The sequence below is a fragment of the Pseudomonas sp. 22085 genome (assembly GCF_052045815.1).
GTDB lineage: Bacteria > Pseudomonadota > Gammaproteobacteria > Pseudomonadales > Pseudomonadaceae > Aquipseudomonas > Aquipseudomonas glycinae.
Window position 1 is genome coordinate 54,143 of the sequence record NZ_JBQEQA010000009.1, and the last position, 115,343, is coordinate 169,485.

Annotated in this window: 94 protein-coding genes, 1 tRNA gene and 2 pseudogenes (2 of these 97 running past the window's edge); 43 read left to right on the plus strand and 54 right to left on the minus strand. The window is 61.3% G+C overall.

Features of this window, described 5'->3' with window-relative positions; genetic code table 11:
- From ACTJK7_RS13045 to ACTJK7_RS13060, 4 genes are all read right to left on the minus strand, one after another.
- On the minus strand, positions 1–358 hold the 5' end (the start) of the coding sequence (locus ACTJK7_RS13045; protein ID WP_064381866.1) for an AraC family transcriptional regulator. Its footprint begins 560 nt before the window's first position; 358 of the gene's 918 nt are visible here — the first part of the coding sequence; its start codon is at positions 356–358; its stop codon lies beyond the left edge, outside the window.
- A gap of 81 nt (positions 359–439) precedes the next feature.
- Positions 440–697, minus strand: coding sequence for an Atu4866 domain-containing protein (locus tag ACTJK7_RS13050; RefSeq protein ID WP_085604265.1), 258 nt, complete (start codon positions 695–697; stop codon positions 440–442).
- A gap of 25 nt (positions 698–722) precedes the next feature.
- Positions 723–935, minus strand: coding sequence for a hypothetical protein (locus ACTJK7_RS13055; RefSeq protein ID WP_108561650.1), 213 nt, complete (start codon positions 933–935; stop codon positions 723–725).
- Between the two features lie 177 nt (positions 936–1,112).
- Positions 1,113–1,877, minus strand: coding sequence for an SDR family NAD(P)-dependent oxidoreductase (locus tag ACTJK7_RS13060; RefSeq protein WP_201818259.1), 765 nt, complete (start codon positions 1,875–1,877; stop codon positions 1,113–1,115).
- A 286-nt stretch (positions 1,878–2,163) separates the two neighbouring features.
- Here ACTJK7_RS13060 and ACTJK7_RS13065 point away from each other — a divergent pair, with 286 nt between their 5' ends.
- Both ACTJK7_RS13065 and ACTJK7_RS13070 read left to right on the plus strand, forming a co-directional pair.
- A complete protein-coding gene (locus ACTJK7_RS13065; RefSeq protein WP_323151494.1) occupies positions 2,164–3,108 on the plus strand; it encodes an AraC family transcriptional regulator in 945 nt (314 codons plus the stop codon).
- 180 nt (positions 3,109–3,288) lie between these two features.
- Positions 3,289–4,023: an SDR family oxidoreductase gene (locus ACTJK7_RS13070; RefSeq protein WP_323151495.1), complete on the plus strand. Its 735-nt coding sequence runs from the start codon at positions 3,289–3,291 to the stop codon at positions 4,021–4,023.
- Positions 4,024–4,093: 70 nt separating this feature from the next.
- Here ACTJK7_RS13070 and ACTJK7_RS13075 read toward each other — a convergent pair whose 3' ends face one another.
- The 4 genes from ACTJK7_RS13075 to ACTJK7_RS13090 form a co-directional block, all read right to left on the minus strand.
- Entirely contained in the window at positions 4,094–5,446 is a 1,353-nt protein-coding gene (locus tag ACTJK7_RS13075) for a c-type cytochrome (protein ID WP_440780787.1), read from the minus strand.
- 17 nt (positions 5,447–5,463) lie between these two features.
- The gene (locus tag ACTJK7_RS13080) at positions 5,464–7,713 is read right to left on the minus strand and encodes a molybdopterin cofactor-binding domain-containing protein (protein WP_440780785.1); all 2,250 of its coding nucleotides are present in this window, start codon (positions 7,711–7,713) and stop codon (positions 5,464–5,466) included.
- The gene (locus ACTJK7_RS13085; protein ID WP_192564794.1) at positions 7,713–8,168 is read right to left on the minus strand and encodes a (2Fe-2S)-binding protein; all 456 of its coding nucleotides are present in this window, start codon (positions 8,166–8,168) and stop codon (positions 7,713–7,715) included. Before ACTJK7_RS13085 ends, ACTJK7_RS13080 begins: the two co-directional genes overlap by 1 nt.
- 78 nt (positions 8,169–8,246) lie before the next feature.
- Positions 8,247–9,179: an AraC family transcriptional regulator gene (locus tag ACTJK7_RS13090; RefSeq protein WP_108561661.1), complete on the minus strand. Its 933-nt coding sequence runs from the start codon at positions 9,177–9,179 to the stop codon at positions 8,247–8,249.
- 230 nt (positions 9,180–9,409) lie between these two features.
- Here ACTJK7_RS13090 and ACTJK7_RS13095 point away from each other — a divergent pair, with 230 nt between their 5' ends.
- Positions 9,410–10,618, plus strand: a complete 1,209-nt coding sequence (locus tag ACTJK7_RS13095) for an MFS transporter (protein WP_440780783.1) — start codon at positions 9,410–9,412, stop codon at positions 10,616–10,618.
- A 188-nt stretch (positions 10,619–10,806) separates the two neighbouring features.
- On the opposite strand, the gene ACTJK7_RS13100 is transcribed toward ACTJK7_RS13095, so the two are convergent.
- The 4 genes from ACTJK7_RS13100 to ACTJK7_RS13115 form a co-directional block, all read right to left on the minus strand.
- Positions 10,807–11,805 carry an NADP-dependent oxidoreductase gene (locus ACTJK7_RS13100; RefSeq protein WP_440780830.1) on the minus strand — a complete coding sequence of 333 codons (999 nt, stop codon included), beginning with the start codon at positions 11,803–11,805 and terminating at the stop codon, positions 10,807–10,809.
- Between the two features lie 67 nt (positions 11,806–11,872).
- Complete coding sequence (locus ACTJK7_RS13105; protein WP_440780781.1) at positions 11,873–12,742, minus strand: alpha/beta fold hydrolase; 870 nt, start codon at positions 12,740–12,742, stop codon at positions 11,873–11,875.
- 82 nt (positions 12,743–12,824) lie between these two features.
- Positions 12,825–13,613, minus strand: a complete 789-nt coding sequence (locus ACTJK7_RS13110; protein ID WP_440780779.1) for an SDR family NAD(P)-dependent oxidoreductase — start codon at positions 13,611–13,613, stop codon at positions 12,825–12,827.
- Between the two features lie 39 nt (positions 13,614–13,652).
- Complete coding sequence (locus tag ACTJK7_RS13115) at positions 13,653–14,753, minus strand: alkene reductase (protein ID WP_440780777.1); 1,101 nt, start codon at positions 14,751–14,753, stop codon at positions 13,653–13,655.
- A gap of 150 nt (positions 14,754–14,903) precedes the next feature.
- Here ACTJK7_RS13115 and ACTJK7_RS13120 point away from each other — a divergent pair, with 150 nt between their 5' ends.
- The 3 genes from ACTJK7_RS13120 (at position 14,904) to ACTJK7_RS13130 (ending at position 17,721) form a co-directional block, all read left to right on the plus strand.
- Positions 14,904–15,500 carry a TetR/AcrR family transcriptional regulator gene (locus ACTJK7_RS13120; RefSeq protein ID WP_199913024.1) on the plus strand — a complete coding sequence of 199 codons (597 nt, stop codon included), beginning with the start codon at positions 14,904–14,906 and terminating at the stop codon, positions 15,498–15,500.
- A 129-nt stretch (positions 15,501–15,629) separates the two neighbouring features.
- Entirely contained in the window at positions 15,630–16,250 is a 621-nt protein-coding gene (locus ACTJK7_RS13125; RefSeq protein ID WP_064381853.1) for a TetR/AcrR family transcriptional regulator, read from the plus strand.
- A 199-nt stretch (positions 16,251–16,449) separates the two neighbouring features.
- Positions 16,450–17,721 (plus strand): OmpP1/FadL family transporter, encoded by a 1,272-nt coding sequence (locus ACTJK7_RS13130; RefSeq protein WP_440780775.1) that lies wholly within the window; start codon positions 16,450–16,452, stop codon positions 17,719–17,721.
- Between the two features lie 75 nt (positions 17,722–17,796).
- Here the strand turns inward: ACTJK7_RS13130 and ACTJK7_RS13135 are convergent, their stop codons facing one another.
- Positions 17,797–19,257: an efflux transporter outer membrane subunit gene (locus ACTJK7_RS13135; RefSeq protein ID WP_323151503.1), complete on the minus strand. Its 1,461-nt coding sequence runs from the start codon at positions 19,255–19,257 to the stop codon at positions 17,797–17,799.
- 210 nt (positions 19,258–19,467) lie between these two features.
- Here ACTJK7_RS13135 and ACTJK7_RS13140 point away from each other — a divergent pair, with 210 nt between their 5' ends.
- A complete protein-coding gene (locus tag ACTJK7_RS13140; RefSeq protein WP_440780773.1) occupies positions 19,468–20,577 on the plus strand; it encodes an efflux RND transporter periplasmic adaptor subunit in 1,110 nt (369 codons plus the stop codon).
- A complete protein-coding gene (locus ACTJK7_RS13145) occupies positions 20,574–23,663 on the plus strand; it encodes an efflux RND transporter permease subunit (RefSeq protein ID WP_440780770.1) in 3,090 nt (1,029 codons plus the stop codon). The genes ACTJK7_RS13140 and ACTJK7_RS13145 overlap by 4 nt, the downstream gene beginning before the upstream one ends.
- Before the next feature lie 321 nt (positions 23,664–23,984).
- On the opposite strand, the gene ACTJK7_RS13150 is transcribed toward ACTJK7_RS13145, so the two are convergent.
- Together ACTJK7_RS13150 and ACTJK7_RS13155 are read right to left on the minus strand one after the other, a co-directional pair.
- Positions 23,985–24,674, minus strand: coding sequence for a lipopolysaccharide kinase InaA family protein (locus ACTJK7_RS13150; RefSeq protein WP_236196643.1), 690 nt, complete (start codon positions 24,672–24,674; stop codon positions 23,985–23,987).
- 415 nt (positions 24,675–25,089) lie between these two features.
- A tRNA-Ser gene (locus tag ACTJK7_RS13155) sits at positions 25,090–25,177 on the minus strand.
- Between the two features lie 122 nt (positions 25,178–25,299).
- Here ACTJK7_RS13155 and ACTJK7_RS13160 point away from each other — a divergent pair.
- Positions 25,300–25,971 carry a Bax inhibitor-1/YccA family protein gene (locus ACTJK7_RS13160; protein WP_007955123.1) on the plus strand — a complete coding sequence of 224 codons (672 nt, stop codon included), beginning with the start codon at positions 25,300–25,302 and terminating at the stop codon, positions 25,969–25,971.
- A 72-nt stretch (positions 25,972–26,043) separates the two neighbouring features.
- Here ACTJK7_RS13160 and ACTJK7_RS13165 read toward each other — a convergent pair whose 3' ends face one another.
- Complete coding sequence (locus ACTJK7_RS13165) at positions 26,044–26,370, minus strand: YceK/YidQ family lipoprotein (protein WP_108561683.1); 327 nt, start codon at positions 26,368–26,370, stop codon at positions 26,044–26,046.
- A gap of 40 nt (positions 26,371–26,410) precedes the next feature.
- Positions 26,411–26,848: an Lrp/AsnC family transcriptional regulator gene (locus ACTJK7_RS13170; RefSeq protein ID WP_064381847.1), complete on the minus strand. Its 438-nt coding sequence runs from the start codon at positions 26,846–26,848 to the stop codon at positions 26,411–26,413.
- A 139-nt stretch (positions 26,849–26,987) separates the two neighbouring features.
- On the opposite strand from ACTJK7_RS13170, the gene ACTJK7_RS13175 reads away from it, so the two are divergent.
- The gene (locus tag ACTJK7_RS13175) at positions 26,988–27,881 is read left to right on the plus strand and encodes a DMT family transporter (RefSeq protein WP_064381846.1); all 894 of its coding nucleotides are present in this window, start codon (positions 26,988–26,990) and stop codon (positions 27,879–27,881) included.
- 3 nt (positions 27,882–27,884) lie between these two features.
- Here ACTJK7_RS13175 and ACTJK7_RS13180 read toward each other — a convergent pair whose 3' ends face one another.
- Together ACTJK7_RS13180 and ACTJK7_RS13185 are read right to left on the minus strand one after the other, a co-directional pair.
- Positions 27,885–28,925: an FUSC family protein gene (locus ACTJK7_RS13180; RefSeq protein ID WP_199913025.1), complete on the minus strand. Its 1,041-nt coding sequence runs from the start codon at positions 28,923–28,925 to the stop codon at positions 27,885–27,887.
- A gap of 46 nt (positions 28,926–28,971) precedes the next feature.
- Positions 28,972–30,597 (minus strand): NADP-dependent glyceraldehyde-3-phosphate dehydrogenase, encoded by a 1,626-nt coding sequence (locus ACTJK7_RS13185; protein WP_108561687.1) that lies wholly within the window; start codon positions 30,595–30,597, stop codon positions 28,972–28,974.
- Between the two features lie 339 nt (positions 30,598–30,936).
- Between ACTJK7_RS13185 and ACTJK7_RS13190 the strand changes: the two genes are divergently transcribed.
- The 13 genes from ACTJK7_RS13190 (at position 30,937) to ACTJK7_RS13250 (ending at position 44,495) form a co-directional block, all read left to right on the plus strand.
- Positions 30,937–31,290, plus strand: a complete 354-nt coding sequence (locus tag ACTJK7_RS13190) for a c-type cytochrome (protein ID WP_039772345.1) — start codon at positions 30,937–30,939, stop codon at positions 31,288–31,290.
- 76 nt (positions 31,291–31,366) lie between these two features.
- A complete protein-coding gene (locus ACTJK7_RS13195; RefSeq protein ID WP_440780828.1) occupies positions 31,367–32,695 on the plus strand; it encodes a D-arabinono-1,4-lactone oxidase in 1,329 nt (442 codons plus the stop codon).
- A gap of 74 nt (positions 32,696–32,769) precedes the next feature.
- Positions 32,770–33,978: a DSD1 family PLP-dependent enzyme gene (locus ACTJK7_RS13200; RefSeq protein ID WP_199913027.1), complete on the plus strand. Its 1,209-nt coding sequence runs from the start codon at positions 32,770–32,772 to the stop codon at positions 33,976–33,978.
- A 297-nt stretch (positions 33,979–34,275) separates the two neighbouring features.
- Positions 34,276–34,887, plus strand: coding sequence for a transposase (locus ACTJK7_RS13205; RefSeq protein WP_082934408.1), 612 nt, complete (start codon positions 34,276–34,278; stop codon positions 34,885–34,887).
- Between the two features lie 72 nt (positions 34,888–34,959).
- A complete protein-coding gene (locus ACTJK7_RS13210; RefSeq protein ID WP_108561694.1) occupies positions 34,960–36,555 on the plus strand; it encodes a ShlB/FhaC/HecB family hemolysin secretion/activation protein in 1,596 nt (531 codons plus the stop codon).
- A 14-nt stretch (positions 36,556–36,569) separates the two neighbouring features.
- Positions 36,570–38,369 carry a DUF2341 domain-containing protein gene (locus ACTJK7_RS13215; protein ID WP_108561696.1) on the plus strand — a complete coding sequence of 600 codons (1,800 nt, stop codon included), beginning with the start codon at positions 36,570–36,572 and terminating at the stop codon, positions 38,367–38,369.
- Positions 38,370–38,380: 11 nt separating this feature from the next.
- On the plus strand, positions 38,381–38,806 hold the full coding sequence (locus ACTJK7_RS13220; protein WP_007955109.1) for an ExbD/TolR family protein: 426 nt from the start codon (positions 38,381–38,383) through the stop codon (positions 38,804–38,806).
- 3 nt (positions 38,807–38,809) lie between these two features.
- Positions 38,810–39,514, plus strand: a complete 705-nt coding sequence (locus tag ACTJK7_RS13225; RefSeq protein WP_108561698.1) for an energy transducer TonB family protein — start codon at positions 38,810–38,812, stop codon at positions 39,512–39,514.
- A gap of 39 nt (positions 39,515–39,553) precedes the next feature.
- Positions 39,554–41,251, plus strand: a complete 1,698-nt coding sequence (locus ACTJK7_RS13230) for a putative porin (RefSeq protein WP_108561700.1) — start codon at positions 39,554–39,556, stop codon at positions 41,249–41,251.
- 17 nt (positions 41,252–41,268) lie between these two features.
- Positions 41,269–41,898, plus strand: coding sequence for a DNA repair protein (locus ACTJK7_RS13235; RefSeq protein ID WP_108561702.1), 630 nt, complete (start codon positions 41,269–41,271; stop codon positions 41,896–41,898).
- A gap of 29 nt (positions 41,899–41,927) precedes the next feature.
- Positions 41,928–42,395, plus strand: a complete 468-nt coding sequence (locus ACTJK7_RS13240) for a YbjN domain-containing protein (RefSeq protein ID WP_108561703.1) — start codon at positions 41,928–41,930, stop codon at positions 42,393–42,395.
- Entirely contained in the window at positions 42,392–43,339 is a 948-nt protein-coding gene (locus ACTJK7_RS13245) for a peptidylprolyl isomerase (RefSeq protein WP_108561705.1), read from the plus strand. The genes ACTJK7_RS13240 and ACTJK7_RS13245 overlap by 4 nt, the downstream gene beginning before the upstream one ends.
- A 178-nt stretch (positions 43,340–43,517) precedes the next feature.
- Positions 43,518–44,495 carry a LysR family transcriptional regulator gene (locus tag ACTJK7_RS13250; protein WP_108561707.1) on the plus strand — a complete coding sequence of 326 codons (978 nt, stop codon included), beginning with the start codon at positions 43,518–43,520 and terminating at the stop codon, positions 44,493–44,495.
- Positions 44,496–44,622: 127 nt separating this feature from the next.
- Here ACTJK7_RS13250 and ACTJK7_RS13255 read toward each other — a convergent pair.
- Positions 44,623–44,994 (minus strand): annotated as a pseudogene (locus ACTJK7_RS13255) (DUF6124 family protein).
- A 477-nt stretch (positions 44,995–45,471) separates the two neighbouring features.
- Here ACTJK7_RS13255 and ACTJK7_RS13260 point away from each other — a divergent pair.
- Positions 45,472–45,636: pseudogene (locus tag ACTJK7_RS13260) on the plus strand (GNAT family N-acetyltransferase); the annotation flags it as partial.
- Positions 45,637–45,752: 116 nt separating this feature from the next.
- Positions 45,753–46,244 carry a hypothetical protein gene (locus ACTJK7_RS13265; protein ID WP_108561709.1) on the plus strand — a complete coding sequence of 164 codons (492 nt, stop codon included), beginning with the start codon at positions 45,753–45,755 and terminating at the stop codon, positions 46,242–46,244.
- 205 nt (positions 46,245–46,449) lie between these two features.
- Here ACTJK7_RS13265 and ACTJK7_RS13270 read toward each other — a convergent pair whose 3' ends face one another.
- Positions 46,450–46,671 (minus strand): CcoQ/FixQ family Cbb3-type cytochrome c oxidase assembly chaperone, encoded by a 222-nt coding sequence (locus ACTJK7_RS13270; RefSeq protein WP_108561711.1) that lies wholly within the window; start codon positions 46,669–46,671, stop codon positions 46,450–46,452.
- A 15-nt stretch (positions 46,672–46,686) separates the two neighbouring features.
- Positions 46,687–48,114 carry a cytochrome-c oxidase, cbb3-type subunit I gene (gene ccoN / locus ACTJK7_RS13275; protein ID WP_108563678.1) on the minus strand — a complete coding sequence of 476 codons (1,428 nt, stop codon included), beginning with the start codon at positions 48,112–48,114 and terminating at the stop codon, positions 46,687–46,689.
- Between the two features lie 329 nt (positions 48,115–48,443).
- Between ccoN and ACTJK7_RS13280 the strand changes: the two genes are divergently transcribed.
- The 4 genes from ACTJK7_RS13280 (at position 48,444) to ACTJK7_RS13295 (ending at position 52,525) form a co-directional block, all read left to right on the plus strand.
- Positions 48,444–50,117 carry a nitrite/sulfite reductase gene (locus ACTJK7_RS13280; protein ID WP_108561713.1) on the plus strand — a complete coding sequence of 558 codons (1,674 nt, stop codon included), beginning with the start codon at positions 48,444–48,446 and terminating at the stop codon, positions 50,115–50,117.
- Complete coding sequence (locus ACTJK7_RS13285; RefSeq protein ID WP_440779769.1) at positions 50,114–50,593, plus strand: DUF934 domain-containing protein; 480 nt, start codon at positions 50,114–50,116, stop codon at positions 50,591–50,593. The genes ACTJK7_RS13280 and ACTJK7_RS13285 overlap by 4 nt, the downstream gene beginning before the upstream one ends.
- Positions 50,594–50,722: 129 nt before the next feature.
- Entirely contained in the window at positions 50,723–51,697 is a 975-nt protein-coding gene (locus ACTJK7_RS13290; RefSeq protein WP_064381826.1) for a hypothetical protein, read from the plus strand.
- Positions 51,698–51,853: 156 nt separating this feature from the next.
- Positions 51,854–52,525, plus strand: coding sequence for a DUF3313 domain-containing protein (locus ACTJK7_RS13295; protein ID WP_011333935.1), 672 nt, complete (start codon positions 51,854–51,856; stop codon positions 52,523–52,525).
- 46 nt (positions 52,526–52,571) lie between these two features.
- Here ACTJK7_RS13295 and ACTJK7_RS13300 read toward each other — a convergent pair whose 3' ends face one another.
- The 3 genes from ACTJK7_RS13300 to ACTJK7_RS13310 form a co-directional block, all read right to left on the minus strand.
- Positions 52,572–53,567: a DUF3829 domain-containing protein gene (locus tag ACTJK7_RS13300; protein WP_108561715.1), complete on the minus strand. Its 996-nt coding sequence runs from the start codon at positions 53,565–53,567 to the stop codon at positions 52,572–52,574.
- The gene (locus ACTJK7_RS13305; protein ID WP_440779767.1) at positions 53,564–55,210 is read right to left on the minus strand and encodes a J domain-containing protein; all 1,647 of its coding nucleotides are present in this window, start codon (positions 55,208–55,210) and stop codon (positions 53,564–53,566) included. The genes ACTJK7_RS13300 and ACTJK7_RS13305 overlap by 4 nt, the downstream gene beginning before the upstream one ends.
- A gap of 149 nt (positions 55,211–55,359) precedes the next feature.
- Entirely contained in the window at positions 55,360–55,785 is a 426-nt protein-coding gene (locus ACTJK7_RS13310; RefSeq protein WP_064381823.1) for a YciI family protein, read from the minus strand.
- Between the two features lie 271 nt (positions 55,786–56,056).
- Here ACTJK7_RS13310 and tpx point away from each other — a divergent pair, with 271 nt between their 5' ends.
- From tpx to ACTJK7_RS13345, 7 genes are all read left to right on the plus strand, one after another.
- Positions 56,057–56,557 carry a thiol peroxidase gene (tpx, locus tag ACTJK7_RS13315; protein WP_064381822.1) on the plus strand — a complete coding sequence of 167 codons (501 nt, stop codon included), beginning with the start codon at positions 56,057–56,059 and terminating at the stop codon, positions 56,555–56,557.
- A gap of 188 nt (positions 56,558–56,745) precedes the next feature.
- Positions 56,746–58,053, plus strand: a complete 1,308-nt coding sequence (locus ACTJK7_RS13320; protein WP_064381821.1) for an MdtA/MuxA family multidrug efflux RND transporter periplasmic adaptor subunit — start codon at positions 56,746–56,748, stop codon at positions 58,051–58,053.
- A complete protein-coding gene (locus tag ACTJK7_RS13325; RefSeq protein ID WP_039772386.1) occupies positions 58,050–61,142 on the plus strand; it encodes an MdtB/MuxB family multidrug efflux RND transporter permease subunit in 3,093 nt (1,030 codons plus the stop codon). Before ACTJK7_RS13320 ends, ACTJK7_RS13325 begins: the two co-directional genes overlap by 4 nt.
- A 112-nt stretch (positions 61,143–61,254) precedes the next feature.
- Entirely contained in the window at positions 61,255–64,362 is a 3,108-nt protein-coding gene (locus ACTJK7_RS13330) for an efflux RND transporter permease subunit (RefSeq protein WP_440779765.1), read from the plus strand.
- Positions 64,359–65,828, plus strand: coding sequence for an efflux transporter outer membrane subunit (locus ACTJK7_RS13335; RefSeq protein ID WP_323151881.1), 1,470 nt, complete (start codon positions 64,359–64,361; stop codon positions 65,826–65,828). Before ACTJK7_RS13330 ends, ACTJK7_RS13335 begins: the two co-directional genes overlap by 4 nt.
- 327 nt (positions 65,829–66,155) lie before the next feature.
- The gene (locus tag ACTJK7_RS13340; RefSeq protein WP_108561719.1) at positions 66,156–68,237 is read left to right on the plus strand and encodes a putative bifunctional diguanylate cyclase/phosphodiesterase; all 2,082 of its coding nucleotides are present in this window, start codon (positions 66,156–66,158) and stop codon (positions 68,235–68,237) included.
- A gap of 85 nt (positions 68,238–68,322) precedes the next feature.
- Positions 68,323–69,069, plus strand: coding sequence for an SDR family oxidoreductase (locus ACTJK7_RS13345; RefSeq protein WP_039772394.1), 747 nt, complete (start codon positions 68,323–68,325; stop codon positions 69,067–69,069).
- Positions 69,070–69,250: 181 nt separating this feature from the next.
- Here ACTJK7_RS13345 and mapR read toward each other — a convergent pair whose 3' ends face one another.
- From mapR to ACTJK7_RS13360, 3 genes are all read right to left on the minus strand, one after another.
- Complete coding sequence (mapR, locus tag ACTJK7_RS13350) at positions 69,251–70,660, minus strand: GntR family transcriptional regulator MpaR (protein WP_039772397.1); 1,410 nt, start codon at positions 70,658–70,660, stop codon at positions 69,251–69,253.
- A gap of 246 nt (positions 70,661–70,906) precedes the next feature.
- The gene (ccoG, locus tag ACTJK7_RS13355; protein ID WP_440779763.1) at positions 70,907–72,337 is read right to left on the minus strand and encodes a cytochrome c oxidase accessory protein CcoG; all 1,431 of its coding nucleotides are present in this window, start codon (positions 72,335–72,337) and stop codon (positions 70,907–70,909) included.
- A 195-nt stretch (positions 72,338–72,532) separates the two neighbouring features.
- Complete coding sequence (locus ACTJK7_RS13360; RefSeq protein WP_108561723.1) at positions 72,533–72,781, minus strand: DUF3203 family protein; 249 nt, start codon at positions 72,779–72,781, stop codon at positions 72,533–72,535.
- Between the two features lie 122 nt (positions 72,782–72,903).
- Here ACTJK7_RS13360 and ACTJK7_RS13365 point away from each other — a divergent pair, with 122 nt between their 5' ends.
- Positions 72,904–73,440: an MgtC/SapB family protein gene (locus tag ACTJK7_RS13365; protein WP_041475257.1), complete on the plus strand. Its 537-nt coding sequence runs from the start codon at positions 72,904–72,906 to the stop codon at positions 73,438–73,440.
- Here ACTJK7_RS13365 and ACTJK7_RS13370 read toward each other — a convergent pair whose 3' ends face one another.
- Positions 73,441–73,599 (minus strand): hypothetical protein, encoded by a 159-nt coding sequence (locus ACTJK7_RS13370; RefSeq protein WP_170928915.1) that lies wholly within the window; start codon positions 73,597–73,599, stop codon positions 73,441–73,443.
- Positions 73,600–73,817: 218 nt separating this feature from the next.
- Between ACTJK7_RS13370 and ACTJK7_RS13375 the strand changes: the two genes are divergently transcribed.
- From ACTJK7_RS13375 to glgB, 3 genes are all read left to right on the plus strand, one after another.
- The gene (locus ACTJK7_RS13375) at positions 73,818–75,815 is read left to right on the plus strand and encodes an alpha-1,4-glucan--maltose-1-phosphate maltosyltransferase (RefSeq protein WP_440779761.1); all 1,998 of its coding nucleotides are present in this window, start codon (positions 73,818–73,820) and stop codon (positions 75,813–75,815) included.
- Between the two features lie 185 nt (positions 75,816–76,000).
- Positions 76,001–79,342, plus strand: coding sequence for a maltose alpha-D-glucosyltransferase (gene treS, locus ACTJK7_RS13380; protein WP_236196662.1), 3,342 nt, complete (start codon positions 76,001–76,003; stop codon positions 79,340–79,342).
- 2 nt (positions 79,343–79,344) lie between these two features.
- Entirely contained in the window at positions 79,345–81,576 is a 2,232-nt protein-coding gene (gene glgB / locus ACTJK7_RS13385) for a 1,4-alpha-glucan branching protein GlgB (protein ID WP_064381813.1), read from the plus strand.
- A 52-nt stretch (positions 81,577–81,628) separates the two neighbouring features.
- Here glgB and ACTJK7_RS13390 read toward each other — a convergent pair whose 3' ends face one another.
- The 18 genes from ACTJK7_RS13390 to ACTJK7_RS13475 form a co-directional block, all read right to left on the minus strand.
- Positions 81,629–82,699 (minus strand): autotransporter domain-containing protein, encoded by a 1,071-nt coding sequence (locus ACTJK7_RS13390; RefSeq protein WP_236196663.1) that lies wholly within the window; start codon positions 82,697–82,699, stop codon positions 81,629–81,631.
- Positions 82,700–83,089: 390 nt separating this feature from the next.
- Entirely contained in the window at positions 83,090–83,887 is a 798-nt protein-coding gene (locus tag ACTJK7_RS13395; RefSeq protein WP_108563679.1) for an endonuclease/exonuclease/phosphatase family protein, read from the minus strand.
- An 86-nt stretch (positions 83,888–83,973) separates the two neighbouring features.
- A complete protein-coding gene (locus ACTJK7_RS13400) occupies positions 83,974–84,735 on the minus strand; it encodes a PIG-L deacetylase family protein (protein ID WP_108561730.1) in 762 nt (253 codons plus the stop codon).
- Positions 84,736–84,912: 177 nt separating this feature from the next.
- Entirely contained in the window at positions 84,913–85,572 is a 660-nt protein-coding gene (locus ACTJK7_RS13405; protein WP_108561731.1) for a glycosyltransferase, read from the minus strand.
- Positions 85,569–86,168, minus strand: coding sequence for an SAM-dependent methyltransferase (locus tag ACTJK7_RS13410; RefSeq protein WP_108561733.1), 600 nt, complete (start codon positions 86,166–86,168; stop codon positions 85,569–85,571). Before ACTJK7_RS13410 ends, ACTJK7_RS13405 begins: the two co-directional genes overlap by 4 nt.
- On the minus strand, positions 86,165–86,923 hold the full coding sequence (locus tag ACTJK7_RS13415; protein ID WP_108561735.1) for a PIG-L deacetylase family protein: 759 nt from the start codon (positions 86,921–86,923) through the stop codon (positions 86,165–86,167). Before ACTJK7_RS13415 ends, ACTJK7_RS13410 begins: the two co-directional genes overlap by 4 nt.
- Complete coding sequence (locus ACTJK7_RS13420; protein WP_108561737.1) at positions 86,920–87,918, minus strand: acyl-CoA dehydrogenase family protein; 999 nt, start codon at positions 87,916–87,918, stop codon at positions 86,920–86,922. The genes ACTJK7_RS13415 and ACTJK7_RS13420 overlap by 4 nt, the downstream gene beginning before the upstream one ends.
- A 1-nt stretch (position 87,919) precedes the next feature.
- Positions 87,920–90,079 carry a glycogen debranching protein GlgX gene (gene glgX, locus ACTJK7_RS13425; RefSeq protein ID WP_108561739.1) on the minus strand — a complete coding sequence of 720 codons (2,160 nt, stop codon included), beginning with the start codon at positions 90,077–90,079 and terminating at the stop codon, positions 87,920–87,922.
- Positions 90,080–90,187: 108 nt separating this feature from the next.
- Positions 90,188–90,520 carry a DUF2934 domain-containing protein gene (locus tag ACTJK7_RS13430; protein ID WP_064381805.1) on the minus strand — a complete coding sequence of 111 codons (333 nt, stop codon included), beginning with the start codon at positions 90,518–90,520 and terminating at the stop codon, positions 90,188–90,190.
- 29 nt (positions 90,521–90,549) lie between these two features.
- Positions 90,550–93,327 carry a malto-oligosyltrehalose synthase gene (locus tag ACTJK7_RS13435; RefSeq protein ID WP_440779758.1) on the minus strand — a complete coding sequence of 926 codons (2,778 nt, stop codon included), beginning with the start codon at positions 93,325–93,327 and terminating at the stop codon, positions 90,550–90,552.
- Complete coding sequence (gene malQ, locus ACTJK7_RS13440) at positions 93,324–95,402, minus strand: 4-alpha-glucanotransferase (protein WP_108561743.1); 2,079 nt, start codon at positions 95,400–95,402, stop codon at positions 93,324–93,326. Before malQ ends, ACTJK7_RS13435 begins: the two co-directional genes overlap by 4 nt.
- Positions 95,399–97,201 carry a malto-oligosyltrehalose trehalohydrolase gene (gene treZ / locus ACTJK7_RS13445; protein ID WP_108561745.1) on the minus strand — a complete coding sequence of 601 codons (1,803 nt, stop codon included), beginning with the start codon at positions 97,199–97,201 and terminating at the stop codon, positions 95,399–95,401. Before treZ ends, malQ begins: the two co-directional genes overlap by 4 nt.
- Before the next feature lie 18 nt (positions 97,202–97,219).
- Entirely contained in the window at positions 97,220–98,806 is a 1,587-nt protein-coding gene (glgA, locus tag ACTJK7_RS13450; RefSeq protein WP_108561747.1) for a glycogen synthase GlgA, read from the minus strand.
- A gap of 528 nt (positions 98,807–99,334) precedes the next feature.
- On the minus strand, positions 99,335–100,288 hold the full coding sequence (locus ACTJK7_RS13455; RefSeq protein ID WP_440779756.1) for a D-2-hydroxyacid dehydrogenase family protein: 954 nt from the start codon (positions 100,286–100,288) through the stop codon (positions 99,335–99,337).
- A 13-nt stretch (positions 100,289–100,301) separates the two neighbouring features.
- Positions 100,302–101,327: an alpha/beta fold hydrolase gene (locus ACTJK7_RS13460; protein WP_108561751.1), complete on the minus strand. Its 1,026-nt coding sequence runs from the start codon at positions 101,325–101,327 to the stop codon at positions 100,302–100,304.
- 85 nt (positions 101,328–101,412) lie between these two features.
- On the minus strand, positions 101,413–101,847 hold the full coding sequence (locus tag ACTJK7_RS13465; RefSeq protein WP_108561753.1) for a YqaA family protein: 435 nt from the start codon (positions 101,845–101,847) through the stop codon (positions 101,413–101,415).
- Complete coding sequence (locus tag ACTJK7_RS13470; protein ID WP_108561755.1) at positions 101,847–102,293, minus strand: DUF411 domain-containing protein; 447 nt, start codon at positions 102,291–102,293, stop codon at positions 101,847–101,849. Before ACTJK7_RS13470 ends, ACTJK7_RS13465 begins: the two co-directional genes overlap by 1 nt.
- A gap of 163 nt (positions 102,294–102,456) precedes the next feature.
- A complete protein-coding gene (locus tag ACTJK7_RS13475) occupies positions 102,457–104,448 on the minus strand; it encodes a methyl-accepting chemotaxis protein (protein WP_108561756.1) in 1,992 nt (663 codons plus the stop codon).
- A gap of 382 nt (positions 104,449–104,830) precedes the next feature.
- On the opposite strand from ACTJK7_RS13475, the gene ACTJK7_RS13480 reads away from it, so the two are divergent.
- A complete protein-coding gene (locus tag ACTJK7_RS13480) occupies positions 104,831–105,364 on the plus strand; it encodes a hypothetical protein (protein ID WP_064381796.1) in 534 nt (177 codons plus the stop codon).
- 39 nt (positions 105,365–105,403) lie between these two features.
- On the opposite strand, the gene ACTJK7_RS13485 is transcribed toward ACTJK7_RS13480, so the two are convergent.
- The 6 genes from ACTJK7_RS13485 to ACTJK7_RS13510 form a co-directional block, all read right to left on the minus strand.
- Positions 105,404–106,348 carry a GNAT family N-acetyltransferase gene (locus tag ACTJK7_RS13485; RefSeq protein WP_108561758.1) on the minus strand — a complete coding sequence of 315 codons (945 nt, stop codon included), beginning with the start codon at positions 106,346–106,348 and terminating at the stop codon, positions 105,404–105,406.
- The gene (locus tag ACTJK7_RS13490; protein ID WP_108561760.1) at positions 106,348–107,637 is read right to left on the minus strand and encodes a phenylacetate--CoA ligase family protein; all 1,290 of its coding nucleotides are present in this window, start codon (positions 107,635–107,637) and stop codon (positions 106,348–106,350) included. Before ACTJK7_RS13490 ends, ACTJK7_RS13485 begins: the two co-directional genes overlap by 1 nt.
- Positions 107,621–110,071, minus strand: a complete 2,451-nt coding sequence (locus tag ACTJK7_RS13495; RefSeq protein ID WP_108561762.1) for an aldehyde dehydrogenase family protein — start codon at positions 110,069–110,071, stop codon at positions 107,621–107,623. The genes ACTJK7_RS13490 and ACTJK7_RS13495 overlap by 17 nt, the downstream gene beginning before the upstream one ends.
- A gap of 1 nt (position 110,072) precedes the next feature.
- Complete coding sequence (locus ACTJK7_RS13500) at positions 110,073–111,203, minus strand: LuxE/PaaK family acyltransferase (protein WP_108561764.1); 1,131 nt, start codon at positions 111,201–111,203, stop codon at positions 110,073–110,075.
- A 15-nt stretch (positions 111,204–111,218) separates the two neighbouring features.
- Positions 111,219–112,466 (minus strand): MdfA family multidrug efflux MFS transporter, encoded by a 1,248-nt coding sequence (locus tag ACTJK7_RS13505; RefSeq protein ID WP_108561766.1) that lies wholly within the window; start codon positions 112,464–112,466, stop codon positions 111,219–111,221.
- 260 nt (positions 112,467–112,726) lie between these two features.
- Complete coding sequence (locus ACTJK7_RS13510; RefSeq protein ID WP_181457857.1) at positions 112,727–112,864, minus strand: hypothetical protein; 138 nt, start codon at positions 112,862–112,864, stop codon at positions 112,727–112,729.
- Positions 112,865–113,021: 157 nt separating this feature from the next.
- Here ACTJK7_RS13510 and ACTJK7_RS13515 point away from each other — a divergent pair, with 157 nt between their 5' ends.
- Positions 113,022–113,210 (plus strand): hypothetical protein, encoded by a 189-nt coding sequence (locus ACTJK7_RS13515; RefSeq protein WP_007957552.1) that lies wholly within the window; start codon positions 113,022–113,024, stop codon positions 113,208–113,210.
- Positions 113,211–113,228: 18 nt separating this feature from the next.
- Here the strand turns inward: ACTJK7_RS13515 and ACTJK7_RS13520 are convergent, their stop codons facing one another.
- Positions 113,229–113,606 (minus strand): fe2+ zn2+ uptake regulation protein, encoded by a 378-nt coding sequence (locus ACTJK7_RS13520; RefSeq protein WP_108561768.1) that lies wholly within the window; start codon positions 113,604–113,606, stop codon positions 113,229–113,231.
- A gap of 294 nt (positions 113,607–113,900) precedes the next feature.
- Between ACTJK7_RS13520 and pvdQ the strand changes: the two genes are divergently transcribed.
- Positions 113,901–115,343, plus strand: the 5' portion of a protein-coding gene (pvdQ, locus tag ACTJK7_RS13525) for a bifunctional acylase PvdQ (RefSeq protein ID WP_440779755.1). 894 nt of this gene lie beyond the right edge of the window; only the first 1,443 of its 2,337 coding nucleotides appear in the window; its start codon is at positions 113,901–113,903; its stop codon lies off the right edge, out of view.

Below are 115,343 nucleotides of genomic sequence, written 5' to 3' on the forward strand. Positions count from 1 at the left end.
GGGCAATTTCCGTGGCCTCGAAATCGAACCGGATACACAGGTAGGGCGCTTGCGGACTGGCCTTCAGCACGCGCCCGGCAACCGGGAGCGTCACCGAGACCACCAGGTAACTGAGCGGATCGTAGAGGTAATGATCGTCACCCAGGCTGATTTCCTTTTGTCCTTGCACGATCAGGCAAAGTGCCGGTTTGTGCACGGTATGGATCAGCTCCGAAGGTGCATCGAAACGAATCACATGCAGCGGAGCTATGGCGGTCTCATAGATCCCGGGTGTGGTAAAGCGTTGAGTCAGCAGCCGAACCAGTTCGTCACGGTAGATGGCCGTGTTCTGCAGGATGAAAGCATCGCTTTGTTCCATTTCAAGGCTCTCACATGTGTTCATGAGCGTCTGCCCGGAACTGCCCGGGCAGACGATATTCACCCGACATCATCAAAGTACTCATTGCCGATAGAGGATCATTCCGGCGTGATACAGCACGTCGTCATGAAAGTGGCCATCAGCGGTGAAGCCGGTGTCGTCCCAGTACTGGATGTAATCACCAACCAGTTCGTAGCGGCCCTGATAGGCGCTCTTGTTTTTACCACGGGCCTCGTCGTAACGACCAGTCGTCAGAAGCTCATGCCGGATGAATCCATCCGCGGTGACCCACATGCCTGCGTAACGATGGTCCTGAGTGGTTTGTCTGGCATTTTTCATCAGCTTTTCTCCTCTATTTTCAGACTTAGCCGATACGTCCCAAAGCCGTGCGATCAGCACCGTCTTCGGCAACCCGGAACCCTGGTGTGCGGTCACTGCCGCCTTCACTCACGCGCATGCCGGGAGTTCGGTCAGATCCGTCAGCGGCCAGGTACAGGCTGCTCGAGGAAAGGTTGATCGCACAGGCCACCATCGCGCCGATCACCAGTGAAAGGGAAAGCCGTTTTGCGTTTTTCATTGTTCAGTCCTCATTGACGTTGTTCATCTGAGCGGCCTGCCGTGGCCTGTGTGTGCATCCGTTGCGTGCTTTCAGATTACGTAGCCGAGCGCAGCGGTGTTAGGACGAAACTGCCGCAGATTTGCCTGATCCTCTCGGGTTGGTCGGGCGTGTCCTGCGGCGCATTTGTGCTGCGGCTCAGCCAGCCGTGACCGTCATGCCGCCGTCGGCCATGACCACCGAACCGACCATGAAGCTGGCCCGATCCGAGGCGATGAAGGCGACCACTTCGGCGATTTCTTCCGGTTGGGCGGCGCGGCCGATCGGTGCCGCTTCGCCATGTTGGGCGAGAAAGGCAGGGCCATCGTCGACGACATCGTTGAGGATGTTGGTCACCACATCGCCGACACCGACAGCATTGACGCGGATGCCGTGGCCAATGACCTCAAGCGCCAGGGTGCGCGTCAATTGGGCCAGCGCGCCTTTGGAGGCGGTGTAGGCGGCAATGGTGGGGAAGGCGAAATAGGAAGCGTAGGACGCGATGTTGACGATCGATCCGGACTTGTTGGGCATCATCGCTTTCACCGCCTCCCGGCTATGCAAAAAGGCCGCCGTGGCGTTGACCGCCTGAATGCGTTCCCAGTCTTCGCGCGTCATGTCGATGACCAGTTTGTTGATGATGATGCCGGCGTTGTTGACCAGAATGTCCAGCCGACCGAATTGCTCGACGGCCAGGGCGACCGCGCGTTCGGCCGCGCCGTCCTGAGTGATGTCGGCCACCAGGGGGACCAGGCCGGGGCGGGCCAGTGCTTCCACCTCAGGGTTTATATCTTCAGCAATGACCTGGGCGCCGCGGGCGTGCAGCAGCAGTGCGATGGCCTTGCCGATGCCACTGGCCGCGCCAGTGACCAGCGCGACTTTACCGGCCACTTCGTTTGGGGTGCTGTTCTTGAAGTCGGTCATGATGTTCTCCAGCGTTTTTGATCGAGTAGGGATAAGCCGTGTTGGCGCCGGCGAGGCGCTGTCATCGGCGACGGGCCTACTGTCTCGCAGCGAAGCGAAGTCGGCTTTCGTGAGATTGCCCACGCTGTCGGGGTTTTGCGCTGAATGTCAGTGAGGGAGGTTCGGTGCGCGATTCAACCCACGGAAAAACCCCGATATCATCGAGCCGGTCACCGTGACACGGCGTGCGGGCAAGCATCCGAGACCTGTCTGGCTTGGCACAGCCGAATCTGAAAAGGACAAGTTCATGGCAAATACCGGGCGCACCTCCCAGGAACCGATGTCGACATCTTCTCGAGACTTGCGCATCACCGGCGAGTCGATGGGGGAGTTCCTGCCAGGCGAACCGCAGGCGTTACCCTCGCACCCGGAAATCACCGACGTAGTGATTCAGCTGTTCACCCATCGCAGCGTTACCGAACCCATTCTCGTGCCTGCGGTGGTGGAACCGCTGCTCGTTCTGGTTCTGGCCGGGGCGGCGAGGGTGGAGGAGCGCGCATTGGGTGGCGAGTGGGAAGCTGCGCAGGTCAGTGCCGGCGATTTTTTCCTTACCAGCTCCGATGAGCCGTATGAAATGCGCTGGCAGACGCACGGAGGCGATACCTTCGAAGTCATGCATCTTTATCTCGGCCTGCCGCTGATCGAGCAAGCGTCTCGAGAGCTGTCGGGTCAGCACGCAGGGTCTGTGCGTTTGCGCGATGTTTCAGGGGCCCGGGACGAGCGCATCGCGTTTGTCATGGAGCAATTGCGCACCGAACTGCTTCTGGAGCGCTCGCCCAGCGCTCTTTTCGCCCGCTCGCTGGCACAGGCGCTGGCCGTGCATCTGGTGCGCAGCTATCTGGCTGAAAGCCAGCCCGGGCGTCGGGTCAACGCCTTGCAAGCCTACAAACTGCGCAAAGTCACCGACGCCATGCGCGCGCATCTGAGCGCTGAATTCAGCCTGGCCAAACTGGCCAGCCTTGCCGAGCTGAGCGAGTACCACTTCAGCCGCCTGTTCAAGCGGGCGACTGGGCTTTCGCCGTCGCAGTACTTCATCCGCTTGCGCATGGCTCGCGCGCGGCACCTGTTGCTGGAGACCCGTCTTGGCGTCATCGACATCGGGCTGGAGGTCGGCTACTCAAGCCCCAGTCATTTCTCTCAGGTATTCCGGCGTGAAGTGGGCGTAACGCCCAGCGAGTTCCGTGGGGCCTGAGCGCCCCTACGCTACAAATTTGCAGGCGATGCACACAGACACGAATAGGCAAAAGTGGCGCAGGTTTCGGCACGCGCCGACGAGGCCCGTTCCCTTAATCTTTTCGACGTACCCCGCAGCAACGACCGCGTCTTCAGCGGTCGGTGCTGAACTTCAATGCAGACAGCAGGAGCTACGGATATGTCGAACATTCAAAACAAAGTCGTCCTGATTACCGGTGCAAGCAGTGGTATTGGCGAAGCCGCGGCCAGGTTGATTGCTGCCAAAGGCGCGCATGTGGTTCTCGGCGCCCGCCGGACCGAGCGTCTGGACAGACTGGTCAGCGAGATCCAGGCCGAAGGGGGCTCCGCAAGTGCCTGCGCACTGGACGTTACGGATCTGCAATCGATGCACGCCTTCGTGGCATTTGCCAAGACTCAACATGGCAAGGTCGATGTGATCATCAACAACGCGGGGGTGATGCCTTTGTCTCCGCTGGCTTCGTTGAAGGTCGATGAATGGAACCAGATGCTCGATGTCAACGTTCGCGGTGTGCTGCATGGTATTGCCGCCGTCTTGCCGGACATGCAGGCGCAGGGTTTCGGTCAGGTCATCAATATCTCGTCCATTGGTGGCCTGGCGGTGTCTCCGACAGCGGCGGTGTACTGCGCGACCAAATTCGCAGTCAGGGCTATCTCGGATGGCTTGCGCCAGGAAACGGACAAGATCCGGGTGACCGTGGTGTGCCCGGGTGTGGTCGAGTCCGAACTGGCCGATACGATTTCCGATGAGGTGGCACGCGAGGAAATGAAAGCCTTCCGTCGTGTGGCACTCAATGCAGACGCCATTGCGCGAGCGCTCGCCTATGCCATCGAGCAGCCTGACGATGTTGATGTGAGTGAGATTGTGGTTCGCCCGACCGCCAGTCCACACTGAGCAGTCTGGAGGCTAGCCAGTCCCGCGCCGTGCGCGGGACCCGCAAGTCGATGTTTTATCAATCTCTCCTCTAGCGCATCTGCAGGATGATCGGACTGCTGCTGGCCGGATCGGTGTGCTCACGTAGCTTGCCCACCGTCTGCGCATCAACGGCACTGCCGTGGTTGCCCCAGGTGCTGCGCATGAAGGTCAGCACTTCGGCGATCTGCTGATCCGACAGCTGCTCACGGAAGGCCGGCATGCGATAGGCATCCGGCACGCCGGCCGCCACCACACGTTGCGCGCCATTGAGGGTGATGTTGATCGCCGAGGCGCTTTCCTTGGCCAGTGCAGAAGTCGCGCCGGCCAGCGGCGGCATCCATTGCGATTGACCCTTGCCGTCCAGACCGTGGCAAGACGCACAGCGTGTCACGTAGGTATGCGCACCGGGCGAGTCCAGACGTTGCGCTGCCGAAACCGCTTGGTACTGCCAGGGTGCGCCATCCCGTTCGCGATCTCCCGGAAGCGACTTCAGGTAGTGGGCAATGGCCGTCAGATCGTCGTCGCTCATGAACTGTGTGGAGTTGTTGAACGCCTCGGTCATCGAGCCGTAGACCACCGCGTGCTGGTTGCGACCGGTCTTGAGGAACTGCACGATCTCTTGCTCGCTCCAGCGGCCCAGCCCGGTGTTGTGGTCATCGCGCAGGCTCGGTGCGTACCAGCCATCGAGCAGGGCGCCGGCCAGGTATGGCTTGCCGGACTCGTCCAGTGCCTTCTCGTTGAACGCCAGGCCGCGCGGTGTATGGCAACTGCCGCAGTGCCCGGCGCCCTGAACGAGATAAGCGCCGCGGTTCCATCGTTCATCCTGCGACGGTTTGGCCGCATACGGTTCGGCATCGACAAACACACCGTTCCACAGTGCAATCGGCCAGCGCAGGTTCAGCGGAAACGGAATCGCACTGGGGATGTTCGCCTGTTTGACTGGCGCCACGCCTTTCATGAAAAACGCATACAGCGCTCGTACGTCTTCATCACTGAGCTTGGCGTAGGACGGGTAGGGCATCGCCGGGTACAGTCGGCGACTGTCGGGCGCCACGCCGTGGCGCACGGCACGGTCGAAGTCCGCCAGGCTGTAGTGGCCGATGCCGGTTTCCGTGTCCGGGGTGATATTGGTCGCATGGATTGAGCCCAGCGGCGTGGCCATTTCCAGCCCTCCGGCGAACGGCGCGCCGCCCGGCACGCTGTGACAGGCCACGCAATCGCTGAGCCTGGCGACGTATTCGCCACGGGCCACCAGCGCCGGATCGATGTCGGCCACGGCGATCTGATGGTTTTCCAGGCGCGAGACAGGCTCGCGGGTGACATACCAGGCCAGCAGGCCTGCCGCGACCAGGCACGGCACGGCCAGCCAGCCAGCGGTTCTTGCGAATCGGCTGTTATTCATGAACGCTCCGGCGCTGATCAGGTGAAAGTGTGTCGGCTCAAGGGCAGGCTGCGCACCCGCTGACCGGTCAGCGCTGCTACCGCGTTAGCGACAGCGGGCGCGACCGCAGGCAATGGCGGTTCACCGATGCCACCCATTTTTTCCCCGCTCTCGACCACACGCACATGAACCCGTGCCATCCGCGCAGGCGGCAGGATCGGGTACAAGTCGTAGTTGCGCGCCCGGGGTTTGCCATCCACCCACACGGCTTCCTCGATCAGCGTTTGCGACAGTCCCAACGCCACGGCGCCATTGACCTGAGCCTCGACAATCGCCGGATTGACGATGCTGCCCGGATCAATCGCCTGCCAGATGTCGTGCACCTTGACCTGGCCGTTCTCGATGGACACCTCGGCGATCACCGCCGTCTCGGTACCGAACGGCGAAGCCATGGCCACCCCACGCGCGCGTCGGCTGCCGTCCTCGGCAGTGAACGGGCCGCGCTTCCAGCCGCCCGACAGTTCACCCACCGCTTGCAGCAAGGTGGTCAACCGTTGGTTGCCGCGCAGCAAATGCAGGCGCAAGTCGAACGGATCTTTGCCACCCTTGTCGGCCAGTTCATCGAGGAACGATTCATAGAAGAAGTCGTTGAGGGAATTGCCCACCGAACGCCAGTAGCCGAGCATCGCCGGGCCTTTGACGTAAATCTGTGCGATGCGCTTGTTGGGGATCGCATAGGACTTGCCCGATAAGCCTTCAAGCGCGGTCGGATCGAGCTTTTCACCTTGCTTGCCGGCGAGGGCCTCGGTCGGGCCTTCGGTGGCACTGATCGCTTCGATTGCCAGTGGCCAGCCGTCGTTGTCCAGCGCGGCGCGGAAATTCACCGCTGCCACCGGTCGAAGCACGTCACGCAGGAACTCTTCTTCGCGACTCCAGATCAGTTTGACCGGGCGCCCAACCGCTTTGGCCAGCGCGATGGCCTGAGGGTAGGGACTGGCCGAGTCGTAGAGGAAATGCCGACCGAAGAACCCGCCCAACAGCGGCGAATGCAAGGTGATGCGTGACGGATCGAGCCCGGTGCGTTTGGCGATATCGGCGCGGAACATGTCCGGCGCCTGATTCGGCAGCCAGACCTCAAGCGAACCATCCGGATTGAATCGGGCCAGTGCTGAAGGCGGCTCCAGCTGTCCGTGGTTCAGGTATTGGTTGTGGTAAGTGGCGTCGATCCGGGTCTTGGTCTCCTTGAGAATCGAAGCCACATCGCCTTCATGTTCATCATCTCTGGCGGGGCTTTTATCTTCAGCGAGGCGCTTGAACCAGGCATCGCTGGAAAAGTCGGCGGGCATCGGCCGCACTTTGCTGTCGGCCGTCGGCTCTTGCCAGTCAACCTGGATCGCCTCGACGGCACGTTTGGCGTGCCACCAGCGCTCGGCGACCACCGCTACAGCGCCCGGCAGACGGTGCACGGAATGCACGCCTTTCATTGCCTTGACCTGATCTTCGTTGCGCAGGTTGCCCACGGTCATCCCCAGGCGCGGGGCATGTTGAACGGCGGCATGCAGCATGTCGTCGACCTTCAGATCGATGCTGTACAGCGCCTTGCCCGTGGACTTGTCGTAGGCATCGAGGCGTTTCACCGGTTTGCCGATCCAGCGGAACTGGCTCGGATCACGCAGCTTCACAGAGGCCGGATCGGGAACCGGCAGATCCATCGCACGCTCGGCCAGTTCACCGTAGGCCAACGAGCGCCCGGACTTGGCATGCACGACCTTGCCCGGCTCGGTGCTCAACTCGCTCACCGGCACGCCCAGTTGCTGCGCGCCGGCCTGCAACAGCATGGCGCGGGCAAGGGCGCCGAGGCGGCGCATGACCGGGTAACTCATGCGCACCGACATACTGCCGCCGGTGATGCGCATACCGTTTTCCATCACCACGTAGGCTTCGCCGGGAGGCGCGGCTTCGACCAGAAAGGTCGCCGGGTCGGCATCCAGCTCTTCACCGACGATCTGCGCCATGGCGGTGAACGTGCCTTGCCCGCCTTCCATGAACGGGCAGAGCAGACGCACGCGGTTGTCCGGGCGGATTTCGAGAAACGCCGGGACTTGGGTGCCACGCTCGGCCGTCGCTGCCGCTGCCGCTTGTACCCGTGTCGCACCGAGCGGCAAACCGAAGCCGAGCACCAGTGCGCCGACGGCGGTACCGGTCAGAAAACGTCTGCGCGACACATTGATCGGTTCATGCAGATCCAGTACTGAAGCGTGTTGTGAAGGGTTGATCCGAACGTCCATTACGCTTCTCCCTTGCCGGCAAGCTCATGCACGGCGGCATGAATGGCGTTGTAAGTACCGCAGCGGCACAGATTGACCATCGCCGCCTCGATCTGCGCATCACTCGGTTTGGGGTTCTGCTTGAGCAGCGCGGTGGCAGCCATTACCTGCCCGGACTGGCAGTAGCCGCACTGGGCGACTTGCAGATCGACCCAGGTCGAGACCACCCGTTTGCCCACGTCATCGGCCTCGATGGCCTCAATGGTGGTGACCTCCCGGCCAACCACACCGGCTACCGGCGTGACGCAGGAACGCACCACATTGCCGTCCACCAGCACCGAGCAGGCGCCGCATTGCGCCAGTCCGCAGCCGTACTTGGTGCCGGTCATGCCCAGATCATCGCGGATCACCCACAGCAAGGGCGTATCGGCGTCGGCATCGACCTGATAGGTCTTCTGGTTGATTCGTAGTTCCATGGTTCACCCGCTTGATCATCGGTTGACGTGCATTGTTATGAGCGGTGACACGCGGCGGGGCGCATCACCGGTTTTGGTTCAATTCGCGACTGTGCCGAGCGCTGCTGCCTCGAAGGGCTGCCCGCGCAAAAGGGCCATGTCGCGGCTCGGTGCGGTGCCGAACAGCCGGCCATATTCGCGGCTGAACTGCGAAGGACTTTCGTAGCCGACTGCAAACGCCGCGCGCGAAACGTCCAGGCGTTCGACCAGCATCAGTCGGCGGGCTTCGTTGAGCCGCAGCCATTTCTGGTACTGCAGCGGACTCATGCCGGTGAGCTGGCGGAAATGATGGTGAAAGGTCGGCGCGCTCATCTGCACCCGCGCGGCCAGATCATCGATGCGCAGGGCATCGGTGTAGTTGACCTTGAGCCAGTCGATGGCCTTGGCGATGCGATAACCCTGACCGTCGACGGCAGTAATCTGCCGCAGCCGTGGGCCTTGGTCGGTGTGCAGCAACCGGTAGTGGATTTCCCGCAGAATCAGCGGCGCCAGGACCGGGATCGCCTCGGGTTCATCGAGTAATGCCAGCAGGCGATCGAGCGCGTCCTCCAACGCTGACGACAGGCTACCAATCGCAGCGCCCGTACCCGTTGATGGCTGGCGTTTCGCAGGCAAGCCGCTCTTGGTAATGACCTCGGCAAGCATGCTGACATCCAGCTTCAGCACGAGGCCGACACAGGGCTGTTCAGGACTGGCGAGCATCACTTCGGAGTTGGCGGGCAGATCCAGTGAAGTGACCAGAAACCGCGACGGGTCATAGCTGTAACCCTCACCACCCACCCACAGGCGCTTTTCGCCACGGCCCACAAGAATCAGGCTGGGCTCGATCATGCACACAACGGGGGGCGCCGGCTGGTCGCGACGAAACAGCGAGAGCCCGGGTATCGACGTGGCGAAGTCGCCCGGTGCGCGCACGTGCGGGTCGATGTGCTGTGCCAAAGGTGATTCCTGGGGCAGAGGGGTCGGGATCATGTGGGCTCACTCCTTTGACCGAACTCTAATGCGCGCGCGAGACGTTTCCTATCCATCTCCCTGCATCGCCAGAGGATCAGGCAAGCATTCAAGAGGAATGCGCTAGGGAAGCACCGGACTGACCGGGAGAATGTGTCTATCTGTTACAGGGGGCAGTGCCCGGACGGGCGACAAACTGCTTGCCCCTGCGCATCACACCCCACACGTTTTTCGCACCACAGGTAGTTCCCATGACGTTTACTTCTACAGATCCTTCTAAAAGAACAGGCGGCTGGAGCGCCGTGCTGGCGATGTCGCTGGCCGCGTTCGCTCTGGTCGCTTCCGAGTTCATGCCCGTCAGCCTGCTGACGCCGATTGCGGCAGACCTGCACATCACCGAGGGCCAGGCCGGGCAGGGGATTTCCGTGTCCGGTGCCTTTGCCTTGATCACCAGTCTGTTGATTGCCTCGGTCGCCGCTCGCATCGAACGCAAGCAGCTTCTGCTGGGCCTGACCTTGTTGATGATCGTCTCCGGAACGGTCGTCGCACTCGCCCCGGGCTACCCGTCGTTCATGTTCGGACGTGCGTTGATCGGGATTGCGATTGGTGGTTTCTGGTCGCTATCGGCGGCGACTGCCATGCGCCTGGTGAAGCCTGAACAGGTTTCCCGCGCGCTGGCCATCGTCAATGGCGGCAACGCCTTGGCCACGGTTATCGCCGCTCCGGCCGGCAGCTTCCTTGGCTCGTTGATCGGCTGGCGCGGCGCATTCTTCTGTGTGGTTCCAGTCGCAGTGCTTGCCGCCGTGTGGCTGCTGATCAGCCTGCCGTCCTTCAAGGCCGAACGCCAGGCAGGTAGCGGCAACGTTCTGCGGTTGATGAGGCAATTGCCAGTGGCTTTGGGCATGGTCGCCGTCAGCGTCTTTTTCATGGGCCAGTTCATGCTGTTCACTTACCTGCGGCCATTTCTCGAAGGGGTCACCGGTGTCAGTGTTTCAACATTGTCTTTGATGCTACTGGGCCTGGGGCTGGCAGGTTTTATCGGCACCTTTCTGATCGAACGGTTTATGGGGCGTGGCCTCTACCGCACGCTGACCGCCATTCCGCTGATCATGGCGGTGATTGCGCTGGCGTTGATCAGCTTCGGCAAATCGCCGGTGCTGACCGCCGTGTTGCTCGGACTCTGGGGGCTGGTCGCCACGGCCGCACCGGTCGGCTGGTGGACATGGCTGGCGCAGACGCTCCCGGATGATGCTGAAGCGGGAGGCGGCTTGCTGGTAGCCATCGTCCAGCTGGCGATCGCCGGCGGCGCAATCATTGGCGGTCTGGCCTTTGATTTGAGCGGCTACAAAGCCACCTTCGAGCTTAGCGCCGCTGTCCTGGTCGCCGCTTCCGTGCTGGCCTGGCTGGCCGGGCGCAATGCCACGCAAATTCATCTTGTCGAGTCGAGCGCGACAGCCTGACGAGATCACCTGCAACCTTCCTTATGGCTCAAGCATCAAACTGTGCCAAACGATAACGGGCGGTTGAACCTGCACATCATCCGGTTGAAGCACTTGCTGCTCCTCTGGCGAAGTCACTTCGGCTGAGGGCCGCTCCAGCAGTAAAGGCTGTGCAGTGTCTACGTTCGATTCAGAAACAGGCGGCGTGGTCATTTGAGCGCGACAACGACCTTGCCCTTGGCGCGTCCCCGCTCAACGTACTTCAATGCCTCGGCCGTTGATTCAAAGGGGAAGGCGCGATCAACCACAGGTTTGATGATCCCGTCCTCAACGAGCGCGGTGATGCGTTGCAGTTGAGCGCCATTGGCCCGCATGAACACGAACGCGTAGCTGACATCCTGCTTGCGCGCTTTGCGACGAATGCCAAGGCTCAGCAGGCGCATGACTTGCTGCAATGGCCAGGACAATCTTTGCTCCCGCGCGAACTGCACAGTGGGTGGGCCCGAGATGGAAATGAGTTGGCCGCCGGGCTTCAGGACCTTGAGTGACTTCTCCAGCACGTCGGCGCCAAGGCTGTTCAGCACCACGTCGTAGTCACGCAGCACATTTTCGAAGTTCTGCTGTGTGTAGTCGATCACCAGATCGGCCCCCAGCGCCTTGACCCATTCGACATTGGCGGTGCTGGTGGTTGTGGCGACAAACGCACCGAGGTGTTTGGCAAGCTGAATGGCAACGGTGCCGACGCCGCCTGAGCCTGCGTGAATCAGCACTTTCTGGCCCTTTTGCAGCCGGGCGGTTTCAACCAGTACTTGCCAGGCGGTCAGTGCAACCAAAGGCAGGGATGCGGCTTGTACCATGTCGGTATTGCCAGGTTTCAGGGCGACCGCGTTTTCGTTCACGGCGATCAATTGGGCGAACGTCCCGATCCGCGCTTCGGGCGGGCGAGCGTATACCTCGTCTCCCGGTTTGAAGCGTGTCACCTGCGGGCCGACTTCAACCACGACACCCGCCAGGTCATTGCCCAATATCAACGGAAAGGCGTAGGGCAGGATCAGCTTGAACTCGCCTTTGCTGATCTTCGAATCCAGCACGTTGACACTGCTCGCATGGACCTCGATCAACACGTCGTGGGCACCGACTGCGGGGGCGGGCGCTTCGCCAATGCGTCCGAGGTTCTTGCCATAGCCATCAATCAGAAATGCTTTCATCGTGGTGCGGCTCTTGCTGGTTGTACGGAGGGTAGTCGGTGGGTTGCGGTGTTGCTGCGTGACGTGATCAAGCATCGAGAAACGCCTGCGCCTTGGCCACAAAGTCGGCGTGATGCTGGAAAATCCCGCCGTGCCCGGCATCCTCATAAATCACCAACTGTGCGTCGGGGATAAGCCTGGCCAGTTCAAACGAGTTAACGCTGGGCACCATGATGTCGTTGTCGCCGTTGACGACCAGCGTCGGTGTGCGCAAGCGCCCAAGCGCTTGCCGCGGTTGTCTGCCCCACGCCGTGATGGCTTTCAATTGCCGCATGAAAGCGCGTGGCGTCGGGCCCTTGTCGCGATTGTTCTTGCGTGCCTTGAGGCGTCTTAAATACTGCGAGGCAGATCGTCGCCCATTGGCCGACGAGGTGAAGAAAAGGTAGAACTTGGGATCGCGCAGGGTCAGCAAGCCTTTGAGGATCAATGGCCATGACACTGTGCCGACCTTGTCGATGCCGATGCCGCCCGCCGGTCCAGTCCCGGTCAGAATCAACCGGCGTACCAAGTCAGGCGCCTTGAGGGCAATGTCCTGAGCGACGAAACCTCCGAGGGAAAAACCGAGCACATCCACGGTTTTCAACCCCAGCGCCCTGATCAGCTGGATGGCATCGTCGGCCATTTCACCCACCGTCAGTGGCGCGGTCCCACCCGAGTTGCCGATGCCGCGATAGTCGGTGGTGATGACGCGTCTGGTTTGCGCCAGGCCATCGATGATCGCGGGGTCGAAGTTGTCCAGCACCGCGCCCCAATGATTGAACAGCACGAGGGGCACGCCGGTTGCGGGCCCGGTGTCGCGGTAGGCGAAGGGAATGCCGTTGACCGTGATCGACTGGTTCGCCGCGTCGATGAATGACGTCGGCGAACCGGAGCGGGAATTTGTCTGCATTGAACTCATTGTCACTCCGGCAAGCCGGCAGGATGCGATGCAGTGCCATGTGCCTGCATCGAATCCGGCGCGAATGCTCGCTAGCAAAAAATCACTGTGGCGTCTGGTAGCGTTGGGCGACCGCAGACTGGCGGATTTGCCCCAGCAGGCCCTGACGTGCGCCCTGCAGGTCATCCCAGCGCTCGGCTTCGTGCAGCGGCGGGATGGTCACAGGTTCGCGACGATCAAAACCGACCAGTGCGGCATCCACCAGATCACCCACTTCCATGATTTCGCTCAGGGTGTTGATGTCGACGCCGGAGCGATCCCAGATTTCCGTGCGGGTGGCGGCGGGTAGCACGGCTTGCACGTAGACGCCCTGAGGCGAGAGTTCCAGGCTCAGGCCCTGGGACAGGAACAGCACGAAGGCCTTGGTCGCACCGTAGACGCTCATGCCGAACTCCGGCGCCAGGCCTACCACCGAACCGATGTTGATGATCGCGCCGTCGCCGGCCTTGACCAGGCGTGGGGCGATGGCGCTGGCAAGCCGTACCAGCGCCGTGGTGTTGAGGGCCACCAGTTGCGCGACGCTGTCGGTGCTTTGGTCGACGAAGTGGCCGGACAGCGCGGCGCCGGCGTTATTGACGAGAATGCCGATACGGGCGTCGTCGCGCAGGCGGCTTTCAACGGTGGTCAGATCGGCGAGTTGGGTCAGGTCTGCCGGGATGACATCGACGGCGACGTCGTGCTCGCTGCGCAGGCGCGCTGCCAGTGCGTCCAGGCGAGCCTTGTCGCGTGCGACCAGAACCAGATCGTGGCCGCGTTGGGCGAAGCGGTCGGCGTAGACGGCGCCAATGCCGGTAGAGGCGCCAGTGATGAGAACAGTAGGGCGAGTGCTCATGGGGTATCTCTTTTTCAGGAGGTGAGAAACAGAACGCGCTCAGCTTGCGCTGACGCTCGATTCAGCCAGCGTCGGGTAGTCGATGTAGCCCGCCGCGCCGCCGCCGTAGAGGGTGGCGGGATTGAACGCGGACAGCGGCGCGCCCTGCTTGAGGCGCTCCACCAGATCCGGGTTGGCAATGAACGGGCGACCGAAGGCGATCAGATCGGCCTGGTCTTCGGCCAGCCGCGCAGTCGCCAGGTCCAGGTCATAGCCGTTGTTGGCGATATAGGTGTTTTTGAAGCGCTGGCGCAGGGCGTCGAAATTGAAGGGGGCTACGTCGCGCGGGCCGCCGGTCGCGCCTTCGACCACGTGCAGGTAAACCACGCCGAGGGCGTCGAGTTGCTCGACGACGTAATCGAATTGCGCCTGCGGATCGCTGCTGGCCACGCCGTTGGCCGGCGACACGGGAGACAGGCGCACACCGGTGCGATCCGCGCCGATCTCATTGACGACCGCCGCTGTCACTTCGAGCAACAGACGCGCACGGTTTTCAATCGAACTGCCGTAAGCGTCGGTGCGCAGATTGGCGTTGTCCCTGAGGAATTGATCCAGCAAATAGCCGTTTGCACCGTGAATTTCCACGCCATCGAACCCGGCGGCGACTGCGTTGGCCGCAGCCTGGCGGAAATCGGAGACGATCCCCGGCAGTTCGCTGGTTTCCAGGGCGCGGGGTTCGGAGACGTCTTCAAAGCGGTTGTTGACGAACACTTTGGTCGCGGCACGCAGCGCAGAAGGGGCCACCGGTGCGGCGCCGTTTTCTTGCAGGTCAACGTGTGAGACGCGGCCGACATGCCACAGCTGCAGGAAGATTTTTCCACCCTTGGCGTGGACGGCATCGGTGACTGTGCGCCAACCGTCTATCTGCGCCTGTGTGTAGATCCCGGGGGTGTCCTGATAACCCTGACCCTGTCGGGAAATCTGCGTCGCTTCGCTGATCAGCAGACCGGCGCTGGCGCGTTGGCTGTAATAGGCGGCCGCGTATTCGCTGGGAACAAAGCCCTGGCCTGCGCGGTTGCGTGTCAGCGGTGCAAGAACGACGCGGTTCGACAGCGTGAGACTGCCCAGGGTGTAAGGGGTGAACAGAGTCTGTTTGGTCATCAGATGATTCTTCCGTGCCCGTTGATGGAGATCGGTGGGGGTGTGAAATTAGGATGATGACCGAAATCTAAACTGTCAACTGTTTTGATTATGGCCAACATCTATGTATCATCGGACGCAGGAATTCCCGCTAAACACGAGGTATTGCACGTGAGAGTGACCAAGGCCCAGGCGCAGGCCAATCGAGAACACATCGTTGAAACGGCCTCAGAGCTGTTCCGTGAGCGTGGCTTTGATGGCGTCGGTGTGGCCGATCTCATGGCGGCTGCCGGTTTCACCCATGGAGGCTTCTACAAGCACTTCGGCTCGAAGGCCGACCTGATGGCCGAAGCCTCGGCCTGCAGTCTTGGCAAATCGTTGACCGGCGCCCAGGCGCTCGACGTGCCCGGTTTCATCAACGTCTACGTGAACCGAGAACATCGCGACGGACGCGGCAGCGGTTGCACGATGGCCGCACTGTGTGGCGACGCGGCGCGTCAGTCGGACGATGTGAAGGCAACGTTTGCCGCAGGCATTGAACAGATCCTGCAAACCCTGGCGGAAAAATATCCTGTGGGCACGGATGCCGCAGAGGGCGAGGGGAGAAAGAAAATGATCGACCTGCTGTCGCGGGCGGTCGGCGCGATTGTCCTGTCACGCGCTTGCCCGGATGATTCGGCATTGGCGGACGAAATTCTTGAGGTTTGCCACGCTGAAATGTTTGCTTCATTACCGGTGCTGCCGGTCGATCAAGTGGAAACACCGTAGAAGGGCCGATCCGCCCTTCGCGATGACTTGAACGTCAGCCTGTTATCAGCCGATCAGCCGGCTTTTCGTGACCATGTCCTCTGTTGGTCACGATTTGTAAGTCCTCGACAGGGTGAGTAAGCTACGCCCATGAATCAGCCATCCCTATCTTCGCCCGGCCCACGTGGCCCAGTCGATCACGAGATTCGTGATCAGATTGTCGCGGCAGCCAATGAACACTTCAGCCAATACGGCTATGGCAAAACCACGGTTTCCGATCTGGCCAGGGCCATCGGTTTTTCCAAGGCTTACATCTATAAGTTCTTTGATTCCAAGCAGGCGATCGGCGAAGCGATCTGCTCGAATTGTCTGGGCCAAATCGTTGCCGCGGTAGAGCAGGCTGTTAACGCAGAGGGGATTTCGCCGACCGAGCGTTTCCGCCGACTGGTGAAAACCGTGATTGCCACGGGTGTGGACCTGTTCTTCAATGACCGCAAGCTCTACGACATTGCGGCATTTTCCGCGGCGGAGCGCTGGCCCAGCGCCCAAATGTACGAGGAGCAGATCAAGCGTTTTATCTTCGACATCGTGCGTGAAGGGCGAGAGCTCGGAGAGTTCGAGCGCAAGACCCCGCTGGACGAGACCGTCGAGGCGATTCATCTGGCCTTGCGCCCCTTCGTAAACCCGTTGCTGCTGCAGCACAATCTGGATTTTATCGAGGTTGCGCCCACGCTGACCTCCAACCTCATTCTGCGTAGCCTGATGCCCTGACCCAACCCCGATCACCTGTTCAGGTGAGCTGAGCCAGAGCGCGACATCCCCCAACCAGGTTTCCTGTTACCGGCACATGCGTGCCGGTACGGCTTTGATTTTTGCTTAATGTGACCATTGACTGAAATGGTCACTTGGATAGTATGGCTTCGCTGTCGTTCTCGATGTTGTTTTTCAGTGATCCCATAGAGTCCAGATAATGAAAAAAATAATGCTCAAGAATCCCGTCGGCCTGGCGGTCGCGCTGGTGTCCTCCAATGTGTTGGCCGGTGGTTTTGCCCTCAACGAACAAAGCATCAGCGGGATGGGGTCCGGGTTTGCCGGGCGATCCTCATCCGCCGAAGACGCCAGTACGATCTACGGTAACCCGGCAGGCATGGCGCGGCTTAAACGAGAGCAGGTGAGCGTGGGGGCGGCGACGCTGTTCGCCAAATCGGACATCAGCCAGACACGCAGTACGTTTGGGGGGAAGGAAGACGGCGACATGGTGCCCGCCACCACGGTACCGATGGGGTATTACGTGAAACCGATCGATGAGCAATGGGCATTCGGCGTCGGGTTTTATGTGCCTTTCGGGCTGATCACCGACTACGGCAGTGGTTTTGCCGGCCGCTATTACGCCAACAAGAGTGAAGTCACCACGCTGACCTTTCAGCCGACCATCAGCTACGCCTTTAACGAAAAGGTGTCGATCGGATTCGGGCCGACCATCAATCGTATCGGCGGAGAGATATCGGGTATGGTGCCCAACCCACTCAGCCCCGGGCGCAACGACGGCAAACTCAAAAGCACCGGCGATGACACCGCACTGGGCTTCAATATTGGCGTGCTGGTGCAGGCGACCGTTCAGACCCGCCTGGGCCTGACGTATCACTCCAAAGTCAGTTACCACCTGGACGCCAAAACCAAGGTCACCGATGGCATCTTTAGCGTGTTGGGCGTCAGCGGCCGTAGCTATGACGCATCGCTGGATGTGGACACGCCGGAGTCGGTGGACTTTTCGCTGACGCATCAATTCAACGACGACTGGACGCTCTATGTGGGCAGCACTTGGACACGCTGGAGCCGCTTCAAGGAACTGACCATTGAGAACAGCGGCTTGCCGCCGTTGCTGAGCGGCCAATTGGGGACGATCAGCGAAGAGCAGAACTGGCATGACACCTGGGCTCACGCGATCGGTGCGGCCTATCGATTGAATAACCAATGGGTGCTGCGTGGCGGGTTTTCGGTCGATCAGTCACCCGCCAACAACACCAATCGGGGGCCGCGCATTCCGACGGGCGACCGTAAGGTTGTCAGCTTCGGCGCCGGCTGGACACCCGTGGACAATGTCACGATCGATCTCGCGTATTCCTATCTTTGGGAGGAAAGCGTCGAGGTCAACGACACCTCGGCAGCGAGGGGGGCCTACCGTGCCAGGTACAAGAACAGTGCCAGTGGGTTCGGTACGTCGGTCAGTTATCGCTTCTAGTTGAGCGCTATCAAGCCAAATGCGGGTCGGGAGTGCGCGAGTCTCCTGACTCTTGAAGCGATCTGAGGTTGCTGCTCAGCGCGCCGCTACAGAACCCGGCTCAACGGGTTGCCATCCTCCACCGAGCGACTTGAATACCGCCACCGCCGCACGGGCCGATTCGGTCCGCGCTTGCGCTCTGGCGTCGGAGGCCTGCAACAGTGTTTCGTCGGCGTGCAGGACATCGATCAGGCTGGCGGTGCCTTTTTCATAGGCGGTGAACGAGGACCGGCGAGCTTGAGTCAGCGCCGCTTCGCCGCCGGTAAGGGTGGTGGTCTGAGTTTGCCGATTCACCAGTGAGGACAGCGCGTTCTCTACATCTTCGGTGGCGCGCAGTACCGACTGGCGATAGGCGGCCAATGCTTCAGATTCCTGGCCTTTGGCCTGATCGATCCGGGCGTTGATGCGTCCGAAGTCGAAAAGCCGCCAGCGCAGACCCAGTACAGCGCTCGACTGGCTCGCGCCGCTGGTGAAAAGATTGCCGCCGGAGACGGCAGTCGCGCTGCCGAGCAAGGCGCTGAGGGAAAATTTCGGGTAGTACTCGGCAATCGCTTCGCCGATACGCGCGTTGGAGGCCGCAAGGCGGCGTTCGGCCACGATCAGATCCGGTCTGCGCCGCAGCAGATCTGCCGGTGTGCCCAGCGCAGTCAGCGACGGCACATCGGGAATTTCGCCCTCAGGTGCCAGTTGCGTGCGGTGGGTGCCGGGAGGCGTGCCGAGCAGCACGTCCATCGCATTCATGGCCGCCTCCAGACCGCTTTGCAGTACCGGAACGCTCGCCTGGACTTGCGACAATTCACCCTCGGCCTGGCGCACCTGATACTCCGCGGCCAGCCCTTTGCCGTAAAGCAACTGAACCTTCTCCAGCAATGCGCGCCGGGTGTCGACTTGCCGGTTGGCGATGTCCAGCCGCGCCTGTAATCCGCGCAGGGTGATGTAGATATCGGCCGTTTGCGCAGCGATCGCCAACCTCGTCGCCGTGAAACCGGCTGCTGAGGCCTGATACTCAGCCAGTGCCGCCTCACGCCCGCGGCGCAGTCCGCCGAAGACATCGACTTCCCAGCCCGCCTCAAGATTGGCCTCGTAGGCATTGCCGTAACGGTCATAGCCGGGTGTTGAATTCAAGACTTGGCCCAGTGGTGTCTCTACGGACTGATAAGCGCGTGCCGCCTGTGCGCTGATATTCGCCGAGGGCAGCAGTGCTGCATTGGCGGCCCCCAGGCCGGCCCTGGCCTGGGTGACGCGCGCTGATGCCTGTGCAAGATCCAGATTCTGCTGCAAGGCCTGGTCGATGAGGTTGCTCAGTAGCGGATCGTTAAAGCTTTCCCACCAGGCGGCAAGGCTGTCCGGTGTCGATCCTGATCGCGGTTCGACAGCAGACTGCCCCAGGTAATGATCTGAAAGCGGGGCGTCTGGACGATGGTAATCCGGACCCACCGCACAACCTGCCATGAGGCTGGCGGTAACCAAAAGAGCAATCGGGCGGAGGGGAGGCATCGTCGTTCCTTTACAAGTTTTGTGACCATATTAAATATTGGTCACATCTTGTCAATCAAGGGCGATCGATTTGATTGAGCAGGTTATAAATATCAGTGCGGCGTGAGTGATAAAACTGAAGCGCCGGACAGTTCATGGTTTGTGACTGTTGACGTTAATGGTCACAGAACTGAGAATATGATGATCATCCTATTTTCAGTAAGGGTACCTATGCGCCGGCTCCGAATTTTTCCCATCGCCGCATGCCTGTTGCCACTCGCCCTGGCGGCGTGCGGTGATTCCTCATCCGTTGCAGACCCGCGCACACAGGCGCCTCTGGTCAGGTTCACCGCCGTTCAGGCTGCGGGCGACGGTTCCCGATCTTTTACGGGGGTGGTGACGGCGCGCATTCAGGGCGACCTGGGTTTTCGCGTATCGGGCAAGGTGCTCGAACGTCTGGTTGACACGGGGCAGACCGTCAAACGCGGGCAGCCGCTGATGCGGCTCGACCCCATCGACTTGGGGTTGCAAGCCCGCGCGCAGCAGGAGTCTGTCATCGCCGCCCGAGCCCGCGCCAGGCAGACAGCCGATGATGAAGCTCGTTATCGCACTCTGGTCAGCGCCGGCGCCATTTCCGCTTCGGCCTACGATCAGATCAAAGCCGCCGCAGACACGGCCAAGGCCCAACTCAGCGCCGCTGAAGCGCAAGCGGACGTTGCCCGCAACGCTTCCGGTTACGCGGTGCTGGTCGCCGATGCCGACGGCGTTGTGGTGGAAACACTCGCCGAACCCGGACAAGTCGTCAGTCCCGGACGACCGGTGGTTCGACTGGCGCGGGCAGGGCAACGCGAGGCCATCGTGCACTTGCCCGAGACGTTGCGTCCCGCAGCAGGATCCACCGCGCAAGCCACGCTCTATGGCGACGCCTCGGGTGCTGTGACCGCGAAACTGAGGTTGCTTTCGGATTCGGCGGACCGCACGACGCGTACGTTCGAGGCCCGCTATGTACTGGAAGGCGCGCTGGCCAATGCGCCGATAGGTTCGACAGTCACCCTCAGAATCGCCGAGGGTTCGACACCCGCCGCATCGTTGCAAGTGCCCATTGCCGCGCTCTACGACGCCGGTAAAGGTCCTGGCGTGTGGGTCATCGCCGGGACACCGCCAACCGTGACCTGGCGTCCGGTTAAAGTGCTGGGTTTGAGCGATGATCTGGCGCGAGTGGCTGGCGAGCTTCGGGTCGGCGAACAGATTGTGGCGCTGGGCGCTCACCTGTTGCGCGAAGGTGAAGCAGTAAGAATGTCCGTGCCTGATGCGGCGACCGTTGCCGGGAGTCGTCCATGAGCGAAGGACGATTCAACCTTTCCGCCATCGCCGTTCGCGAGCGTTCGATCACGGTCTTTCTGATTTTCCTGATCGCCGTTGCCGGCACCCTGGCGTTCTTCCAGTTGGGGCGTGCCGAAGACCCTCCATTTACCGTCAAGCAGTTGACCGTCATCACGGCGTGGCCGGGGGCGACCGCACAGGAGATGCAGGATCAGGTGGCGGAGCCACTGGAAAAACGCCTGCAAGAACTCAAATGGTACGACCGCTCGGAAACCTATACGCGGCCAGGGCTCGCTTTCACGATGGTCTCGTTGCTCGATAGCACGCCGCCCTCGCAAGTGCAGGAAGAGTTCTATCAGGCGCGTAAAAAACTCGACGATGAAGCAATCAAGTTGCCGGCGGGCGTCATCGGGCCGATGGTCAACGACGAGTATTCGGACGTGACCTTTGCGCTGTTCGCCCTGAAAGCCAAGGGTGAGCCACAGCGTCTGCTGGTCCGCGATGCGGAGTCCATGCGCCAGCGCCTGTTGCATGTGCCGGGGGTGAAGAAGGTCAACATCATCGGCGAACAAGCCGAACGGATATTTGTTTCCTTTTCGCATGACCGGTTGGCCACGTTGGGCTTGTCACCGCAGGACATCTTCGCCGCGCTGAACAGTCAGAACGCACTGACCCCGGCCGGATCAATCGACACCAGCGGGCCACAGGTTTTTCTGCGTCTCGATGGTGCGTTCGACAAACTGCAGAAAATCCGTGACACCCCTGTGGTCGGGCAGGGGCGGACGCTCAAGCTGTCTGATGTGGCGACGGTCGAACGCGGTTATGAAGACCCGGCTACCTTCCTGGTGCGCAATAACGGCGAAGAGGCGCTGTTGCTCGGTGTGGTGATGCGTGAGGGCTGGAACGGTCTTGATCTGGGCAAGGCGCTGGATGCCGAGACCGTCAGGATCAATGAGGAAATGCCCTTGGGTATGACCCTCTCGAAAGTCACCGACCAGGCAGTGAATATCGACTCCGCCGTTGGCGAGTTCATGGTCAAGTTCTTCGTCGCGCTGCTGGTGGTCATGCTCGTCTGCTTTCTGAGCATGGGCTGGCGTGTCGGCGTGGTGGTCGCCGCCGCGGTTCCTTTGACTCTGGCGATCGTGTTTGTGGTGATGGCGGCCACCGGCAAGAATTTCGACCGTATTACCCTGGGGTCGTTGATTCTGGCGCTCGGGCTGCTGGTCGATGACGCGATCATTGCCATTGAAATGATGGTGGTGAAAATGGAGGAGGGCTACGATCGCATCAAGGCGTCTGCCTATGCCTGGAGCCACACGGCGGCGCCGATGCTGTCCGGAACCCTGGTGACGGCGATCGGTTTTTTGCCGAACGGTTTTGCTCAGTCCACGGCCGGCGAATACACCAGCAACATGTTCTGGATCGTGGGCATCGCTCTCATCGCTTCGTGGGTCGTGGCAGTGGCGTTCACCCCTTATCTGGGCGTGAAACTGTTGCCGGATATCAAGGCGGTGGAGGGGGGACATACGGCGATCTACAACACGCCGCGATACAACCGCTTCCGCCGGGTTCTGACCCGGGTCATTGCCCGCAAATGGCTGGTCGCGGGCATGGTCATTGTGCTGTTCTTTGTGGCCGCTGCGGGCATGGGCCTGGTGAAGAAACAGTTCTTCCCGACCTCTGACCGTCCTGAAGTCATGATCGAAGTGCAAATGCCCTACGGCACTTCCATCGAGCAGACCAGCGCCACGGCCGCCAAGGTCGAAGCCTGGCTGCACCAGCAGGATGAGGCAAAAATCGTCACGGCCTATATCGGTCAGGGTGCACCGCGTTTTTTCCTGGCGATGGCACCGGAACTGCCCGATCCGTCGTTCGCCAAGATCGTTGTACTGACCGACAGTCAGGAAGCACGGGAAACCCTCAAGTTGCGTTTTCGTGACGCGGTGGCTCAAGGGCTCGCCCCGGAGGCGCGTCTCAGGGCAACGCAAATCGTGTTTGGTCCTTACTCGCCGTTTCCGGTGGCCTACCGGGTGATGGGGCCTGATCCGGCCAAGTTGCGCGTGATCGCCGAGCAGGTGCGGGGTGTGATGCAGGACAGCCCGATGATGAGAACCGTGAACACTGATTGGGGGCCGCTGACGCCGTCGTTGCATTTCAACCTGGATCAGGATCGTCTACAGGCAGTGGGGCTGACATCGACTGCGGTTGCACAGCAATTGCAGTTCCTGCTCAGCGGAGTACCGATTACAGCGGTGCGTGAAGATATTCGTTCCGTGCAGGTCATGGGGCGGGCAGCGGGCGATGTCCGGCTCGATCCACAGCAAATCGAAGGCTTCACCTTGGTCGGTGCCTCGGGGCAGCGAATCCCGTTGTCGCAGATCGGCGAGGTCGATGTGCGCATGGAGGATCCGATCCTGCGTCGACGTGATCGCACCCCGACCATCACCGTGCGCGGCGACATTGCCGAAGACTTGCAGCCACCGGATGTTTCCAGTGCGCTGCTGAAGCAATTGCAGCCGATCATCGACAAGCTGCCTTCCGGTTACCGGATCGAGCAGGCGGGTGCGATCGAAGAGTCCGGCAAGGCCGGCAAGGCGATCCTGCCGTTGTTGCCGATCATGATCGCCATGACCCTGGTCATCATCATTGTGCAGGTCCGTTCGACCTCGGCGATGATCATGGTGTTCCTCACCTCGCCGTTAGGCTTGATTGGCGTGGTGCCGACACTGCTGATCTTCAATCAGCCGTTTGGCATCAATGCGTTGGTCGGGTTGATTGCGCTGTCGGGGATCCTGATGCGCAATACGCTGATTCTGATCGGGCAGATTCATCACAACGCGCAAGAAGGGCTGGATCCGTTTCACGCTGTCGTCGAAGCCACGGTGCAACGTGCGCGACCGGTACTGTTGACCGCCCTGGCGGCGATCCTGGCGTTCATTCCCCTGACACACTCGGTGTTCTGGGGGACGCTGGCCTATACCCTGATTGGCGGCACGCTCGTTGGCACCATCATGACGCTGGTGTTCCTGCCTGCGATGTACTCGATCTGGTTCAAAATCGGTCCTGACGCCAGGGCGCCGGCTGCAACAGTCAAACCGGAGTAGCCATCAGTGCTGAAAATCGAGGCCTGATCGCGGAAACGACAAAGCCCTGAATAATCAGGGCTTTGTCGTATATAAAGATGGCTTCAGCCTCACCACCCGGCGCCGCGCGGATAGTCAATGTGCGCCGAATCGTTCTCGACCGTTCCGATCCCGGTCCGGCGTGGCCTGTGCTTTCGAAAAACTGGATGGTAGCTGAGTCAGTAGAGTAGAACCTTCAATGAGTTGTGCGGGGCCGGGCACACACCCTGCATTCACCGGTTCACCTGGCAGATCGACGCAGACATTCATGTGCTGTGAGCGCCTGCCGCCTTCGTTGGGCTCTCAAGAACGGCCCTGAGTGATTACTGGTCGACCCAGGTGCTTTTCATAATGACGAAGAAAGTGTTGCCACTCCGGTTCGCTCCAATAGGAATGCCGTCTGAGTTGCAAAATGTCGTGCCGAGCTGCCCGCAATGAGCTGATTCGCCCATGGGACTTCTCGAGATCGAGCAGCGCAAGCTCGAACTCGGGATCGCTCGACGAATTGCGAACTTTGATAAAAATGTGCTTTGAGCGCATGCAGCCATGTTGCCAGCGGCCGAGATGCATTCGTGCCATTAACGACGCGAGTATTTCGAGCACATTGTCCAGTTGCTTGGTCGTGTATTGGTTTTTTGCGCCTTCGTTGTACCAGGATTCCAAATCCTGGAAACCGTTCAAGTCTTTGGTGACCAAGATGCCGTGCCAGACCCCTTTGATTTTTTGCGCACCGTAGTAAACCGGTTGAGGGGCGTTGACCCCAAGATGGAGTAACTTTGTGAGCGCGCGGCCTTCGCGCAGGGTGGTGGGGCGCCCCAGAGGATATCTCAGGCTGCGAAACAAATGACCCGTCTGGCGCTTAACATAAACAGTGGCACCGTCATGCATCACTCGCTGCACTCCGCTCGTGCCACTCCTGCGTACGTTGGGTTCTTCTACCCAAGGGCCTGATGTATTCCACCAATAGGAAAAAAGTTGGTCGGTTTGGCTCATCGCGCACTCCATTCTTGTGTTGTTATCAGCTGCGCCATCGGCCTTTTTGCTGGCTGGCATCATGCCGTTATTCAAACAGACGTTTCAATATTGGGCTAGTTCCTTTGATGACGCGCTTATCCATTATTGAGCGGCAGCTACGGTTCGGCAGTCGTGAGAGTTGAAACGGTTTCGGCCAGGACAGTCGTCCGCAGGAGGCAGCATTCGGCTGATAGCTGTCAGTGAGGTGCCATCATCACGGCCAGGGTCATCTTGATGAATTCCCGTATTACATGAAGAGTGTTTTATGTTCGGCAGGACGCTGGAGAAGGGAGTGAAAGTTGCGGTTTGTGGAAAACATCCTGATGTCATCAGAATTTCTGGAACGTCAGAAACGACAAAGCCCTGAATAATCAGGGCTTTGTCGTACATAAGATGGCGGAGGCGATGGGATTCGAACTCATGGACCTGTTACAGTCGACGGTTTTCAAGACCGTTGCCTTAAACCACTCGGCCACACCTCCGTTGCGTTGCGGGCGCCATAATACCTGAATGAAACACACTGTCAAACTCTGTGCATGGCTTGTTACAGAGCGTCTGTTATGATCTTTGCGACTGAACGTTTCAAACCAACAGGAGTGTCGCCATGCGCGAACAGGATTACGCAGTTCACAACAGCGTGCAGGCTGAGCAGCTAGAGGTTAGCCGCGTCCTGCGCAACACTTACGGTCTACTGGCGCTCACCCTCGCATTCAGCGGTGTGATGGCGTTCGTGGCCCAGCAGATGCGGGTCGGCTACCCGAACATTTTCGTGGTACTGATCGGTTTTTACGGTCTGTTCTTCCTCACCAACAAGCTTCGTGACTCTGCCTGGGGGCTGGTGTCGGCATTTGCCCTGACCGGTTTCATGGGTTTCCTGCTCGGCCCGATCCTCAACCGTTACCTGGGCATGCAGGGCGGCGCTGAAGTGGTCAGCTCCGCGTTCGCGATGACTGCACTGGTGTTCGGTGGTCTGTCGGCCTACGTGCTGATCACCCGCAAGGACATGAGCTTCCTCGGTGGCTTCATCACCGCCGGTTTCTTCGTTCTGCTGGGTGCGACGCTGGCGAGCATGTTCTTCCAGATCAGCGGCCTGCAACTGGCGATCAGCGCAGGTTTTGTGCTGTTCTCGTCGGTCTGCATCCTGTTCCAGACCAGCGCCATCATCCACGGCGGCGAGCGCAACTACATCATGGCGACCATCAGCCTGTATGTATCGATCTACAACCTGTTCGTCAGCCTGTTGCAGATCTTCGGCATCATGAGCCGCGACGACTGATCGCTGCACCGCTATAAACAGAAAACCCGCGAAAGCGGGTTTTTTGTTGCCTGCGAAAACGCAAGCAGGCGCTCAATTGATCTCGATGCTGCCATCAGCCTGTTGCTTGTAGATCGTGTAGGGCAGCAGCAACGTATCGAGCACTCCCGACACGGCCGCATCGACCAGCAGACCCGGTGTAGCGTTCTTGTAGTTGAACGCATCGACGTCATCCGGCTTTTCGGCGTGCAGCATGCAGAAATCGTACGTCACGCCACTGTAGATGCGCGGTACAGCGCCGCAGTAGGATTTTTTAGCCTTCAACTGGTCGGTGGAAAACTTATCGCTGAATGCCACGGTCTGCACCGTCCCGCACCCGGCCAGCATCACCATAGCCAGCATCATTGCCTGAATTTTCATACCGCCAATCCTTCGCCGGAAAAGACTCAAACTACGCCGCTCAGGCCATCGGTGGCAATCGACGTTTCACCGGGGTCTTCTTGACGATCGCGGTATTGGTTTCCGCCAGCGTATTCAGCCGATCAAGCAGGGTGTCCAACTGTTCCATCGAGCGCACATGCAAACGGGCAATGAAGCAATCCTCGCCGGTCACCTTGTCGCACTCGGTGAACTCGGGAATCGACAGAATCTGCCGCTCGACCTCCTGCAACTGCCCCGGTAATGGCCGCACCCGGACAATCGCCTGCAACTGATAACCGAAGCATTTCGGGTCAATTTCAACGGTGTAACCCTTGAGCACACCGCGTTCCTCCAGCCGCCGCAGGCGCTCGGCCACGCTCGGCGATGACAACCCGCTGATTTGCGCCAGGGCCTTGAGCGAGCGCCGCGAATCCTCCATCAGGGCCCCGATCAGGATCTGGTCGATATCGTCGGTCATACAAGAAACTCCCGCATTAGGCGAATGGCACAAACTACCCTTGATAAAAAAGGCAGAAACCGAGTTTAGCCTGCTTTTTCCGCTGGAGAGGGCCCGATCTCGCTTGGCATACTTTTGCCACACATTAAGGAGATAGATGATGGACAAAACAATCCGTCGCGGCTCATTCGAAATGACCGCCGCCATGCTGATATCCGGGACGATCGGCTGGTTCGTGCTGGTGTCCGGGCAACCGGTGCTGGACGTGGTGTTCTGGCGCTGCCTGTTCGGCGCCGGCACCTTGTTGCTGATCTGCGCTGCGTTCGGCTTTCTGCGCCCAGGCATTCTGACCCGCACCACATTCCTGCTGGCGGTGCTCAGCGGGGTGGCAATCGTCGGTAACTGGGTGCTGCTGTTCGCCTCCTATTCAAGGGCCTCGATTGCCATCGGCACGGCGGTCTACAACGTGCAGCCGTTCATGCTGGTGGGTTTGGCGGCGCTGTTTCTCGGCGAGAGGATCACCCTGCAGAAGATGTTCTGGCTGGCGATTTCTTTCATGGGAATGCTGGCCATCGTCAGTGCCCACGGCGGGCAGGGCGAGGGTGGCAATGATTACCTGATGGGGATTGCGCTGGCGCTGGGGGCGGCGTTTCTCTACGCCATCGCCGCGTTGATCATCAAGCGCCTGACCGGCACGCCGCCGCACCTGATTGCGCTGATCCAGGTCTGCACCGGCGTGCTGTTGCTCGCGCCATTCGCCCATTTTTCAGCGATGCCCGAGGCACCGAGTGCCTGGGCCAGTCTAGTGACACTGGGCATCGTCCACACCGGTCTGATGTACGTGTTGCTCTACGGCGCGATCCAGAAACTGCCGACCGCATTGACCGGCGCGCTGTCATTCATCTACCCGATCGCGGCGATTTTCGTTGACTGGTTTGCCTTCGGTCATCAACTGCAAACCCTGCAATGGATTGGCGTGGCGGCGATTCTATTGGCCGCTGCGGGCATGCAACAGGGTTGGGGATTGAAGGCGCGGCGCCTGGCCGCGCAGTAAACCTCAGATGTTCCAGCGCGGCGCGGTCTTCGCCAGGCGCTGGCGCATCTCGCCGATGTTGGCCGCCAGTTGCCGGGTCAACAAACGGTAGCCATCCAGCGGGCTGTAGACAGGCGTATCGAGACTGGCGTCCGGCAACTCCACCGGGCGCCCCAGCCTCTGGGCCGCACCGGATTTCAACGCTCGGGCCATGCCGATCAATTGCACGCGAATGTGCCGGTGCTCAGTCTTGAGCGCGGCTTGCAGATGCGCCATGGCGTCGGGGTCGTTGGCATCCGGGCGAATGTTGCCGAGAATTTCCAGGGTACTGATGCACATGCGCAGGTTGCGCTGGATGGCGTCCAGCTCAGTCATCGAGACTTTGACTTCCTTGGACACCGACGGCATCAGCGAGCGCAGTTGCACCATCACCGCGTTCAGCCGGCTCATCAACTTCAAGTGTTCGTCGGCCGTCACCGACTGGCCGCCGATGATCCGCCCGTACACCGTCGCGCAATCGCGCAGCGCGTCGGCCAGGTTGTAGCGCCACGAGTACACCGCGTACAGCGGCAGGGCGAAGGAAAAGGCCAGGGCCAGGGCGATACCGATCAGGATATCGACCCCGCGCCACAGCCCGTCGGTGATCGGGTTGTCGCCATGCCCGGCGACAATGAACACGGTAATGGCCGAGAGCAGGGCGGTGTAGCCGCCCTTGCCGATGGCGTGATACGAAAAGAATCCGCAGACCACTGCCATCGCAAAATAGGTCAGCCACGGCATGCCCAGCCACGCCTGTTGCGCCACGATCAACAAACCGACGCCGGCACCGATCAAGGTGCCGGTGGCACGCTCGGCGGCTTTCTTGCCGATGTTGCCGTGGTGCTGCAGGCCGCCGATCACCACCAGCATGGTCACCGACGCCCATTCGCCGTGGGGCAGATTGATGCCGGTGGTCAGCAGGATTGTCGCCAGCAACCCCAACGCGACCCGCACCGCGTGAATCGTTCGAGCATGGCGATAACGTCGATACGGGTCGAGCAACGGCCGCAGGATCCGCCGCAACAGCGGCGGCCAGCGGTGGGGGCTGAAAGTGCTCAGCGCTGATTCCTCCTCAGAAGATGTAGTCGGTGGCGATGAAGTTCGAATCCCGTCCGCGAATGATTTCGCTGATCAGATCCTTGTTGGGTTCCTGGAACTTGGTCGCCACCAGGGTGCGGATCGAAAACACCCGCAGTGCATCGTGTACCGACAGCGTGCCTTCGGCGGAGTTCTTGCGACCGTTGAACGGGTAGGTGTCCGGCCCGCGCTGGCACTGGGCGTTGAGGTTGATCCGCCCGACCTGGTTGGCGAAGGTGTCGACCAGTCGGCCGACGGCCACCGGGTTGGTGCCGAAGATGCTCAGTTGCTGGCCGAAGTCCGATTCCAGCACGTAGTCGATCACGGTATCGAGGTGACGGTACGGCACAATCGGCACCACCGGCCCGAACTGCTCTTCCTGATAAACGCGCATCTGCGGCGTCACCGGGTACAGCACCGCTGGGTAGAAGAACGATTCCCGCGACTCGCCACCATTCGGATTGACCACCTGGGCGCCTTTGCTCTGCGCGTCAGCCATCAGCCCATGCAGATAATCGACCTTGCCCGACTCCGGCAACGGTGTCAGCGACACACCGTTGTCCCACGGCATGCCCGGTTTGAGGCTGGCCAGTTTGGCGTTGAATTTCTCGATGAAGCTGTCCACCACATCTTCATGCACGAACAGAATCTTCAACGCGGTGCAGCGCTGGCCGTTGAACGACAGCGAACCGGTGACCGCTTCGCTGACTGCGTTGTCGAGGTCGACTTCTGGCAGGACGATCCCGGGGTTTTTCGCATCCAGGCCCAATGCTGCGCGCAAGCGGTGTGGTTTCGGGTGCAGTTTCTTTAGGTCGCTGGCGGCCTTGTTGGTGCCGATGAAGGCGAAGATGTCGATCTTGCCGCTGGCCATCAGCGCACTGACGGTCTCGCGGCCGCTGCCGTAGATCACGTTGATCACGCCGGTGGGGAAGCTGTCGCGGAAGGCTTCAAGCAACGGACGGATCAGCAGTACGCCGAGTTTGGCCGGTTTGAATACCACGGTGTTACCCATGATCAGCGCCGGAATCAGCGTGGTGAAGGTTTCGTTCAGCGGATAGTTGTAAGGGCCCATGCACAGCGCTACGCCGAGCGGTACGCGGCGGATCTGGCCGAGGGTGTCCTGCTCCAGCTCGAAACGGCTGGAGCGGCGGTCGAGTTCTTTCAGCGCATTGATGGTGTCGACGATGTAGTCGCAGGTGCGGTCGAATTCCTTCTCTGAGTCCTTGAGGTTCTTGCCGATCTCCCACATCAGCAGTTTCACCACGGCGTCGCGCTGCTGGCGCATGCGCCCGAGGAAAGCTTCGACGTGTTGGATGCGTTCGGCCACGCGCAGGGTTGGCCACAGGCCCTGGCCTCGATCGTAAGCGCGCACGGCCGCATCCAAAGCGGTGAGGGCGGTGTCGGCGTCCAGCAGCGGTGTGCTGCCGAGGATCACTTGTTCGTCGCCGTTATCGCCGTGCAGATAGACCGGGCTGCGCACGGTGGCGAGCGGGCCGTCCCAGCGGCGCAACTGGCCATCGACCAGGTATTCGCGTTGCTCGACCTGACCGTCGAGGCGGTATTTTTCCGGGATGTCGCTGACAGAAGGGAACAGGTTGCCAAGGATGTTTGCTGTGGTCATGTCGCTACCCCGCGTCATTGAAAAAGTCTGTAACGGTTATACGCCTGAATGCGCTGAAATTTAAACCCGCAAATGTCACGCGAATGTCACGCGAAACCGCACAGCAGAGCGGGCATCCACACATGATCGTTCCCACGCTCTGCGTGGGAATGCCTCAAGGGACGCTCCGCGTTCCAAGCGGACGCAGAGCGTCCAGGGCTGCATTCCCACGCGGAGCGTGGGAACGATCGTCTTCAGGTAATGGGCTGGCCCCGTTTGCCCCCCTCAATGTCCCGCAATGCCCTAAACCCGCCGACCCGCCTGCCTTAAGGTGTGACCACAACAATAAGCGAGGCCGTTATGCGGGCAATCCGACTCACATTATTACTGGCGTTGGCCATGACGCTGCCTGGCTGCGGCGAAGACCCCAAACCCCCGGCCAGCACCAACAACACCATTCCCAAAGACCCGGCGCTGGCGCAGATCTACGCCAACAGCTGCCAGCTCTGCCACGCCAACCCCGCCGCCAATGCGCCGCTGACCGGTGACCGCAAGGCCTGGGAACCGCGCATCCAGCAGGGCGCCGACACGCTGCTCGACCACGCCATCAACGGCTACAACGGCATGCCGCCGATGGGCCAGTGCGTCGAGTGCTCGGAAGACCAATTCCTTCAGTTGATCGGCTTCATGGCCGATCAGCCGCTCCCACAATAAGGATCCTGGCATGCCGATAGATCTGACACGCCGGCAGTTATTGCAACGGGCAAGCATCGTCGGCGCGTTCAGCGCGCTGGCCTGCAATCCGGCGCTGGGCCAGTTGATGCGCGCACCTCGGCTGATTCCCTGGCGCAACTGGTCGGGCGGGCAGAGTTGCCTGCCGGCGGCGCGAGTGGCACCGAAGAATCTGGATGAACTGACCGCAGTGATTCAGCAGGCACCGGGCAAGATTCGCCCGGTCGGTTCGGCGCATTCCTTCAGTGCTTTGGTGCCCACCGACGGCACGTTGCTGTCGCTGAGCTACTTCAACGGTCTGCTCGATCACGACCCGAAAACCCTGCAAGCCGAATTCGCTGCCAGCACGCCGATGTCGCGCATGGGCACGCCGCTCAAGGACATCGGCCAGGCCCTGCAGAACATGGCCGATATCGATTACCAGACCCTCGCCGGCGCCATTTCCACCTCGACCCACGGCACCGGCAAAACCTTCCAGTCCTATTCCGCCCACGTCTGCGGGATGCAACTGGTGACCGCCAGCGGCGAAGTGCTGGACTGCGACAGCCAGCGACATCCCGAAGTATTCAACGCCGCCCGGGTATCCCTCGGCGCGTTGGGCGTGGCCACCAGAATCCGTCTGCAAAACCGTCCGGCCTATCGCCTGCGGGAGCGCCAGTGGATCGCCAAAACCGAAGAACTGCTGGAAGACCTGGACAAGAACACAAGCGAAAACCAGCACTGGGAAATGCTCGTCGTCACCCATTCCGACTACGCCTTGTCGATCGCCCTCAACGAAACCACCGACCCGCCCACGCCGCCGATTCCGCCCGAAGAGGAGGGCGGCAACGAGTTCGTGACGTTGATCGAGAAGATCGACAAGTACGGCAGCGATTTCCCGAACCTGCGCAGTTCGCTGCTCAACAGCCTGCGGCATCTGGCGAGTTTCGATGACCGGGTCGGCGACTCGTTCGACATCTACGCCAACGTGCGCACCGTGCGTTTCAACGAGATGGAATATTCGGTGCCCGCCGAACACGGCCCGGCCTGCCTGCGGGAGATTCTCAAACTGATCCGCGACAAGGACCTGCGCACCTGGTTTCCCATCGAGTACCGCTACGTCAAGGCCGACGACATTCCGCTGAGCATGTTCGAAGGCCGCGACAGCTGCTCGATCTCGGTCCACCAGCATTATCAGATGGACCATCACAACTTCTTCGCCGCCGTCGAGCCGATCTTCTGGAAGTACAACGGCCGCCCGCACTGGGGCAAGTTGCACACGCTCAATGCCCGCACCTTGCAGACGTTGTACCCGCGCTGGCAGGAATTCATTCAGGTACGCCAGGCGCTGGACCCGAGCGGCAAGTTTCTCAACGGGCATCTGTCGTCGATTCTGGGGGTGAGCTGATGACGGTCAATCGACGTAATTTCGTGCTCGGGACGTTGGGTGTTGGCGCTTTGCTGGTGGGGGTTGGCGCATGGTTGCGACCGGGCGATCGCGGCGGGCCTTACAGTGACTATTTCCGGGCGCTGAACAATGAGCTCAAGACCAAAGGCCCGATGCGCCCGGTGTTGCTGATCGATCTGGATCGGCTGGATCACAACATCGACGTGGTGATGCGCTCGGTCAAACGCGCGGGCAAGCAATTGCGGCTGGTGGAGAAGTCATTGCCATCGCCAGGCCTGCTCAGCTACATCGGCCAAAGGGCAGGGACGCAGCGGCTGATGTCGTTTCATCAGCCGTTCCTCAATCACGATGCGGTGACGTTTCCGCAGTCCGACATTCTCCTGGGCAAGCCGTTGCCGGTACGCTCGGCGGAGATTTTCTACCAAACCCACAAAGGCCCGTTCGACCCGGCGAAGCAACTGCAATGGCTGATCGACAACCCCGAACGCTTGCGGCAATACCTCGCGCTGGCTCAGGGACTGGGCACGCGGATGCGGATCAACATCGAGCTGGACGTCGGCCTGCACCGGGGCGGCGTCAGTGACGTGAACGTGCTCGGGCAGATGCTCGCGCTGATCGCCGCCAACCCACAGCACCTGGAGTTTGCCGGGTTCATGGGCTACGACCCGTTCGTGGGCATGGGCGTGCCGGGGATTCTCGGTTCGCCCGAGGAACTGTTCGCCAAGGTGATGGTGATTTATCAACGCTGCGTCGACTTCACCCGGCAGCAGTATCCGGCGCTGTGGCATGACGGCTTGTGCCTGAACACTGCCGGCAGCCCGAGTTATCGCATGCATGAAAACGAACATCTGAGCAGTGAAGTGTCGGTGGGGACGGCGATGCTCAAGCCGACGCATTACGATCTGCCGTCGCTGGTCGAACATGAACCGGCCGCGTACATCGCCACCCCGGTGTTGAAAAGCACGGGGGCGGTGAACATTCCGGCGCTGGATGACAAGTCGAAACTGTTTTCGTGGTGGGACGCCAATCAGCGCCAGACCTTCTTCATCTACGGTGGCAACTGGATGGCCGAGTTTGAGTCGCCGCCCGGATTGCAGAGCAATGGTGTTTACGGCCGTAGCTCGAATCAGGAGATGGTCAATGGCTCGAATGCCGTGGGGCTGACGGTGGAGGATCAGGTGTTCTTGCGCCCGACCCAGACCGAAGCCGTCCTCCTGCAATTCGGCGACTTGCTGGCGGTGCGTGGTGGCAAGATCGTCGACATCTGGCCCGTCTACACCTGACGGAATGTTTTTCTGAAAACACCCCATAACCCTGTGGGAGCTGGCTTGCCAGCGATGACGGTGTGTCAGCCAAGTAAATGTTGCTGACCTGACGCCATCGCTGGCAAGTCGAATCGTCGCACCGCAGCTCCCACAGTATTTGTGGTGTCTGCAATTCCCCGATCAATTTCCGTAATGAAGCTTTTATGACAAAAGTTCGGTAGCACATCGCCAGTCCGGTCATGCCTATGTAACGCGCTTGAGGGGCCCCTGAGGGGCGCTTTTCACAAGCCGAGGCGGGACGCCGGGAGTGAGGCAATGGGGACTATGGAACGCTACTCGAAAGTGGGCATGCAGGAACTCGATCAACGCCTGTCGAAGATCGTCGAAGCCGCGCGCAAGAAGCCGGTTTCGGTGTATCGCTACGGCGCGCCGTGGGTCTGGATCGTGTCGCAGGATGACTGGCAGGGCGCGTTGAAGGAGGTCTCCAGCTACATTCCGCCGGGGCATTCGCTGGTGCTGCTGCGCCCGCAGATCGACGACCTGCTCGACGCCCACCGCGACCTCCTGCACGACCTCAATGCCCAACCCGGCATGCTGATCGCCCCGCAGACGGTCATGCACATTCTGCTGCTGCAACTGCTGTATTCGGTGCCCAGCGAACAGCAGCTCTACGAACAGCTCAATTACAACCTGCTGTTTCGCTGGTTCGTCGGCCTTGGCCTGAACCAGAAAGTCTGGAGCTTCAACGTCCTCAGTCGCGACATCGCCACGCTGCTCAACGAGCCGCGTGCGGTGCAGCTCATCCAGAAAATCATCGGTGAAGTGTTCTGCGGCGCGCTGCTGCAAATGCCCGAGTTCTCCTTGAACTTCGCGCTGCTGCACACCTGGCTGGGCAAGCACGCCGCGGTCCCGCACGTCAGCAATTAACAACGCCAGTCATTGACGTACACGCAAGGCGCAAAAGCGCCAACAGGTCATCGCGAATTTTCAGGGGGTAGTGTGGATCAGATTTTCACGTCACGGCTGGCGCTGTGGGGCTGGCTGCTGGTGACGGCCGGTGCGCAGCCGGCGTTCGCCGAGGAGGCCGAAAACGCAGCGGCGCAGCGTCTGGTGGACGTCAACGAATACTTCGTGCGCGGCAACACCGTGCTCGATGCGCGGGCGATCGAAGAAGCGGTGTACCCGTTCCTCGGCCCGCAAAAAGCCTTGAGCGATATCGAAGGCGCGCGGGATGCCTTGCAGAAGGCCTATCAGGAACGCGGCTATCAATCGGTATTCGTCGAGTTGCCGGAGCAAGCGGTGGCCGACGGCATCGTCTACCTGCAAGTCAGCGAAACCAAGGTCGGCCGGGTGCGGGTGGTCGGCGCCAAACACTATTCGCCGCTGGATATTCGCGACAACGTCCCGGCTCTCAAAGAAGGCGAGGTGCCGGACTTCGCCAAGGTCCAGGGCGAACTGGCGCAACTGAACAAGACCCCGGGCCGCCAGGTGATGCCGCTGGTGCGTGAAGGTCAGCGCCCCGGCACCATGGACGTGGATCTGCAGGTCGAAGACCAGAACCCGTGGACCGCCAGCGTGGGGCTGAACAACGACTACAGCGCCGACACCGAAAAACTGCGCACCGTCACCAGCCTCGGCTACAACAACCTTTGGCAGTTGGGGCACAGCGTCAACCTGACGTTCTTCACCGCGCCTCAGGAGACTGACAACGCCAAGGTCTGGTCCGGCTCCTACACCGCACCGCTGACCGAGCGCTGGAGCGTGCAGTTCTCCGGTTACCAGTCCGACAGCAACGTCGCCACCCTCGGCGGCAGCAACGTGCTCGGCAAGGGCCATTCCTACGGCGTGTCGGCGATCTACACGATCCCGTCCAGTGGCAACTGGTCGAACTCGCTGTCGGCCGGCATCGACTTCAAGGACTTCGACGAACGCCTGACCCTGTCCGGCGAGAGCGACAAGGTGCCGCTGAAATACGCGCCGTTCACCTTCGCTTACAACGGCTATCGCTACAACGAAAAGAGCCAGCTCGGCCTCGGTTTGAGTCTGGTCGCCGCCACCCGCAGCATCTTCGGCTACGGCAGTTCCGACGAAGACTTCGACTACAAACGCTACCGAGCCAACCCGAGTTTCGCCGTGCTCAAGGGCGATACCAACTTCACCTGGACCTTCGACAGCGACTGGCAGAGCGCAAGCAAAGCCGCGTTCCAGCTGGCGTCGGGACCGCTGGTTTCCAACGAGCAATTCTCCGCCGGCGGCGCGACGTCGGTGCGCGGTTATCTGGCCGCCGAACGCACCGCCGATGACGGCTTCCTGCTGAGCGAAGAACTGCGCACACCGTCACTGGCCAAGTACGTCGGCACCTGGATGCAGGACTGGCGCTTCTACGCCTTCGCCGAGGGCGCGCAACTCTATCTGCGCGACGAGCTGCCGGACCAGGACGCCAATTACGCCCTGGCCAGCGTCGGCCTCGGCACCCGCGCCAGCCTGAGCAAATGGCTGTCCGGCAGCCTCGACTGGGGCTACCCGCTACTCGAAGGGCCGAACACCTCGAAACAGGAATCGCGCCTGCACTTCAACCTTCAGGCCACTTTCTAACAGGAGCACTTTTCATGCAGCGCCTTTTCCTTTCGTTGTTCATCTGCCTGGGCTTCGTGCTCCCGGCCACGGCTCAGGCGTGGTGGCAGGACGACTGGCATTACCGCAAACAGATCGCCGTCGACACCACGCCGCAAGGTGCCGCGATCAATCAGGCCCTCGGCCGTACCGCGCTGCTGGTGCGCCTGCACACCGGCAATTTCACCTTCGACGGAGTGAAAGAGGACGGCTCGGACCTGCGCTTCGTCGCCGCGGATGACAAGACCGTGCTCAACCATCAGATCGAAAGCTTCGACGCGCTGATGGGCATGGCGCTGATCTGGGTCGATGTGCCGAATGTCGAGGGCGATCAGCGTCAGGACATCTGGATGTACTACGGCAACCAGAAGGCTCCGGCCACCGGCAACGGCCAACTGACGTTCGATCCGAATTACACCGCGCTCTATCACTTCGACGGCGCCACCGGCACCCCGGCGAAAGACACCACTGCTTACGGCAACACCGCACAGAGCGCGACCGGCGCAGCGATTGACGGCGTAGTAGGGCGTGCCTTGCAGTTCAGCGGCCAGCCGTTGCTGTTGCCAGCCAGTCCGTCGTTGCAGCACAACGCCGGCAGCGCGTTCACCTTCAGTGCCTGGCTGCGACTGGATCAGGCCAACGGCGAACAACTGATTCTGGCCCGCCGCGAAGGCGCCAACAGCCTGCTGGTCGGTGTGAGTCAGGGCGTGCCGTTCGTGGACATCGACGGCCAGCGCGCCGTCGCCACGCAACCGCTGAATCCGGGCCAATGGCAGCACGTCGCGCTGACCGCCGAAGGCGCCAAAGTGACGCTGTATATCAACGGTCGCGAGGGTGCGGCACTGGCTCAAGCAATGCCGGCGTTCAACTCGGTCATGGCCATTGGTGCTGACCTTTCCCCGAGCGCGTTCCAGCCATTCGTGGGCGCCATTGATGAACTGCGCCTGTCGAAAGTCGCCCGTCCGGCACCGCTGTTGCTGGCCGATGCCACTTCCCAAGGCGCCGAGTCGAAACTGGTCGCCTATGGCGTTGATGAAGAACAGTCCGGTTTCGGTTTCGGCAGCCTCGGCTTCCTGCTCAACGCGGTGCCGGTGGATGCCTGGGTGATCATCGCGGTGCTGGTGCTGATGATGTTCCAGTCGTGGATCATCATGCTGCGCAAGAACCGCACCCTCAGCCGCGTCACCGCCGCCAACGAAGACTTCCGCGTGCAATTCGCCAAGGTTGGCACTCGCCTGGAAATGTTCGCCGACGACACACAACTCGCCCAGCGTTTGCAGCATTCGCCGCTGTGGCGCCTGTATCTGGTGGCTGTGAAAGAAATCCGCACCCGCCGCGAGCAGGGCGCCGATACCTCGTCGGTTTCCGCCGCAACCATCGAAGCGATCCGCTGCTCCATGGACGGCGTCCGCACCCGGGAAAACCAGCAACTCAGTTCGAAACTCTCGACCCTGTCCAACGCCATCGCCGGCGGCCCGTACATCGGCCTGCTCGGCACCGTGCTGGGGATCATGGTGGTGTTCCTCGGCACCGCCATGGCTGGCGACGTCAACATCAACGCCATCGCGCCGGGTATGGCGGCCGCGTTGCTGGCCACGGCCATGGGCCTGTTCGTCGCGATCCCGGCGCTGTTTGGCTACAACCGCCTGATCACCCGCAACAAGGAAGTCAGCGCCGACATGCGCGTATTCGTCGACGAGTTCATCACCCGTCTGGCGGAGATGCACGGCGAAGGCCAGTCCAGTGAAGCGGCGCATCAGCGCGGTCATCACGCCAACCACTCCGTACCGGCCTGAGGAGCACAGACATGGCGTCCGTAAATGCCTCCCACGACGATGACGAAGATGCCGCAGTGGACAGCATCAACATCACGCCACTGGTGGACGTGCTGATGGTGGTGCTGGTGATGTTCATCCTCACCGCTACTGCGCAGGTCTCCGGGATCCAGATCAACCTGCCCAAGGCCAGCGCCGCCGTGTCGCTGTCCGAGGCCAAGACCAAGGCGATTTCGGTCAACGACGGCGGCCAGGTGTTCCTCGACGCCTATCCGGTCACGTTGCCTGAACTGGAAGAGCGCCTGCGCATCGAGAAGGCGCAGAACCCGGACTTCCCGGTGATCGTGCGCGGCGACGCCACGGTGCAGTACCAGAAGGTCATCGAAGTGCTGGATCTGCTGCGCCGGCTCGAACTGTCCCAGGTCGGTCTCGTTACCGGCAAACCGACGCAGGGCTGAGTGATGACTGCACAACTGCCAATCGAGCCTTTGCCGGTGAAGAAGTCGCCACTGCGTTACGTGAAGTGGGGCGCCGGGCTGCTGCTGGGCGCCGTCGCGGCGTTTCTGTTGTGGCAGTGGGCCAACGACATGAGCGGCATCCGCCGGGAGGCGCCCAAGGTGCCGACGATCATTCCCTTGCCGCCACCGCCACCGCCGCCGCCGGAAAAACCGCCGGAGCCGGAAACCCCGGTGGAAGAAAAAGTCGTCGAGCCCGAGCCAACGCCAGAGCCAGAGGAGGTCAAGCCCGAGGAAGAAGCACCGCCATCGCCGGCGGACGACCTGGCCAACCCGATGCAAATGGACGGCGACGCCCAGAGCGGCAGCGACGCATTCAACATCGGCGCGGGCAAGGGCGGCGGCATGGCCGGTTCCGGCGGTGGGCGACTGGGCAACGGCACCTACAGCCAGTTCCTCGCGTTCACCTTCCAGAAGCTGCTGCGCGAGAACCCCGACCTGCGCAACCTCGCGTTTTCGCTGCAGGCCGATGTGTGGCTCAGCAGCGTCGGCGAGATCACCCGGGTCGAGCTGACCAAGTCCAGCGGCAACCCCGAGATCGACAGTCAGGTGCTGGCCGCATTGCGTAACGCGCCCCATCTGAGCGAACGGCCCCCGGCCTCCATCACCTTGCCTGTGCGCATGTCCCTGCAAGGACGGCGTCCGGGTTAACCGAATTCATAAAGCTGTATGAAAAGGAGTTGTGTGCAGATGATTTCCAACGTGAATCGATTGTCCTTGGCGGTCGGCATGGTCATCGCGACCCTGGTCGGTCAGGCCGCGGCAGCGCCTGCGCCCTCGGAGAACGCCACGATCAATCTGATCCGCTTGCTGGTCGAGCAGGGCATTCTGAAACAGGACAAGGCCGACGCTTTGATCGCCCAGGCCCAGAACGAAGCGGCCCAGGCCAAGCAGGCTGCGGCGTCCACCGCCGTGGCGGCCGGGCCGGTCGCAGCGCCGGGCGATGTGCGGGTGCAATACGTGCCGGCCGCGGTGCGCGACCAGATCCGCGATCAGGTCAAGGCTGAAGTCATGGCCACCGCCAAACAGGAAAACTGGGCCGCGCCCAACACCTTCCCGGACTGGGCGTCGCGCATCAGCTTCGACGGCGACATCCGTCTGCGTGACGAATCACGCTACTACTCGGGCAGCAACAGCAACGAAATCGTCGACTTCGCCAAGCTCAACAACAACGGCCCGTACGACGTGAACCCCAACAGCAGCACGGCGTTGCCGCCGTTGCTCAACACCCGCGAAGACCGCGAAAACCTGTTCCGCCTGCGCGCCCGGCTGGGCATGAAAGCGGAGATTTCGCCGCAATGGACTGCCGGCATCCGCATCGGCACCGGCTCGGACAACAACCCGGTGTCGACCACCCAGAACCTCGGCGGCGGTTTCTCGAAAAAGGACATCTGGCTCGATCAGGGTTACCTGACCTGGAAGCCGTCGGATGAGCTGACCCTGACCGGTGGCCGTTTCGCCAACCCGTTCATGTCCACCGACATGCTGTACTCCAACGACCTGAACTTCGACGGCGTGGCGGCGATTTTCGACCACAAGCTCAGCCGCGACTGGGGCGTGTTCGGCACCGTCGGCGCGTTCCCGGTGGACTACACCAACGACACCACCACCAGCAACGGCTTCGACAAGGAAGAAAGTGACAACAAATGGCTGTACGGCGCGCAGATCGGCGCCAAATGGGCGATCAACAGCAACAACCGCTTGAAAGGTGCGCTGGCCTACTACCGCTTCGACGATATCGAAGGCCAGCGCTCCAGCCCTTGCGAACCGTGGGCCGGCGCGCCGGGCTGCGACAGCGACGGCACCCGCGCGGCGTTCATGCAGAAGGGCAACAGCGTGTTCCTGCTGCGCGACATCACGCCGAATCCGCTCAACCCGACCACCACGCCGCAGCCGCAATTCGTCGGCCTGGCGTCCGAGTTCAACCTGCTGGACCTCAACGTGGTGTGGGACGCCGACCTGCCGGAAGACTTCAAACTGCGCAGCCAGGGCAACTACATCCACAACCTCGGTTACGACGAAGGCGACATGCGCAAGCGCTCGGCGGGGCAGATCGTCAACAACCTCGACAGCAACGGCAACATCGAAAGCGGCGCCAATGCGTGGATGGTCCAGTTCACCCTCGGCAACGCGCTGGAGCTGAAGAAGCAGGGCGACTGGAACCTGTTCGCCGGCTACAAGTACATCCAGCCGGATGCCTTGCCGGACGGCTTCAACGATTCGTCGTTCCACCTCGGCGGCACCAACGCCAAGGGCTACTTCCTGGGCGGCAATTACGGTCTGGCGAAGAACGTCTACGCCACCGGCCGCTGGCTGAGTTCGGAGGCGGTGTATGGCGCGCCGTTCGACATCGACGTCATGCAGCTTGAGATCAACACGCGCTTCTAAAGCGCCGGGAGAGGGTTATGAAAATCCGCTGTTTATGGCTTGGACTCGGGATGTTGATCGCTACCGGGGCGAGCGCCGAAGGCATGGAAGAACGCCTGCGCACGCAATTGCGCAGCACCACCCAGCAGCTGCAAACCCTGCAAAGCCAACAGGCCCAGGCCAGCGCCGCGCAACTGGCGGCGCAGAACGAAGCCAAGGCTGCGCAGGCGCAAATCAAGCAATTGACCGCAGAGTTGGCCAAAGCCAAGGGCCTTGTAGAGCAACTGGCCGGGCAGCAGCAAAGCCTGCACAGCCAGGCCCAGGCGCAAGTCGCGGCCAGCAACGAGCAGACCGGCAAGTTCAAGAAGGCCTACGAAGAGCTGTTGGTCATGGCCCGTGCCAAAGAGGCAGAACGGTCTAAGCTTCAAGCGCAATTGACTGAACGTGACACACAAGTGCAGCAATGTTCGGTCAAGAATCAGCAGATGTATGGCGTGGCCAAGCAGATTCTCACCGCCTACGAAAACATCGATGTGGCCGAGGTGATGAAGATCCGCCAGCCCTTCGCCGGCAGTGCCCGGGTCAAGTTCGATGAACTGGCTCAGGGCTTTGGCGACGAACTGTACAAGACTCAATTCGATGCGCCGCAAGCCGCGATTGCGCACTGATTAAAAGACTCATGGACAAGGAAGAAGTAATGACTCAATTGATCTCCCACGTATCCCCGCAATCCCTGACCGACGTACTGCAAGCCGCCGGTTACCGCGTCAACCAGACCGAACAGAACGGCATCGTCCAGTTGCTCAGCGCCAGCCAGGGCATCGGTTATGCGGTGCGTTTCGGCAACCCGGCAGTGGCGGAGCAGGGCAGTTACGTCGACTTCACCTTCAGCTGTGCGCTGCGGGTACAGGGTGAATTGCCGGTGGGTGTGGCCGAGCAGTGGAACGCGACCCGCCGGTTTGCCCGGTTGTCGTTGCAGGGTGAGTTTCTGGTGATGGAAATGGACGTGGTGGTGGCTGCGGGTGTCAGCAACGATTACCTGCGCGGCAACCTGGAATTGTGGGATCGCCTGCTTCAGGAGTTCATCGTGTATCTGCGTGATTTCACCCAGAACGCTGCTGCCGCCCAGGCTCCAAAGGTTGAGCAAGAGGAAGTCGCGCTGTGACAAAGCCTGCCATGGTAATCAGCGCCGCTGCGGTGGCGCTGCTGGTGGTGGCCGTGGCGCTGGTGGTGCGGCCGGGCAATGACCCGGTCGCCGCCCAGCAACCGGCGCCGGTGATTGCGGCGAACAGTGGGCCTGCGGTAGCGCGATTGGGCAATCAGCAGGTCTCGCCGGAGGAATTGCAGGCGTTGCTGGCGGCCGTACCGCCACAGACTCGCGAGCAACTGCGTGGCAATCGTGAGGCGCTGGAGCGCTGGATTCGTTCACGCCTGGCCGAAAAAGCCGTGCTGGAACAGGCCGATGCCCAGGGCTGGGCGCAGCGCCCGGACGTGGTTCGCCAGACCCGCGCCGCTACCGAACAGATCGTGTTTCGCGACTATTTGCAGTCGGTGAGTAAAGTGCCGGCGGATTACCCGAGCGCTGCCGAGTTGCAGCAGGCGTATGACGCGGGCAAGGCCAACTGGCAGACGCCGGCGCTGTATCGGGTCAGTCAGATCTTCCTTGGGGTGAATGAGCCGCAGAATCTTGAAACCGTGCGCAAGCAGGCAGCGGAGTTGAGCAAGAAAGCCCAGGCAACCCCGGCGGACTTTGCAGGCCTGGCCAAAGAGTTTTCCCAGGATCGGCTCACCGCTGAACGCGGCGGCGACACCGGCCTGCAACCGTTGCAGCAACTGGTGCCGGAAGTTCGCGGTGCGGTGGCGCGGCTCAAGGTTGGCGCGGTTTCCGATCCCGTTCAAAGCAGCGCCGGCTTCCACGTGATCAAACTCACTGAGCAACAACCGGCCCGCACCGCGACCCTCGACGAATTGCGTGACCAACTGACCCAGGCCTTGCGGGCACAGCGTCAGGAACAGATCGCCCAGGCGTACCTGGACGGCATGCTCAACACCGCAACGCTGAGCATTGACGGGGCCGAGCTCAACAAGGTGCTGGAGGAAAAACGCTGATTTCAGCATCACCGAAGTCCCTGTGGGAGCTGGCTTGCCAGCGATGAGGCAATCACATCCAACTTATGTGGTGTCTGACACTCCGCTATCGCTGGCAAGCCAGCTCCCACAGGGAAATCACTGGATTCAGAAAACTGGCTTGCGGCACATCAAAACAAAGATCGACAGGGAGTCATCGATGTCATTCACCGAACCCGCAGCACGACCGAGCAGCGCCGATTTTCGCTGGCCCCGGGACAAGGACGAACCCTGGCTGGCGCAGGCCGCAATCCTCGACGGCGACGTCGCGCAATATTTTCTGGTCAGCGCCCGTTGCGGCTGCTTCATGCAGGCCGCCCGCAGCCTCAACGTGCGCTCGACCCTGCTGCGCAAACAACTGGCGCAACTCGAACAGCAACTGCAATGCGCGTTGTTCAGCTTTCAGGGCAGCGCCCTCAGCCTGACCCGCGAAGGCCAGCAATTGCAGGCGCAACTGATCGCCCTGGCTCACGAACGCAAACTCCCTGTGATCGAGCAACCGCTGATAAGGCTGGCCGTCGCCGAATCGATCCTGCATGACATCCTCGGTCGCGACCTCATCGCACTGCTGCGCCGCAACGCCAGCGTGCGGCTTGAGATCATCGCCCTCGACAGCGAACTGGCCCTGCGCGCCGTCAGCGCCGACATCGTGCTGTGGCTCGCCCACGGAGACACCCCGCACCCCGGCCCGACCTTCGCCACCAGCGAACCGCAACGCCTTGCACAACTGGAATATCAGCCGCACATCGCCAAGCGCTACTCCCGCGTGACTGCGCGGCCAGAAAGTCCGGACGACCTCGCCGATTTCATGCTGGTGCAATGGCAGCACGACCGGCAGATCGACAGCTTTCGACCTTGGAATGAATTGGTCGAACAGCGCCTGGCCGGGGTGGTGCAGATGCAGTCTTACGAGCTGATGCTGGAGATGATCCGGTGCAGCGCGTGCATCGGTTTGCTGCCGATGTACATGAGCCGGTTTGATCGCGGATTGGTGGCGCTGCCGGGGTTGTTTGAAGAGGCGATGCGGTTGCAGGCGTGGTTGGCGATTAATTCCGCATCGCAGGATGTGGCTGAAGTACAGACGTTGGTTGAGTTGATTCAGCGAACGTTCAATGAGCGGCAGGAGTGGTTTGAGTAGGCGGACTTAGATCGTTCCCACGCTCTGCGTGGGAATGCCTCAAGGGACGCTCCGCGTTCCAGCTCCGGAAGGGACGCGGAGCGTCCCGGGCTGCATTCCCACGCAGAGCGTGGGAACGATCATCGAACTAAAGCGGCGCCTCAGCCTTCAACTCCAGATTATCCAGCGCCCGATTCACCGCCAGCTCCCCCAGCATGATCAGTTGCGCAATCCCCAACAGCACATGTCGATGCGAGCCGTCCACCAAACCGGCGAAGTCGGTGGCCATGGTTTTGGCCGAGGTCAGGGTTTCGCAGGCGTCGGCCAGCAGTTCTTCGCTGTCGAAGCCGGGGGCGATGAGGTAGCGGGTGTTGGGTTAGAGCAGCGGTTTTCTGGGGAGCAGGGGATTGAAGTAGTGATCGAGAGCGCGTTCGGCGGCTTCGTGGAAGGTCTTTGAATCCAGCGATTCGTAAGGCGAAGTGGCGTCGGTTTCGGGTGGGTTGGGTGTTGGTTTGATCATGATTGAATCTCCAGAGTCATGGAGCCGCCACGATTCGCTGCGATACGAAGAGGTGGCAGCTATACGCGGGTCGCAGACCGGGACTCTAGAACCGGCAGACCCAAGGGTCTCCCACGTACAGCCGCCATAAAACTGGAGGGTGTTGTGCGTCTAGAGGTCGCGGGCTGCGAGACCCGATCGCTGATTCATCAGCGACCCGGAAACGATAGAGCCCACCCCCAAGGCGCACAAGCCGGCGGATTCTGGCGGATGCGTAGGCAATGGCGCAAGGCGTTGTGGCTTGCCGGACGTTTCGGTCAACGGCTTTAAACAGTCATGGCGAATCCGTGAAGAAGCGGTTTACAGTGACCGGCCACGCACTGATCCAGGAGGGATCTTTCATGCCTGAGCACAACCCCGCCATTCATCTCGAGCGCTTCAACGAATCCCACGTCGAGGGCATCACCGCGCTTTATAACGACCCGGCCGTGACCCGGGATGAATTTGCACCGGGTCGAGCTTTCGGTGTACGCCGACAACGAGGCGGCCATCGGGCTCTATCGCAAGTTCGGCTTCGAAACCGAAGGCCTGTTCCGCGATTACGCCGTGCGTGACGGGCAATGGGTCGACACCTTGAGCATGGCGCGTCTGCGCAAACGCTGACCTTCTGTCCGTCAATGGTCGATGGGGCGACCGTGCAGGCAAATGACTTGCACGGTCGTCATCGGCATCTGCCATGCTCGAAGTCCGCAGCACCGCTTCCTTGAAGGAACACCGCAATGGACGACGTACAGCAACTGGGCGAAATGCTTCGCCACTATGCCGACAGCGAAGCGCACAAGAAGCAATTGTTCGAGACGCAGTCAGCGACCTGGGCCACACGGATCACAGAGTTGTTCGGGCAGATTCAGCAATGGCTGGAGCCGGTGCAGGCGCCGGGTTTGCTGGAGGTGAGTCGGGAGGCTTATGTGGCGTTCGGGCCGAGCATTCCGGTTGAGACCTCAACCTTCAAGACTGAAAAATTGAGCATCGTGATTGCCGGCAAACTGGTGGAGTTTGTACCGGACGTGATGGGCAGTGGCGGGCAGATTTCGCTGGCGGTGATGGGGTTGACGGCGGCGCGGTACGGGAGTGTTTCGTTGGTGGGACTGCCGGGCGGGGAGTGGCAGTGGCGCAAGACCAATGGGTTGAAGGATCCGGATACCTTTGCTTTCGATGCGAATTTCCTCGCGCAGCAATTGCAGAGCCTGATTCCCCGAGACCGCACCTAAGATCAAAAGCCTACCCCCTCATCGGAACGCCGCCCGCCCAACCCTCTCCCCCAAGGGGGCGAGGGGGAAAGGGAGCAGATCTTCGTGGTTGTTGATATTGCATTCACCTTCGATATTTCAGGTCGGTGTATTTCGCATAAACAACTCGGTCAGTTCCCTCTCCCTCCGGGAGAGGGCTAGGGTGAGGGGCTGCCCCTGACACACCTCACATCTCAAGATTCACCCACCCCGGCTTCGCCACCTCCGGCGCCACCGCTTTCACGGTCTTACCGGTGGCCATCTCAACCCGCCGCGCCACCTCCGGATCATCCGCAAACGGCGTCAGACTCGCCTCATCCAGGCTCTCGCTCGTCTCATGGCGCAAGCAGTACTCCACCGCCAGCCACAGAAACAGCACACCCAATACATTCAAGAAAACATCGAACATGGTCAGCTCCCTTGATCAGGCGATCTGCGCTTCACGATGGGCGAGTGCAACGTCGGCAACCCGCACCGTGCGCCACACGTTGTAGGCCATCAGCAACATGCCGCTGAGGAAGAACACTCCGCCGGCAAAGCGCACGATGAACCCCGGATGACTGGCCTGCAGCGCCTCGACGAACGAATAAGTCAGCGTGCCGTCCTCGTTGATCGCCCGCCACATCAGGCCCTGGGTAATACCGTTGACCCACATCGAGGCGATGTACAACACCGTGCCAATGGTCGCCAGCCAGAAGTGCAGGTTGATCAGCGGCGTGCTGTGCATGCGCTCGCGGCCAAAGACTTTGGGCACCATGTGATAGGTCGCGCCGAAGGTGATCATCGCCACCCAGCCGAGCGCGCCGGCGTGGACGTGGCCGATGGTCCAGTCGGTGTAGTGGGAGAGGGCGTTGACGGTCTTGATCGCCATCATCGGACCTTCGAAGGTCGACATGCCGTAGAACGCCAGCGACAGGACGAGAAAGCGCAGGATCGGGTCAGTGCGCAACTTATGCCAGGCGCCCGACAGGGTCATCATCCCGTTGATCATCCCGCCCCAGCTCGGCGCCAGCAGGATCAGCGACATCGCCATGCCCAGCGACTGCGCCCAGTCCGGCAGCGCGGTGTAGTGCAAGTGGTGCGGGCCGGCCCAGATGTACAGGGTGATCAGCGCCCAGAAGTGCACGATCGACAACCGGTACGAATACACCGGCCGATTCACTTGTTTGGGCACGAAGTAATACATCATCCCGAGGAACCCGGTGGTCAGGAAGAACCCCACCGCGTTGTGCCCGTACCACCACTGCACCATCGCGTCGGTGGCGCCGGAATACACCGGATAGGACTTGAACCAGTCCACCGGAATCGACAGGTGATTGACCACGTGCAGCATGGCGATCACCAGAATGAACGCGCCGAAGAACCAGTTGCCGACGTAGATGTGCTTGGTTTTGCGCTGCACCACGGTGGTGAAGAACACGATGGCGTACGCGACCCAGACCACCGCCATCCAAACGGCGCCGGAGAATTCGATCTCGGCGTATTCCTTGGTGGTGGTGTAGCCCATCGGCAGGGTGACCAGCATGATCACGATGACCGATTGCCAGCCCCAGAAAGTGAAGGCGGCGAGTTTGTCCGAGAACAGCCGCACCTGGCAGGTACGCTGCACCGCGTAGTAACTGGCGGCGAATTGCGCGCTGCCGGCGAAACCGAAAATCACAAGGCTGGTGTGCAACGGTCGCAAGCGGCCGAAGGTTGTCCACGGCAGGTCCAGATTCATCTCCGGCCATACCAGTTGCGAGGCGATCCATACCCCCATCGCCATGCCCACGACACCCCAGAAAACAGTCGCGATGACGAATTGGCGGACGACCTTGTAGTTATAAGCCTGTCCGATTGTTGCTGTGCTCATGGTCAGTTCATCCACGGTTGCAAAGTCTTGCCAGGCCACCCGGTCTGGCACGAGCTGCACTGTAGAAACCCCACCGGAAACAAAACAGGCTCAGGAATTGTTCATTTATGCGGATCAGATCAAGGCGCTGCCTGCGGCCATCTGACGCGCCCTGATACGGTTTTTATGGCTTCAGGTGAATCTGTTGCGTGCTGCGCCGCTCGTCCATAGTCAGGGAAAATACTGTGGGAACGGGCGAACCCGAGATAGCGCCAGACGCGAACTGGCGCTATCTCGGGTTCGCCCGTTCCCACAGGAATTCATGTAATCCCTGATGAGGTAGTAGGCCGATGTATCAATACGATGATTACGACCGGGCGCTGGTGTTCGAGCGCGTTGCGCAGTTTCGCGATCAGGTCGAGCGCTTCATGGCCGGGGAGTTGAGCGAAGAAGAGTTCCTGCCGCTGCGCCTGCAGAACGGCCTGTACATGCAAAAGCACGCTTACATGCTGCGGGTGGCGATTCCCTACGGCACGCTGAGCGCCGGGCAGATGCGCACACTGGCGAGCATCGCCCGGGATTACGACCGGGGTTACGGCCACTTCACCACCCGGCAGAACATGCAGTTCAACTGGATCGAGCTGCACGAGGTGCCGGACATTCTCGAACGTCTGGCGCAGGTCAACATGCATGCGATCCAGACCTCGGGCAACTGCGTGCGCAACATCACCACCGAAGCCTTCGCCGGGGTCGCGGCAGACGAGCTGATCGACCCGCGTCCGCTGGCGGAGATCCTGCGGCAATGGTCGACGATCAACCCGGAATTCCTGTTCCTGCCGCGCAAGTTCAAGATCGCCATCTGCTCGGCGAAGCAGGATCGCGCGGCGATCATGATGCACGACATCGGCCTCTACCTTTACCCCGGTCGCGACGGCCAGATGCTGCTGCGGGTGATCGTCGGCGGCGGTCTGGGGCGCACGCCGATTCTCGGTCTGCAAATTCGCGATGGCCTGCCGTGGCAGCATTTGCTGTCCTATGTCGAGGCGGTGTTGCGGGTCTACAACCGCCACGGCCGGCGCGACAACAAGTACAAGGCGCGGATCAAGATTCTGGTGAAGGCGCTGGGTATTGAAGCGTTCGCCAAAGAGGTCGAGGAGGAATGGCAACACCTCAAGGACGGCCCGGCGCAACTGACCGAGGATGAATACCAGCGGGTCGCCAGTGCTTTCGTACCGCCGAGCTATCGCACATTGGCGGGCACCGATCTGGATTTCGGCACGCACCTGACGGAGAACCCGGCGTTCGCCCGTTGGGTCGCGCGCAACGTGCAACCGCATAAAGTGCCGGGCTACACCAGCGTGGTGCTGTCGACCAAACCGGGCCTGGCTTCACCGCCGGGGGACGTGACTGATGCGCAGATGCAGGCCGTGGCCGACTGGTCCGAGCGTTTCGGCTTCGGCGAAATCCGCATCGCCCACGAGCAGAACATCGTCCTGCCGGATGTGCCCAAGTCCGAGCTGTTCTCGTTGTGGCAACTGGCGAAAGAGCAGGGGCTGGGCGCCGCCAACGTCGGTCTGCTGACCGACATCATTGCCTGCCCCGGCGGTGATTTCTGCGCGCTGGCCAATGCCAAATCGATCCCGATTGCCCAAGCGATTCAGGCGCGCTTCGACAACCTCGATTACCTGCATGATCTGGGCGACATCAGCCTGAACATCTCCGGCTGCATGAACGCCTGCGGCCATCACCACATTGGCAATATCGGGATTCTCGGCGTCGATAAAAACGGCAGCGAGTGGTACCAGATCACCCTCGGCGGCGCGCAGGGCAAAAACAGCGCACTGGGCAAAGTCATCGGCCCGTCGTTCAGCGCCGCCGAAGTGCCGCAGGTGATCGAGCGGATCATCGGCACTTTCGTCCGTTATCGCGAGGCCGAAGAACTGTTCGTCGATACCGTGGCGCGCATCGGACTGGAGCCGTTCAAGGAGCGGGTCTACCCGAAAGCGCTGGAGGTGCCGGCATGAACAATTTGCTGAGAATGGAGGAGAGCGGGGCGCGGATCGTGCTGGATGATCCGTGGACGTTGATTCGCTCGCCAGAAACGGCTGACAGCACTGAAATGCTGATTCTGCCGCTGGCCCACTGGCTCGAATCGCCCTCGACCCATGCGGTCTGGCTCGGCCCGGACGACGGCGTCGAAAGCCTGTTGCCATGGCTGACCTCACTGCCACTGATCGCCCTCGACTTCCCGAGCTTTCGCGACGGCCGCGCCTACAGCCAGGCCTATCTGCTGCGCAGTCGTTTCGGCTGGAAAGGCGAGTTGCGCGCCATCGGCGATGTACTGCGCGACCAGCTCAGCCACATGCGCCAGTGCGGTTTCGACAGCTTCGCCGTGCGCGAGGACAAATCCGCCGAGGATGCGCTCAAGGGCCTGGCCGGGATGAGCGTGTTGTACGGGCGCTCGGTGATCGAGCCGCGACCGTTGTTCCGGCGCCGGTGATGCAGGGGAAACCCTTAGAACCCTGATGAATCGGGGATTTTTCCTTGGGTCGATGGTGGCCTTTTGGTAGAGTCCCCGTCGCCAGCGGGTTTTCGGCTGGACGACGGAACGAAGAAGGGAGTCTGATCAGTGAGTCCGGGCAAAAAAATTCTGGGCATCACCGCGTTGCTGTTGATGGTGACGCTGTGGGCCGGTTACATCTACGTATTCAACGAAAACCGTGGCGGTCAGCTCGGTGGCGTCGGCGAAAGCACCGCGTGGTGCGGCACGCCGCCGAACACCGAAGCGGCGCTGCTGGGCAAGGATCAGCTGACCCTGCGCATCACCAACAACCTGCGCGGCGAGTTCATGCTCAGCGGCGCGGTAGTGGTCTCCGAACGCACCTTCAACCGCTATGACCTGGGCCGCAACGAACTGCGTCTGCGCCTGGAGCCGTTGCAGTGGTCTTTTGGCGTCACGCCGATCTTCCTCGAACAGGTGAAAGTCCTGCCCCTGAGCCGCAACCTGGCCTCGACTGACAAGAGCGCCTTCGCCGAACTAGAATCGCGCCCGATCAGCGTCCAGGGCCGGGTCACCGAGTTTCCCTTCGACACCTATCGCTACGGCTACAAACCGGTGCTGTATTACCTCAAGGGCAGCGAGCGCATCGACCTGCGTTTCAAGAACATCACCACGCTGATGGAGATGTCCAACACCTTCACGCCGATCCAGAAATACAACCGCGCCGACTACATCAACGAGAAAAACTCGATGATCCGCGACGAGGATTACAAGGCCTACGGCCCCCACGAATGCGCATTCAGCGTCGAGCGCAAAGGCTCGTTCAAGGTTGTGGTGCTGTTGATGCTGCTGGTGCTGTGCCTGCCGTTGCTGCTGGTGTTCTACCGCGATGAACCGGGGATCGACTTCCTCGCCACGCTGGTGGGAATCGGCGTGGTGCGCACGGTGCTGGTGGGGCCGGTGCAGGATTTCCAGCTGTACAACATTGATTTTCTGTTCGGTGCGGCGATTTTGCTGGTGGGCACGGTGTCGCTGATCAAGGCGATGCGGGCCAACAGCCGGCGGGAAATGGCGTTGAGGAGTGGCGAGACTTCGAGCTGGTAGTCGGAAGTCTTAAACACCTGTGATGGACCGGACCTTTCAAAGGTCCGGAACTGACGTTGTGCAATATTGGGGTTTCTGATCGCAAACGGCGCGAATTTAGCTATACCTGTAACTCCCCCGACGCAATAAATTCGGCCTTCCGACAGGAGTTACAGCATGAAGCTAGCCGTAATGATGAGCACCCTGTGCATTGCCACGCTGGGCGTGGTGGGTTGCTCCAGCAAAACCGTCGCACCCGACGAGTACTCAGGCTTCCTCAAGGACTACAGCCAGCTGAGGGAGGCCAAATCCCCGTCGGGGGCCGAAGTGATGCGCTGGATCGACCCGAAAGTCGACATCGGCAAATTCACCAGCTTCTACGTCGAACCGACCCAGCTCTATCCCAAACCGCAACCCACCGTGAAGATTCCGCAGCAGACCCTCAACGGCATCACCAGCTACTACGATCAGGCGCTCAAGCGTGAACTGGGCAAATCCCTGCCGCTGGCCTCAGGCCCCGGGCCGGGCGTGATTGTGGTGCGCGCGGCCATCACCGCCGTCAGCAGCAAGACCGAAGGCCTGCATGCCTATGAAGTGATTCCGGTGGCGTTGGTGGCGGCAGCGGTCAGCACCGCCAGCGGCATTCGCGATCAGGAAACCACGCTGGCGACCGAAGCGGTGTTCCTCGATGGCGGCACCAACAAGGTGGCGGCGCAGGTGGTGCGCAAGGGCACCGGCAAACCGCTTGAAAACGATTCGCAGGTGATGAAGGCCGATGACGTGAAAAGCGTGATCGATGGCTGGGCCTCGGATCTGCATCAGTCCTACCTCAAGCTCAAGGCCAAGTAAGGCTGGCTGCCGGATCGCTCATGGCGGGCGATCCGGCTGGCTGTCATCAGAACTCGGCTCTGGCTCGGCGGTTGTAGTAGCTGAGCAGTCCATCGTAGCGGCGGTTGATGGCGTAGAAATCATCACTCAGCCGTTTTGGCTCGGCGTGATTCCGCCAGTCCTTTTGCAGGGTATACAGCGCGTCGAGGTATTCGGTCCCGGGCTTGCCAATGTACAACCACAGGTTCCGCGCAGCATCGGTCTTGTTCTGGAAACCGCTCGTTTGCGAGCTCAGGAAGGGCTCCCGACGATTCCAGGCCTGTTGCAGCTTCGCGGTGGTGTCCGCCAGCAATTGCGGGGTCAGCGTGCGATTTTTCATAGCCGCTTCGAGCACATCGACAGTTTCCCGGGCCTGGATCATATAGGCCAGCAAATACCAATGAACGTCCCGGCCCTGGCGTGCTTCCAGCAGCCTGAGCTGTTCGGGCCGCTGCGCGGCGTCCAGCGGCAGGAGGGCTTGCCTGAGGCGTGTCGAGGCACTGGCGTAATCCTGAGAGACGCGCTCGATCATTGCCTTTTCTTCAGCGGACGGCTGTTGCGATGAGGAGATGAAGCTCGCTTCCCGGTAAAACCGTTGAGGCGGAAGCGTTGTCGTCACACGATTCAGCGCCAACGCATATTCATTGGCTACTTGCGCCAGCTCGGGTTGATAAGCCAGCAGTTCGAGTTTTTCGGTAAAACCTTGGGAGCAGACATCGCGCTGGATGTCTCGCACGTTGAGCGCGTCACTGTCCTCGAAATCGCTCAGGCTGGCGAACCATCGTTCATCGACCGGTGGACGTGGCTGGGGATGCTTGTAACGGTCGTAGGCCACTCGCCATTGCACGTCGATCCGGTTGATGCAGGCAATCACCGGGCTCAGCGCATTGGCCTGGGCGGTGATCGGCGCATCGCGCCCGTCCAGCCAGAGATCGAGCTGCAGGAAAGGGCGGGTCGCGCCCGTCAGCCCCATGATCACCAGCGCGAAGAAGATCCCGACGCAAAACATCACTCTGGTGGTCATGGGCGTGCCTCCTTGCCGTACCACTGCTCAACGGTGGCCGGTGCGCTGCATTCGGCGGTGGTGGCCGGCAAGCGACTGCACAGGCGTTCGGTCCAGGGTTGCAGACCCTGATTGCGATTGACCGTGCCCTGGCTTGCGACCACTTTGAACACGCCAAGCACTAGGGCCAGCACCAGAATGCCGAGGATCGTCACGCCGACTTTCATGGCCGGACGGCTCTCCTCCCAGGACACCCGGGGCCTGGACTGCCAGCGGCGCACCAGTCCGAAGGTCGCCAGGGTTAAGGCATACACCCCGCCGGCAATCGGGCCGAAAAACCAGCCGAGCCCGGCCACCATCAGCGCGCCGGGCATGAAGTCGCGCAGTACACCGAACGGCGGCGAGTCTTTGAGAGATCCGGGGCAAAGGCTTGCACTGAGCCGGTCATCCAGCCGCCATACACGATGGGCAACGTTGTGCACCAGCCAATTGAGCCCGGCCACGATCACGCCGAACACCACGGTCGAGATCATGACGATATTGATCAGCCCGCTGAGGCGAATGCCCAGTGGAATGTAATGGGTGAACGCGCCGATCAGACAGGCCAGCACCACGCCCACGTAGGTCGGCCAGTCATTGAAGCTCAGTTCCCAGTCACGCCAGAAAAAAGCCGTACCGCCGGGCATCTGCGCGCAGACTTTGGGGTGATTGGCGTACAACTCCGAACTCAACTTGCGGCACTGCGCCCAGTCGTCCTCGTGCAGGCGTCGGGCCAGTGCGCGGCGGGCGCTGAACGAGCCGGTGCCCAGCAGCAGGCGGGCGGCGCGGTGTTCGGGGGTGACGGCGGGCTCCGTGGCCAGTTGTTGCTGGTGAGCCAGGAAAAGCGGCGCATTCTGGCGAGCCAGCAGGCGTTGCCATTCGCCGTCAGGGCACGGATTTCCGGGGCAGCCGTGCCAGCCTTGACCGGCGCGCACCCGTTCGAAAATCTCGGGAGACCAGACTGGCGCATCCAGCAGTAAATGGCTGAGCATCCGGTTGAACCATTCCTGTTGCAGTGCAATCGCGAGCCAGTTGTGCTCCCCGCAACGCTCGTAGGCCTGGAGGAAACCTTCAACGTCTTGCCGTTCGAGGGCATCGCGCATCGGTTGCGCAATGCGCGCGCGTTGCTGATCCAGCAACAGGTCAATCGATATCTCGTCCAGCTCGAGGCGTTGCCAGGCGCTGAACCAGAAGAAGGTCGGGATGGCCCAGTCCACCAGCGTCTGCGAAGTGTCAGGGTGTTCAATGCAATGATGCAGCACCGTGTCTTCGAAGAAATGCGCGCAACCCTGTTCGAGGGTGACGGCATGGCGATGATTCAGCTCTTCAACGCTGAGCCCGTCCAGCGAGCGGGTCGCCAGTTGCAGGGCATCGACCTCGACCACGGTCAGGCCGCTCAGATCCCAGGATTCTTCAATGCCCGGATCCTGCTCTTCATCCTGATTCTGCTCGTGATACTGCTGCCATTCCTTGTACGCCAGCGCCTGCTCATAGGCATCGCGCAGCCGCTGGAAGCCCTCGGGGTCATCGTCGGGGCGGGTCTGTTTGAGCAGGACGGCATATTGGCGTTTGATAGCGCGCACATCGGCGTCGGCCGACAGGCCAAGGACGGTCCAGCAACTCATTGCGATGACAACTCCATAAAACCCGCGACGCGATCCAGTGGTGGCATTGTGATGTTGCGCACCCTACCTGTTTCGCGTCGAAAAGTCCTCGTGTCTCGCTCAGTCGCCACCGGTCTTACAGAAAATGCGGACGTTTTTCATGCGAGGCTTCAGTGTTTTTTCGCTTGCTCACGTATGCGTTCTTCCTGCTCTCGCAGTTCCGGCGTGAACTCGGCGCCAAAATCTTCCGCGCTGAAGACCTGGCGAATCTCGATTTCCGATTCAGTGCCCGGCATGGGATTCGGGCAGCGCTTGACCCACTCGATGGCTTCCTCTTTGGACTTGACGTCCCAGATCCAGTAACCGGCGATCAGCTCTTTGGTTTCGGCGAACGGGCCGTCGATCACGCTGCGGTTTTCGCCACTGAAGCGCACGCGGGCGCCTTTGCTGCTGGGGTGAAGGCCGTCGGCAGAAACCAGGATGCCGGCCTTGGCCAGTTGTTCGTTGTAGTTGCCCATATCGGTCAGCAGTTGCTCGCTGGGCATCACGCCGGCTTCGGAGTCGTGGCTGGCTTTGACAATGATCATGAAGCGCATGGTGTTTCTCCGCAGGTGAGTGAAGGATTCATGGCTTAGTCGAACGGCCGGGGTCTGAATCGACAGGTCGTTAAAGAAAAGCCGCAGATTGTCGCTTTCACAAGCTTCACTTCCTTTGGACACACGGCTGTGGCCGGCACTGGAGAGCGTGTATCCAGTTTTGTGTGCCAACACATGACAATTTCGGTTCAGGCATAGGTCGTCGGACAATTTCGTGGTTAACTTCTGCCTCTTGCATGCTTTCCCAATAACGTTAAGAAGGACTCCGTTCATGGCTCAAGTCACGCTCAAAGGCAACCCGGTTCAAGTCAACGGCCAACTGCCACAAGCCGGTTCCAAGGCGCCAGCCTTTTCCCTGGTAGCCGGCAATCTGTCCGACGTCACCCTGAAAGACTTCGCCGGCAAGCGCAAAGTGCTGAACATCTTCCCAAGCGTCGACACCCCGACCTGCGCCACTTCCGTGCGCAAGTTCAACGCCCAGGCCAACGAGCTGGCCAACACCGTGGTGCTGTGCATCTCGGCTGACCTGCCGTTCGCCCAGGCTCGCTTCTGCGGTGCCGAAGGCCTGGAAAACGTACAAAACCTGTCGACCCTGCGTGGCGCCGAGTTCATTCAGAACTACGGTGTGGCCATCGCTGACGGCCCGCTGAAAGGCCTGACCGCCCGTGCGGTGGTTGTTCTGGACGAAAACGACAACGTCCTGCACAGCGAACTGGTCAAGGAAATTGCAGAAGAGCCTGACTACGATGCGGCACTGGCTGTATTGAAATAAGTGTTCTGAAACAAGCGCTTTACAATTGTTAACGGCCTGGCCCTGTCCAGGCCGTTTTCATTTGTGTATCAGTGTTTTGCCTCACACCTTGAAACGTAAGTGGAAGGTAAATTGCCGGTAAAGCTGCTTTGCTAAATCCCGGCCAGTGCTTATCGTTCAGCCTCCCGTAAAAGAAGCCCACGCGCCCAATGGTTAATCAGTCCATGCAATCGTCTTCCCGAAACTCCCGTCGCTGGCTGTTGAGCCTGCTTGTCCTGCTGGTCATTGCCGGTCTGTGCTGGAAATTCTGGCCGTCCGGTTCGACCCACAAGGAGGGCGGCGAGAAGGCGCAGGCCGGCCACACCGGTCGTTCGGGGATGATGCGTCCGGGCTTCGGCGGCGCTGCGGGGCCGATTCCGGTGCGCGTGGCGCCGGCGGTCACCGGGGACTTCCCGCTGTACTACAAGGCCCTGGGCACGGTGACGGCGCTCAACACCATCAATGTGCGCAGCCGGGTCGGTGGCGAACTGGTGAAGATTTATTTCGAGGAAGGGCAGATGGTCAAGGCCGGCGACCTGCTGGCGGAGATCGACCCGCGCCCGTACCAGAACGCCTTGCTCCAGGCCGAAGGCACCTTGCTGCAGAATCAGGCGCAATTGAAAAACGCTCAGGTCGACGTCGAGCGCTATCGCGGCCTGTACAAGGAAGACAGCATCGCCAAGCAGACGCTGGACACCGCCGAAGCGCTGGTCGGCCAATACCTCGGCACCGTGAAGACCAATCAGGCGGCGGTCAACGACGCCAAGCTCAATCTCGAATTCACCAAGATCCGCGCACCGATTGCCGGTCGCGTCGGCCTGCGTCAACTTGACGTCGGCAACCTTGTGGCGGCCAACGACACGACCTCCCTGGCGGTCATCACTCAGACCCAGCCGATCAGTGTCGCCTTCACCCTGCCGGAAAACAGTCTGGACACCGTGCTCGCCCGCTATCGCAGCGGCGCCAAACTGCCGGCCGAAGCCTGGGATCGCGGCGACACCAAACTGCAGGCCACTGGCGTGCTGCAAAGCCTCGACAACCAGATCGACGTGACCACCGGCACCCTGAAATTCAAGGCGCGCTACGAAAACCGCGATCAGTCGCTGTTTCCCAACCAGTTCGTCAACGTTCACTTGCTGGCTGACACCTTGAAAGGTGTGGTGCTGGCGCCGTCTGCCGCCATTCAGTTCGGCACCAACGGCACTTTCGTCTACGCGCTGGACGGCGACAAGAAAGTCACCATCCGCCAATTGAAGATCGGTGCCAGCGACGGCGAAAACACGGTGGTCACCGAAGGCCTCGCGGCCGGCGACCGGGTGGTGCTGGAAGGCACCGACCGCCTGAAGGAAGGCAGCGAAGTGGAAGTGGTCAACGAGAGCAAGGATGTGCCGACCACCCCGACCGAACACCTGCAAGGCAAGTCCGCCGCCACCGCGCCTGACGCCACGGTCACTGACAAGGCCAAGAAGGGCGCATGAACATTTCGCGCCTGTTCATCCTCCGTCCGGTCGCCACCACGCTGAGCATGCTGGCCATCGTGCTGGCCGGTCTGATCGCGTATCGCCTGCTGCCGGTTTCGGCCTTGCCGCAGGTCGATTATCCGACCATCCGGGTCATGACCCTGTATCCGGGCGCCAGTCCGGACGTGATGACCAGTGCCGTCACCGCGCCGCTTGAGCGCCAGTTCGGGCAGATGCCGGGCCTGACGCAAATGGCCTCGACCAGCTCCGGCGGAGCGTCGGTGCTGACCTTGCGTTTCAGCCTCGACATCAACATGGACGTCGCCGAGCAGCAAGTGCAAGCCGCGATCAACGCCGCGACCAACCTGTTGCCGACCGACTTGCCGGCGCCGCCGGTGTACAACAAGGTCAATCCGGCGGACACCCCGGTGCTGACCCTGGCCATCACCTCGAAAACCATGTTGCTGCCCAAACTCAATGATCTGGTCGATACGCGCATGGCGCAGAAAATCGCCCAGATAAGCGGCGTCGGCATGGTCAGCATCGCCGGCGGTCAGCGTCAGGCGGTGCGGATCAAGGTCAATCCGGAGGCGCTTGCGGCCAACGGTCTGAACCTGTCGGACGTGCGCACGCTGATCAGCGCGTCCAACGTCAATCAGCCCAAGGGCAACTTCGACGGCCCGACCCGGGTGTCGATGCTCGACGCCAACGACCAGCTGACGTCGCCCAAGGATTACGCCAACCTGATCCTGGCCTACGCCAACGGCGCGCCGCTGCGGCTCAAGGATGTCGCGCAGATCGTCGACGGCGCCGAGAACGAGCGTCTGGCGGCGTGGGCCAACCAGAATCAGGCCGTGCTGCTGAACATCCAGCGTCAACCGGGCGCCAACGTGATCGAGGTGGTCGACCGGATCAAGGCACTGCTGCCGAGCATCACCGACAACCTGCCGGCCGGTCTCGACGTGGTCGTGCTGACCGACCGCACCCAGACCATCCGCGCCTCCGTCACCGATGTGCAACATGAATTGCTGATCGCCATTGCGCTGGTGGTGATGGTGACGTTCCTGTTCCTGCGCCGCGCCAGTGCGACGATCATTCCGTCGGTGGCCGTGCCGCTGTCGCTGATCGGTACGTTCGGCGTGATGTACCTCGCTGGGTTCTCGGTCAACAACCTGACATTGATGGCGCTGACCATCGCCACCGGTTTCGTGGTCGACGATGCGATCGTGATGCTGGAGAACATCGCGCGTTTCATCGAGGAGGGCGACAGTCCGATGCAGGCCGCTCTCAAGGGCGCGAAGCAGATCGGTTTCACCCTGATTTCCCTGACCCTGTCGCTGATCGCGGTACTGATTCCGCTGCTGTTCATGGCCGACGTAGTGGGGCGGTTGTTCCGTGAGTTCGCCATCACCCTGGCGGTGGCGATCCTGATTTCCCTGGTGGTCTCGCTGACCCTGACGCCGATGATGTGCGCGCGTCTGCTCAAGCGTGAGCCGGAAGCACATGAGCAGGGCCGTTTCTACCGAGCCAGTGGTGCGTTCATCGACTGGATGATCGCCGCTTACGGGCGCAAGTTGCAGTGGGTGCTCAAGCATCAGCCGCTGACCCTGCTGGTGGCCATCGGCACACTGGCCCTGACCGTTTTCCTTTATATGGTGGTGCCCAAGGGCTTCTTCCCGGTGCAGGACACCGGGGTGATCCAGGGCATTTCCGAAGCGCCGCAGTCGATTTCCTTTGCCGCCATGGGCGAGCGTCAGCAGGCGCTGGCCAAGGTGATTCTGGAAGATCCGGCGGTGGAAAGCCTGTCGTCCTACATCGGTGTCGACGGCGACAATGCCACGCTCAACAGCGGTCGGTTGCTGATCAACCTCAAACCCCATGGCCAGCGTGACCTGACGGCGACTGAAGTGATTGCTCGCCTGCAACCACAACTGGACAAGCTTGTCGGCATCCGTCTGTTCATGCAGCCGGTGCAGGATTTGACCATCGAAGACCGCGTCAGCCGTACCCAATACCAGTTCAGCATGTCGTCGCCGGATTCCGAGTTGCTCAGCCTGTGGAGCGGCCGTCTGGTCGAGGCCCTGGCCCAGCGCCCGGAACTGACCGACGTCGCCAGCGACTTGCAGGACAAGGGCTTGCAGGTGTTCCTGGTGATCGACCGCGACGCCGCTTCACGATTGGGCGTGTCGGTGTCGAACATTACCGATGCGCTGTACGACGCGTTCGGCCAGCGGCAGATCTCGACCATCTATACCCAGGCCAGCCAGTACCGCGTGGTGCTGCAGGCTCAGGCCGGGGAGAAGATCGGTCCGCAGGCGCTGGATCAGATTCACGTCAAGACCACCGACGGTGGTCAGGTGCGATTGTCGAGCCTGGCCCATGTCGAGGAACGGCAGGCGCAACTGGCGATCACCCACATCGGCCAGTTCCCGGCGGTGATGATGTCGTTCAACCTCGCACCCGGCGTGGCGCTGGGGCATGCAGTGGACATCATCGAGCAGGTGCAGAAGGACATCGGCATGCCGATCGGCGTGCAGACCCAGTTCCAGGGCGCCGCCGAAGCGTTCCAGGCATCGCTGTCGAGCACCTTGCTGCTGATTCTGGCGGCGGTGGTGACCATGTACATCGTGCTCGGCGTGCTCTACGAGAGCTACATTCACCCGATCACCATTCTCTCGACCTTGCCGTCGGCGGCGGTCGGGGCCTTGCTGGCGTTGCTGCTCAGTGGCAATGATCTGGGCATGATCGCGATCATCGGCATCATCCTGCTGATCGGTATCGTGAAGAAGAACGCGATCATGATGATCGACTTCGCCCTCGACGCCGAACGCACTCAGGGCATGGCGCCGGAGCAGGCGATCTATCAGGCGGCGCTGTTGCGCTTCCGGCCGATTCTGATGACCACGCTGGCGGCGCTGTTCGGCGCGGTGCCGCTGATGCTGGCCACCGGTTCCGGCGCTGAATTGCGTCAGCCGCTGGGTCTGGTGATGGTTGGCGGGTTGCTGGTGAGTCAGGTGCTGACCTTATTCACGACGCCTGTGATTTACCTGGCTTTTGATCGGTTGGGACGGCGTTGGGCGAAGTCCGGCACAGGAGAGGTTGCGTGAAGGGCGACGTGAGTACAGCTGCAAGCGTCAAGCTTCGAGCTGCAAGAGAAGAGCGTACCGAAAGCTTGTTTTCAGCTTGCGGCTTGCAGCTTGCCGCTAGTGGTTGCCACCTATGAATCTTTCGGGTCCTTTCATCAAACGCCCCGTGGCAACCATGCTGCTTTCATTGGCGATCATGCTGCTGGGCGGTGTGAGCTTCGGCCTGCTGCCAGTGTCGCCGCTGCCGCAAATGGACTTCCCGGTGATCGTGGTGCAGGCCAGCCTGCCCGGCGCCAGTCCGGAGGTCATGGCGTCCACCGTGGCCACGCCGCTGGAGCGCTCGTTCGGCGCCATCGCCGGCGTCAACACCATGAGCAGCCGTTCCAGCCAGGGCTCGACCCGGGTCATCCTGCAATTTGACCTCGACCGCGACATCAATGGCGCGGCGCGGGAAGTGCAGGCGGCGATCAACGCCTCGCGCAACCTGCTGCCGAGCGGGATGCGCAGCATGCCGACCTACAAGAAGGTCAACCCGTCGCAGGCACCGATCATGGTGCTGTCGCTGACCTCGGACGTGCTGGAAAAAGGCCAGCTCTATGACCTGGCCTCGACCATCCTGTCCCAGAGCCTGTCTCAGGTGCAGGGCGTCGGTGAAGTGCAGATCGGCGGCAGCTCCTTGCCCGCGGTCCGTATCGAACTCGAACCCCAGGCGCTGAACCAGTACGGCGTGGCGCTGGACGATGTGCGCAAGACCATCGCCGAAGCCAACGTGCGCAGGCCAAAGGGCTCGGTCGAGGACGACCAGCGTCTGTGGCAGATCCAGGCCAACGATCAACTGGAGAAAGCCAAGGATTACGAATCGCTGATCATCCATTACAACGGTGGCGCGGCCCTGCGTCTGAAAGACGTGGCCAAGGTAAGCGACGGCGTGGAAGACCGCTACAACAGTGGTTTTTTCAACGATGACGCGGCGGTGTTGCTGGTGATCAACCGCCAGGCCGGCGCCAACATCATCGAGACGGTCAACGAGATCAAGGCACAGTTGCCGGCGTTGCAGGCGGTGTTGCCGGCCAGTGTCAAACTGAACCTGGCGATGGATCGCTCGCCGGTGATCAAGGCCACCTTGCACGAAGCGGAAATGACCCTGCTGATCGCCGTGGCCCTGGTGATTCTGGTGGTGTTCCTGTTCCTCGGTAATTTCCGTGCGTCCCTGATTCCGACCCTGGCGGTGCCGGTGTCGCTGGTCGGCACTTTTGCGGTGATGTACCTCTACGGATTCTCGCTGAACAACCTGTCGCTGATGGCGCTGATTCTCGCCACCGGGCTGGTGGTGGACGACGCCATCGTGGTGCTGGAGAACATTTCCCGGCACATCGACGAAGGCGTCAAGCCGATGAAGGCCGCGTACCTCGGGGCCAAGGAAGTCGGGTTTACCCTGCTGTCGATGAACGTCTCGCTGGTGGCGGTATTCCTGTCGATCCTGTTCATGGGCGGGATCATCGAAAGCCTGTTCCGCGAATTTTCCATCACCCTGGCGGCGGCCATCGTGGTGTCGCTGGTGGTTTCCCTGACGCTGACGCCGATGCTTTGCGCCCGCTGGCTCAAACCCCATAAGCCGGGTGAGGAAAACCGCCTGCAACGCTGGAGCCGCCGCACCAACGACTGGATGGTCGGCAAGTACGCCACCAGCCTCGACTGGGTATTGCGCCACCGTCGCCTGACCTTGCTCAGCCTGATCATCACCGTCGGAGTGAACGTCGCCCTGTATGTGGTGGTGCCGAAGACCTTCATGCCGCAACAGGACACCGGCCAGTTGATCGGTTTCGTGCGCGGTGACGACGGCCTGTCGTTCAGTGTGATGCAGCCTAAAATGGAGACCTTCCGCCGCGCCGTGCTCAAGGATGACGCGGTCGAGAGTGTGGCCGGGTTCATTGGTGGCACCAACGGCACCAACAATGCCTTCATGCTGGTGCGCCTGAAACCGATCAAGGAGCGCAATATCTCGGCACAGAAGGTCATTGAGCGTCTGCGCAAGGAAATGCCCAAGGTGGCCGGTGCGCAACTGATGCTGATGGCCGACCAGGATCTGCAATTCGGCGGCGGTCGCGAGCAGACCACTTCGCAGTACAGCTACATCCTGCAAAGCGGTGATCTGGGTGAGTTGCGCGAGTGGTACCCGAAAGTGGTCACCGCGCTCAGGGCCTTGCCCGAGCTGACGGCCATCGACGCCCGGGAAGGCGCGGGCGCGCAGCAGGTGACATTGATTGTCGACCGCGATCAGGCCAAACGCCTGGGCGTGGACATGGAAATGGTCACGGCGGTGCTCAACAACGCCTACAGCCAGCGGCAGATTTCCACGATCTACGACAGCCTCAACCAGTATCAGGTGGTGATGGAGGTCAATCCGAAATACGCCCAGGATCCGGTGACGCTCAAGCAGGTTCAGGTGATCACCGCCGACGGTGCGCGGATTCCGCTATCGACCTTCGCTCATTATGAAAACAGCCTGGAAGACGACCGGGTCAGCCATGAAGGCCAGTTTGCTTCCGAGAGCATTTCCTTTGACATGGCCGAAGGCGTGACGGTGGAGCAGGGCAGTGCCGCCATCGAGCGGGCGATTGCCAGGCTTGGTCTGCCGGAAGACGTGATCGTGAAAATGGCCGGCACCGCCGATGCGTTCGCCGCCACCCAGAAGAGCCAGCCGCTCATGATCCTTGGTGCGCTGCTGGCGGTGTATCTGGTGCTGGGCGTGCTGTATGAGAGCTACATTCACCCGCTGACGATTCTGTCGACGCTGCCATCGGCCGGGGTCGGCGCGTTGCTGTCGATCTATGTGCTGGGCGGCGAGTTCAGCCTGATCTCGCTGCTCGGGCTGTTCCTGTTGATCGGGGTGGTGAAGAAGAACGCGATCCTGATGATCGACCTGGCGCTGCAACTGGAACGCCATCAAGGCATGGCGCCGCTGGAATCGATTCGCAGCGCCTGTCTGCAACGCCTGCGGCCGATCCTGATGACCACGCTGGCGGCGATCCTCGGCGCGTTGCCTTTGCTGTTGAGCCGGGCCGAAGGCGCGGAAATGCGCCAACCGCTGGGCCTGACCATCATCGGCGGGCTGATTTTCAGTCAGGTGCTGACCCTTTACACCACGCCTGTGGTTTACCTCTATCTCGACAAGTTGCGCCATCGTTTCAACAGGTGGCGTGGCGTGCGCACCGATGCCGCTCTGGAAACTCCGCTATGAATGACCGTTCGCTTATCCAACTGGCCAGTGTCCGCGGCTCGCGTCTGCTGAGCCTGTCTCTGTGCGTGGCGATGCTCAGTGCCTGCGCCGTCGGCCCGGACTACCAGCGCCCGCAGACCGCCGAAATCGCCCAGTACAAGGAAGCCGAAGGCTGGCGTCAGGCCAACCCGAGCGACTCTCTGGCGCGCGGTGCCTGGTGGGAGCTGTATGGCGATCGTCAGCTCAACCAACTGATCGAGAAGCTCAACAGCTCCAACCAGACCGTCGCCCAGTCCGAGGCCCAGTACCGTCAGGCCCAGGCTTTGGTGCGCAGTGCACGCGGGGCGTTTTATCCGAGCGTTGATCTGAGTGCCGGCAAGACCCGCTCCAGCCAGGGCACCGGCAGCAGCAGTTCGAGCCTGAGCAGTTCCTCCAGCGGCATTCGTGACACGTACAACGCGCAACTGGGCGTGAGTTGGGAAGCCGATGTCTGGGGCAAATTGCGTCGGGGCCTGGAAGCCAATGAAGCCAGTGCCCAGGCGAGCTACGCCGATCTGGCGGCGATGCGTCTGAGCCAGCAGTCGGAGCTGGTGCAGAACTACCTGCAATTGCGGGTGATCGATCAGCAGAAACGCCTGCTCGAATCGACAGTGGCGGCGTACGAGCGCTCGCTGAAAATGACCATGAACCAATACAACGCCGGGGTTTCCGGGCGTGACGCGGTGGCGCAGGCACAGACCCAGCTGAAAACCACCCAGGGCGATCTGGTCGACCTGATCTGGCAACGGGCGCAGTTCGAAAACGCCATCGCGGTACTGACCGGCCAGCCGCCTGCCGAATTCAACATTGCCGAGACTCAGGACATTCCCAAGCTCCCGCAGATCCCGCTGAGCCTGCCGTCGCAGTTGCTCGAACGCCGTCCGGACATTGCCTCGGCGGAGCGCTCGGTGATCGCTGCCAACGCCAACATCGGCGTGGCCAAGGCTGCGTACTACCCGGATTTCAGCCTGAGCCTGAGCGGCGGCTACAGCAGCAGTACCTCGCAGAACCTGATCAGCCTGCCGAACCGCTTCTGGTCGGTGGGGCCGAAAATGACCCTGCCGCTGTTCGATGGCGGCATCCGCTCGGCCGAAGTCGATCGCACCGAGGCAGTGTACGACCAGACCGTGGCCAAATACCGCCAGACCGTGCTCGATGGTTTCCGCGAAGTGGAAAACTATCTGGTGCAGTTGAAGGTTTACGAGGATGAAGCGGCCGTGCGCCAGGAAGCCCTCGATGCGGCACGGGATTCGTTGCGCCTGACCGAAAATCAGTACAAGGCCGGGGTGATTGCTTATCTCGACGTGGTGACGGTGCAGGCCACGGCGTTGAGCAACGAGCGCAGTGTGTTGAACGTGTTGCAGAGCCGTTTGATTGCCAGCGTGCAGTTGATTGCGGCGCTGGGTGGTGGGTGGGATGGGCAGTTGGAAACCACTGATAACCGCTGACGCAGCGCCATGATCGTTCCCACGCTGAGGCGTCGAACCGTCCGCGTGGGAATACCTCAACAGACACTCCGCGTTCGGCTTTGGAAGGGACGCGGAGCGTCCCGGGCTGCATTCCCACGCAGAGCGTGGGAACGATCTGCGGGCGAGGGCGGACGCTCTGTCAAAGCAGCACTCCAGAGTCTTGTCAGACGATCAAACAAGCGTTTCATCGGCTTGATGGCCATTTGATTACTTTGTCAGTGCGTTCTTCCGCGCAATCAGTACAATCGCCGCATTTGGCCCCGCCGAGAACGGACGCAGTACGGCGGGGTGGTCACGAGAATCCTCATGCTCATCGGTAGCTATTCCTTCACGCTGGTTTTCATTTCGCTGTGTGTGGCGATCCTCGCTTCCTACACCGCGCTCGACCTCACCGGGCGCATTGCTACTGCCAAGGGCCGCGCCGTGCATTTGTGGACGGCCGGAGGGGCGTTTGCCATGGGCATCGGCGTCTGGTCGATGCACTTCATTGGCATGCTGGCATTCAAGCTGCCGATCAGCCTCGGTTACGACATTTCAATCACGGCGCTCTCATTGCTGATTGCCGTGCTGTCCTGCGGTTTTGCCCTGTGGCTGGTCAGCCAGCCGAAACTGCCGGCCTGGCAGCTGGCCTTTGGCGCGTTGATCATGGGCGCTGGCATCAGCGCCATGCACTACACCGGCATGGCCGCGATGCGCATGCAACCGGGCATCGACTACGATCCGACGCTGTTTGGCGCCTCGCTGTTGATCGCCGTCGGCGCCTCGGCAGCAGCGTTGTGGATCGCCTTTCGCCTGCGTCAGCATTCGCCTTACGTGCGGTTGTTTCGGGCCGGGGCGGCGATTGTCATGGGCGTGGCGATTGTCGGCATGCACTACACCGGCATGGCGGCGGCGCGGTTTCCGGATGGCAGTTTTTGCGGCGCGGCACTCGGCGGCCTGAACGGCAACGGTCTCGACAATCTGGTGCTGATCACCACGCTGGCGGTACTGGCCATTGCGCTGCTGACTTCGATTCTCGACGCGCGTCTTGAAGCCCGCACGGCTGATCTGGCCCATTCGTTGACCGTGGCCAACCGCGAACTCACCCAACTGGCCCTGCACGACCCCTTGACCGGCCTGCCGAACCGGATGTTGCTGGACGACCGGATCAATCAGGCGATGAAAAAGGTCAATGAGCAGGGTGGCTGCTTTGCGCTGATGTTCATCGATCTGGACGGCTTCAAACCGGTCAATGACGCTTTCGGTCACCACATGGGGGACCAGTTGCTGCGCGAAGTGGCGGTGCGCTTGCGTGAAGATTTGCGCAGCCTCGACACGCTGGCGCGGATCGGCGGCGACGAGTTTGTCCTGCTGGTGCGTCTGGCCGAACCCAACGATGCACTGGGCCTGGCGGCACGTCAGGTCGGCCTGATCGCGCAGTCGTTCCGGGTCGCCGAACATGAGCTGCAGATTTCCGCCAGCGTCGGCATCGCCCTGTACCCCGGCAACGGGGAGAGCGCCCAGGAACTGTTGATGAACGCTGATGCCGCGATGTACCACGCCAAGGGCGGCGGCAAGAATGGTTACAGCTTCTTCGACGTTTCGATGAACAGTAACGCGCGCAAGCAATTGCAACTGTTGCAGGACCTGCGGGCAGCACTGGAGCACAGCGAGTTCTGCCTGCATTACCAACCCAAATTCCACGCCGCTGACGGTCACCCGGTCGGTGCCGAAGCGTTGTTGCGCTGGGAGCATCCGGTTCACGGCATGCTGATGCCGGACACGTTCATCGATCTGGCAGAGAAAACCGGTCTGATCATTCCGATTGGCGAGTGGGTGCTCAACGAAGCCTGCCGGCAGATGCGCGAGTGGTATGTACTGGGCCACACCGAATGGCGGATCGCGGTGAACCTGTCAGCGTTGCAGTTCTGCCACGCCGGACTGGTGCGCAGCGTGGCCAAGGCCCTGGCCACCCATCATTTACCGGCCAACAGCCTGACCCTGGAAATCACCGAAACCACCGCCATGAGCGACGCCGATGCTAGCATGACGGTGTTGCAGGAGCTGTCCGACATGGGCGTCGATCTGTCCATCGACGATTTCGGCACGGGCTATTCCAGCCTGATGTATCTCAAGCGCCTGCCGGCCAACGAGCTGAAGATCGATCGCGGTTTTGTCCGCGATCTGGAGCACGACAGCGATGACGCGGCGATCGTCTCGGCGATCGTCGCCCTCGGTCAGGCACTCGGTCTGCGCATCGTGGCTGAAGGAGTGGAGACCGACTCGCAACAGGACTTCCTCACGCAACTGGGCTGCGATTCACTGCAAGGTTATCTGCTCGGTCACCCGATGCCGGCGGATCGCTTTCTGCAGGATGTCGCGCGCAGCAAACCATTGGCGGTGAGCTGAGCCGCTAATCGCAGGTCATGCAAAACCCTGCAATGACGGTTATTCTTGCCCCGACTGTTACGTGTGCATCGGGGGAAAGGCCAGCATGGATAAAGTCATTGTGATCACCGGCGGTGGTCGTGGAATTGGCGCCGCCACCGCGCTGTTGGCTGCCGAGCAAGGCTATCGGATCTGCATCAATTACCAGACGGACGAACAGGCCGCCCACCATGTGCTCGATCAGGTTCGGGAACGCGGCGCCACGGCCATTGCCGTCCGTGCTGACGTCAGTATCGAAGACGAAGTGATCGCGCTGTTTCATCGGGTCGACACAGAGCTGGGCCGGGTCACTGCCCTGGTGAACAACGCCGGTACCGTGGGGCAAAAATCCCGGGTCGACGAAATGTCCGAATTCCGCATCCTCAAAATCATGAAAACCAACGTGCTGGCGCCCATCCTTTGCGCCAAGCACGCAATCCTGCGTATGTCGCCCAAACACGGCGGGCAGGGCGGCAGCATCGTCAACGTTTCTTCGGTCGCCGCGCGGCTGGGTTCGCCTAACGAATACGTCGATTACGCGGCCTCAAAAGGCGCGCTGGATACGTTCACTATCGGTCTGTCAAAGGAGGTGGCGGGCGAGGGGATTCGGGTGAACGCGGTGCGTCCGGGCTACATCTATACCGATTTCCACGCCTTGAGCGGCGATCCGGATCGGGTCAGCAAGCTGGAGTCGGCGATCCCGATGGCCCGGGGCGGACGGCCGGATGAGGTGGCTGAGGCAATTGTCTGGTTGCTGTCGGACAAGGCCTCGTATGCCACCGGGACTTTCGTCGATCTCGGCGGCGGGCGCTAAACCTCTCTGATCGTTCCCACGCTCCGCGTGGGAATGCAGCCCGGGACGCTCCGCGTCCCTTCCAGAGCTGGAACGCGGAGCGTCCCTTGAGGCATTCCCACGCGGACGGTTCGACGCCTCGACGTGGGAACGATCATCGTCTAGGCGTTGAACTGGTTGCGTGGGAACGATCAGCGGTCTTTCAGAACGACCGCACAATCCGCCCCAGCGTCTCCATCGCCTTCTCCGCATCCTCGGTCCACGGGCTGCCGTAGTTCAAACGAATGCAATTGCGAAAGCGCTGGGTCGGCGAAAAAATCGGACCCGGCGCGATGCTGATCCCCTGCGCCAACGCCATCTGAAACAACTTCAACGAGTCCATCTGTGGTGGCAGTTCCAGCCACAGGAAGTAGCCGCCCGCCGGTTGGCTCACGCGCGTCTGCGCCGGGAAGTAGCGGGCGATGGCCGCGAGCATCGCGCTTTGCTGTTCTTCGAGGGCGTAGCGCAGTTTGCGCAGGTGGCGGTCGTAGCCACCGTGTTGCAGATAGTCGGCGATGGCCGCTTGGGCCGGCATCGAGGCACAGAGTGAGGTCATCAGTTTCAGTCGTTCGATCTTTTGCGCGTAGCGGCCGGCGGCGACCCAGCCGATGCGATAGCCGGGGGCCAGACTCTTGGCGAACGAGCCGCAATGCATCACCAGCCCTTCGGTGTCGAAGGCCTTGGCCGGTTTCGGCGCCTGCTGGCCGTAATAGAGTTCGGCGTAGACGTCGTCTTCGATCAATGGCACCTGATGCTGTTTCAGCAGTTCCACCAGTTCCTGTTTCTTGGCCTCGGGCATGGTCGCGCCCATCGGGTTCTGGAAACTGGTCATGCACCAACAAGCCTTGATCGGATGCCGCTCAAGCGTCTGTGCGAGCACGCCGAGGTCGATGCCGTCGCGCGGGTGAACAGGGATTTCCACGGCTTTGAGTTTCAGCCGTTCCAGCACTTGCAGGCTGGCGTAGAACGCCGGGGCTTCGATGGCCACCAGATCGCCGGGTTCGGTCACCGCTTGCAGGCACAGGTTGAGCGCTTCGAGGGCGCCGTTGGTGATCAGCAGTTCTTCCATCGGCAGCATCAGGCCGCCGACCATGTAGCGCAGGGCGATCTGCCGACGCAGTTGCGGGTTGCCCGGCGACATGTCGGTGACCACCATGCGCGGGTCCATTTCCCGTGCGGCGCTGGCCAGCGAGCGGGACAGGCGTTGCAGCGGAAACAGGGTCGGGCTGGGGAATGCCGAGCCGAATGGCACGGTGCTTGGGTCTTTGATCGACTCGAGCACCGAGAACACCAGTTCGCTGACGTCGACCTTGGTGGACTCGTTGACCTGGCTGCTGATCACCGGCTCCGAGAACGGGCTCGGGGCGTGCGTGTTGACAAAGTAGCCGGAGCGCGGCCGGGCGCGGATCAGGCCGCGACGTTCCAGCAGGTAGTAGGCCTGGAACACCGTGGACGGGCTGACGCCGTAAGTCTGGCTTGCGTAGCGCACCGACGGCACCCGTTGACCGGGGCCGAGGACGCCGGAGCGGATCAGTTCAGCGATGTCGTCGGCGAATTTTTCGTAGCGTTTCATCGGGGGCCTTGGTACGTGGTGTTTGGTGTTTTTGTGGTGGGTCAGTGGCATCAGCCCTCACCCTAGCCCTCTCCCGGAGGGAGAGGGGACTGATCGTGGGATGCTTAAGAGTTGCGCCGACATGAACATGCTGCAGTGAATCCATAATCGACGCGGTATTTCAGGTCGACGTGTAGCGCCAGATACCTCGGTCGGCTCCCTCTCCCTCCGGGAGAGGGCTGGGGTGAGGGGGGAGATTCTAACGGCTCACCGATTCATCGGCGCAACAAACCGGCTCTTCGCCACGCTATAAATCTCTGGCTCATCACTGTCGGCAATCTTGAAACTCAAGGTCTGCGAGCTGCTGGCCGCACGTTCCGTGGTCATTGCCACCGACACCGGCACATCGACGATCTCGCCCGGCGCCAGGCTCAGCTCGGTCTTGCCTTGCAACTGGAAGCCGTCGCCGTCCACCAGGCTCAGGTTGTAGTCCTGGCGTTGCTGGGTCTTGTTGATGACCTTGAGGGTGTAGATGTTTTCGATCTGGCCCAGACCGTTTTCACGGAACAGACCACGGTCCTTGGTCACGTCCAGCGACACCATTGGCCGTTCGACCAACGCCAGAGCGAGGGCGCCGATCATCACCACCAGTACCGCGACGTAGCCGATCAATCTCGGGCGCAGCAAGTGCGTCTTGCCACCCTGCAATTCACGCTCGGAGGTGTAGCGGATCAGGCCGCGGGGGTAATTCATCTTGTCCATGATCGAGTCGCAGGCGTCGATGCACGCCGCGCAGCCGATGCATTCCATTTGCAGGCCGTCGCGGATGTCGATGCCGGTCGGGCAGACCTGCACGCACAACTGGCAGTCGATGCAATCGCCGAGGCCGGCTTCGGCCGGTTTCACCTCGCGTTTGCGCGGGCCACGGTTTTCGCCACGGGCGGCGTCGTAGGAAATGGTCAGGGTGTCCTTGTCGAACATCACGCTCTGGAACCGCGCATAAGGGCACATGTGCATGCACACCGCTTCGCGCAGCCAACCGGCATTGATGTAGGTGGCGGCGGTGAAAAACAGCACCCAGAACAGACTGACGCCACCGACCTGCAAGGTCAGCAGTTCTTCGGCCAGCGGCCGGATCGGGGTGAAATAGCCGACGAAGGTCAGACCGGTCAGCACGCTGATCGCCAGCCACAGCGTGTGCTTGGCCGCACGCCGTGCGAGTTTGTTCAGGCTCCACGGTGCCGCTTGCAGCTTGATGCGCTGGTTGCGCTCGCCCTCGGTGATCTTCTCGCACCACATGAAGATCCACGTCCACGAACTCTGCGGGCAGGTGTACCCACACCAGACCCGGCCGGCGAACACAGTAATGGCGAACAGGCCGAACGCGGCGATGATCAGCAGCGCCGACAGCAGAATGAAATCCTGCGGCCAGAACGTCGCGCCAAAGATGTGGAATTTGCTTTCGGAAAGGTCCCAGAGCACCGCCTGACGACCGCCCCAGTTCAGCCACACCGTGCCGAAAAACAGCAGGAACAGAAACCCCGCACCGCTCATGCGCAAGGTGCGGAACAGGCCGGTGAAGCTGCGGGTGAAGATCTGGTTGTCGCTGGTGGCGTGTTTCGCCTTCATTGGGCGCGCCGGTACTTTTTTTATCCGGGGAGATGCTTCTACGGTTCGGACGGGGATTCGTTCGCTCATGGTCGTTCGCTCATCAGCCTCCATCAGGCCGATGAACTATGAGCGTCGATCTGTTTGCATAACAGACTCAGGTATTTCAATAAAAAGCGTATCAGATGGCATTTGCACCCACGCCTGCGACAACTTGAAGCAGCCCGCAGGCCAAGGCGCAGATGCCTATCCCAGACGCCTGAGCCGGTTCTTGACCGGGGTCAGTCAAATCACCGAATCACTGTCGTCGGCCTTCAGGTGTCTGCGTCCATCCCGGGCGCCTGCGACGGTCAATGCATCCGCTTCGGCTTCGGTAACGTAGATGCGCCGTCCTTCCACTTCGACGAACGACATGGCTTTTTCGCTATCTGTTCTGACTTCCAGCGTGTCGCAGATCCGGATTTCCTCACCATTTTCCACGGTGAAAAAACAGACTTTCGAGTCCGGATTGCTTTCATCTATACGAAGGGGCATGGGGTAGTCCTTTTTCACAGGGGATCTGAACCTTTAGGGCTTGCGCTGCGCCGATCGTTCTACGCAACCGATTAATGGTCGGCGCTGTCCATCCTTTATCAATTCATTACAAGGACTGGACGATGAACGCCTGGTGGCATGAAGTGTGGGAAACCCTGCAAGCGGAATTCGCCGACATCGGCGACGCCTCGCAGCTGACCCGGATCACCGTGCGCCTGCTGATGGCGGCGATATTGGGCGGGATTCTCGGCTTTGAACGTGAACACAAGGGCAAGGCCGCCGGGGTGCGAACGCACATGCTGGTGGCACTCGGCGCGGCGCTGTTTGTACTGGTGCCGCAATTGTCCGGGTCCCAGGCCGACGCCATGAGCCGGGTGGTACAAGGTGTTATTGCCGGGATCGGCTTTCTCGGCGCCGGCACCATCCTCAAGAACCACGAAGGTGACGAAGGCCACGTCAAGGGCCTGACCACCGCCGCCGGCCTGTGGATGACCGCCGCCATCGGCGTCGCGGCCGGGTTGGGCCGCGAGGCGACGGCGCTGCTCAGTACGTTGCTCGCTTTGGGGATCTTCAGTGTCATGCCACGGATCGTCAGAGTCTTCGAAAAGGATCACATCGAAAAAGACCGCATCGAGAAAGACCACAACGACCCGCGCTGATCAGACGATTACCGGCGGCATGGTCGTCGGCGGTTCTTCCTTGGGCGGGGGCGTGGAGCCAGGCGGTTCCTGTTCGGGAATCGGTTGCGGCTCGGTCTCGGGCAGGGTCGGTTTGTCGATGTTCGGATCGGGTGTTTCGGCTGGAATCGGGATAGTCATCGGGTGAACCTCCGTGTGGCACTTGGCGTGGGAAGTGCTTAAGTGGATTGACCACTTCACTGCGAAATCGATCCGATTTTGTGGCGGGGCAAATCCCTGTGAACTTTTCCCGGCGTCAGTCGCTCGGAACCTGAGAGAGTTCATCATCGGGCGCAGGCCCGGCCGTGACCGCCAAACAGGCAAACGAGCGTCCTTGGGGCGTTAAGGAGAGATGCTCAATGACTGCTGAAAAACCCTCGGAACAGAGCTACAACCCGCATATACCGCTGTCGCAGGCCCTGCTGCTGCCGCGCATCGTCATAGAAAACACCGCGCCGACCCTCGACGGCGGACAGTTTGCCGTCAAGGCAATCGCAGGCCGGGAGATCGTGGTCACCAGCAAGGTGTTCGCTGACGGTCACGACAAACTGGCGGTGCGCATCCGCTGGCGCGAAGAGGGCGATGAAACCTGGCAAACCGAGGTCATGTCCGATCAGGGCAATAACGGCTGGAAAGGCGTTTTCCAGCCACAGCGCGTGGGCCGATATCTGTTTCTGATCGAAGCCTGGATCGACCAGTTCGCCAGTTTTCAATACGAACTTGAGAAGAAACACTCCGCCGCGGTTCCGGTCAGCCTCGAGCTGCAAGAAGGACGCACCATGGTGCAGCAAGCTGCCGAGCGCAGCGAAGGTCAGCTGAGCGAACAACTGGCAGCCTTGCACCACGAATTGTCCGGCCTGCTCGAAACCGAGCAGGTTGCGTTGTTCCTGCACTCGCGCAGTGCGCAACTGATGGCCGAGGCCGATCACCGCGCCTACCTGAGCATCAGTGCGGAATTCCCGGTGGACGTCGAGCGCGAACTGGCGGAATTCGCCAGTTGGTACGAACTGTTTCCCCGCTCGATCACCGACGATCCCGCCCGCCACGGCACCTTCAATGATGTGCACGCGCGCCTGCCGATGATTCAGGACATGGGTTTTGACGTGTTGTACTTCACGCCGATCCACCCGATTGGCCGCAGCCATCGCAAGGGCCGCAACAATTCCCTGACCGCCGGCCCGGACGATCCCGGCAGCCCGTATGCGATCGGCAGCGAGGAGGGCGGCCACGAGGCGATTCACTCGCAGCTCGGCACCCGTGAGGACTTCCGTCGGCTGGTAGCTGCTGCCGCAGACCACGGTCTGGAAATCGCCCTCGACTTCGCCATCCAGTGCTCCCAGGATCACCCGTGGCTCAAGGAGCATCCGGGCTGGTTCAACTGGCGGCCGGACGGCACGATCAAATACGCAGAGAACCCGCCGAAGAAATACCAGGACATCGTCAACGTCGACTTCTATGCGCCGGAAGCAATTCCGAGCCTGTGGGTCGAGTTGCGCGACATTGTGGTCGGCTGGGTGCAGGAGGGCGTGAAGATCTTTCGCGTCGATAACCCGCACACCAAACCGCTGCCGTTCTGGCAATGGTTGATCGCCGATGTACGCACCCTGTACCCGGAAGTGATTTTCCTCGCCGAAGCCTTCACCACCCCGGCGATGATGGCGCGGCTGGGCAAGGTCGGTTACACCCAGAGCTACACCTATTTCACCTGGCGCAACACCAAGACCGAACTGGCGACCTATTTCAGCGAGCTCAATGAATCGCCGTGGCGCGAGTGCTACCGGCCGAATTTCTTCGTTAACACCCCAGACATCAACCCGGCGTTCCTGCATGAATCGGGACGTCCCGGATTTCTCATCCGCGCGGCGCTGGCGACCATGGGCTCGGGCCTGTGGGGCATGTATTCGGGGTTCGAACTGTGCGAGTCGGCGCCGGTGCCGGGCAAGGAGGAATACCTCGATTCCGAGAAGTACGAGATCCGCGTCCGCGACTTCAACCAGCCCGGCAACATCATTGCCGAGATCGCCCAGCTCAACCGCATCCGCCGGCAGAATCCGGCGCTGCACAGTCATCTGGGCCTGAAGATCTACAACGCCTGGAATGACAACATTCTTTATTTCGGCAAGCGCAGCGCAGACGGCAGCAACTTCATTCTGGTCGCCGTCAGCCTCGATCCGCTTAACGTGCAAGAGGCGAATTTCGAGCTGCCGCTGTGGGAAATGGGCTTGCCGGACGATGCCACCACCCACGGCGAAGACCTGATGAACGGCCATCGCTGGGACTGGCACGGCAAGTACCAGTTCATGCGGATCGACCCGGCGTATCAGCCGTTCGGAATCTGGCGGATCACTTCTTCCTGATCGACTTGATCGGTTCCTGATCGTTCCCACGTCGAGGCGTCGAACCGTCCGCGTGGGAATGCCGCCATGGACGCTCTGCGTCCGCTTTGGGACGCGGAGCGTCCCGGTATGCGTTCCCACGCAGAGCGTGGGAACGATCAGCGATCTGCGCAGGACGCCCTTATTGAATTCAACAGGAGTTTCACATGGCGAAGAAACCCAAGGCAGCCACCTTCATCAAGGACCCGCTCTGGTACAAGGACGCGGTCATCTATCAAGTTCACGTCAAATCCTTTTTCGATTCGAATAACGACGGAATCGGCGACTTTCCCGGCCTGATCGCCAAACTCGATTACATTGCCGATCTTGGCGTCAACACCATCTGGCTGTTGCCGTTCTACCCCTCGCCACGCCGCGACGACGGTTACGACATCGCCGAATACCGGGGCGTCCACAGCGATTACGGAACGATGGCCGACGCCAAGCGTTTCATTGCCGAGGCGCATAAACGCGGGTTGCGGGTGATCACCGAGCTGGTCATCAACCACACGTCCGATCAGCACCCGTGGTTCCAGCGCGCGCGCAAGGCCAAGCCCGGTTCGGCCGCGCGGGACTTCTATGTGTGGTCGGATGACGACCAGAAATACGACGGCACCCGGATCATTTTTCTCGACACCGAAAAGTCCAACTGGACCTGGGATCCGGTGGCCGGTCAGTACTTCTGGCACCGCTTCTATTCGCACCAGCCGGATCTCAACTTCGATAACCCGCAAGTCATGAAAGCCGTGCTGTCGGTGATGCGCTACTGGCTGGACATGGGCATCGACGGCCTGCGCCTGGATGCGATTCCGTACCTGATCGAACGCGACGGCACCAACAACGAAAACCTCCCGGAAACCCACGACGTCCTCAAGCAGATCCGTGCCGAGATCGACGCCAACTACCCCGATCGCATGCTGCTGGCCGAAGCCAATCAATGGCCGGAAGACACCCAGCTGTACTTCGGTGACACCGACGCCGAGGGCGTGAATGGTGACGAGTGTCACATGGCGTTCCACTTCCCGTTGATGCCGCGCATGTACATGGCGCTGGCCCAGGAAGATCGCTTCCCGATCACCGACATCCTGCGTCAGACCCCGGAAATCCCGGCCAACTGCCAATGGGCGATTTTCCTGCGCAACCACGATGAGCTGACGCTGGAGATGGTGACCGACAAGGAGCGCGACTACCTGTGGAACTACTACGCCGCTGACCGTCGTGCGCGGATCAACCTTGGCATCCGCCGCCGTCTGGCGCCGTTGATGGAGCGTGACCGCCGCCGCATCGAGCTGCTGAACAGTCTGCTGTTGTCGATGCCCGGCACGCCGACCCTGTATTACGGCGATGAAATCGGCATGGGCGACAACATCTACCTCGGCGACCGCGACGGTGTACGCACGCCGATGCAATGGTCGATCGACCGCAACGGCGGTTTCTCCCGCGCCGATCCGGCCAGTCTGGTACTGCCGCCGATCATGGACCCGCAATACGGTTATCAATCGGTCAACGTCGAAACCCAGGCCGGTGACCCGCATTCGCTGCTGAACTGGACTCGCCGCCTGCTGGCGGTGCGCAAGCAATCCAAGGCATTCGGGCGCGGCACGCTGAAAATGCTTTCGCCGGCCAACCGCCGGGTGCTGGCCTACACCCGTGAATACACCGGGCCGGACGGCAAGCACGAAATCATTCTGTGCGTGGCTAACGTGTCGCGCAGTGCTCAGGCTGTGGAGCTCGACCTGTCGGCCTACGTTGGCATGGTGCCGGTGGAGATGCTCGGCGGGAATGCGTTCCCGCCCATCGGCCAGTTGAGTTTCCTGCTGACCCTGCCGCCTTACGGTTTTTACTGGTTCGGCCTGGCGGCGGAAAACCAGATGCCGAGCTGGCACGTCGAACCGGCGCAGAGCCTGCCGGACTTCACCACGCTGGTACTGAAAAAACGCATGGAAGAGCTGCTCGAAGCGCCGTCCCGGGCCACCCTCGAGCAGGCGATTCTGCCGAGCTGGCTGCAGAACCGCCGCTGGTTCGCCGGCAAGGACACTGCCATCGAACACGTGAAGCTGGCCTACGGCGTGCGCTTCGGCGATGCACAGCATCCGGTGCTGTTCAGCGAAATCGAAGTGCAGAGCGGCGGGCAGACCAGTCGTTATCAATTGCCGTTCGGCTTCATTGCCGAAGATCAGGTCGGGCCGGCGTTGCCGCAACAACTGGCCCTGGCCCGAGTGCGCCGGGTGCGCCAGGTCGGGTTGATCACCGATGCTTTCAGCCTTGAAGCGTTTGTTCGCGCGGTGCTGCAAGGCATGCAGGGCGGCACGGTGCTCGAATCCAGTGACGGCGAGATCCGTTTCGAGGCAACGCCGCATCTGGAAACACTCGGCCTGGGCGCGGAGTCCGAAGTGCGCTACCTGTCTGCCGAGCAATCCAACAGTTCGGTGGTGATCGGCAACAGTCTGGTACTTAAGCTGATCCGAAAAGTCGCGTCCGGCGTACACCCGGAACTGGAGATGAGCGCTTACCTGACCGCTGCCGGATTTGCCAATATTTCTCCGCTGCTGGGCTCAGTGATTCGCCGTGGCACCGATGGCGAGGACAACCTGCTGATGATTGCGCAGGGTTATCTGAGCAATCAGGGCGATGCCTGGGAATGGACGCAGAACAACCTCGAACGGGCGCTGCGCGACGAGCTGGCCGACGCCGTGTCCGAGCAGGCGCAGCACTACAACGCCTTGGGTGAGCTGAAGGATTTCGCCGGGATGCTCGGCCAGCGTCTGGGGGAAATGCATCAGGTGCTGGCAGCGCCGAGCGACAACCGGGACTTCGCGCCGCAAGTCAGTTCGGCCAAGGATGCGCAGGCGACGGGTAAGGATGTTGCGGCGCAGGTCGAGCATGCGTTGAAGCTGCTCAAACAGCATCAGGGCGAACTCGATGCGGCGGATCAGAAGCTTGTGGCTCGGCTGCTCGAGCACAAGAAAACCATCCTGGCCCATGTGCAGGAACTGGCAAAGCGATCGGCTGGCGGCTTGCGGATTCGTGTCCACGGCGATCTGCATTTGGGACAGGTGCTGGTGATCAAGGGTGATGCTTACTTGATCGACTTTGAAGGTGAACCGGCGCGGCCATTGAGCGAGCGCCGAGGCAAGCACAGCCCGTACAAGGATGTCAGCGGGGTGCTGCGTTCCTTCGACTATGCCGCGGCCATGGCCCTGAACGTGCACAACGTCGACAACAGTCCCGAGACTGAAGCCGCGCGTCGCCGGGTCACGGAGCGGTACTTGCGTGAAGCACGGGACGCGTTTCTCCAGGCATATCGCCAAGCGGCAGCTAGTCTTGATCATGCCTGGCAGGATCCTGAAGGTGCCGACGCCGCGCTGGCGTTGTTCGGTCTGGAGAAAGCGGCCTACGAAGTGGCCTATGAAGCCGAAAATCGCCCCACCTGGCTGCCCGTGCCGCTGCACGGTCTGTACGGGTTATTGACGGGGCTAAAACCCTTTTCCGATCTTGGTGGAGAGTAGTCATGAGTTTCTCGAACAAGGAACAGGGTCGCGCTAAAGAAAGATTGCTGCCCACTGCAAAAGACATTGATGCCTTGGTGCGTGCAGAACATCACGACCCGTTTTCCATTCTCGGCCCCCACGGCGATGGTGCCGGCGGGCAATTTATCCGGGCGTATCTGCCTGGTGCGTTGAGTGTTTCGGTGCTGGACAAGAACAGTGGCGAAGAGCTCGGCCCGTTGGACGCCACCGAAACGCCGGGGCTGTTTGTCGGCCATTTCGAGCACGCGCGGCCATACCTGTTGCGTACTCGCTGGGCCGGTGGCGAGCAGGTCGCGGAAGATCCTTACAGCTTTGGTCAGTTGCTCGGTGAAATGGACCTGTACCTGTTTGCCGAAGGCAATCACCGCGACCTCAGCAGTTGCCTCGGTGCGCAGTTGAAAACCGTCGATGGCGTTGATGGCGTGCGTTTCGCGGTGTGGGCACCGAATGCCCGACGGGTGTCGGTGGTCGGCGATTTCAACGTCTGGGACGGGCGGCGGCATCCGATGCGCCTGCGGCATCCGTCTGGCGTGTGGGAATTGTTCATTCCGCGCCTGCAAGCAGGGGAACTGTACAAGTACGAAATCCTCGGCGCCCACGGCATTCTGCCGCTGAAGGCCGACCCGATGGCACTGGCCACCAGTCTGCCGCCGGACACTGCGTCAAAAGTCGCCGCACCGTTGCAGATCGACTGGCAGGATCACGACTGGATGAGCGGCCGCCGCGAACATCAGCAGCACAATGCGCCGCTGTCGATCTATGAGTTGCACGCCGGTTCCTGGCAATGCGAACTCGACGATCTGGGCGAAGTGGCGCGCCAGTACACCTGGCCGGAGCTGGCCGAGCGGCTGATTCCCTATGTGAAGGAACTGGGCTTCACACATATCGAACTGATGCCGATCATGGAGCACCCGTTTGGCGGCTCATGGGGCTATCAGTTGCTGTCGCAGTTCGCTCCGAGTGCGCGATACGGCACGCCCGAGCAGTTCGGCGAGTTCGTCAATGCCTGCCACCAGGCCGGCATCGGTGTGATTCTCGACTGGGTGCCGGCGCATTTCCCGACCGATACCCATGGCCTTGCGCAATTCGACGGCACCGCGCTCTACGAATACGGTAATCCACTGGAAGGCTTCCACCAGGATTGGGACACGCTGATCTACAACCTTGGCCGCACCGAAGTGCACGGCTACATGCTGGCGTCGGCGTTGCACTGGCTCAAGCATTTCCATATCGACGGGCTGCGGGTCGATGCTGTGGCGTCGATGCTCTATCGTGATTATTCGCGCAAGGCCGGTGAGTGGGTGCCGAACCGTCATGGCGGTCGCGAGAACCTGGAAGCCATCGATTTCCTGCGGCACTTGAACGACGTGGTGGCATTGGAAGCGCCGGGCGCGCTGGTGATCGCCGAAGAGTCCACGGCGTGGCCGGGCGTCAGCCAGAGCACCCAACAGGGCGGTCTCGGTTTTGCCTACAAATGGAACATGGGCTGGATGCACGACTCGCTGCACTACATTCAGCAGGATCCGGTGTACCGCGCCCATCACCACAATGAGTTGAGTTTTGGTCTGGTCTACGCCTGGTCCGAGCGGTTCATCCTGCCGATTTCCCACGACGAAGTGGTGCACGGCAAGCATTCGCTGATCGACAAAATGCCCGGCGATCGCTGGCAGAAGTTCGCCAATCTGCGCGCGTACCTGAGTTTCATGTGGACCCATCCGGGCAAGAAGCTGCTGTTCATGGGCTGCGAGTTCGGCCAGTGGCGCGAGTGGAACCATGACCAGCAGCTGGACTGGTATCTGCTGCAATATTCGGAACACAAAGGCGTACAGAAACTGGTCAGCGACCTCAATCGGTTGTACCGCGAAGAGCCGGCGCTGCATGAGCAGGACGATGCGCCGCAAGGCTTCCAGTGGTTGATCGGTGACGATGCGATCAACAGCGTTTACGCATGGCTGCGCTGGAGCAAGGACGGCACGCCAGTGCTGGTGGTGGCCAACTTCACCCCGGTGCCACGCCAGTCGTATCGCGTCGGTGTACCGTTTGCCGGTCGCTGGAAGGAGTTGCTCAACAGTGACGCCGACACCTACGCCGGTTCCAACTACGGCAACGGGGGCGGGGCGTTCACCGAAGAGGTCGCGAGCCATGGGCAGGCGCTGTCGCTGGAACTGAATTTGCCGCCATTGGCAGTTTTGATCCTCAAGCCCGAGGGCTGACCCACGCGAGATCGTTCCCACGCAGAGCGTGGGAACGATCATGCAGAAGAAGTCACCAGCGCATCCGGACCCCCAGGCTGCCAATCAACCCGTTCAGGTCGTTGTCGTCCACATCACTGCTGTAGTCGGCACTGACATACAGGCTCACTGTCGGCGTCATTCTGGCCACCAGTCCCAGTCCGACTTCCACCGTCGAGGACTTGCGGCTGCTGCTGATCTTGTCCACCTGATCCAGCGTCACCGTATCGCCGGTGTACACCGTGTGCCACAGGTTCGTGCGCACGTAGGGCTCAACGGGCAACCCGTTCAGATCGTAGCTGCCTTTCAAGCGCGCACCGACCCGGCCGCTCCACGATGTAATGTCACTGGAAGAGGCGTTGCCCGAGCCTGCGTACGGCGTATCCAGAGTGATGCGCTGGTTGATCAATTGCGCTTGCGGTTCAACCACCCAGTTTTCACCCAGACCGATCGGGAAGCCACCTTCCACCGACAGCGTCATTGCGTTGCCCTCAGTGGCCAGGCGTGCACCTTGCTCGTTACGACTGAAACCGCTGACCCGACCGCCACTGGCCGACAAGTCAACGTGCCAGCCCTGTGGGCCACTCAAGCTGTAGTAGGCGCCCAGGCTCTGACCTTGCAGGTTGAGGGTGTCGGTGTTCGGATCGGCGAGGGCGCGGCTGGTGATCAGTCCGCTGCCATTGGCCTTGATCTGAGTGACCCCGCCGATCAGGCCGACCTGCTGGGTGTGGCCGCTGCTGCTTTTCAGGGTCAGCACGGCGGGGCCTTTGAAGTCGCCAGTGCCGGGCATGACGAAGCCTTGGCTGAGTGCATCGGTTTGCGCCTGGCGGGAGGTCTCTCCGTAGAGCTGCTCCCAGGCGGAAGGGGCGAGGTCTTCGGTGATCAGCTTCGCGCCTCGCAGGTCCGGCTGCGGGCCCAGACGTTGCGGCCCCGGCGTCACGACCGTGGCGGGAAGAGTCATGACCGGAATGTCCTGGCGATACCAGGACGTGGTCTCGTCCTCCGCAGGACCCGCCTGCGCCTCCATGGACGAGCACAGCAAGATAGAACTTGAAACGGTGCAAAAGGTAACTTTGATCTCTTGTGAGGTGAGTGAGGTTTTCATGGAGGTCTACCTTGCTAGCGCATGCAGTATCTCGCCTTGGCGTCTCTCCTACCCCGAACGAGGGGCGACCGAATGGAGCGTGGCGAGCCCGAGGCCGCCCGTTTTGACGAGTGACCTGAGGCTCGCCCCGAGTAGTATTTCCGGGGGTAGTAAGGTAGAGCTAAGAAGACATGAGTCGTTGCGTCAAGAAATTGAACGATGAGCGGTCGAGTCAAATCGGATGATGCAAGCTTCTGTTTTTGCGCATTTATCTAAGTTCTTGTTTGTAGGCCTAATCGCTGCGCAAGCCGCGAGGCAGAGACGTTTTGTAACCGACAGTCGGTCTGCCAGACCGGGATCGGCAACCGGTTTCGCATCGCTGTACGGGTGAGGACGGCTGTCAGTATTGCGCTATAAATGCACTTCGACAGCCAGCGGCAAATGATCCGACAGATGTGTCCACGGTTTGCTGCCGAGGATCCGCGGGTCGTGGCTGCTGGCATTGCGCAGGTAGACCCGGTCCAGTCGCAGTAACGGGAAACGCGCGGGGTAAGTCTTGGCCGGGCGGCCGTGATGGCGTTCGAAGGCTTCGTGCAAGTAGTCGCGACGGGCGAGGGCGACATTGCCCTGCAACTGCCAGTCATTGAAGTCGCCGGCAATGATCACCGGGGCATCCTCGGGCAGGGATTCGAGCAACTGGCAGAGCAGCTGCAACTGCAATTGCCGATGGCTTTCGAGCAGGCTCAGGTGCACGCAGATGGCATGTACTTCGGCATGACCCGGCACATCCAGGACGCAGTGCAACAGCCCGCGCCGTTCGGGACCGGTGATCGAAACATCGAGGTTGCGGTACTCGCGGATCGGGTATTTCGAGAGCAGGGCGTTGCCGTGATGGCCATCGGGATACACCGCATTGCGGCCGTAGGCAAAATCGCTCCACATGCTGTCGGCGAGGAATTCGTACTGCGAGGTTTGCGGCCATTCGTGGTAGCGACTGGAATGGCGCTCGTGTTCCCCCACCACTTCCTGCAGAAACACCAGATCGGCCGAGGTGCTGCGCACCGCTTCACGCAGCTCCGGAAGGATGAAACGTCGATTGAGCGCGGTGAAACCCTTGTGCGTGTTGACCGTGAGCACCCGCAGGCGATGGATGTCGGACGGCGTGGAGGTCTGTGCGTCGACGGCATGACGCTTGGGATTGCTGGACACGTTCACTCCTCTGAATCATGACGGCCTGTTCATGCGACTGATCCTGACGCGGGCAGTTCACTTTGAGTGGCTGCCCGCGTCCGCCGTCAATCGACCAGGACGATCTCGTAAGGCAGGCGCATGCGTTCCAGAATCGACTTGGGCAGAAGGGGCGCAATACCGATCGCCGGTTCGCCGTTGAGCTGGCTGGCGTAGGCATGGGTGGCGTGGCTCTTGCGCGCGACCGTCCAGGTGTCGAGCCGCAGCTTGCGCGCGCGATGCCACGGGATCTGCGCCTGGTCCCGTTCCGGCCAGTGCCAGGCCCAGACCGGCACATCATGATAGGTCGCGCCGGCCAGTTGCGCAGCCTTGGCACTGGCCCGGCCGACCACTTCATGATCGGCGGTGCCATCTTCGCGCCAGGTGCTGAAAACCACATCACCGGGGCGCAGGTAGCGGGCGATGAAATCGGTCATCTGATGTTCCTGATCGAGCAGGGCGTTGTCAGTGAACCCGCCGCGCACCCATTTCAGGCTGTGCATCGGCAAACCGAGACGGCGCAAGGCTTCGACGCTTTCCTGGGGGCGGAACACACTCAGGCGTTTCTCCGACCACTGTCGTGAGCCCGGATGACTGGCGCTGCCATCGGTGATCGACAGCAGTTGCAAGGGATGCCCTAGGCTGGAAAGCAGTTGCAGCAGGCCGCCGCAGGTCACCACTTCATCGCCGGGGTGCGGGGCAATGACCACGGCGCGGGCGCCGGGTGGCACTAATGTGTGAGTGTTGATGACGGGAATATTGTCGAGCTGCGGGGCGCTGTTCCAGATCTGCGCCGGCAGGCCGTTTTCGCTGAGGGATAACGGTTTCATGAGTGATACGTCCTTGTTGTGTCTCGCCCTCAGTCGTGCGCGCCATGCGATGCGTGTACGACCCGTGAAGGCTGGTGGATAGCCCGGCAGCGCTCCGAACCCTGGATTGCTGCGCAGCAGAGTATTGCTCAAGACGGGCGGTTCGTCGCGTCACAGATCAATCTGATCCGCTTTTTTTTATTCAGTCTGTGCCAACTGTCGCAGATAGTCGCCAAAACCACCCCGTGCACGACTATCCAGACGGGCGCTGGTGATGACTTGCGGGCGATGGCTCCAGGCGATGCTGGCCCCTGAACGCTCCAGTTGGCGCACCAGCTGCACATCTTCGTCACAGGACAACGGTTCGAAGCCGCCGGCGCGCACGTAGGCTTGCGCACTGACGCCCAGGTTGGCGCCATGGATGTGTCGGTGTTCTTCGCAGGCCTGGTAATGACCGTGATAGCGAATCTGCGCCGCTTCATCGAACGTGTCATGCCACTGCTCGACCGTCACCGTGCCGCATACGGCATCGGTGCCCAGCCCCAGTTGCTGCACCAGCCAGTCCTCGGCGACGCGGCTGTCGGCATCCGAGCAGGAGATCCAGCGCGCGCCGCGCTCAAGCAATTGTTGAGCGCCGATGGCCCGCGCCTGGCCGACGTTGCGCGCCTCGATGCTCAGCGCCCGCACGGGGTACTGGCTGACGATGAGCGCCGAGCGGTCGGTGCAACTGTCGAGCACCACCAGGACCTCCACCGGTTCACCGGCCAGCATCGGATGCCCGGCGGCGCGCAAGGCGGCGTGCAGGCAGTCATCGAGCCAGTCTTCTTCGTTGTGTGCCGGGATCAGGATGCCAATCATCGCAAGCCCTCCAGTGCGGCCACCGAACGCGGTTCGCGACTCCAGACTTCCAGCAGAAAATCCGCTTCCTGATGCAGGACCAGTCGCGGCAGGTGCAACTGTTCGTGAATCAGGTCGTGAACCTGTCGTGCATTGAGCGGGCAGCCTTCGATGGGCGGGCGCCAGTGACAGGCCAGTAATTGACCGTCCGCCGCCAACGAATCGCTGATGCAACGGATGACCTCCGTCAGATCCTCCCGGTCAAGGTAGTAGCCGATTTCGCTGAATACGATCAGGTCGTATTTTTCCGCCGGCCAATCGCCAGGCAACCGACATTGACGGACTTCGGCGTGGTCGAACAGGCTCAGCCGGGTGCGCGCCAGATTGACCGCGGCGGCGCTGGTGTCGCAGCACAACAGCCGATCACAGCGTTCGGCCAGCGCGGCGCTCAGTTCGCCGTTGGCGCAACCGGGTTCGAAGATCGTCCGGTAATGCGGGCGGGGCAGGGCTGCCAGGGTCACCAGGCGTTTGCGCTGCTCGTACCAGCGCTGACGGAATCCCCAGGGGTCGTTATTGCCCGCGAACAGGCCTTCGAAGTAGCGATCCTCGACACTCATAGAAAGACCACCTCGAACGGTTGCAGCAGTCGCTCGATCACATAGGGCGCGAGCACCGGTGGCAGGCCGGCGTCGGGATCGCCCTCCAGCTGGCTGGCAAACGCATGCACCGCGTGACGCTTGCGTGCGATTTGCTCCGGGCTGAGCAGAATCTTGCGCGCCCGCTCCCAGGGCACGAGGGCGTCTTCCGGGGTTGCCCAGTGCCAGGTCCAGACCGGCAGTTCGTGGCAAATCGCGCCCACGCGCCGAGCCGCTTCGACGCTGGCGCGGCCTACGGCTTCGTGGTCGCTGTGGCCGTCTTCGCGCCAGGTGGTGAAGATCACGTCATCGGCTTGCAGGTAGCGGGTCAGGTAGTCACACAACATCGACTCGCGCGCGGCGACCCGGGTGTCGGGGAAGCCGCCGCGCAGCCACTGCAACTGGTGCATGGGCAGTCCGAGGCGGCGCAGGGCTTCGGCGGATTCCTGCGGGCGCACGACGCTCAGGCGCTCCACCGGCCAGCGATCCGAGCCCGGATGACTGGCGCTGCCATCGGTGACCGAAATCAGTTGCAGGGTGCGTCCCGCCGCTGCGAGCCCTTGCAACAGTCCGCCGCAACCGAGCACTTCATCGTCGGGGTGCGGCGCAATCACCACCGCTCGCGATCCCGGCGGTACCAGATCAAGAATGTCGATACTGTCCACTGCTGCCAGATGGCGTGAGCCATGCCATTCGTGGAGGGAGGTTCCTTCGCCGACGATCGGATTGCGCTTCATAGGGCCCAACCCTCGCGTGGGTGCTGCGCAATCAATCGGCCCAGTGCTGCCAGATCGCGTTCAGCGTGGCTCTGACGCAGATACACCGGCAAGTCGGCCGCCAGGCGGGCAAAGTGCGGATCCTTGCAGAATGGCCCGGCACCGAGCGCCCGACCTGTCTCGCGAATGACCTGTTCGGCGGCATCCTCGACCACGGCGCGAACACGGCGGGCCAGCAACTCGGCATTGCCGTGGGGATTGCTGTCGATGTCCAGGGCACTGACGCGCAGCGCTTGAGCTGCGGCGTGCAAGGCGCTGTCGACGGCGCCGAGACTGGCCAGCGAATGGGGTTCTTCACGTCGGGCACATTGCTGGCGCAGCTGTTCACCGATTTCCCTCGCGGCGCCGTACCAGCACGCGGCAATCCCGATCCCGCCGTGCCAGAATCCCGGCCGTTGCAGGTAGTCGCCAGGCTCACCGATCGCCTGAGCCTCGACCTCGTCAAACAGCACCTCGACACTGCCGGTGGCCGCCATGCCGACCGCTTGCCAGCCTTGATCGGTGACGGTGACGCCAGGTTGATCGAGGGCCACTGCGACCAGTTGCTGACGATCCTCCTCATCCCATGCCGTCAGCAGGGCGTGACTGAGCACCGCCGCCCCGGAACACCAGGCCTTGCGCCCGTTCAACCGCACCAGTTGCCCCGAACGGCTGACCCGAACCCGCGCCTGCGGTGGTTCGGCCGCCCACATGCCCCACGTACTGCCGGGCGTCGGCGAGCCACCGAGTTGCTCGATGATCGCCAAGGCATCGGTATGGCCTTCGTAGAGTTTGCACAGCCCCAGATCATGCCCGCCGACCTCGGACAGCCGTTGCCAGCGCTCCAGCGTACGACCGCTGCCGGGCAACGGCAGGCGGTCGAGGCCGGCTTCGACCATTTGCCGCAAACACAGACCAAGAGCAGCCGTGTCGCGGTAGTCCCTGGCGTGCCGTGAGAGATAGGCGGACAAGTCCATGTCAGTCCTCTTCTTCGCGTTGCAGTTCAAACAGCAGCAGCGAGCGCCCGGTGACCGAGTACTCATGACCGAACTCGAAACGCTCCTGGCCACGGATCGATGGCTGGTTGGTATCGATCATGCACGTCCAGAAACTGCCTTCAGGCACTTCCGGCAAGGTGAAGTTGACGATGTCGTGATGGGCGTTGGCTACCAGCAGCAGCGTGGCGTCGCCACCCTTGCGGCGAATCCCGGTTTCCTGGGCACGACCGTCGAGCAGCATGCCCATGCAGCGGTTCTGCGCATCATGCCAGTGCTCGGTGGTCATTTCGGTGGCGTCCGGCGCAAGCCAGGTCACGTCCTTGACGCCGATGTCTTCGTTGTATTCGCCGACCAGGAAACGCCCGCGGCGCAGGATCGGATACGCCAGGCGCAACTTGATCAGGCGTTTGACGAATTTCAGCAGCGCCTTGCCGTCCTCGCTCAGGTCCCAGTTGACCCAGCCGATTTCGCTGTCCTGGCAGTAGGCATTGTTGTTGCCGTCCTGGGTGCGGGCAAATTCGTCGCCGGCCACGATCATCGGTGTGCCCTGTGACAACAGCAGGGTGGCGAAGAAATTGCGCATCTGCCGGTGGCGCAGCGCATTGATTTCCGGGTCGTCGGTGGGCCCTTCGACGCCGTGGTTCCAGGACAGGTTGTTGTTGCTGCCGTCCTGATTGTTTTCGTCGTTGGCCTCGTTGTGCTTGTCGTTGTAGGACACCAGGTCGTTGAGGGTAAAACCGTCGTGAGCAGTGACGAAATTCACCGACGAATAAGGCCGGCGACCGCGCTGGTTGAACATTTCCCCGGAGGCGGTCATGCGGCTGGCGAAGTCGGCGAGCTGGCCGTCGTCGCCTTTCCAGAAGGCGCGCACCGTGTCGCGGAACTTGTCGTTCCACTCGACCCAGCCCGGCGGGAACTTGCCCACCTGATAGCCGCCGGGACCACAGTCCCAAGGCTCGGCGATCATTTTCACCTGGCGCAGGACCGGGTCCTGGCGGCAGGCCACGAGGAAGCTGTGGCGTTCATCGAATCCGTCGTGATAGCGGCCGAGGATGGTCGCCAGGTCGAAGCGGAAGCCGTCGACATGCATTTCGCTGGCCCAGTAGCGCAGCGAGTCGGTGACCATTTGCAGTACGCAGGGGTGGCTCAGGTCGAGGGTGTTGCCGGTGCCGGAATCGTTGATGTAGAAGCGCTTGTCGTCCGGCATCAAGCGGTAGTACGAGGCGTTGTCGATCCCGCGCATCGACAGGGTCGGGCCTTGCTCGTTGCCTTCGGCGGTGTGGTTGTAGACCACGTCGAGAATCACTTCGAGATTGGCGTCGTGCAGGTGCGCGACCATTTCCTTGAACTCGGCAATCTTGCCGCTGGCCAGGTAGCGCGGATCCGGGGCGAAGAACGCGATGCTGTTGTAGCCCCAGTAATTGGTCATGCCTTTGTGCAGCAGGTGCTGGTCGTTGACGAACGCGTGGATCGGCAACAGTTCGACGGTCGACACACCCAGTTTGCGGATGTGTTCAAGCACATCGTCGACCATCAGCCCGGCAAACGTGCCACGCACATTTTCCGGCACCGAAGGGTGGCGCATGCTGATGCCGCGCACATGGGTCTCGTAAATGATGGTCTTGTCCCACGGCACGCTGACGCGGTGGTCGTGGCCCCAGGTGTGGGCCGGGTCGATGACCTTGCACTTGGGAACGAAAGGCGCGCTGTCGCGCTCGTCGAAGCTGAGATCGGCGTCCGGATGGCCGATGGTGTAGCCGAACAGCGCCTCGGACCATTTCAACTCGCCCACTAACTGCTTGGCGTAGGGGTCGATCAGCAACTTGTTGTGATTGAAGCGGTGGCCGTTGGCCGGGTCGTACGGGCCGTAGACCCGGTAGCCGTAGATCAGGCCCGGATGTGCATCGGGCAGATAGCCGTGGTAGATCTCGTCGGTGTATTCCGGCAGCTCGATGCGCTCGAGTTCGACTTCGCCGGCATCGTCGAAAATGCACAGTTCAACGCGGGTGGCGTTGGCGGAAAACAGCGCGAAGTTCACCCCCAGACCATCCCAGGTCGCGCCGAGCGGGAAGGGCAGGCCTTCACGGATGCGCGAGGGTTCGGCGTGCGCGGCGGGCTCGGCTTTCTTTGGACGGGTCATAGGTGCTCCTGCAAAAAATCGGGGGGTAGAAGTTTTTCGAGGACGAGTAAGCCCTCGGTGGCGAGCGAACCCGCCACACGGTTATTCAAATCAATGGTTCGGGGAGCGTCAGACCGCAGGCGGCTTGCGCGGCGCGCGGGGCTTTTTCTCGGCGGCTTTTTCGCCCGGGGGAATCACTTTGGCGGCACCGGCAGGCTTGGCCTTGGCCGTCGTGGCCTTGGGTTTGGCGGCAGTTGCCTTGCCCTCGACAGCTTTGCTGGTGGTGGTCTTGCCGGCGGTTTTACTGCCGGCAGCCTTCGGCGATTTTTTCGGCGCCAATGCCTCGGCTTCGGCCAGTTTGCGCGCCATCTCCCAGTGGCGGGCGTCCTGGCCCTCGGGTTTACCTTCCGATTCCCAGATCTGATAGGCGAATTCGCGGATGCGTTTATCGTCGGTACTCATCGCAATGCTCCTGAACTGAACTCATGCTGCTAGACGTGTTGGATAAGCAGATTGACCGGGAAATCCCCCAGCGCGGCGCTGACCTGCAGCTCCCTGTTTTTTGTGACTGCGGTGCTCGAAAAAAGTCCCTTCAGATTTTCGTCAGAGGCGTCGAACGGTAAAACCACCCGTGTATCGCCCCAGCGCAGCGCATCAACCATCGGCACAGCACTGTTTTCCAACAATGTTGCGCAACGGATCGGCACGATCACGATGATCCGTCGCTCCCCATGCTCGCGGGCAAACGCGAGCACGTTGTGCGCCTGGCTGCCCAGTACCTCGAGGGCCTGGTACGAACCACGGCGAAACAACTCGGTGTCGTCGGCGCGCAGGCGCAGCACCTCGGCGATCAATGCTTGCTTGATTCGCCCGTCGCGCCAGTTCTCCAACAGTTCCTGAACCGGCCCTGGTGCCTCCAGCGCCTGCTGCCTGGCGGCATAGTCGACTGGCCGCCGATTGTCCGGATCGACCAGGCTGAAATCCCAGAACTCGTTGCCCTGATAAAGATCCGGCACCCCCGGCACGGTCATGCGCAGCAAGGTTTGCGCCAGACCGTTGAGGGCGCCGGCCGCCGCGATGCTGTTGACGGTCTTGGCCAGCGCCCCGCGCAGCAGTTCTCCTTCGGGAGCCAGCAGCAATTGTTCGGTGAACGCTTGAGCGGCGTTTTCGTAAGCCTCGTTCGGCGCACTCCAGCTGCTTTGCAGCTTGGCTTCGCGCAGGGCTTTCTGCTGCCACTGCCAGACACGTTTGGCGTAATCGGCAAACCCGGCCTGATCGTCGTCATGCAAGTCCAGCGGCCAGCTGCCGAGCAGCGCCTGATAGAGGATCAATTCGTCCGCCGACGACGGCAACTGATCGTCATGGCGCAGCGGCCGGGCGAGGGCGCGCCACAGCTCGATCTGCTCGGCGTACCAGTGGCTGCGTTCGCTGAGTACGGCCAGTCGCGCGCGGGTGTCTTCGCCGCGTTTGTGGTCGTGGGTGGCGGTGGCCAGCAGGTTGTCCGGGAAGCTCGCCAGACGTTGCTGGTTCACCGCGTGAAAGTCACTGACCGGCGCGCTGAACTGCTCGGTGTTGTAACCGACGTCATTGCGCGACAGCAGCACCGCGGAGCGATACAGCGCGGTGTCTTCCACCGCTTTGGCGGCGGCCGGGGACGTGAGCTGCTGAAAGCGCACGCAGGCGTGCTTCAGAATCTTGCGCGAGCGACCACGAGGTTTGCGCCGCCACGGCTGGCCACCAAGCCAACCGGCGACGGAGTCCAGCACTGGCCAATCGGCTTCGCTCAATGTCTGCCGTGCACCGTCCATGGCCTGCTGGAAAAACACCTCGTCGCGCGCCGAGCGACCCATCGGGGTGATGTAGGTGCGATACACCGGGAAGTGCACGATCAACGCCTGCAACACACGGCGGATCGAGCCGAGCGTGAGGTCGCGGGTCATCAGGTCGTCGCGCGCCACTTGCAGCAGGGCCTGAGCAACGCTTTCGCAATCGCTGGCCAGCGAACCGTTGAGGATCTGCTGGCGCGCCAGTTGCGCTTCTTCGATGAACGCGGCCGGGCGCTCGGTGCGGCGTTGCCACAAGTCGCCGAGCACATGTTCACCGTCCGGGTCGTGTTGCAACAGCGACAACTGGTTCATGAATTCATAACCGGTGCTGCCGTCCACGGACCAGTCGGTGGGCAGGGTTTCGCCGTCACCGAGAATCTTCTCGACGTAAATCGGCAAGTGCCGGCCCGGCGCCAGATGGTCAAGACGACGGCGCAGCTTGCGGCAGTAGCCGCGCGGGTCGGCGAGGCCGTCAATGTGGTCGATGCGCAGGCCGTCGATCAGGCCTTCGCCGATCAACTGGAAGATCTTGCCGTGGGTGGCCTCGAACACTGCCGGACGCTCGACCCTTAAACCGCCGAGTTCGTTGATGTCGAAGAAGCGCCGCCAATTGATGTCATCCGCCGCCGTGCGCCAGCTCGCCAGGCGATAGCTTTGCCGTTCCAGCAATTGGTGCAGGCGCTGAAAACCTTCTCCGGTCTTCGAATCGTAGTGCGTCAGGTTGCGCTCAATGGCTTGCAGAATGTGCGGGTCGCTGGCCAGTTGCTGGAGTTCTTCCTTGAGCGGCAGGGCCAGTGAGCGGGCGTCGGTCTGATAGCCGAGCGCGCTGAAACGGTCGGCGAGGGCCTTGAGCGCGTCGTTCGGGCTGTCATCGGATCTGAGCAGTTCGCCGTAATCAGTAGGGCAGATCGGGAAGTGATGCTCGTAATGCTCGACATGGAAAGTGCCGCTCTCGGCATTGAACAGCAGCGGCAGAGTCGCGTCCTGCAATGCGACACCGTAATCGCTGCCGAGAAACGGCAGCAGCAACTGGCCTTCCATCAGCGGGTCGGGCGAGTGCCACTGAATGTCGAAGAACTCGCCGTAGGGGCTCAGTCGGCCCCATTCCAGCAAGTCGAGCCACCACGGGTTGTCACCGCCACCGACCGCCATGTGATTGGAGACGATGTCGAGGATCAGCCCCATGCCGTGCTCGCGCAGGCTGGCGACCAGACGACGCAAGGCTGGTTCGCCGCCGAGTTCCGGATTGACCCGGGTCGGATCGACCACGTCGTAGCCATGCATGGAGCCGGCGCGCGCGGCGAGCAGCGGCGAGGCATAAATGTGGCTGATGCCGAGTCGAGAGAAATACGGCACCAGCGGCACCGCCTGATCAAGGGTGAAGCCTCGGTGAAATTGCAGGCGAACCGTGGCGCGCAGGGTCTGGACGGGCAATGCACTCATTGGTCACGCTCGGCTGCCTGAAGGCGGGCACACGCCAATAGTTCCAGGCGTCTTGCGGCGTCGACACCGTCGAGCAGCGTCTCACTGGTGGCCGGCAAGCGGCGCGACCAGTTGGGGTGGGTGTCGATGGTGCCGGGCAGGTTGGCCTGCTCGTCGAGCCCCAGCGCATCTTCCAACGGCAGCAGAACCAGCGGCGCACGGGTGTGGCCGAGGAAACGCACAGCGGCGTCGACCACCTGATCGGCCTCGTGGGATTCCTCGCGAAAGTTTTGCGGGTCCTGGCTCAGGGCGTTGCGCAGGCCTTCACGCTCCCGTTCGCGGTAACGGCGCCAGTCGATTTCGCCGTTGGCGTCGATCAGTCCCAGTCGCGCATTCCAGTCGATGTCGCGGCCGTGCCACCAGCCGTTGAGGGTCGGCAGATCGTGGGTGCTGGTGGTGGCCAGGGCGTTGTCCGGCCAGTCGAGGATCGGTTTGAAATGGGTGTTGTCCTGCTCGAACAACAGCACGCGCATGCCGAGCATGGCCCGGGCGATGAGTTTTTCCCGCAGGCCATCGGGCACGGTGCCGAGGTCTTCGCCAAGCACGATCGCTTGATGACGATGGGATTCGAGGGTCAGCAGACGCAGCAGGTCATCCACCGGGTAATACAGGTAGGCGCCGTCCGCCGGGACCGCGCCGTTGGGGATTACCCACAGCCGTTGCAGGCCCATGACATGGTCGATGCGCAGCCCGCCGGCGTGAGCGAAGTTGGCGCGCAGCATGTCGATGAACGCACGAAAGCCGTTGCGCACCAGTCCTTCCGGGGAAAACGCGGAAATGCCCCAGCCCTGGCCTGAGCGATTGAGGATGTCCGGCGGCGCGCCGACGGTCAGCGAGGCGAGCAACTCGTCCTGAAAGCTCCAGGCCTGACTGCCGGCACCGTCGGCACCCACCGCCAGGTCGGCGATCAGGCCGATACCCATGCCGGCGCTGCGGGCGGCGGTCTGGGCGCGCTCCAGGCAGCGGTGGATCAACCATTGGCAGAACGCGAAGTAGCTGATGCGCTCGGCGTATTCCTCGGCAAATGCGCCGAGGGCAGAGCCGCGCGGGTCGTGCCAGTGCTCCGGCCATTGGCGCCAGTCGAGGCTCTCGCCACGGGCCGCGCGCATTTCCTGGATGGCTTCGAAGCGGCAGTGGTTTTCCAGCGCTTCGCCGCCGGCATCACGAAAGCTGGAGAAGTCGGCGTGCAACGGGTGTTCGCCGCTGATGAAGCCGTCGTACAAGGCTTGCAGCAGTTTCAGTTTGGCGTCGGCCGCTTTCGGCCAGTCGATCAGTTTCAGGTTTTCCAGTTGCTCGAACTGCTCGGTCAGCCCGGCCGCGTCAATCGCATCGCGCAGCGCGCGCTCGCCGAGGATCGCGCCGGGTGCGGTGTACAGCGGGTTGAGAAACAGCCGACTGGACGGCGAGTAAGGGCTGTAGCGCCCGGTGTCGGCGCTGAACATCGCGTGCAGTGGGCTGATCGCCAAGGCATCGGCGCCGCGCTCACCGGCCACCCGGGCCAGTTCTTCCAGGGCCTGGGTGTCGCCGAAACCGCCATCGCCGGGGCGGCGCAGGCCATAAAGCTGCACGCTCAGGCCCCATGCGCGCGGGATCGGGCTGTCCACGGCATCACCTACGCTGAAGCAGCGTTCCGGTGCCACGGCCAGGGTGAATTGCTGATCGGCGATGTGCACTTGCTGATAGCCGACCGGTATCTCGCCGGGCAATACGGACTCGGCATCCAGCTTGAGGCTCAGGCGCGAGCCATCTTCCAGGTGAATCTCGCAAGGGGTCTCGGGTTCGAAATAGCGGGCCAGATCCACGCCCACGCCGACATCGGCAGTGAGCAGCGGGGGCAACTGGCGATTTTCCTGTACCTGTTGCAGTTCGAGCAGGCTGGCGTCGATTTCCTGAGCCGTTCCGGCCGGGTGACCGAGGCTGATCAGCACATTGCGCAGCACCGCCGGGGCGACTTTTTGCGCTCGTCCGTTGGCGTCGATCCAGTCGACGGCAAGGCCGGCTCGGCTGGCGAGAATTTCCAGTTGCGCATCACTCATAGGCGCTCTCCATCCAAGGGGGGCAAAGGGGTTGCGGCCGTGAGGCTGACGAGCGCGCAATACGGGGGCAGTTGCCCCTCATCCAACAGGCCGGCGTCGGATGGCTGGCGAAACAGCCACACCGACTCGGTCTGTGGAAGGTTGACCACTGGCGTATCGCTGAGGTTCAGGTCGATTCGCAGCTCGCTGCCATCGCCCAGGCGCCAGCGTGCGCTGACGGCGCCAGGCCCCAGCACTTGGGCGCCGAGGGCTTGAGTGCCGGACAGGTTGGGAATGATGTATTGATGGCGCAGTTGCAGAAGCTGGCGATACAACGCCAGCGTCGCCTGTTGCCGAGGCGTGCCGTTACCCTTCAGGCGCGGTTGTGAGGCGTGAAAGGTCTGCTCGGCGTTGGGGTCGGGAATCTGTTCACGCTTGTGCGGATCCGAGAAGGCACTGAATGCCGCGAACTCATTACGCCGACCTTCGCGCACCAGTTTCGCCAGTTCGCCATGGTGGCTGGTGAAGAACAGAAATGGCTGTTGGGCGGCGTATTCATCACCCATGAACATCAGGGGAATCATCGGCGACAGCAACACCAACGCTGTCGCAGCATCCACCGCGCGCGGGTCGGCCAATTGATGCAGGCGCTCGCCGAAGGCGCGATTGCCGATCTGGTCGTGATTTTGCAGGAACAACACGAAAGCAGTGGATGGCAGATGCTCGCTTGGCTCGCCACGGGGTTCGCCGTGGCGGGTGATATGACCCTGAAACACAAAACCCTGGCTCAGGCAGCGGGCCAGTTGTTCGGTGGGTTGCAGTGCATAGTCCGCGTAGTAGGCGTCGGTTTCACCGGTCAGTAATACATGCAGGGCGTTGTGGCCATCGTCGTTCCACTGCGCGTCGTAATTTTCCTCAAGCAGGCTGGACTGGTTGAGTTCGTTTTCGATGGTCAGCCACACATGCCGGGACGGGTCGATCTGCTGACGTATGCGACGTGCGAGTTCCGGCAAAAAGTCGGGGCTCTCGATGGCATGCACCGCATCCAGGCGCAAGCCGTCGAAACGGTATTCCAGCAGCCACATCAAGGCGTTTTCGACGAAGAAGTCCCGCACTTCGCGACGGCGAAAGTCGATGGCTGCGCCCCACGGCGTGTGTTTGTCTTCGCGGAAAAAACCCTTGGCGTAGCGGTGCAGGTAATTGCCGTCGGGGCCGAAGTGGTTGTAGACCACATCAAGAATCACCGCCAGACCATAACCGTGGGCGCTGTCGATCAGATGTTTGAGTTGTTCCGGCGTGCCGTAGCTGGCTTGTGGCGCGTAATGCAACACGCCGTCGTAGCCCCAATTGCGATCGCCGGGAAACTGCGCGATCGGCATCAGTTCAATGGCGGTGATGCCGAGCTCCGCGAGGCGTGAGAGATGCTGCTCGACTTCGGCAAATCCGCCGAGCGCGCCGACATGCAGTTCATAAATGACCGCTTCATTCCAGGGGCGCCCTTGCCACGTGGTGTTGCGCCAGGAATAACGGTGCGGATCGACCACCACGCTGTGGCGGTCGAGATCACCGTCCTGCGCCCTGGAGGCCGGGTCGGGGACCTCCAGTTCACCGTCGATGTTGAAGCGGTAGCGGCTGCCGGCAGGGCAGCGGGTCTTGATGACAAACCAGCCCTCGCCCTGGGGCAGCATGGGCAGGGACTGGCCGTTGTCCAGCTCGACGCTGACGTAAAATGCATCCGGCGCCCACAGCGCGAATTGGGTGTGCTCGGCATCCAGCATGATCGCGCCGTGGGGCCAGCTTTCAGGTGTCCGTGACGGCATCGTTGAAAACCTCCCTGGTTATTTGTGGTGCGTTTTACCCAGCGCCTTGGCCACCAGTCGTTCGTAGAGTTCGGCGTAAGGTTCGACTGCCTTGCACCAGTTGAAGGGGGCGGCCATCGCCCGGCAACGCATGGCGTTGAGCAGTTCGGGAAAGGCAAACACCTTGAACGCTCGGCTCAGGGCCTCGCGGTAGCTTTCGGCGGTGGATTCATTGAACAGGAAACCGGTAACACCGTTTTCGATGGTGTCGGCCAGCCCGCCGGTGTTGCGCGCCACCGGCAGCGAGCCGAAACGCTGGGCGTACATCTGGCTCAGACCGCACGGTTCATAACGCGATGGCATCAGCAGGAAATCGCTGCCGGCGAACATGCGTCGGGCGTCGGTTTCATTGAAGCCGATGCGCACGCCGATCTGGCCGGGGAAGCGCAGCGCCAGTTCACGCATGGCCTGTTCTTCTTCAGGCTCGCCACGGCCGATGATCGCGATCTGGCCACCGTTCTGCACGATGTATTCCGACACCGCTTCGGTCAGGTCCAGGCCTTTTTGATAGACCAGTCGCGAGACCACTGCAAACAGAGGACCTTCGGACTCGTTCAGGCCGAACAGTTCGCGCACGTGGGCGGCGTTGATGGCCTTGCCTTCCCAGTCGCCGATGGCAAATGGCGCGAACAGATGCGGGTCGGTGGCAGCGTCCCAGCTCTCATCGATGCCGTTGGGAATGCCGCTGAGCAAGCCTTGCTGGGTCTTGGCGGCGAGAAAACCGTCGAGACCGCAGCCGAAATCCGGGGTAGTGATTTCTTGCGCGTAGGTGGCACTGACCGTGGTGATGTGGCTCGAATAAGCCATGCCGGCCTTGAGGAACGACATCTTGCCGTAGAACTCCATGCCTTCCTGTTGCAGGGCATGGGCGGGAATCCCGAGTTCCGGGCACGAGCCCAGGCTGGTGACGCCTTGATAGGCCAGGTTGTGAATGGTGAACAGGGTCGGCGTGCGTTGCCCGCGCCAGTGCATGTAGGCAGGCGCGAGACCGGCCGGCCAGTCGTGGGCGTGCACCAGATCCGGGCACCAGTGGATTTGTGCGAGGTTGGCGGCGATATCGGCGGCGGCCAGACCCAGACGGGCGAAACGGATATGGTTGTCCGGCCAGTCGCGACCATTGTTGGCGCCGTACGGGCCACCGTCACGGGCGTACAGTTCAGGGCAGATCAACACATAAATGACCAGACCGTCGGGCATGTCCATGCGCCCGATCTTGCAGGGTGGCAGCGCGGCGTGGCCACCCAGTTCGCCGATGATGTGGATCGGATTCTCGCTGTTCATGACTTGCGGGTAACCCGGGATCAACACCCGGACGTCGTGCAGATGCGCCATTGCACGGGGCAGGGCGGCAGAAACGTCTCCCAGACCGCCGGTCTTCACCAGGTCGGCGATTTCCGAGGTCACGAACAATACTTTTTTCTTGTTGGGGTTCTGACTGGCTATCGGCGTCAGTGTCTTGGTGATCGGGACGCTGATCGATCGGCTGCCGGGAACGCTTAAAGTGCTCGATTCACCCATCGGCTGATGAGCCCGTTCTCCCTGAATTTCCAATGCCGCACTGATCATATGAATCTCCCGTCTTTTTGATCTGATTCTTGTCTTGAACATGCGATGTCCATGGCCAGGTCCTGTGGCCGGGCGCAAACACGCCACGCATCGGTAAGCAAACGCTACCCGACACGTGCAAGCAGAATGGGTGAGGTGGCCATTGCAAGACTTGAACCAGTCGCTTTGGCCCTGCCTATCAGATGACCCGCCGCGATCTGCAAAAGTTTCGACGAATTTTTGACTTTGTGACCGGCCGGTTTTACCCCGCGAAATCCAGTCTAGGCCAGATCCTAGAGCGGGCCAGGGCGATCGGATGAATTGTTCGACAATCTGTTGCAGGCTCACGAAATCCGCGGCTTCGGGAGGGGGGGCGCCCCGACGAAGTGCATGTCAGGCGTCGTCGATGATGCAAAATGGTGACCGGCCGGTCACGATTTCGGGCGCCGGAAACGTGCGAATGCACTGTTGCGGTGCGGACACTTGTGTTGGCAGGTGGTCAGCGGGTGCTGCCTCGCGGGCAGGAATTGCCCGCGAAGGTGAGGAGGCTCAGTTGAGCAGGCGCACGGGTTCTCCGGTTGACCAGGCCTGAATGTCTTCGATCATCTGCGAAAAGAACAGCTCATAGTTCTGACGGCTGACATACCCGACATGGGGCGTGGCCAGCACGTTGTCGAGGGTGCGAAACGGATGCAGCGCCGGCAACGGTTCCTGATCGAACACGTCGAGGGCCGCCCCGCCGATGCGCTGTTTCTGCAAGGCCTTGATCAGCGCCGCTTCATCGACAATCGGCCCGCGCGCCGTGTTGACCAGCAGCGCGGTCGGCTTCATCCAGTCCAGCGCCTGGGCATCGACCAGACCCCGGCTGCGATCGCTGAGCACCAGGTGGACCGACAGCACGTCAGCCTGTTCGAACAACTGCTGCTTGCTGACATAGGTGACACCGGCCTTTTCAGCGCGCTCGGCGGTGAGATTTTCACTCCAGGCGATCACACGCATGCCGAACACCTGACCGAACTGCGCCACCCGTTGACCGATGCTGCCGAGCCCGAGAATGCCGAGGGTCTTGCCGTGCAGGTCGTTGCCCAGACCTTGCTGCCACTGACCGGCGCGCAGAGCGTTGGCCTCGTTCACCAGATTGCGGGTGGCAGCCATGATCAGCGCCCAGGTCAGTTCCGGCGCCGCGTGCTTGTAGCTGTCGGTGCCGCAGACCTTGATCCCGAGACGGGCGGCGGCCGGCATATCCAGCGCCGCGTTGCGCATGCCGCCGGTGACCAGCAGCTTCAGGTTCGGCAAGCGTTTGAGCAGGTCTTCATCGAAGCGCGTGCGTTCGCGCATCACGCAGATCACCTCGAACCGGTCCAGACGCTCGGCCAGCGTGGCGTTGTCCGCCGGGTACTCATGGACGAAGGTGACTTCGCCGAGACTGTCGAGCATCGACCAGTCGACTACGCCCCGCGCGACGTCCTGCCAGTCATCGATCACCGCAATCTGCACCGCCATCAGCGTCACCTCTTCAACGAACGGGATTGGTTTTGTCCAGCCAGCCCAGCAGTGCTTCGTGGAATTTCGCCGGTTCTTCCATCTGCGGGGCGTGGCCCATGCCGGGGAATTCCACCAGCGTGGACTGAGGAATCAGTTTCGCTACCTGCTTGCCCAGCACCTCGTAGTGACCGATTTTGGCCTTCACTTCCGGCGGCGCAATGTCCTTGCCGATGGCGGTGGTGTCGGAGGTGCCGATCAGCAGCAGGGTCGGCATCTTCAGGTCCTTGAACTCGTAGTACACCGGCTGGGTGAAGATCATGTCGTAGATCAGCGCCGAGTTCCATGCGACCTGAGTCTTGCCCGGGCCGTTGCTCAGGCCGGCGAGCATGTCCACCCAACGGTCGAATTCGGGTTTCCAGCGACCGTCGTAATAAGTCGTGCGTTCATAGTCACGGATGCTCTGCGCGGTGACTTTCAGTTCGCGCTGATACCACTGATCGACGCTGCGATACGGCACGCCGAGGGCTTTCCAGTCTTCCAGGCCGATCGGGTTGACCAGCGCCAGTTGCTCGACCTGATCCGGATATTGCAGCGCATAACGGGTGGCGAGCATACCGCCGGTGGAGTGGCCGAGCAGGGTGGCTTTCTGGATGCCCAGCGCCTTGAGCAGCTGCTGAGTGTTGGCTGCCAGTTGCTGGAAGGTGTACTGGTAATGATCGGGTTTGCTGGAGGTACAGAAACCGATCTGATCCGGGGCGACCACCCGATAACCGGCTTCGCTCAGGGCCTTGATCGAACTGTCCCAGGTCGCGCCGCAAAAATTCTTGCCGTGCATCAGCACCACGGTGCGCCCGTTGGCCTTGCCGTGGGCGGCGACGTCCATGTAACCCATCTGCAGCGACTTGCCCTGGGACTGAAAGGCAAAGTGCTTGAGGGTGTAGGGATAATCGAAACCTTGCAGTTCCGGGCCGTATTGCGGCCCTTCGGCGTGAGCAAGCAGGGGCAGGGCGGCGGTCAGCAACAGGCCGGGCAGCCAGCGGGTCAGCGATACAGACATAGGACAACTCCACAAGAAATCGGCCGATGCTGGAACGGCCGGATTAGGGCGACGTTAAACACAGGCAATCCCCGGGCCCGATCGTTCAACCGAGCCAGCCCAGGGTGAGCATCGCCAGCACCCCGTAGCGGGCGCCTTTGGCGAGAGTGACGATCAACAGGAATCGCCCGAGAGGTTCGCGCATGACCCCGGCGATCAACGTCAGCGGATCGCCGATCACCGGCAACCAACTGAGCAGCAGCGACCAGTGACCGTAACGCTGATAGTGAGCACGGGCGCGCTCCATATGCCTGGGGCTGACCGGAAACCAGCGCCGATCCTGAAATCGTTCCAGACCGCGCCCCAGCCACCAGTTCACCAGCGAACCGAGGACATTGCCCAGCGTCGCCACGGCCAGCAGGCCCCAAAGCCAGTAACGATCGCTGACCAGCAGCCCGACCAGCACGGCTTCCGATTGCAGTGGCAACAGGGTCGCCGCACCAAACGCGGCCAGGAACAGCCCGAGATAACCCGCCGTCATCAATGGGCCGGGTAATCCGCCACCACCACATCGACGCCGTCTTTCTTCAGGCCGATCACTTGATACGCGTCGCTCATGCCGTCCATTTCCATGCCCGGCGAGCCCATCGGCATGCCCGGCGCGGCAACGCCGAGCAGGTCGTCACGCTTGCTCAGGGCCAGCACCTGTTCCGCCGGAACATGGCCTTCGACGAATTTGCCGTTGATGATCGCGGTGTGGCAGGACGCCAGACGCGGCGGCACGCCGTGCTGCTGCTTGAAGCTGCTCATGTCGCTTTCGACGTGGTCTTCGACCTTGAAGCCATTGGCTTCCAGATGGCTGATCCATTTTTTGCAGCAGCCACAGTTGGCGTCGCGGTGGACTTCGATCGGGATAAGGTCGGCGGCTTGCGCCAGGGAGGAAATGAACAGCGCGCTCAGGGCGGCCAGACGCAGATGGTTTCGCATGGAGGGCTCTCGGCTCAGAGGAAGAACGGTCAAAAAGGAAGGCATTTTGACCGGTTTTTCCTGCCTGGCATCAACGGAGTGTTTCCAAGTGATACGAGGCAGGCCTGCCAACATGATCGTAGATCAAAGCTGACAGGCCACTGAGTACAAGATGACAAAACGGTCAGCGAACCTTGAAGCGGCCCATGATCGCGCTCACCCGGCTATTGGCTTCCAGCAACTGGCGGGTGTTGAGTTCGCTGGCCTGGCCGCTTTCCACCAGTTCATCGACCATGTGGCGGATCTGCACCATGCTGCGGTTGATCTCTTCGGTGACTGCGCTTTGCTGCTCGGCGGCGGTGGCGATCTGGGTGCTGAGGCTGTTGATGTGGCTGACCGCGCCGGCCATTTCGTCCAGCCCGCTGTTGACCCGGGTGGTGGCATCGGCGGCCGACTGGCAACTGGCCTGGGTGTTTTCCATGGCGCTGACCGACGAGCTCACACCTTGGGTCAAGCGGGTCAACATTTCGTTGATTTCCGAGGTGCTGGCCTGGGTGCGGGCGGCGAGGGCACGCACTTCGTCCGCCACCACGGCAAAACCGCGACCCTGTTCACCGGCCCGCGCTGCTTCGATGGCGGCATTGAGTGCCAGCAGGTTGGTCTGGCCGGCAATGGCGCCGATCACGCCGAGGATTTCGGTGATGCGCTGGGCATCCTGCTGCATGCTTTCGACCTTGTGGGTGGCGCTGGCCACTTCGTCGATCAACGCCACCACGCTGCCTGACGCTTCACCGACCACGATGCGGGAACGGTCGGCGTTTTCATTGGCGCGCTGGGTGAAGGCAGCGGTTTCAGCAGCATTTTGCGCGACGCTTTCGGCGGTCGAACTCATTTCGTTGATCGCGGTAACGGTCTGGTCGGTTTCCGAAGCGTGGCGCAGCAGAATCTGGCTGGTGTGCGCCGAGGTGCGTTGCAGGCTGTCGAGGCTCGAGGCCATCGCGCCGGTGGCCTGGGTCACTTCGCCGATCATGTTCTGCAGGTAGGCGATAAAGGTGTTGACCGAGTGCCCGATGGCACCGAGTTCGTCTTCAGCACGAATGGTGATGCGCCGGGTCAGGTCGGCATCGCCGCTGGACAGCGAATCGATGTTGGCTTTCAGCGCTTTCATGCGCGAAACCAGTTGGCGGATTGCGTAGACCTGCAACAGTACCAGCAGGATCACCAGCGGGATCTGCAGCATACTCAGGCTGCTGAGCACATCGTCACGCTGGGCGGTGAGCATTTTGGTTGGCAGGGCGGTGGCGAGGAACCACGGGGTGCCTTCGATCGGGCGCATGAAGAAGGTGCTGGCTTCACCGTGGTTGTCGAACTCGACGCGCTGCGCCTGATCGCGGTTTTGCAGCCCGGCCTTGACCTGGCTGGCGAAGGTCGAGCCACCGGCGAGTTCACTGATGTTCTTCAGCACAATCGGCCCGCTGATGCGCGAGCTGTTGCTGATGATCTTGCCGTCGGCCTCGACGATCAGCATTTCGGCGTTGAGGTCTTTTTCCTTGCGCGCCACCAGATCGTTGAAGAAGCCCAGGGTCACGTCGATGGTCGACACGCCCCAGGCGCTGCCGTTTTTCTGGATGGCCATGGCGCAGTTGGTGCGCGGCTCGGCGCTGGCATCATCTTTATAAGCAGCGGCCCAGGCGCATTGGCCGCGCGGGGTCTGCATGCCGCCCTTGTACCAGCTCTGGTCGTAATAGTTGGGCGCAGCGTCGCTGTTCCAGAAGGTGTTCACCGCCAGTTTGCCGGAGGCATCACGGTGCCAGAACGTACTGAACTTGTTGCGTCCGGCCTCACGCTGGCCGGGCAATGGCCAGATGCCGCCGCCGAATACTTTGAGCTCGCCGTATTGATCCACCAGCCCCGGCAATACGGTGTCGATGGCTGCGCTGTCGAGCAGCGGGATGGTCTGGGTGATGCTGCGCTGTTGCGCCTGGACCTTGTTCAATTCGCCCTGAATCTGTTCGGCCACTTCAGCAATGCGGTTGAGCACGACCTGCTCTTCGGTATGGCGCAGCTTGGGTGCGACCAACTGGCTGATGCCGACCACGGTCAGCACCGACAACAACAGAATGAACAGAACCAGAAACAGCGTGTAGCGAGCCTGAATGGTGCGGAATGCGGGCATGGAAACCGGTCCTTGAGCAGGGATTCTTATTGTGGGCAGGGAAAAAACAGCGCGGGTTTCCTAACGTATCGTCGCGACTTCGGGAAGCTTTAGGTACTTGCGTCCTAAAAGCTGCAATCCCGACCGGTGGAACGTATCCGGCCTGATACACGAGAACTAACTGTCCCGAACATTAGAGCGATAAACCCACTGTCATCACATTGTCATGAACGCTCTGGTCCCATATTTCCGGAGCTTTTATCGGTTTGTATCGTGAATGTACAAAATTTGTAAAAAGGTGCAGAAATGAGTTGGAGCCATCAGGTTGCCGGCCGATACTCCGGGCAACTCAAAAGTCGTTCATCAAGGAATTTTTCATGTTTTCCTCGCAAGGAGCTTGCTCATGACTATCGGCTATACCGGTGCCTGGCAACCCAAGGCGGGTTTGCTGGTTCGAGATACAGGAAGCTCGAGCAAACCGGTTTCTCAAAGTGTCAAGGTCAAGCAGATGCTGGCCCAGGTTGGCAAGGACCCCAACGCAATCAGCATCGCGGAGATGGACAAGCAGGGGCTGCACAAGAACATCAAGGGTTTCGATCCCACCAATGTTTCGGCCAAACAATTGGGCAGCCTCAGTGCAATGCTGCGCAGCCGTGGCCTGATTTCCGAAGTCACGTCCATTACTCTGCTCAACGCCGGCGACAAGTTTGATCGCTTCGGCATTCAGAAGGATCCGGACGCCAAGTTCAATGCGCTGGAGTATTTCGCGACGCAACTGGATACCATCCAGACCAACAATCTCAAGGGCAACAAGTACGCCAATACGTTGATCCCCGAGTACAAGAAAGCCATTTATGTACTGCAGAACCTGCAGACCTACGGGCAGGGCGGCGAGCGCAAGCCTCCGACCGACGCTGGCGTCAGCGCCAAGGCGTGACCAGAAGGCCCGCACCGGTAACGGAGCGGGCCTTTTCGTTTATGGGCGGTTGCCGCAAATCTGAAAATCCGCAAGCGGGGCGATCCGTTGCTGCATGTCGTCATGCAGCCGCTGCATTTGCGGACAATGCAGTGTCAGTGATTTTGGCTGGAACCCTCTATGAAACAACGCCAGCCATCCCTCACCTTTGTCATCGGGCGCCAGTCCGCTGAACACGAAACCCGTCGTTGATAACCGGCGCCAGGCAGTGTCGAAACCCTGGGCCAGCCTGAGCCGGATCGATATCAGCCAATGGGTGGGCAGTTGCTGCAGCTGTTTGAGCAAGCTCTCATCCACTTCGCTGAAAACCCCGTCATATCGCCCCCAGCGCTGTTCCAGCTGCGCTGGAGCGCCGATCCACGGCGCCACGTTCAATTGCGTTCCGAACACGTCGCACAACTGCTGCATGAACTCCCGGCATTCGTCTGGCCAGGTCAAGGCCGGCAGCGGCCGCTGAAAGCCGTCGACAGGAACGTAACCCAGCACGAGCGATTCGGTCAGCACGCCGCCAAAGGGTGACGGTGCATGATCGGGCAACAAGCCGGTATTTTGAAAACCAAGGCGGGCGGCCATTTTTTGCGAATAGGGGTGATGGGTCACTTGCTTGATCGTGACACCCCGATAGCCAAGCGCCTGCGCATGCGTCAGCAAGCGTCGGCTCAGTTGCGTTGCAATGTTCTGGCCACGGTTCTGAGGATCCACCACGCTCAGCGCCAGTTCGGCGATGGATGATTGCTTGTCGAGAATCAACGTGGCGTGGCCCGCCACCTGATCGTTCGCCACCGCCACCAACGAGTGCCAGCGGCCGTCGGCATGGTTCTGGCTGATCATGCGGGGCAGGTAAACATGCGGCTGGGCGTAGTGGTCACCATAGATAGTTCTGAACAGGCGACTGACCGCCTGGGCGTCACTGGTGCGATATCCGCGCAGGGTGATCGTTTCCATCAGCAACGCTCCTGGCCGGAGCCGTTATAGATGCGCCGGTCCAGCACGCGCTGCCGTTTGCCGGAGCGTGGATGGCATACCAGTTCCTGAACCGTACAGCAGCGAATCCGCAACGCCATCAGGCGATCGGCGCTCAGTTGTTCGATCAACGGATAGTCTTCGATCAAGGCTCTGTGCAGCGTCTGTTCGGCTTCAGCGTTTGCCGGTGACAGGGCGTCCGGTGCCCAGTGCAGGCTGAGGATATCCATGGCGCCGTCCTGTTCGATCAGCAGTTGCCAATCGTCGCTGCCGGTAACGCGCCGCACGGTTTCGCCGATCGATTGCGGCAGCAGAGTCAGAATGCCCACGCGCACTCTTTGGCTGTCGGCGCAGCGGCCCATCAGCGCGAACTTGCGCCGGGGCGCGCCGCACGACTCTCGCCAGCACGCGCGATCACCGACGGGGTAGCGGATCAACGGCATCAACCGGCGCGTGAGGTTGGTCATCACCAGGCGTCCGACACGACCGCATTCTTCGATCGGTTCACCGGTCTGCTCGTCGAGAATTTCCAGCACTGCGTGACATTCGGGAACCCGATGTTCGCCGATGGCGCAGTCACGATGACTGGCACCGATGAATCCGGCGTCCACGCTGGCGTATCCGATCGAGGCTACGCCGGCGCTGGGGAAAACCCGCGCCAGCCGTTGCAACTGGGCGTCAAACAGGCTTTCACCGGCGTAGAGCAGGGCGGTGACGCCTGCCAGGAACCGGTCATGTTGCTCAAGCCACGCCGCGAAACTCAGCAGATGTGCCGGCAGACCCGCCAGCACGTTGATCCGGTGCCGGGCAATCGCATCGGCCAGGATGTTCGAGTCGACATGGCCGGTGAAGGGAAACTCGACGACCTCGGTTTGCACATGTGCCAGCGCATCGTGGGTGAAGATGAAGCTGGCATACAGATCACCGACAAAAAACAGGTTGGCGACCCGGTCTCCGGCGCTCAACCGGGCGCCGAGACTGCGGCCGAAGTCCGTTACCAGCGTCCGCCATTCCTCACGCCGGAACAGTGAAAACTTGCCGGCGCTGGTGGTGCCTCCGGTCTTGAAAACCAGTGCGTCATTCAGCGGTGCCGTCAGTACAGGCCACTGGTCGAGGTCATGACTGCCTTTCCAGTATTCCACGGGGTCGATCACCGGCAGTTGTTCCAGTGATGTGATCGGCTGGGGAAGTTCGGCGAAGTGACGCGCATAAAAACCGGAATGCTGTCGGGCAAACGTGACCAGCTCTTGCAGTTCAAACCGTGTGTTCATGTTCCGCTCCTTGCCTGTCTGCGCTGGGGCCAATGCCCCGGTTGTCGATCAGCAGAGGCGTCTTGCCGCTGTGCTTGTTGCGGGTGAACCGGTCGCTGCCGCAGACCTCCACTTCCACGCTAAGCAGCCCTGTCTGGATGAGCGTGGCCAAGGTCGGATAGTCCAGCAGGCGACGCTGTACATCATCAGGTTGCCGTGGGCAGCGAAAGCGCATGCGCTCCAGGCCGTCCGGGGCATGTTCGAGAATCAACTGAAATTCGGTCTGCAGATGCTCTGCCAATTGCGACAGGCAGATAAAATCCGTGCCGATGCGCATCAGCCTGCCATGACGTTGCAGCAGCTCGAAACGTGGCGTGGGCAGCCCGCACTCACACACACCGGGAATCCAGCGACCGCTGTCACCGACGTCGTAGCGCTGAATGTTCTGTCCTTCGCGCTCGATGGAAGTGAACACCAGACGCCCGGTTTCGCCGTCGGTCACCGGTCGATCAGCCTCGAATTCGACGATCTCCAGATGCTGGATATCGCTCATCAGATGAAACACGCCATCGCCGGTGGCGGGGCAGGCATGGCCGAGCGGTCCGGCGTCGACACTGCCGTAAATGGCCGAGCGGATCAGCCTGACGCCGCAGCTGCGCATCAGTGCGAGGCTTTGCTTGCCGGGGTGTTCGCCACCGAGGAAGACCTTTTCGATCCCGCCATAGGCACTCAGCCGTGCCTGCTCGTTGAGGAACAAACGATGCAGCGTGCTGGGCATGCCGACCAGTACGGTGACACGCTGATCGATGATCAACCGGGCGATCTCGCTGTAATCGTCATCGGCCGGCGCGCCCATCGGCAGGTGCGTGGCCCCCAGCATCTCCAGTACTTTGGAAAAACTGAAGAAACCGCCGTACAGCCCGCCGCTGAAGAACAGATTCATTACCCGGTCGCGTTTCGGATCAAGGCCCGCTGCGAACAGTCCGTCGGCGCTGGCGCGCATCTGTCGATCAAAATCGCGGTAGCTGTAACCGGCCAACGCCGGGGCGCCGCTGCTGCCGCCGGAGCGGAAATACAACCGCGCCGCCGGGTGGATGGGGCGGGTGATAAAGGCGTCTTTGCTCATGATCGGCAGATTGGCCACCGAGGGTGGTGTCGGCAGAGGATCGAGCGTGGCACGGGTTGCCAGCGCCGTGGCCGGCAGGCTGACCGATACGCGACGGCTCAGGCGCTGCAGCGCATACACGCCGTCGTGGGGTTCGCCTTCGTAGCCGTCGTGAATCGCTTGCACCGGAGTGATCCTCGTGACACCCGCGGCGATCAGTGTTTGAGCCAGTTCAGCCGTTTCGTGTTCTGTACACATCAGCCCGGCGCTTTGCAGTACGTTGCGCCAGGGCAACAGCTGCTCGCTGACCTGCGCCCGTGGCAGTGGCTTGAGCAACAGGCTGCGAAACAGCGGCGAGGGCGCAAGTTGCTGGTCGTGGGTCCAGATGACGCGCCAGTCCGGTGCCTGCCAGACCTGGCCGTTGACCTCGGAGAAGCTCTGGGCCAGTCGCGCCATCGCCGTGCGGGTGGTGATTTCCGAGGCCTCCTGAATCGAAGGCAGCAGGACCGGCCAGTGTCGGGATCGACGCTCGAATGCCTCGGCCAGGTCATCGCCGATGGCGCGCAGGATGTTTTCGTCGTTGCTGTCCACCAGCAGCCATTGCGGACTGGAACAGGCCTGCTGGTTCAGACGGCAGACTTCATCGGCCACGGCGTCCAGCGCTTCTGGCGTGACCGCTGCCGGCGTCAGGTAGATGAAGCTGATGCGATGGCCCCAGTCGATCCAGCGACAGCCGGGCGCCAGTTGCTGGCGGATCGCTTGGAGCGCGGATTCACCACCCCACGCGGAGACGCCGTTGGCCCGTCGGCACAATTGACCCATCTGTGCGGTGCCTGCCGGAATGACGGCGACATGTCCGGCAATCTGACCGGTCGAATCACTCTGTGCCAGTCCATGAAGCAATTGGGCCGTCAGCCCCTGATCGCTGCTGCTGGGACGCAACCAGTTGACGTTGCCGGCCAGCAGGCCTTCGATCACCGCGCAAAAGGCCAGCAACGGTGCGTTGCCGGGGGTGATGTGAACCACAAGTCCCAGCGGGCTCCAGCGTTCAAAGCGTAACGGGTGATAGTCGAGGCGACGCAGGCTGCCCGGTTGCTCGCCGAGTTCGCGCTCAAGCTTGCGCCGCAACGCATCCGGCTGGCAGAACTCGATCAGTGTCTGGCGTTGCTCGGGACCGATGGGCATTGCCATGCCCGGGTCTTGCAGACGCTCGGCAAAAGTGGCTGCTGCACCAAGCACGGTCGCTGTATCGAGCGCCTTGGCCAATCGTTGTGGCAAATCCAGGTCCAGCTCTTGCAGTGCGGCGTCGAGGGTGCAGTCGTCGTGAAGTTTTCCGTTGATCAGGTACATATCAGTGCGTCCCCAATAATTCAGAGGCAGCCATCGCGCAGCTTCGGCCGGCCGTGGTGGCCGCTCGGCCATGCAGTTCGAACCAGTCGGTGGATAGACCACAGCCACAGCTGGCGCCAGGATGCAGGGTGGCGAGATCGCTCATGACCACCGCGTGTGCCGGGCTTGATGAAATGTAGGGCGAGACAAAGCTCAGCAAGCCCTGACGCCCATAGGGCTGAACTGAAAAATCGGAGGGATGACGCACGAAAACCTTCGAATAGACCGGTACATGGAAATGATGGTGAGCACACTCGAGATACGGCACTGCATGCTCGACGGCGCCATAACCGTCACGACAGCGAGATATCTCGATGCCCAATTGGCGATGAATGCGTTCATACAGTTGCTGACGGGGAATTTCGTGTGCCATTTGGGTTTTCCAGCCGCCGCCAAACAGCGTCAGCGAGCCTTCTGCCAGTTGCAGGTTCGCCACCCCGGTGGCCTGCATGCGTTGCAGGGTCTGCCAGAGAAAGGCCGGGAAGCCGAAGATGCGCACCGGCAAGCCTTCTTCGGCGAAGGATTGCAAGGCGGCAATCACGCCGAAGCCGTCGAATTCATGTCCGCCGCCTGTGCGGCGCAGTGCGTAGGCCACGCGATTGACGGGCGCAAACCGGCACAGAAACTGATCGGTAAACGATGTGCCCAGGCTGATACTGCCTTCGGGTTCATAGCTCAGCAGCAGGTAATTGCATGGGGTGTGCGGGGTGTCCCAGTCATAGTGCCGGAAGATCTGCCCGACCATGTTCTGGGCCGCGCCCAGACTGCGCTGGTCATAACGCATGCGGCTTTTCTCGCCACTGGTCCCGGAAGAAGTGAGTTCCAGTGCGTCCACTCCGGTGGCACTGAGCAAGGGCTGTCGCTTGAAGAAACTGGCAAAAACGGGCGCAAGCCGAGACCAGTCATCAAGGTGCTCGAGGTCGTCCACGATCAAGCCATTGGCGTTCAGCCAGTGTTCGTAGCCGGGGGTGTGCTGGCTATGAAACCGGCTGATCTCGGCCATGGCCTGGTTAAACAGCCCGTCCGGCACGGAATCCGGGCAATAGGGTTGCGTCAACGCGCAGAGCGCGTCGCTGTAGGGGAAAGGGTTCATCATGCGTCCTTGGCGTTATGTTGAAGAAGCGGAGTCTGTCGGGACGTTTGGCAGAAACCGGTACAGCAGAGGCAGGCTGAGCAGGCCGCCCAGCGCCGCCCAAATGGCGAAGGATTCGAGGCGGGTACCGCCGCCAATGGCGGCAATCAATGAACCGCCGACACCCATCACCGCAATCGAAATCATGCCGATCGAGGCAGAAACCAGGCCTTTGCTGTCATCGCTGGAAAACAGTGCCAGGCGGTACAGCGCGGCGTTGCTCATGCCCAGTCCCACGGCATACAGCGCAAGGCCGGTCATCAATCCGGCAAGGGAAAGGCTGGTCAGTGCCGCGGCGATCAATGTCAGCAAACCCAGGCAGAATGGCCAGAGCGCCAGACGAATCAATTGCGGCAGATCCCGCGAAGCCAGCAATCGATCTAGGATCAGATTGCCGACAATGACCGCCGAGAACACGGGAATCTGCCACAGCGCGTATTCGCGAGTAGTCAGGCCCAGCAACTGGACGAGCAACAGCGGCGCCAGTCCGATCCAGGCAATCAGTGGCAGGCTCATCAGCCCGAGAGCCAGGCAGATGCCGACGAACCGGTGATTGCGCAGCAGTGCGAGATAACGGCTGCTCAGCTGGCCGAACGAGAATGGGATCGGCGCTTGTTGGCCGCCGTCGTGACGGACAACGCCGATCGTCTCCGGCATGCAGGCATACAGCCCGATCCAGGTCAGTGTTGCGATCAGGCCCAGACCGAGGAACAGCTCGCGCCAGCTCAGCCATTCCAGCAGCAGGCTGCCGAGCAGTGGACCGAGCAGGGGCGAAAGCAGTGCGACATTACCCAGCAATGCCATCAGTCGCACCGCATCCGCCTCGCAGAAGACTTCCTGTAACGCGGGGTAGCTGACCGCCACGACAAATCCCAGGCCCATGCCTTGCAACAGTCGCAGGGCGTTGAACACTTCGATGCCGGGCGTGGCGACAGCCGCTGCACAGGTCACGCCGAACAACGCACAACCGGCCAGCAACAGCGGGCGTCGGCCGAACCGGTCGGACAACGGGCCGATCAGCCATTGCAGGCAGACCCCACCGATCAGATAGAGATTGAATGCGTTGGGGATATGAGCGGTATCGGCTCCAAGATCCTGAGTGACGTTCAGCATGGCCGGCATGACCATGTCGCTGGCCATATAGGTCAGCCATTCGAACAGCGTGATGGCGAGACAGAAACCGAGCGCCTGGAGTGGCGGGAGGGGGATGAGAGTTCTTTGCATGCGCTTTCACGATCGTCGAGAGGGAGCGCAAAGGGTAGGGAGGAGCAGGGAATGTTCCTACGCCATTGGTGTGACGGTCTATGACGCGGTTATGCGTGATGTTGCGGAGGGCGTTATTCCCGCTTGAACAGGCGAAATCCCCTACATCAGAAATCGCCGATCCATAAAAAAGCCCACATTCCTGTGGGCAATTTTCCTGACGCTAAAATCCGTTGTTGCATTTGAACGGATGGACGCTGGCATCCTTTCCGCGAGATGACTTAACGATGGTAGTAATAGCCCGGGCCAGGCGCATAGTGGCGATGATCGCCATGCCAGCCGCCGTGGGGGAAGATGATGCAGCCGCTCAGCGTCAGCAGTGCAAGGACAGGAATCAGCCAGGTGATTCGACGTAGCATTTCAAGGATCCTCATGGTTAACGCCGTTTGAAGCCAAAGCTCTTCATCGGCTGTAACATGAGACCCCGTTTACAGCGGCGCATCCCCGTCAAACGGTATGTGCATGGCATCAACGCCGATACAAACCCGATACATTCCAACGGTTCAGGAACCTGTAATGACCCATAAGCAACGCTTGATATATTCGATTCTGATCGCCGTCGCCGTACTGCTGATCATGCTCGGCCTGTCCTGGCTGCAAAACGCCGGCAAGCTCAGCGAGCAAACGTTCCAGTACATTGCCATTGGCGTGGCAGTGGTGGTGGTCGTGATCAACGGCGTGATGCGCCGCAAGGTCAAGCCCTGACGGCGTGTGCCGGGCGCGTCAATCGTTGTTGAGCACCGCAGCAGCCTGGGGATGGAGGCTGTAGCTCTTGTCGTCGTTGAACGTGATCACGCCTTCGGCGCACAGGCGCTTGAGCACTTCACGTACGCTGAGGAAGGACAATGGAATGTCCAGATCCAGCAACTGGCTGTGTACACCACGAACACCCAGGCGACGGTCTTCCTCGGCGGCGACCAGCAGGGTGTCGATGACTTTGAGGCGAATCAGGCTGGTGCGCAGGCCGAAACTCTTGAGCAGCAAACGGATGCGTTCGTTGCCGTGACGCTCGACCCGTTGCCCGAATACGTCGACGTGCGAACCCATGGGCGCTCCTTGTTGGGTCTGGCTACCTTCCGATGGTAGAGGTGGGTGGTACATGCGATTTCTCCTTTCAGAGCCTGATCAGGAAAGGTTTTTCGTGCTCTCTCTAAACAAGACGTTTCAGCTCGACAAATCATGAAGCGAAAAATGTAGAAAATTTGTCGTCGTTTCGTCTTTTCCCCGTGATTGCGGCACGAAACGGGTGTGTGACCGACTAAATTTTTTTCCCGCGGCTTCGTTTTCTGGACAGGCTCATTGCGCGTGACGCATGGGTGATTTCAGAGCGAGCCGGGTCCGACGTGTTCACGGTGGCGGGCGGTTCGCTCTTCGATTTTTCGATCAGGAGCGAGCGTGACTATTTCCAGGCAATTCACCGGACTGACCCTTGCCGGCCTGTTTCTCGGGCTGAGTCTGTCGGCGCAGGCCTTCAGCCCGTCCGTTCAGACCGGCGCGGATATCCGTCGCACAGGCTTTGGCGTACCGCACATTCGCGCGGAAAACGAACGCGGTCTCGGGTTCGGCATCGGTTACGCCTATGCGCAGGACAACCTGTGCCTGCTGGCCAACGAAATCGTGACAGTCAATGGCGAGCGGTCGCGGTACTTCGGGCCGGAGCAATTGACGGTCGAAGAACGCGAGAACCGCATCAGCGATGTGTTCTTCCAGTGGCTCAACACCCCGCAGGCCGTGAATGCCTTCTGGCAGGCGCAGCCGGTCGCAGTCCGTGATCTGGTGGAAGGTTATGCCGCCGGCTACAACCGTTACTTGGCCGAGCGTCGCCAGCAGGGGCTGCCGCAACAGTGCCAGGGTGAATGGGTACGCGATATCGCCGCCGAAGACCTGGTGAAGTTGACCCGTCGCTTGCTGGTCGAGGGCGGTGTCGGTCAGTTCGCCGAAGCCTTGGCAGGTGCTACACCCCCGCAGGCCACTGCGCAGATTGGAAACGATGCCCGGGCTTACCAACTGGCTGAAACGCGCCAGCAACGCTTCGCACTGGACCGCGGCAGCAACGCGGTGGCGGTGGGTAGCGAGCGCTCGTTCAATGGCCGCGGCATGTTGCTGGCCAACCCGCATTTCCCGTGGATCGGTGGCATGCGCTTCTATCAGATGCACCTGACCATTCCGGGCAAGCTCGATGTGATGGGCGCGGCGCTGCCGGGTCTGCCGATGATCAACATCGGTTTCAACCAGCACTTGGCCTGGACCCACACCGTCGACTCGTCCAAGCATTTCACCCTGTATCGCCTGCAACTCGATCCGAAGGATCCGACCCGTTACCTGCTCGACGGCCAGTCGTTGCCGCTGAGCAAACAGACCGTCACGGTGCAGGTCAAACAGGCGGACGGCCAGGTCGTGCCGGTTTCCCGTGACGTCTACAGCTCACAGTTCGGCCCGATCGTGCAGTGGCCCGGCAAGCTCGACTGGGACAACCAGTACGCCTATAGCCTGCGCGATGCGAACCTGGACAACGACCGGGTGCTGAAGCAGTGGTACGCCATGAATCGCGCCGGCAGTCTCAAGGATCTGCAGGATTCGGTGCACACGATCCAGGGCATCCCGTGGGTCAACACCCTGGCGGTGGATGACAAAGGCCAGACGCTGTACATGAACCTGTCGGTGGTACCAAACGTCAGTACCGACAAACTGGCCAAGTGCAGCGACCCGCGCGCCGGTCTGGAAATGATCGTGCTCGATGGTTCCAACAGCGCTTGCGCCTGGGACATCGACCCGCAAGCCGCGCAAAAGGGCATCTACGCGTCCAGCCAACTACCGCAGCTGTTGCGCAAGGACTTC

What these genes read in the sequence shown, in the direction of transcription:
- ACTJK7_RS13490 (WP_108561760.1), bottom strand. Translation starts at nt 107,637, where the DNA reads ATGAACACACGGTTTGAACTGCAAGAGCTGGTCACGTTTGCCCGACAG.
- ACTJK7_RS13150 (WP_236196643.1), bottom strand. Translation starts at nt 24,674, where the DNA reads ATGAGCCAAACCGACCAACTTTTTTCCTATTGGTGGAATACATCAGGC.
- ACTJK7_RS13190 (WP_039772345.1), top strand. Translation starts at nt 30,937, where the DNA reads ATGCGGGCAATCCGACTCACATTATTACTGGCGTTGGCCATGACGCTG.
- ACTJK7_RS13340 (WP_108561719.1), top strand. Translation starts at nt 66,156, where the DNA reads ATGCTCATCGGTAGCTATTCCTTCACGCTGGTTTTCATTTCGCTGTGT.
- ACTJK7_RS13415 (WP_108561735.1), bottom strand. Translation starts at nt 86,923, where the DNA reads ATGAAGCGCAATCCGATCGTCGGCGAAGGAACCTCCCTCCACGAATGG.
- ACTJK7_RS13390 (WP_236196663.1), bottom strand. Translation starts at nt 82,699, where the DNA reads ATGAAAACCTCACTCACCTCACAAGAGATCAAAGTTACCTTTTGCACC.
- glgX (WP_108561739.1), bottom strand. Translation starts at nt 90,079, where the DNA reads ATGACCCGTCCAAAGAAAGCCGAGCCCGCCGCGCACGCCGAACCCTCG.
- ccoG (WP_440779763.1), bottom strand. Translation starts at nt 72,337, where the DNA reads ATGAGCGAACGAATCCCCGTCCGAACCGTAGAAGCATCTCCCCGGATA.
- ACTJK7_RS13375 (WP_440779761.1), top strand. Translation starts at nt 73,818, where the DNA reads ATGACTGCTGAAAAACCCTCGGAACAGAGCTACAACCCGCATATACCG.
- ACTJK7_RS13230 (WP_108561700.1), top strand. Translation starts at nt 39,554, where the DNA reads ATGATTTCCAACGTGAATCGATTGTCCTTGGCGGTCGGCATGGTCATC.
- ACTJK7_RS13130 (WP_440780775.1), top strand. Translation starts at nt 16,450, where the DNA reads ATGAAAAAAATAATGCTCAAGAATCCCGTCGGCCTGGCGGTCGCGCTG.
- ACTJK7_RS13115 (WP_440780777.1), bottom strand. Translation starts at nt 14,753, where the DNA reads ATGACCAAACAGACTCTGTTCACCCCTTACACCCTGGGCAGTCTCACG.
- ACTJK7_RS13055 (WP_108561650.1), bottom strand. Translation starts at nt 935, where the DNA reads ATGAAAAACGCAAAACGGCTTTCCCTTTCACTGGTGATCGGCGCGATG.
- ACTJK7_RS13410 (WP_108561733.1), bottom strand. Translation starts at nt 86,168, where the DNA reads ATGAGTGTCGAGGATCGCTACTTCGAAGGCCTGTTCGCGGGCAATAAC.
- ACTJK7_RS13135 (WP_323151503.1), bottom strand. Translation starts at nt 19,257, where the DNA reads ATGCCTCCCCTCCGCCCGATTGCTCTTTTGGTTACCGCCAGCCTCATG.
- ACTJK7_RS13065 (WP_323151494.1), top strand. Translation starts at nt 2,164, where the DNA reads ATGGCAAATACCGGGCGCACCTCCCAGGAACCGATGTCGACATCTTCT.
- ACTJK7_RS13495 (WP_108561762.1), bottom strand. Translation starts at nt 110,071, where the DNA reads ATGTACCTGATCAACGGAAAACTTCACGACGACTGCACCCTCGACGCC.
- ACTJK7_RS13405 (WP_108561731.1), bottom strand. Translation starts at nt 85,572, where the DNA reads ATGATTGGCATCCTGATCCCGGCACACAACGAAGAAGACTGGCTCGAT.
- ACTJK7_RS13225 (WP_108561698.1), top strand. Translation starts at nt 38,810, where the DNA reads ATGACTGCACAACTGCCAATCGAGCCTTTGCCGGTGAAGAAGTCGCCA.
- ACTJK7_RS13420 (WP_108561737.1), bottom strand. Translation starts at nt 87,918, where the DNA reads ATGGACTTGTCCGCCTATCTCTCACGGCACGCCAGGGACTACCGCGAC.
- ACTJK7_RS13240 (WP_108561703.1), top strand. Translation starts at nt 41,928, where the DNA reads ATGACTCAATTGATCTCCCACGTATCCCCGCAATCCCTGACCGACGTA.
- treZ (WP_108561745.1), bottom strand. Translation starts at nt 97,201, where the DNA reads ATGCCGTCACGGACACCTGAAAGCTGGCCCCACGGCGCGATCATGCTG.
- ACTJK7_RS13360 (WP_108561723.1), bottom strand. Translation starts at nt 72,781, where the DNA reads ATGCCCCTTCGTATAGATGAAAGCAATCCGGACTCGAAAGTCTGTTTT.
- ACTJK7_RS13325 (WP_039772386.1), top strand. Translation starts at nt 58,050, where the DNA reads ATGAACATTTCGCGCCTGTTCATCCTCCGTCCGGTCGCCACCACGCTG.
- ACTJK7_RS13100 (WP_440780830.1), bottom strand. Translation starts at nt 11,805, where the DNA reads ATGAAAGCATTTCTGATTGATGGCTATGGCAAGAACCTCGGACGCATT.
- tpx (WP_064381822.1), top strand. Translation starts at nt 56,057, where the DNA reads ATGGCTCAAGTCACGCTCAAAGGCAACCCGGTTCAAGTCAACGGCCAA.
- ACTJK7_RS13085 (WP_192564794.1), bottom strand. Translation starts at nt 8,168, where the DNA reads ATGGAACTACGAATCAACCAGAAGACCTATCAGGTCGATGCCGACGCC.
- ACTJK7_RS13520 (WP_108561768.1), bottom strand. Translation starts at nt 113,606, where the DNA reads ATGTACCACCCACCTCTACCATCGGAAGGTAGCCAGACCCAACAAGGA.
- ACTJK7_RS13370 (WP_170928915.1), bottom strand. Translation starts at nt 73,599, where the DNA reads ATGACTATCCCGATTCCAGCCGAAACACCCGATCCGAACATCGACAAA.
- ACTJK7_RS13320 (WP_064381821.1), top strand. Translation starts at nt 56,746, where the DNA reads ATGGTTAATCAGTCCATGCAATCGTCTTCCCGAAACTCCCGTCGCTGG.
- ACTJK7_RS13075 (WP_440780787.1), bottom strand. Translation starts at nt 5,446, where the DNA reads ATGAATAACAGCCGATTCGCAAGAACCGCTGGCTGGCTGGCCGTGCCG.
- ACTJK7_RS13455 (WP_440779756.1), bottom strand. Translation starts at nt 100,288, where the DNA reads ATGGCGGTGCAGATTGCGGTGATCGATGACTGGCAGGACGTCGCGCGG.
- glgB (WP_064381813.1), top strand. Translation starts at nt 79,345, where the DNA reads ATGAGTTTCTCGAACAAGGAACAGGGTCGCGCTAAAGAAAGATTGCTG.
- treS (WP_236196662.1), top strand. Translation starts at nt 76,001, where the DNA reads ATGGCGAAGAAACCCAAGGCAGCCACCTTCATCAAGGACCCGCTCTGG.
- ACTJK7_RS13060 (WP_201818259.1), bottom strand. Translation starts at nt 1,877, where the DNA reads ATGACCGACTTCAAGAACAGCACCCCAAACGAAGTGGCCGGTAAAGTC.
- ACTJK7_RS13165 (WP_108561683.1), bottom strand. Translation starts at nt 26,370, where the DNA reads ATGAAAATTCAGGCAATGATGCTGGCTATGGTGATGCTGGCCGGGTGC.
- ACTJK7_RS13125 (WP_064381853.1), top strand. Translation starts at nt 15,630, where the DNA reads ATGAATCAGCCATCCCTATCTTCGCCCGGCCCACGTGGCCCAGTCGAT.
- ACTJK7_RS13110 (WP_440780779.1), bottom strand. Translation starts at nt 13,613, where the DNA reads ATGAGCACTCGCCCTACTGTTCTCATCACTGGCGCCTCTACCGGCATT.
- ACTJK7_RS13470 (WP_108561755.1), bottom strand. Translation starts at nt 102,293, where the DNA reads ATGCGAAACCATCTGCGTCTGGCCGCCCTGAGCGCGCTGTTCATTTCC.
- mapR (WP_039772397.1), bottom strand. Translation starts at nt 70,660, where the DNA reads ATGAAACGCTACGAAAAATTCGCCGACGACATCGCTGAACTGATCCGC.
- ACTJK7_RS13185 (WP_108561687.1), bottom strand. Translation starts at nt 30,597, where the DNA reads ATGACCACAGCAAACATCCTTGGCAACCTGTTCCCTTCTGTCAGCGAC.
- ACTJK7_RS13345 (WP_039772394.1), top strand. Translation starts at nt 68,323, where the DNA reads ATGGATAAAGTCATTGTGATCACCGGCGGTGGTCGTGGAATTGGCGCC.
- ACTJK7_RS13500 (WP_108561764.1), bottom strand. Translation starts at nt 111,203, where the DNA reads ATGAACCCTTTCCCCTACAGCGACGCGCTCTGCGCGTTGACGCAACCC.
- ACTJK7_RS13480 (WP_064381796.1), top strand. Translation starts at nt 104,831, where the DNA reads ATGACTATCGGCTATACCGGTGCCTGGCAACCCAAGGCGGGTTTGCTG.
- ACTJK7_RS13435 (WP_440779758.1), bottom strand. Translation starts at nt 93,327, where the DNA reads ATGAGTGCATTGCCCGTCCAGACCCTGCGCGCCACGGTTCGCCTGCAA.
- ACTJK7_RS13265 (WP_108561709.1), top strand. Translation starts at nt 45,753, where the DNA reads ATGGACGACGTACAGCAACTGGGCGAAATGCTTCGCCACTATGCCGAC.
- ACTJK7_RS13050 (WP_085604265.1), bottom strand. Translation starts at nt 697, where the DNA reads ATGAAAAATGCCAGACAAACCACTCAGGACCATCGTTACGCAGGCATG.
- ACTJK7_RS13400 (WP_108561730.1), bottom strand. Translation starts at nt 84,735, where the DNA reads ATGAAACCGTTATCCCTCAGCGAAAACGGCCTGCCGGCGCAGATCTGG.
- ACTJK7_RS13305 (WP_440779767.1), bottom strand. Translation starts at nt 55,210, where the DNA reads ATGAGTTGCTGGACCGTCCTTGGCCTGTCGGCCGACGCCGATGTGCGC.
- ACTJK7_RS13270 (WP_108561711.1), bottom strand. Translation starts at nt 46,671, where the DNA reads ATGTTCGATGTTTTCTTGAATGTATTGGGTGTGCTGTTTCTGTGGCTG.
- ACTJK7_RS13220 (WP_007955109.1), top strand. Translation starts at nt 38,381, where the DNA reads ATGGCGTCCGTAAATGCCTCCCACGACGATGACGAAGATGCCGCAGTG.
- malQ (WP_108561743.1), bottom strand. Translation starts at nt 95,402, where the DNA reads ATGAGTGATGCGCAACTGGAAATTCTCGCCAGCCGAGCCGGCCTTGCC.
- ACTJK7_RS13335 (WP_323151881.1), top strand. Translation starts at nt 64,359, where the DNA reads ATGAATGACCGTTCGCTTATCCAACTGGCCAGTGTCCGCGGCTCGCGT.
- ACTJK7_RS13475 (WP_108561756.1), bottom strand. Translation starts at nt 104,448, where the DNA reads ATGCCCGCATTCCGCACCATTCAGGCTCGCTACACGCTGTTTCTGGTT.
- ACTJK7_RS13090 (WP_108561661.1), bottom strand. Translation starts at nt 9,179, where the DNA reads ATGATCCCGACCCCTCTGCCCCAGGAATCACCTTTGGCACAGCACATC.
- ACTJK7_RS13215 (WP_108561696.1), top strand. Translation starts at nt 36,570, where the DNA reads ATGCAGCGCCTTTTCCTTTCGTTGTTCATCTGCCTGGGCTTCGTGCTC.
- ACTJK7_RS13295 (WP_011333935.1), top strand. Translation starts at nt 51,854, where the DNA reads ATGAAGCTAGCCGTAATGATGAGCACCCTGTGCATTGCCACGCTGGGC.
- ACTJK7_RS13285 (WP_440779769.1), top strand. Translation starts at nt 50,114, where the DNA reads ATGAACAATTTGCTGAGAATGGAGGAGAGCGGGGCGCGGATCGTGCTG.
- ACTJK7_RS13465 (WP_108561753.1), bottom strand. Translation starts at nt 101,847, where the DNA reads ATGACGGCGGGTTATCTCGGGCTGTTCCTGGCCGCGTTTGGTGCGGCG.
- ACTJK7_RS13175 (WP_064381846.1), top strand. Translation starts at nt 26,988, where the DNA reads ATGGACAAAACAATCCGTCGCGGCTCATTCGAAATGACCGCCGCCATG.
- ACTJK7_RS13515 (WP_007957552.1), top strand. Translation starts at nt 113,022, where the DNA reads ATGACCCATAAGCAACGCTTGATATATTCGATTCTGATCGCCGTCGCC.
- ACTJK7_RS13205 (WP_082934408.1), top strand. Translation starts at nt 34,276, where the DNA reads ATGGGGACTATGGAACGCTACTCGAAAGTGGGCATGCAGGAACTCGAT.
- ACTJK7_RS13070 (WP_323151495.1), top strand. Translation starts at nt 3,289, where the DNA reads ATGTCGAACATTCAAAACAAAGTCGTCCTGATTACCGGTGCAAGCAGT.
- ACTJK7_RS13460 (WP_108561751.1), bottom strand. Translation starts at nt 101,327, where the DNA reads ATGTCTGTATCGCTGACCCGCTGGCTGCCCGGCCTGTTGCTGACCGCC.
- ACTJK7_RS13505 (WP_108561766.1), bottom strand. Translation starts at nt 112,466, where the DNA reads ATGCAAAGAACTCTCATCCCCCTCCCGCCACTCCAGGCGCTCGGTTTC.
- glgA (WP_108561747.1), bottom strand. Translation starts at nt 98,806, where the DNA reads ATGATCAGTGCGGCATTGGAAATTCAGGGAGAACGGGCTCATCAGCCG.
- ACTJK7_RS13330 (WP_440779765.1), top strand. Translation starts at nt 61,255, where the DNA reads ATGAATCTTTCGGGTCCTTTCATCAAACGCCCCGTGGCAACCATGCTG.
- ACTJK7_RS13510 (WP_181457857.1), bottom strand. Translation starts at nt 112,864, where the DNA reads ATGCTACGTCGAATCACCTGGCTGATTCCTGTCCTTGCACTGCTGACG.
- ACTJK7_RS13485 (WP_108561758.1), bottom strand. Translation starts at nt 106,348, where the DNA reads ATGGAAACGATCACCCTGCGCGGATATCGCACCAGTGACGCCCAGGCG.
- ACTJK7_RS13300 (WP_108561715.1), bottom strand. Translation starts at nt 53,567, where the DNA reads ATGACCACCAGAGTGATGTTTTGCGTCGGGATCTTCTTCGCGCTGGTG.
- ACTJK7_RS13310 (WP_064381823.1), bottom strand. Translation starts at nt 55,785, where the DNA reads ATGCGCTTCATGATCATTGTCAAAGCCAGCCACGACTCCGAAGCCGGC.
- ACTJK7_RS13235 (WP_108561702.1), top strand. Translation starts at nt 41,269, where the DNA reads ATGAAAATCCGCTGTTTATGGCTTGGACTCGGGATGTTGATCGCTACC.
- ACTJK7_RS13140 (WP_440780773.1), top strand. Translation starts at nt 19,468, where the DNA reads ATGCGCCGGCTCCGAATTTTTCCCATCGCCGCATGCCTGTTGCCACTC.
- ACTJK7_RS13365 (WP_041475257.1), top strand. Translation starts at nt 72,904, where the DNA reads ATGAACGCCTGGTGGCATGAAGTGTGGGAAACCCTGCAAGCGGAATTC.
- ACTJK7_RS13095 (WP_440780783.1), top strand. Translation starts at nt 9,410, where the DNA reads ATGACGTTTACTTCTACAGATCCTTCTAAAAGAACAGGCGGCTGGAGC.
- ccoN (WP_108563678.1), bottom strand. Translation starts at nt 48,114, where the DNA reads ATGAGCACAGCAACAATCGGACAGGCTTATAACTACAAGGTCGTCCGC.
- ACTJK7_RS13145 (WP_440780770.1), top strand. Translation starts at nt 20,574, where the DNA reads ATGAGCGAAGGACGATTCAACCTTTCCGCCATCGCCGTTCGCGAGCGT.
- ACTJK7_RS13105 (WP_440780781.1), bottom strand. Translation starts at nt 12,742, where the DNA reads ATGAGTTCAATGCAGACAAATTCCCGCTCCGGTTCGCCGACGTCATTC.
- ACTJK7_RS13250 (WP_108561707.1), top strand. Translation starts at nt 43,518, where the DNA reads ATGTCATTCACCGAACCCGCAGCACGACCGAGCAGCGCCGATTTTCGC.
- ACTJK7_RS13170 (WP_064381847.1), bottom strand. Translation starts at nt 26,848, where the DNA reads ATGACCGACGATATCGACCAGATCCTGATCGGGGCCCTGATGGAGGAT.
- ACTJK7_RS13080 (WP_440780785.1), bottom strand. Translation starts at nt 7,713, where the DNA reads ATGGACGTTCGGATCAACCCTTCACAACACGCTTCAGTACTGGATCTG.
- ACTJK7_RS13160 (WP_007955123.1), top strand. Translation starts at nt 25,300, where the DNA reads ATGCGCGAACAGGATTACGCAGTTCACAACAGCGTGCAGGCTGAGCAG.
- ACTJK7_RS13430 (WP_064381805.1), bottom strand. Translation starts at nt 90,520, where the DNA reads ATGAGTACCGACGATAAACGCATCCGCGAATTCGCCTATCAGATCTGG.
- ACTJK7_RS13280 (WP_108561713.1), top strand. Translation starts at nt 48,444, where the DNA reads ATGTATCAATACGATGATTACGACCGGGCGCTGGTGTTCGAGCGCGTT.